Source organism: Streptomyces sp. NPDC057743 (genome assembly GCF_042798755.1).
Lineage (GTDB): Bacteria > Actinomycetota > Actinomycetes > Streptomycetales > Streptomycetaceae > Streptomyces.
This window is the reverse complement of record NZ_JBHVJX010000013.1, coordinates 57323-170705: the sequence shown is the minus strand read 5'-3', so window position 1 is coordinate 170705 and position 113383 is coordinate 57323. Positions and strand designations below refer to the sequence as shown.

Annotated in this window: 96 protein-coding genes, 3 tRNA genes and 3 pseudogenes (2 of these 102 cut by a window edge); 48 read left to right on the top strand and 54 right to left on the bottom strand. The window is 72.8% G+C overall.

Annotated elements, in window-relative coordinates; all coding sequences use genetic code 11:
* Positions 1-485, bottom strand: the beginning of a protein-coding gene (locus ACFVFQ_RS17395; protein ID WP_383416103.1) for an HpcH/HpaI aldolase/citrate lyase family protein. 688 nt of this gene lie to the left of the window's left edge; only the first 485 of its 1173 coding nucleotides appear in the window; the start codon lies at positions 483-485; the stop codon falls past the left edge of the window.
* A gap of 206 nt (positions 486-691) precedes the next feature.
* Between ACFVFQ_RS17395 and ACFVFQ_RS17390 the strand changes: the two genes are divergently transcribed.
* Entirely contained in the window at positions 692-1801 is a 1110-nt protein-coding gene (locus ACFVFQ_RS17390) for a TerD family protein (protein WP_383416100.1), read from the top strand.
* 107 nt (positions 1802-1908) lie between these two features.
* Here the strand turns inward: ACFVFQ_RS17390 and ACFVFQ_RS17385 are convergent, their stop codons facing one another.
* The 6 genes from ACFVFQ_RS17385 to ACFVFQ_RS17360 all read right to left on the bottom strand — a co-directional run bounded on the left by ACFVFQ_RS17385 (position 1909) and on the right by ACFVFQ_RS17360 (position 6550).
* Positions 1909-2673 carry a Tellurium resistance gene (locus tag ACFVFQ_RS17385; protein ID WP_383416095.1) on the bottom strand — a complete coding sequence of 255 codons (765 nt, stop codon included), beginning with the start codon at positions 2671-2673 and terminating at the stop codon, positions 1909-1911.
* Between the two features lie 74 nt (positions 2674-2747).
* Positions 2748-3881 carry a DUF475 domain-containing protein gene (locus ACFVFQ_RS17380; RefSeq protein ID WP_383416092.1) on the bottom strand — a complete coding sequence of 378 codons (1134 nt, stop codon included), beginning with the start codon at positions 3879-3881 and terminating at the stop codon, positions 2748-2750.
* A gap of 208 nt (positions 3882-4089) precedes the next feature.
* A complete protein-coding gene (locus tag ACFVFQ_RS17375) occupies positions 4090-4665 on the bottom strand; it encodes a TerD family protein (protein WP_383416089.1) in 576 nt (191 codons plus the stop codon).
* A gap of 116 nt (positions 4666-4781) precedes the next feature.
* Complete coding sequence (locus ACFVFQ_RS17370) at positions 4782-5357, bottom strand: TerD family protein (RefSeq protein ID WP_383416086.1); 576 nt, start codon at positions 5355-5357, stop codon at positions 4782-4784.
* 163 nt (positions 5358-5520) lie between these two features.
* On the bottom strand, positions 5521-5979 hold the full coding sequence (locus tag ACFVFQ_RS17365) for a peroxiredoxin (protein ID WP_383416084.1): 459 nt from the start codon (positions 5977-5979) through the stop codon (positions 5521-5523).
* Between the two features lie 148 nt (positions 5980-6127).
* The gene (locus tag ACFVFQ_RS17360; protein ID WP_383416081.1) at positions 6128-6550 is read right to left on the bottom strand and encodes a DUF3052 domain-containing protein; all 423 of its coding nucleotides are present in this window, start codon (positions 6548-6550) and stop codon (positions 6128-6130) included.
* Positions 6551-7068: 518 nt separating this feature from the next.
* Between ACFVFQ_RS17360 and aceE the strand changes: the two genes are divergently transcribed.
* A complete protein-coding gene (aceE, locus tag ACFVFQ_RS17355) occupies positions 7069-9816 on the top strand; it encodes a pyruvate dehydrogenase (acetyl-transferring), homodimeric type (RefSeq protein ID WP_383416078.1) in 2748 nt (915 codons plus the stop codon).
* Positions 9817-9914: 98 nt separating this feature from the next.
* Here aceE and ACFVFQ_RS17350 read toward each other — a convergent pair whose 3' ends face one another.
* Together ACFVFQ_RS17350 and ACFVFQ_RS17345 are read right to left on the bottom strand one after the other, a co-directional pair.
* Positions 9915-10337 carry a peptidase inhibitor family I36 protein gene (locus ACFVFQ_RS17350; RefSeq protein ID WP_383416075.1) on the bottom strand — a complete coding sequence of 141 codons (423 nt, stop codon included), beginning with the start codon at positions 10335-10337 and terminating at the stop codon, positions 9915-9917.
* A gap of 901 nt (positions 10338-11238) precedes the next feature.
* Positions 11239-12840 (bottom strand): MFS transporter, encoded by a 1602-nt coding sequence (locus ACFVFQ_RS17345; protein ID WP_383416072.1) that lies wholly within the window; start codon positions 12838-12840, stop codon positions 11239-11241.
* 115 nt (positions 12841-12955) lie between these two features.
* On the opposite strand from ACFVFQ_RS17345, the gene ACFVFQ_RS17340 reads away from it, so the two are divergent.
* The 7 genes from ACFVFQ_RS17340 (at position 12956) to ACFVFQ_RS17310 (ending at position 21205) form a co-directional block, all read left to right on the top strand.
* Positions 12956-13657, top strand: a complete 702-nt coding sequence (locus ACFVFQ_RS17340) for a TetR family transcriptional regulator (RefSeq protein ID WP_383416068.1) — start codon at positions 12956-12958, stop codon at positions 13655-13657.
* Positions 13658-13830: 173 nt separating this feature from the next.
* The gene (locus tag ACFVFQ_RS17335) at positions 13831-15045 is read left to right on the top strand and encodes an alpha/beta hydrolase (RefSeq protein ID WP_383416062.1); all 1215 of its coding nucleotides are present in this window, start codon (positions 13831-13833) and stop codon (positions 15043-15045) included.
* A gap of 199 nt (positions 15046-15244) precedes the next feature.
* A complete protein-coding gene (locus ACFVFQ_RS17330; protein WP_383416059.1) occupies positions 15245-16123 on the top strand; it encodes a DUF4429 domain-containing protein in 879 nt (292 codons plus the stop codon).
* A 92-nt stretch (positions 16124-16215) separates the two neighbouring features.
* Complete coding sequence (locus ACFVFQ_RS17325; RefSeq protein WP_383416056.1) at positions 16216-17631, top strand: sensor histidine kinase; 1416 nt, start codon at positions 16216-16218, stop codon at positions 17629-17631.
* A complete protein-coding gene (locus tag ACFVFQ_RS17320; RefSeq protein WP_383416053.1) occupies positions 17628-18308 on the top strand; it encodes a response regulator in 681 nt (226 codons plus the stop codon). The genes ACFVFQ_RS17325 and ACFVFQ_RS17320 overlap by 4 nt, the downstream gene beginning before the upstream one ends.
* 220 nt (positions 18309-18528) lie before the next feature.
* Positions 18529-19695 carry an alpha/beta hydrolase gene (locus ACFVFQ_RS17315; protein ID WP_383416050.1) on the top strand — a complete coding sequence of 389 codons (1167 nt, stop codon included), beginning with the start codon at positions 18529-18531 and terminating at the stop codon, positions 19693-19695.
* 178 nt (positions 19696-19873) lie between these two features.
* Positions 19874-21205, top strand: a complete 1332-nt coding sequence (locus ACFVFQ_RS17310) for an acyltransferase (RefSeq protein WP_383416045.1) — start codon at positions 19874-19876, stop codon at positions 21203-21205.
* A gap of 32 nt (positions 21206-21237) precedes the next feature.
* Here the strand turns inward: ACFVFQ_RS17310 and ACFVFQ_RS17305 are convergent, their stop codons facing one another.
* Positions 21238-22260: an aldo/keto reductase gene (locus ACFVFQ_RS17305; RefSeq protein ID WP_383416042.1), complete on the bottom strand. Its 1023-nt coding sequence runs from the start codon at positions 22258-22260 to the stop codon at positions 21238-21240.
* Between the two features lie 7 nt (positions 22261-22267).
* A complete protein-coding gene (locus ACFVFQ_RS17300; protein WP_383416035.1) occupies positions 22268-22780 on the bottom strand; it encodes a MerR family transcriptional regulator in 513 nt (170 codons plus the stop codon).
* Between the two features lie 186 nt (positions 22781-22966).
* On the opposite strand from ACFVFQ_RS17300, the gene ACFVFQ_RS17295 reads away from it, so the two are divergent.
* Positions 22967-23788, top strand: coding sequence for a serine hydrolase domain-containing protein (locus ACFVFQ_RS17295; RefSeq protein ID WP_383416032.1), 822 nt, complete (start codon positions 22967-22969; stop codon positions 23786-23788).
* Positions 23789-23817: 29 nt separating this feature from the next.
* Here the strand turns inward: ACFVFQ_RS17295 and ACFVFQ_RS17290 are convergent, their stop codons facing one another.
* Positions 23818-24489, bottom strand: a complete 672-nt coding sequence (locus tag ACFVFQ_RS17290) for a pirin family protein (RefSeq protein ID WP_383416029.1) — start codon at positions 24487-24489, stop codon at positions 23818-23820.
* Between the two features lie 58 nt (positions 24490-24547).
* Between ACFVFQ_RS17290 and ACFVFQ_RS17285 the strand changes: the two genes are divergently transcribed.
* The 5 genes from ACFVFQ_RS17285 to ACFVFQ_RS17265 all read left to right on the top strand — a co-directional run bounded on the left by ACFVFQ_RS17285 (position 24548) and on the right by ACFVFQ_RS17265 (position 29545).
* Complete coding sequence (locus tag ACFVFQ_RS17285; RefSeq protein WP_383416026.1) at positions 24548-25732, top strand: PucR family transcriptional regulator; 1185 nt, start codon at positions 24548-24550, stop codon at positions 25730-25732.
* Between the two features lie 89 nt (positions 25733-25821).
* On the top strand, positions 25822-26778 hold the full coding sequence (locus ACFVFQ_RS17280) for an ACP S-malonyltransferase (protein ID WP_383416023.1): 957 nt from the start codon (positions 25822-25824) through the stop codon (positions 26776-26778).
* Between the two features lie 13 nt (positions 26779-26791).
* Positions 26792-27826: a ketoacyl-ACP synthase III gene (locus tag ACFVFQ_RS17275; RefSeq protein ID WP_383416018.1), complete on the top strand. Its 1035-nt coding sequence runs from the start codon at positions 26792-26794 to the stop codon at positions 27824-27826.
* 107 nt (positions 27827-27933) lie between these two features.
* On the top strand, positions 27934-28182 hold the full coding sequence (locus ACFVFQ_RS17270; RefSeq protein WP_030286801.1) for an acyl carrier protein: 249 nt from the start codon (positions 27934-27936) through the stop codon (positions 28180-28182).
* A 76-nt stretch (positions 28183-28258) separates the two neighbouring features.
* Positions 28259-29545, top strand: coding sequence for a beta-ketoacyl-[acyl-carrier-protein] synthase family protein (locus ACFVFQ_RS17265; RefSeq protein WP_383416011.1), 1287 nt, complete (start codon positions 28259-28261; stop codon positions 29543-29545).
* An 84-nt stretch (positions 29546-29629) separates the two neighbouring features.
* Here ACFVFQ_RS17265 and ACFVFQ_RS17260 read toward each other — a convergent pair whose 3' ends face one another.
* Both ACFVFQ_RS17260 and ACFVFQ_RS17255 read right to left on the bottom strand, forming a co-directional pair.
* The gene (locus ACFVFQ_RS17260) at positions 29630-30520 is read right to left on the bottom strand and encodes an NAD(P)-dependent oxidoreductase (protein WP_383416007.1); all 891 of its coding nucleotides are present in this window, start codon (positions 30518-30520) and stop codon (positions 29630-29632) included.
* Positions 30521-30639: 119 nt separating this feature from the next.
* Positions 30640-31134 (bottom strand): DUF3145 domain-containing protein, encoded by a 495-nt coding sequence (locus tag ACFVFQ_RS17255; protein WP_274915864.1) that lies wholly within the window; start codon positions 31132-31134, stop codon positions 30640-30642.
* A gap of 326 nt (positions 31135-31460) precedes the next feature.
* Between ACFVFQ_RS17255 and ACFVFQ_RS17250 the strand changes: the two genes are divergently transcribed.
* Both ACFVFQ_RS17250 and ACFVFQ_RS17245 read left to right on the top strand, forming a co-directional pair.
* Positions 31461-32399, top strand: coding sequence for an SGNH/GDSL hydrolase family protein (locus tag ACFVFQ_RS17250; RefSeq protein WP_383416002.1), 939 nt, complete (start codon positions 31461-31463; stop codon positions 32397-32399).
* Positions 32400-32595: 196 nt separating this feature from the next.
* Positions 32596-33294, top strand: a complete 699-nt coding sequence (locus tag ACFVFQ_RS17245; protein ID WP_383415999.1) for a DUF4097 family beta strand repeat-containing protein — start codon at positions 32596-32598, stop codon at positions 33292-33294.
* On the opposite strand, the gene ACFVFQ_RS17240 is transcribed toward ACFVFQ_RS17245, so the two are convergent.
* Entirely contained in the window at positions 33281-35815 is a 2535-nt protein-coding gene (locus ACFVFQ_RS17240) for a beta-glucosidase (protein ID WP_383416293.1), read from the bottom strand. The two genes, ACFVFQ_RS17245 and ACFVFQ_RS17240, sit on opposite strands and share 14 nt — an antisense overlap.
* 345 nt (positions 35816-36160) lie before the next feature.
* Between ACFVFQ_RS17240 and ACFVFQ_RS17235 the strand changes: the two are divergent.
* A pseudogene (locus ACFVFQ_RS17235) lies at positions 36161-36666 on the top strand (TetR family transcriptional regulator); the annotation flags it as partial.
* Positions 36667-36965: 299 nt separating this feature from the next.
* Positions 36966-38507 carry a nitrilase-related carbon-nitrogen hydrolase gene (locus ACFVFQ_RS17230; RefSeq protein WP_383415996.1) on the top strand — a complete coding sequence of 514 codons (1542 nt, stop codon included), beginning with the start codon at positions 36966-36968 and terminating at the stop codon, positions 38505-38507.
* 227 nt (positions 38508-38734) lie between these two features.
* Here the strand turns inward: ACFVFQ_RS17230 and ACFVFQ_RS17225 are convergent, their stop codons facing one another.
* The 6 genes and pseudogenes from ACFVFQ_RS17225 to ACFVFQ_RS17200 all read right to left on the bottom strand — a co-directional run bounded on the left by ACFVFQ_RS17225 (position 38735) and on the right by ACFVFQ_RS17200 (position 46931).
* The gene (locus ACFVFQ_RS17225; RefSeq protein ID WP_383415993.1) at positions 38735-39670 is read right to left on the bottom strand and encodes a ribokinase; all 936 of its coding nucleotides are present in this window, start codon (positions 39668-39670) and stop codon (positions 38735-38737) included.
* Positions 39671-39933: 263 nt separating this feature from the next.
* A pseudogene (locus ACFVFQ_RS17220) lies at positions 39934-41855 on the bottom strand (substrate-binding domain-containing protein).
* The gene (locus tag ACFVFQ_RS17215; RefSeq protein WP_383415988.1) at positions 41845-43527 is read right to left on the bottom strand and encodes a sugar ABC transporter ATP-binding protein; all 1683 of its coding nucleotides are present in this window, start codon (positions 43525-43527) and stop codon (positions 41845-41847) included. Before ACFVFQ_RS17215 ends, ACFVFQ_RS17220 begins: the two are co-directional and overlap by 11 nt.
* A gap of 342 nt (positions 43528-43869) precedes the next feature.
* Positions 43870-44871 (bottom strand): LacI family DNA-binding transcriptional regulator, encoded by a 1002-nt coding sequence (locus ACFVFQ_RS17210; protein WP_383415982.1) that lies wholly within the window; start codon positions 44869-44871, stop codon positions 43870-43872.
* A gap of 348 nt (positions 44872-45219) precedes the next feature.
* On the bottom strand, positions 45220-45648 hold the full coding sequence (locus ACFVFQ_RS17205) for an organic hydroperoxide resistance protein (protein WP_383415979.1): 429 nt from the start codon (positions 45646-45648) through the stop codon (positions 45220-45222).
* Between the two features lie 260 nt (positions 45649-45908).
* The gene (locus tag ACFVFQ_RS17200; protein ID WP_383415976.1) at positions 45909-46931 is read right to left on the bottom strand and encodes an NADP-dependent oxidoreductase; all 1023 of its coding nucleotides are present in this window, start codon (positions 46929-46931) and stop codon (positions 45909-45911) included.
* Positions 46932-47019: 88 nt separating this feature from the next.
* Here ACFVFQ_RS17200 and ACFVFQ_RS17195 point away from each other — a divergent pair, with 88 nt between their 5' ends.
* Together ACFVFQ_RS17195 and ACFVFQ_RS17190 are read left to right on the top strand one after the other, a co-directional pair.
* Positions 47020-47502: a MarR family winged helix-turn-helix transcriptional regulator gene (locus tag ACFVFQ_RS17195; protein ID WP_383415973.1), complete on the top strand. Its 483-nt coding sequence runs from the start codon at positions 47020-47022 to the stop codon at positions 47500-47502.
* Positions 47503-47656: 154 nt separating this feature from the next.
* Positions 47657-48280: a disulfide bond formation protein DsbA gene (locus ACFVFQ_RS17190; protein ID WP_383415970.1), complete on the top strand. Its 624-nt coding sequence runs from the start codon at positions 47657-47659 to the stop codon at positions 48278-48280.
* A 2-nt stretch (positions 48281-48282) separates the two neighbouring features.
* Here ACFVFQ_RS17190 and ACFVFQ_RS17185 read toward each other — a convergent pair whose 3' ends face one another.
* Positions 48283-49914, bottom strand: a complete 1632-nt coding sequence (locus tag ACFVFQ_RS17185; protein ID WP_383415967.1) for an MFS transporter — start codon at positions 49912-49914, stop codon at positions 48283-48285.
* A 250-nt stretch (positions 49915-50164) separates the two neighbouring features.
* Between ACFVFQ_RS17185 and ACFVFQ_RS17180 the strand changes: the two genes are divergently transcribed.
* On the top strand, positions 50165-51142 hold the full coding sequence (locus ACFVFQ_RS17180; protein ID WP_383415964.1) for a GntR family transcriptional regulator: 978 nt from the start codon (positions 50165-50167) through the stop codon (positions 51140-51142).
* Positions 51143-51311: 169 nt separating this feature from the next.
* Here the strand turns inward: ACFVFQ_RS17180 and ACFVFQ_RS17175 are convergent, their stop codons facing one another.
* Positions 51312-52508 (bottom strand): helix-turn-helix domain-containing protein, encoded by a 1197-nt coding sequence (locus ACFVFQ_RS17175; protein WP_383415961.1) that lies wholly within the window; start codon positions 52506-52508, stop codon positions 51312-51314.
* 12 nt (positions 52509-52520) lie between these two features.
* Positions 52521-52667, bottom strand: a complete 147-nt coding sequence (locus ACFVFQ_RS17170) for a hypothetical protein (RefSeq protein WP_383415958.1) — start codon at positions 52665-52667, stop codon at positions 52521-52523.
* A 523-nt stretch (positions 52668-53190) separates the two neighbouring features.
* Between ACFVFQ_RS17170 and ACFVFQ_RS17165 the strand changes: the two genes are divergently transcribed.
* From ACFVFQ_RS17165 to ACFVFQ_RS17115, 11 genes and pseudogenes are all read left to right on the top strand, one after another.
* Positions 53191-54180 carry a DUF3068 domain-containing protein gene (locus ACFVFQ_RS17165; protein ID WP_383416290.1) on the top strand — a complete coding sequence of 330 codons (990 nt, stop codon included), beginning with the start codon at positions 53191-53193 and terminating at the stop codon, positions 54178-54180.
* A 353-nt stretch (positions 54181-54533) separates the two neighbouring features.
* Positions 54534-55838 carry a glycosyltransferase family 4 protein gene (locus tag ACFVFQ_RS17160; RefSeq protein ID WP_383415953.1) on the top strand — a complete coding sequence of 435 codons (1305 nt, stop codon included), beginning with the start codon at positions 54534-54536 and terminating at the stop codon, positions 55836-55838.
* Between the two features lie 7 nt (positions 55839-55845).
* Positions 55846-56571, top strand: coding sequence for a class I SAM-dependent methyltransferase (locus ACFVFQ_RS17155; RefSeq protein ID WP_383415946.1), 726 nt, complete (start codon positions 55846-55848; stop codon positions 56569-56571).
* A complete protein-coding gene (locus ACFVFQ_RS17150) occupies positions 56568-61244 on the top strand; it encodes an alpha-(1->3)-arabinofuranosyltransferase family protein (RefSeq protein ID WP_383415943.1) in 4677 nt (1558 codons plus the stop codon). The genes ACFVFQ_RS17155 and ACFVFQ_RS17150 overlap by 4 nt, the downstream gene beginning before the upstream one ends.
* Complete coding sequence (locus tag ACFVFQ_RS17145; RefSeq protein ID WP_383415939.1) at positions 61241-62890, top strand: condensation protein; 1650 nt, start codon at positions 61241-61243, stop codon at positions 62888-62890. The genes ACFVFQ_RS17150 and ACFVFQ_RS17145 overlap by 4 nt, the downstream gene beginning before the upstream one ends.
* Positions 62887-63630 carry a class I SAM-dependent methyltransferase gene (locus ACFVFQ_RS17140; RefSeq protein WP_383415936.1) on the top strand — a complete coding sequence of 248 codons (744 nt, stop codon included), beginning with the start codon at positions 62887-62889 and terminating at the stop codon, positions 63628-63630. The genes ACFVFQ_RS17145 and ACFVFQ_RS17140 overlap by 4 nt, the downstream gene beginning before the upstream one ends.
* A gap of 324 nt (positions 63631-63954) precedes the next feature.
* Positions 63955-65355, top strand: a complete 1401-nt coding sequence (locus ACFVFQ_RS17135; RefSeq protein WP_383415933.1) for a DMT family transporter — start codon at positions 63955-63957, stop codon at positions 65353-65355.
* A gap of 416 nt (positions 65356-65771) precedes the next feature.
* Positions 65772-65966: pseudogene (locus tag ACFVFQ_RS17130) on the top strand (Trm112 family protein); the annotation flags it as partial.
* 197 nt (positions 65967-66163) lie between these two features.
* The gene (locus ACFVFQ_RS17125; protein ID WP_383415930.1) at positions 66164-67003 is read left to right on the top strand and encodes an FkbM family methyltransferase; all 840 of its coding nucleotides are present in this window, start codon (positions 66164-66166) and stop codon (positions 67001-67003) included.
* Positions 66987-67619, top strand: a complete 633-nt coding sequence (locus ACFVFQ_RS17120) for a hypothetical protein (protein WP_383415927.1) — start codon at positions 66987-66989, stop codon at positions 67617-67619. Before ACFVFQ_RS17125 ends, ACFVFQ_RS17120 begins: the two co-directional genes overlap by 17 nt.
* 476 nt (positions 67620-68095) lie before the next feature.
* Positions 68096-69127 carry a rod shape-determining protein gene (locus ACFVFQ_RS17115; RefSeq protein WP_383415924.1) on the top strand — a complete coding sequence of 344 codons (1032 nt, stop codon included), beginning with the start codon at positions 68096-68098 and terminating at the stop codon, positions 69125-69127.
* Between the two features lie 89 nt (positions 69128-69216).
* Here the strand turns inward: ACFVFQ_RS17115 and ACFVFQ_RS17110 are convergent, their stop codons facing one another.
* Positions 69217-69813 (bottom strand): histidine phosphatase family protein, encoded by a 597-nt coding sequence (locus tag ACFVFQ_RS17110; RefSeq protein ID WP_383415921.1) that lies wholly within the window; start codon positions 69811-69813, stop codon positions 69217-69219.
* A gap of 58 nt (positions 69814-69871) precedes the next feature.
* The gene (gene trxA / locus ACFVFQ_RS17105) at positions 69872-70270 is read right to left on the bottom strand and encodes a thioredoxin (protein ID WP_383415917.1); all 399 of its coding nucleotides are present in this window, start codon (positions 70268-70270) and stop codon (positions 69872-69874) included.
* Between the two features lie 472 nt (positions 70271-70742).
* Here trxA and ACFVFQ_RS17100 point away from each other — a divergent pair, with 472 nt between their 5' ends.
* Positions 70743-71534, top strand: coding sequence for an MBL fold metallo-hydrolase (locus tag ACFVFQ_RS17100; RefSeq protein ID WP_383415912.1), 792 nt, complete (start codon positions 70743-70745; stop codon positions 71532-71534).
* A 134-nt stretch (positions 71535-71668) separates the two neighbouring features.
* Entirely contained in the window at positions 71669-72544 is an 876-nt protein-coding gene (locus ACFVFQ_RS17095; protein WP_383415908.1) for a glycosyltransferase family 2 protein, read from the top strand.
* 430 nt (positions 72545-72974) lie between these two features.
* Here the strand turns inward: ACFVFQ_RS17095 and ACFVFQ_RS17090 are convergent.
* The 3 genes from ACFVFQ_RS17090 to ACFVFQ_RS17080 form a co-directional block, all read right to left on the bottom strand.
* A tRNA-Ile gene (locus tag ACFVFQ_RS17090) sits at positions 72975-73051 on the bottom strand.
* Between the two features lie 178 nt (positions 73052-73229).
* A tRNA-Asn gene (locus ACFVFQ_RS17085) sits at positions 73230-73302 on the bottom strand.
* Between the two features lie 5 nt (positions 73303-73307).
* A tRNA-Asn gene (locus ACFVFQ_RS17080) sits at positions 73308-73380 on the bottom strand.
* A gap of 214 nt (positions 73381-73594) precedes the next feature.
* Here ACFVFQ_RS17080 and ACFVFQ_RS17075 point away from each other — a divergent pair.
* Together ACFVFQ_RS17075 and ACFVFQ_RS17070 are read left to right on the top strand one after the other, a co-directional pair.
* Positions 73595-73894 carry a YtxH domain-containing protein gene (locus tag ACFVFQ_RS17075; protein WP_383415905.1) on the top strand — a complete coding sequence of 100 codons (300 nt, stop codon included), beginning with the start codon at positions 73595-73597 and terminating at the stop codon, positions 73892-73894.
* A gap of 66 nt (positions 73895-73960) precedes the next feature.
* On the top strand, positions 73961-75412 hold the full coding sequence (locus ACFVFQ_RS17070) for an FGGY family carbohydrate kinase (RefSeq protein ID WP_383415902.1): 1452 nt from the start codon (positions 73961-73963) through the stop codon (positions 75410-75412).
* A 17-nt stretch (positions 75413-75429) separates the two neighbouring features.
* On the opposite strand, the gene ACFVFQ_RS17065 is transcribed toward ACFVFQ_RS17070, so the two are convergent.
* From ACFVFQ_RS17065 to ACFVFQ_RS17035, 7 genes are all read right to left on the bottom strand, one after another.
* On the bottom strand, positions 75430-76725 hold the full coding sequence (locus tag ACFVFQ_RS17065) for an RNA polymerase sigma factor (protein WP_383416287.1): 1296 nt from the start codon (positions 76723-76725) through the stop codon (positions 75430-75432).
* Between the two features lie 293 nt (positions 76726-77018).
* Complete coding sequence (gene dnaG, locus ACFVFQ_RS17060) at positions 77019-78926, bottom strand: DNA primase (RefSeq protein WP_383415899.1); 1908 nt, start codon at positions 78924-78926, stop codon at positions 77019-77021.
* Positions 78927-79003: 77 nt separating this feature from the next.
* A complete protein-coding gene (locus ACFVFQ_RS17055; protein ID WP_383415898.1) occupies positions 79004-80029 on the bottom strand; it encodes a threo-3-hydroxy-L-aspartate ammonia-lyase in 1026 nt (341 codons plus the stop codon).
* A gap of 9 nt (positions 80030-80038) precedes the next feature.
* On the bottom strand, positions 80039-81301 hold the full coding sequence (locus tag ACFVFQ_RS17050) for an NAD(P)/FAD-dependent oxidoreductase (RefSeq protein WP_383415896.1): 1263 nt from the start codon (positions 81299-81301) through the stop codon (positions 80039-80041).
* Between the two features lie 283 nt (positions 81302-81584).
* Entirely contained in the window at positions 81585-82955 is a 1371-nt protein-coding gene (locus tag ACFVFQ_RS17045; protein ID WP_383415894.1) for a deoxyguanosinetriphosphate triphosphohydrolase, read from the bottom strand.
* Between the two features lie 159 nt (positions 82956-83114).
* Positions 83115-84125 (bottom strand): adenosine deaminase, encoded by a 1011-nt coding sequence (locus tag ACFVFQ_RS17040; RefSeq protein ID WP_383415891.1) that lies wholly within the window; start codon positions 84123-84125, stop codon positions 83115-83117.
* Between the two features lie 110 nt (positions 84126-84235).
* Positions 84236-84691, bottom strand: a complete 456-nt coding sequence (locus ACFVFQ_RS17035; RefSeq protein ID WP_383415888.1) for a gamma-glutamylcyclotransferase family protein — start codon at positions 84689-84691, stop codon at positions 84236-84238.
* Between the two features lie 198 nt (positions 84692-84889).
* Here ACFVFQ_RS17035 and ACFVFQ_RS17030 point away from each other — a divergent pair, with 198 nt between their 5' ends.
* Entirely contained in the window at positions 84890-85543 is a 654-nt protein-coding gene (locus ACFVFQ_RS17030; protein WP_383415885.1) for a vancomycin high temperature exclusion protein, read from the top strand.
* Between the two features lie 47 nt (positions 85544-85590).
* Here the strand turns inward: ACFVFQ_RS17030 and ACFVFQ_RS17025 are convergent, their stop codons facing one another.
* Positions 85591-86574 carry a trypsin-like serine peptidase gene (locus tag ACFVFQ_RS17025; RefSeq protein ID WP_383415882.1) on the bottom strand — a complete coding sequence of 328 codons (984 nt, stop codon included), beginning with the start codon at positions 86572-86574 and terminating at the stop codon, positions 85591-85593.
* A gap of 1 nt (position 86575) precedes the next feature.
* Positions 86576-86953, bottom strand: a complete 378-nt coding sequence (gene cutA, locus ACFVFQ_RS17020; protein WP_383416284.1) for a divalent-cation tolerance protein CutA — start codon at positions 86951-86953, stop codon at positions 86576-86578.
* Between the two features lie 298 nt (positions 86954-87251).
* Here cutA and ACFVFQ_RS17015 point away from each other — a divergent pair, with 298 nt between their 5' ends.
* On the top strand, positions 87252-87620 hold the full coding sequence (locus tag ACFVFQ_RS17015) for a cupin (RefSeq protein WP_383415879.1): 369 nt from the start codon (positions 87252-87254) through the stop codon (positions 87618-87620).
* Positions 87621-87647: 27 nt separating this feature from the next.
* Here the strand turns inward: ACFVFQ_RS17015 and ACFVFQ_RS17010 are convergent, their stop codons facing one another.
* Positions 87648-88436, bottom strand: a complete 789-nt coding sequence (locus ACFVFQ_RS17010; RefSeq protein WP_383415871.1) for a sulfite exporter TauE/SafE family protein — start codon at positions 88434-88436, stop codon at positions 87648-87650.
* A 134-nt stretch (positions 88437-88570) separates the two neighbouring features.
* On the opposite strand from ACFVFQ_RS17010, the gene ACFVFQ_RS17005 reads away from it, so the two are divergent.
* On the top strand, positions 88571-89458 hold the full coding sequence (locus ACFVFQ_RS17005) for an aldo/keto reductase (RefSeq protein ID WP_383415868.1): 888 nt from the start codon (positions 88571-88573) through the stop codon (positions 89456-89458).
* On the opposite strand, the gene ACFVFQ_RS17000 is transcribed toward ACFVFQ_RS17005, so the two are convergent.
* Complete coding sequence (locus ACFVFQ_RS17000) at positions 89455-89748, bottom strand: hypothetical protein (protein WP_383415866.1); 294 nt, start codon at positions 89746-89748, stop codon at positions 89455-89457. The genes ACFVFQ_RS17005 and ACFVFQ_RS17000 overlap by 4 nt on opposite strands.
* A 148-nt stretch (positions 89749-89896) precedes the next feature.
* On the opposite strand from ACFVFQ_RS17000, the gene ACFVFQ_RS16995 reads away from it, so the two are divergent.
* From ACFVFQ_RS16995 to ACFVFQ_RS16985, 3 genes are read left to right on the top strand one after another with little or no spacing between them, the layout of a single operon-like run.
* Positions 89897-90727 carry a helix-turn-helix domain-containing protein gene (locus tag ACFVFQ_RS16995; RefSeq protein WP_383415863.1) on the top strand — a complete coding sequence of 277 codons (831 nt, stop codon included), beginning with the start codon at positions 89897-89899 and terminating at the stop codon, positions 90725-90727.
* Positions 90724-91014, top strand: a complete 291-nt coding sequence (locus ACFVFQ_RS16990; RefSeq protein ID WP_383415860.1) for a DUF397 domain-containing protein — start codon at positions 90724-90726, stop codon at positions 91012-91014. Before ACFVFQ_RS16995 ends, ACFVFQ_RS16990 begins: the two co-directional genes overlap by 4 nt.
* A gap of 10 nt (positions 91015-91024) precedes the next feature.
* A complete protein-coding gene (locus ACFVFQ_RS16985) occupies positions 91025-92227 on the top strand; it encodes a M20 family metallopeptidase (RefSeq protein ID WP_383415858.1) in 1203 nt (400 codons plus the stop codon).
* Between the two features lie 16 nt (positions 92228-92243).
* On the opposite strand, the gene ACFVFQ_RS16980 is transcribed toward ACFVFQ_RS16985, so the two are convergent.
* The 3 genes from ACFVFQ_RS16980 to ACFVFQ_RS16970 form a co-directional block, all read right to left on the bottom strand.
* Positions 92244-94496, bottom strand: coding sequence for an ATP-binding protein (locus tag ACFVFQ_RS16980; protein ID WP_383415855.1), 2253 nt, complete (start codon positions 94494-94496; stop codon positions 92244-92246).
* Between the two features lie 243 nt (positions 94497-94739).
* Positions 94740-95381: a DUF6879 family protein gene (locus ACFVFQ_RS16975; protein ID WP_383415852.1), complete on the bottom strand. Its 642-nt coding sequence runs from the start codon at positions 95379-95381 to the stop codon at positions 94740-94742.
* Entirely contained in the window at positions 95374-95643 is a 270-nt protein-coding gene (locus ACFVFQ_RS16970) for a hypothetical protein (protein ID WP_383415849.1), read from the bottom strand. Before ACFVFQ_RS16970 ends, ACFVFQ_RS16975 begins: the two co-directional genes overlap by 8 nt.
* A 267-nt stretch (positions 95644-95910) precedes the next feature.
* Here ACFVFQ_RS16970 and ACFVFQ_RS16965 point away from each other — a divergent pair, with 267 nt between their 5' ends.
* Together ACFVFQ_RS16965 and ACFVFQ_RS16960 are read left to right on the top strand one after the other, a co-directional pair.
* The gene (locus ACFVFQ_RS16965) at positions 95911-96849 is read left to right on the top strand and encodes an oxidoreductase (RefSeq protein ID WP_383415846.1); all 939 of its coding nucleotides are present in this window, start codon (positions 95911-95913) and stop codon (positions 96847-96849) included.
* A gap of 202 nt (positions 96850-97051) precedes the next feature.
* Entirely contained in the window at positions 97052-98926 is a 1875-nt protein-coding gene (locus ACFVFQ_RS16960) for an APC family permease (protein WP_383415843.1), read from the top strand.
* 527 nt (positions 98927-99453) lie between these two features.
* Here the strand turns inward: ACFVFQ_RS16960 and ACFVFQ_RS16955 are convergent.
* The 9 genes from ACFVFQ_RS16955 to ACFVFQ_RS16915 form a co-directional block, all read right to left on the bottom strand.
* Positions 99454-100359: a S1 family peptidase gene (locus tag ACFVFQ_RS16955; protein ID WP_383415840.1), complete on the bottom strand. Its 906-nt coding sequence runs from the start codon at positions 100357-100359 to the stop codon at positions 99454-99456.
* A gap of 279 nt (positions 100360-100638) precedes the next feature.
* Positions 100639-101442 carry a DUF1684 domain-containing protein gene (locus ACFVFQ_RS16950; protein ID WP_383415837.1) on the bottom strand — a complete coding sequence of 268 codons (804 nt, stop codon included), beginning with the start codon at positions 101440-101442 and terminating at the stop codon, positions 100639-100641.
* Complete coding sequence (locus ACFVFQ_RS16945; RefSeq protein WP_383415831.1) at positions 101439-102764, bottom strand: NtaA/DmoA family FMN-dependent monooxygenase; 1326 nt, start codon at positions 102762-102764, stop codon at positions 101439-101441. Before ACFVFQ_RS16945 ends, ACFVFQ_RS16950 begins: the two co-directional genes overlap by 4 nt.
* Positions 102761-103801 (bottom strand): LLM class flavin-dependent oxidoreductase, encoded by a 1041-nt coding sequence (locus ACFVFQ_RS16940; RefSeq protein WP_383415828.1) that lies wholly within the window; start codon positions 103799-103801, stop codon positions 102761-102763. Before ACFVFQ_RS16940 ends, ACFVFQ_RS16945 begins: the two co-directional genes overlap by 4 nt.
* Before the next feature lie 41 nt (positions 103802-103842).
* Positions 103843-104811, bottom strand: coding sequence for an ABC transporter substrate-binding protein (locus ACFVFQ_RS16935; RefSeq protein WP_383415825.1), 969 nt, complete (start codon positions 104809-104811; stop codon positions 103843-103845).
* A gap of 44 nt (positions 104812-104855) precedes the next feature.
* A complete protein-coding gene (locus ACFVFQ_RS16930) occupies positions 104856-105617 on the bottom strand; it encodes an amino acid ABC transporter ATP-binding protein (protein ID WP_383415822.1) in 762 nt (253 codons plus the stop codon).
* Entirely contained in the window at positions 105614-106531 is a 918-nt protein-coding gene (locus ACFVFQ_RS16925; protein WP_383415817.1) for an amino acid ABC transporter permease, read from the bottom strand. The genes ACFVFQ_RS16930 and ACFVFQ_RS16925 overlap by 4 nt, the downstream gene beginning before the upstream one ends.
* The gene (locus tag ACFVFQ_RS16920) at positions 106515-108419 is read right to left on the bottom strand and encodes an FAD/NAD(P)-binding protein (protein WP_383415814.1); all 1905 of its coding nucleotides are present in this window, start codon (positions 108417-108419) and stop codon (positions 106515-106517) included. Before ACFVFQ_RS16920 ends, ACFVFQ_RS16925 begins: the two co-directional genes overlap by 17 nt.
* Positions 108416-109279: an amino acid ABC transporter permease gene (locus ACFVFQ_RS16915; RefSeq protein WP_383415811.1), complete on the bottom strand. Its 864-nt coding sequence runs from the start codon at positions 109277-109279 to the stop codon at positions 108416-108418. Before ACFVFQ_RS16915 ends, ACFVFQ_RS16920 begins: the two co-directional genes overlap by 4 nt.
* 511 nt (positions 109280-109790) lie before the next feature.
* On the opposite strand from ACFVFQ_RS16915, the gene ACFVFQ_RS16910 reads away from it, so the two are divergent.
* Both ACFVFQ_RS16910 and ACFVFQ_RS16905 read left to right on the top strand, forming a co-directional pair.
* Positions 109791-110297 (top strand): GNAT family N-acetyltransferase, encoded by a 507-nt coding sequence (locus tag ACFVFQ_RS16910; protein WP_383415808.1) that lies wholly within the window; start codon positions 109791-109793, stop codon positions 110295-110297.
* Positions 110294-111247, top strand: coding sequence for an ABC transporter substrate-binding protein (locus ACFVFQ_RS16905; protein ID WP_383415806.1), 954 nt, complete (start codon positions 110294-110296; stop codon positions 111245-111247). The genes ACFVFQ_RS16910 and ACFVFQ_RS16905 overlap by 4 nt, the downstream gene beginning before the upstream one ends.
* On the opposite strand, the gene ACFVFQ_RS16900 is transcribed toward ACFVFQ_RS16905, so the two are convergent.
* The gene (locus ACFVFQ_RS16900) at positions 111166-111552 is read right to left on the bottom strand and encodes a hypothetical protein (RefSeq protein ID WP_383415803.1); all 387 of its coding nucleotides are present in this window, start codon (positions 111550-111552) and stop codon (positions 111166-111168) included. The genes ACFVFQ_RS16905 and ACFVFQ_RS16900 overlap by 82 nt on opposite strands.
* A gap of 495 nt (positions 111553-112047) precedes the next feature.
* On the opposite strand from ACFVFQ_RS16900, the gene ACFVFQ_RS16895 reads away from it, so the two are divergent.
* Positions 112048-112497 carry a cell division protein SepF gene (locus ACFVFQ_RS16895; protein ID WP_383415800.1) on the top strand — a complete coding sequence of 150 codons (450 nt, stop codon included), beginning with the start codon at positions 112048-112050 and terminating at the stop codon, positions 112495-112497.
* Positions 112498-112572: 75 nt separating this feature from the next.
* Here the strand turns inward: ACFVFQ_RS16895 and ACFVFQ_RS16890 are convergent, their stop codons facing one another.
* On the bottom strand, positions 112573-113383 hold the 3' portion of the coding sequence (locus tag ACFVFQ_RS16890; RefSeq protein ID WP_383415797.1) for an acyl-CoA dehydrogenase family protein. It continues 383 nt past the right edge of the window; 811 of the gene's 1194 nt are visible here — the last part of the coding sequence; the start codon falls outside the window, past its right edge — the gene reads right to left on this strand; its stop codon occupies positions 112573-112575.

The window sequence follows — 113383 nt, the reverse complement described above, 5'->3', positions numbered from 1 at the left end:
ATCGCGAACAGCCGCCGCCCGCAGGCCGATTCGGCCTCGGTCAGCGCCTCCAGGAAGGGCAGCCCGCGCTCCGCGGTGAACTTCGGGAGTACGAATCCGGACAGCCGTCGCACGGCCCGGCCCATCCGGCGTACCAGGTCGGGTATTTGGGCCGGCGCGCGGACCCGGATGAAGAGCAGGGGGAGGTCGGCGCCGCCGGCGGCGGCCTCGTCGAGCAGGCCGAACTGCCGGACGAGGTTCTCCTCGCCGGCCGCCACGTCGCCGTCGCCGATGGCGTCCTCCAGGCACAGCACCATGGACGTCACGCCGCGCGCGGTCTGCTTGCGGACGTCGTCGGCGAGGCGGGGGCGGGTGGCGGGGCTGTAGAGCGTGGCGCCGAGGGCGGTCGCGAGCACGCCGGCCGGGGATTCCGCCGTGAACTCCACCGGTTCCTTGTGGAACAGAGTCTTCCGGAGATCGGGCGCAAGGTGCCCAAAGTGCCGCATACAACTCCCCGTATCAAGCGGTACTCGGGCGCCCCCGCCGCGTTCCGCTGTCTGGATCCAGCCGGTAATCGTACGTGCGTGGGGGGCTCGAAAGTTCCCGCCGGTCCGAAATCCCCGTGCTGCCACGGTGGCCGAGGGGTATCCGGGAAGCGCGGTGCCCGGCCCCCGCGTTGTGGCCGCCACCGGCGGGAAGGCAGGATTGCCGCATGACGCACGCGATGCTGAAAGGGTCGAACGTACCCCTGAACGCCACGGCCGTCCGGGCCGTGCTGCGCTGGACGCCGGGCGCCGGCGTCCCCGACGTCGACGCCTCGGCCCTGCTGGTGGGGCCGGACGGACGCGTGCGCTCCGACGAGGACTTCGTCTTCTACAACCAGCCGCGGCACCCCAGCGGCCTGGTCCGGCACCTGCCCAAGACCCGGCTGCCCGACGCCCTGACCGACACCATCGAGGCGGAACTGACGCCGCTCGATGCGTCGGTGGCGCGGGTGGTGCTCGCCGCCTCCTCCGACGGCGGCCCGTTCGCCGGCGTGCACGACCTGCGGGTGCTGCTCTACGACGCGGCGGCGGACGGCGCGGAGCCGCTCGCGGTCTTCGACGTGGTGCCCGACACGGGCGAGGAGACCGCGCTGATCTGCGGGGAGCTCTACCGGCGCGGCGACGGCTGGAAGTTCCGCGCCCTGGGGCAGGGCTACGAGAGCGGACTGGTCGGCCTGGCAACGGAGTTCGGTATCTCGGTGGACGAGACGGACGGGGACGGCGCGGCGATGGGGGCCGACGGTACCGACCCGGCCCACGACGAGCGACCCGCCCCGTCGACCGCCGACGCCCCCTCCCCGGAGGCGTCCGCCGCGCAACCGCCGGAGCCGGGCCCCACCACGGCGGTCGAACGCCCCGCGGACGACGCCCCGGCCGGCGGTGCGCCGGTCCCCGCCCCCGCCGGCCCGGTCTCACCGCCGCCCGGCGCCTGGCCCGAGGAGGCCGGCGCACCGCCGGCCGGCGGCCCGCGCACGGACCCGGAGGCGGTCACCCAGCACGTCCCGGACCGGATGCCGGAGCCGTTCTCGGCCGCCCCGCTGCCGCCCGCGCCCACCGGCGGCTACGGCTACCCGGCCAACGTCCCGCCCCCGCCGTCCCAGCCACCGGCCGGCCCCGCCGCCGGCTACCCGGGCCCGCCGCCGCAGCCGCCCCTCTACCCGCCCCAGCAGCCGCCCGCCCCCGCGTACGGCTACCCGGCGCCGCTGACGCCGCAGCCGTTCGCCCCCGACCCGTCGTTCGTCCTGCCGCCCCAGGGGCCGCAGTTCCAGCGCCGCTGACGCACGCACGGGGCGGCCGGACCGAGGGGAGCATGGCGCGTCCCCGCGGCCCGGCCGCCCCGTCCGTCAGCCGCCCGCCGCGCGCGGGCGGCCCGTGAAGTCCCGGCTCAGACCTGCGACTTGTAGCCCCGGCCCCACTGGAGCCCCCAGCCGTAGAGCCGGTCGAGCTCGGCCTGGAAGCCGTAGACGTACTTCACCTCGCGCCGCACCGTCAGGCCGTCCTTGCCGTTCTCCAGCATGAAGATGGCGCAGGACCGGGCCTGCGGCGCCCGCTCGTCCAGCTTGACCTCGACCCGCGGGCCGGTGCTCGGGTAGAGGGTCACCACCGCATGCGTGCGGTCGAACGCCGGGGTGCCGTCGTAGATGTAGACGAAGATCAACATCCGCTTGATCTCGTCCCGGTGGTCGAGATTGACGTAGAGCGTCTCGCCGGACCCGGAGCCGAACCGGTCGTCGCCGCTGAGCTTGACGAACGGCGGGGAGTTGAGGTCGCCGAGGAAGTTGCCCAGCGGCTGCACCACGCCCTTGGAGCCGTCCTTCAGCTCGTACATGCAGGCCAGGTCCAGGTCGACGTTGACCACGGCCTGGCCCTGCGCCTGGACCACCTCGGGCTTGAATAGCCGGCCGGGATTGCGCAGCAGGCTCCCGGGGCGCTGCCCGGCGCGCTCGCCAAAGTCCGAAGTGCGCATCTGCCAGCTCAGGTTGACCCGCAGATGCCCGGCGGCCGCCCCCTGCTTCGTCAGTGAGACGACCGGATTCCGCTTCGTCAGCTCGACGACGTACGACGCGCCACCGCCGTCGAACTGCGGCGCATTGCCGCGCCACAAGTTCCCCAGGAACGACACCTTGCCCACCCCATCGTTGTGGCTCATAACCCCTGCGGGGCGGCCGTTGGGTCAAGTCCCCGTGGCCGCCCCGCAGAAAGCGTTCCTCATTCAGAGCCCGGTCACACTCCGGACGTCACTTCCGAGTGCGTCGGGGCGTCCTGGCCGGGCCTGCCCTCGCGCCGGTTGCGCAGCACCGAGGAGCCGAAGGAGAGCGCGATCAGCACCACGCCGACCAGGCCGGTGATGACCTCGTTGACCTCGTACCGGATGGTGACGAGCAGGATGACGCCCAGCGCGCCGATCGCGTAGTGCGCGCCGTGCTCCAGGTAGACGTAGTCGTCCAACGTCCCCTTGCGGACCAGGAAGACGGTCAACGAGCGGATGTACATCGCGCCGATGCCCAGACCCAGCGCCATCTCGAAGATGTCGTTGGTGATGGCGAACGCGCCGATGACGCCGTCGAAGGAGAACGAGGCGTCGATGACCTCCAGGTAGAGGAACATGAAGAACGCCGCCTTGCCGGCCAGCCCCACCACGGAGCCGCCGCCCTTCTTGGCCACCTCGGCCCGCTCAGCGCCTTCCTCATCGTCCGCCTCGTCGTCCTCCAGGCGGCCCTCGAAGTAGCCCGAGACGCCACCGACGACGAGATAGGTGATCAGGCCCGCGATGCCGGCCAACAGGACCGTGACGGTCTTGTCCCCGCCGCCGTGCGCCGCGTGCGGCGCCACCGTCAGGGCGCTCACCAACAGGGCGACCAGCGCGACGATGATCGAGAGGGTGTCCAGCTTGCCGATCCGGGCGAGCGGCTTCTCGATCCACGACAGCCAGGTGTGCTCGCGGCCCTCGAAGAGGAAGTCGAGGAAGATCATCAGCAGGAAGATGCCGCCGAAGGCCGCGATGGCCGGGTGGGCGCTGGTCACCAGTTCCTGGTAGTGCGCCTTGTCGTTGACGGCGAGTTGGACCGCCTCGATGGGCCCCAACTTCGCGGTGATCGCGACGATGACGACCGGGAAGACCAGCCGCATGCCGAACACCGCGACGAGGATGCCGACGGTGAGGAAGATCTTCTGCCAGAAGGCGTTCATCTTGCGCAGGATGCCCGCGTTGATGACCGCGTTGTCGAACGAGAGCGAGATCTCCAGGATGGAGAGGATCCCCACGACCGCGAGGCCCTGCCACCCCCAGAGAACGCCCGCAAGGCCGAGGCCGAGCACCGTGATGGCGAACGACCAGCCAAACGTTTTCAGGAGCACTGCCCTACCCAATCCTTCGCTGTGAGGGTCCCCCGCGCCCCGTGCGCGGCGCTTTGCGAAACATTGACCGAAGTCTAGAGCTCCCGCTCCCCGGCCCGGACGGTCGGCCCCCGCCCGGCCGGAGAACCGCAGGTCCGTGCCCGGTCAGCTCCGTGATACCCCCGCGCCGGGTCCGGATGCACGGGGGACGACATCGGTAGCACCGCGTTCACTCCACGTTGACCCCGAAGTCCAGGGCGATGCCACGCAGCCCGGAGGCATAACCCTGGCCCACGGCGCGGAACTTCCACTCACCGTTGCGGCGGTAGACCTCGCCGAAGATCATCGCGGTCTCGCCGGCGGCGTCCTCGCTGAGGTCGTAGCGGGCGAGCTCGCTGCCGTCGGCCTGGTTGACGACCCGGATGAAGGCGTTGCTGACCTGGCCGAAGCTCTGGCCGCGCAGATCGGCCTCGTGGATCGAGACCGGGAAGACGATCGCGTCCACCCGCTCGGGGACCTGGGTGAGGTCGATCAGGATCGTCTCGTCGTCGCCCTCGCCGTCGCCGGTGAGGTTGTCACCGGTGTGCTCGACGGCCCCCTCCGGGCTCTTGAGGTTGTTGTAGAAGACGAAGTACTCGTCGCCCAGCACCCGTCCGGACCCGCACAGCAGCGCGCTGGCGTCGAGGTCGAACGGTGCGCCGGTGGTGGAGCGCGCGTCCCAGCCGAGGCCGACGGTGATCTGCGTGAGGTTCGGCGCGGCCTTGGACAGGGAGACGTTGCCCCCCTTGGCGAGCGTGACGCTCATGGTGTGGTTTCCTCCCCGGTGTCGGTACGGGGCACCGCCGGCGCCCCGCCAAACGCACCCGGCGCCGCACTCCCCGGACGGGGGCGTACGGCGCCGGACGCGAGTCGCGTGTGCGGTCAGACGTTGACGCCGAAGTCCTGCGCGATGCCGCGCAGGCCGGAGGCGTAACCCTGGCCGATGGCGCGGAACTTCCACTCCGCGCCGTTGCGGTACAGCTCGCCGAAGACCATGGCGGTCTCGGTCGAGGCGTCCTCGCTGAGGTCGTAGCGCGCCAGCTCCTTGCCGTCGGCCTGGTTGACCACGCGGATGTAGGCGTTGCGGACCTGGCCGAAGCTCTGCTGACGGGTCTCGGCATCGTAGATCGACACCGGGAAGACGATCTTGTGGACGTCGGCGGGGATGCCGGCGAGGTTCACCTTGATCGCCTCGTCGTCGCCCTCGCCCTCACCGGTGAGGTTGTCGCCGGTGTGCTCGACCGCGCCGCACGGGCTCTTGAGGTTGTTGAAGAAGACGAAGTTGAGGTCGTTGTCGACCTTGCCCTGGTCGTTCGTCAACAGGGCGCTGGCGTCCAGGTCGAAGTCGGTACCGGTGGTGGTACGCGCGTCCCAGCCCAGACCGACGAGGATGGCGGTCAGATTGGGGGCTTCCTTCGTCAGCGAGACGTTGCCGCCCTTGCTGAGGCTGACTCCCACGAGTCCTCCCGTAAATTCGAGGGGTACGTGCTGTGCGCCCCCATCGTGCATGGCATCGGATCAACGAACCGATCCTAGTGACGGGTTCCCGCCGCACACAGATATCGCGAACGGATCCCCTACGCATGTCTGTCGGATCGCCACGCACCACCCGCCGCGACCGCTAGAGGGCTGCCAGCGCCTTGACGTAGTCGTTCAGGTCGCGGGCGTCCGGCAGGCCGTTGACGACCGTCCAACGGACCACGCCCTCCTTGTCGATGACGAAGGTGCCGCGGACCGCGCAGCCCTTCTCGTCGTCGAAGACGCCGTACGCCCTGGACGCCTCGCCGTGCGGCCAGAAGTCCGACAGCAGCGGGTAGGTCAGCCCCTCCTGCTCGGCGAAGATCCGCAGCGAGAACGGCGAGTCGTTGGAGACCGCGAGCAGTTGCACGTCGTCGTTGACGAACTTGGGCAGTTCGTCGCGGAGCGCGCGGAGTTCACCGGTGCACACGCCGGTGAAGGCGAACGGGTAGAAGAGCAGGACGACGTTCTTCGCACCGCGGAAGTCGGAGAGCCGGACCAGCTCGCCGTGCTGGTTCTTGAGCTCGAAATCCGGAGCCTTGGTGCCGACCTCGATCGCCATGGGCCTTCTCGTCCTTCCGCGTCACTGACCAACTGGACGCGACCACCCTACGCGCCCGCCCAAACGGGCCGCGCACCCCGTCTGAACTGCGTCGAGCCCCTTCCGGCGGCGGCCGGAAGGGGCTCGACGAGGGACGTCGGTGGCGCGGTCAGCGCTTGGGCGAGATCAGCCGGCTGCCGGTCCAGTCCTTGCCCGCGTTGATGCTCCGAGTCTGGGACAGACCCGAGGTCCGCGCAGCCTCGTTGATGTCGCTCGGCTCGATGTAGCCGTCGCGACCGGTCTTGGGCGTCAGCAGCCAGATCTGGCCGCCTTCGACGATCAGACCGATGGCGTCCACCAGCGCGTCCGTGAGGTCGCCGTCGTCGCCCCGGAACCACAGGAGGACGACATCAGCGACGTCGTCGTAATCCTCATCCTCAAGTTCCTGGCCGATGATGGCCTCGATGCCTTCGCGGAGCTCCTGCTCGACGTCGTCGTCGTAGCCGATCTCCTGGACCACCTGTCCGGGCTCGAACCCCAGCTTGGTCGCAGGGTTGGTCCGCTCCTCCGCGTGGTCCGCGGTCGCGCTCACGGATTGCCTCCTGTCATGTTTCGGAAAGTACTCAGGCGCCCCGCGCGTGCGCGGAGCATTGGGCGTAGTCCACACGTGCCGGGCGGATCGCGCAAGTACCCGGCTATCGAGACCGCCGAAACGGTGACGATCGACGGGCCTGCGACCGCCGCCCCGCCCCCATGAGGACACCATGAAGTGATACGCACCACAGCATTGTGCCGGGTATATGGGGTAGGGGGGAAGGAATGGCCCCCGCGCAGGATATCGGAGCGTCCCGGCTCCGCCCCCGGGGAGCCGTCCCACCGCCCGCTGGCACGTTCGCAGATGGGCGTATGGTTGCGATTTGGCCGATCACAGAAATCGGCCCTTTCAGCGCCCTCTCTCAGCGGGTGGTTACCCATCGGTAGAGGTGACGTATCCCAGTGGCTCGGTACACGATGGAAGACGGCGCGACACAAGGCATAACCCGCATTCGTTCCCGTGCGCAGCGGCAATAGCAGGCAGAGCACGACACGAACCGAACACGAAGGAACAGCGTGGCTTCCGGATCCGATCGAAACCCGATCATCATTGGCGGCCTTCCCAGCCAGGTCCCGGACTTCGATCCCGAAGAGACCCAGGAATGGCTCGACTCGCTCGACGCGGCCGTCGACGAGCGAGGCCGGGAACGCGCCCGCTACCTCATGCTCCGGCTGATCGAGCGCGCCCGTGAACGCCGGGTCGCCGTGCCCGAGATGCGCAGCACGGACTACGTCAACACCATCGCGACCAAGGACGAGCCGTTCTTCCCGGGCAACGAGGAGATCGAGCGCAAGATCCTCAACGCGACCCGGTGGAACGCCGCCGTGATGGTCTCCCGTGCCCAGCGCCCGGGCATCGGCGTCGGCGGCCACATCGCCACCTTCGCCTCGTCCGCCTCGCTGTACGACGTGGGCTTCAACCACTTCTTCCGCGGCAAGGACGAGGGCGACGGCGGCGACCAGATCTTCTTCCAGGGCCACGCCTCCCCCGGCATCTACGCCCGCGCCTACCTGCTGGACCGGCTCACCGACGCGCAGTTGGACGCCTTCCGCCAGGAGAAGTCCAAGGCCCCCAACGGCCTGTCCAGCTACCCGCACCCGCGGCTGATGCCGGACTTCTGGGAGTTCCCGACCGTCTCGATGGGCCTCGGCCCGCTCGGCGCGATCTACCAGGCCCGGATGAACCGCTACATGGAGGCCCGCGGCATCGCCGACACCTCCAAGTCGCACGTGTGGGCCTTCCTCGGCGACGGCGAGATGGACGAGCCGGAGTCGCTCGGCCAGCTGTCCATCGCCGCCCGCGAGGGCCTGGACAACCTGACCTTCGTCGTCAACTGCAACCTCCAGCGGCTCGACGGCCCCGTCCGCGGCAACGGCAAGATCATGCAGGAGCTGGAGTCGCAGTTCTGCGGCGCCGGCTGGAACGTCATCAAGCTGGTCTGGGACCGGAGTTGGGACCCGCTGCTGGCGCAGGACCGCGACGGCATCCTGGTCAACAAGCTCAACAGCACCCCCGACGGCCAGTTCCAGACCTACGCCACCGAGACCGGTGCGTACATCCGCGAGCACTTCTTCGGTGACGACCACCGACTGCGCGCGATGGTCGAGAACATGACCGACGACCAGATCCTGCACCTGGGTCGCGGCGGCCACGACCACCGGAAGATCTTCGCGGCGTACGCGGCGGCCAAGGCCCACAAGGGCCAGCCGACCGTGATCCTGGCCCAGACCGTCAAGGGCTGGACCCTCGGCCCCAACTTCGAGGGCCGCAACGCCACGCACCAGATGAAGAAGCTGACGGTCGAGGACCTCAAGCGCTTCCGCGACCGGCTGCACCTGCCCATCCCGGACAAGGACCTGGAGGACGGCCTGCCGCCGTACTACCACCCGGGTCGCAACTCCGAGGAAATCCAGTACATGCACGACCGCCGCAAGGGGCTGGGCGGCTATGTGCCGACCCGGGTCGTGCGCGCCAAGCCGCTGGCGCTGCCCGGCGACAAGGCGTACGCCACCGCCAAGAAGGGCTCGGGACACCAGAAGATCGCCACGACCATGGCGTTCGTCCGGATCCTGAAGGACTTGATGCGGGACAAGGAGATCGGCAAGCGCTTCGTGCCGATCGCCCCGGACGAGTACCGGACCTTCGGCATGGACGCGTTCTTCCCGTCCGCCAAGATCTACAACCCGCTGGGCCAGGCGTACGAGTCGGTCGACCGCGAACTGCTGCTGGCCTACAAGGAGTCGCCGACCGGTCAGATGCTGCACGACGGCATCACCGAGGCCGGTTGCACCGCGTCGCTGATCGCGGCCGGCTCCGCGTACGCCACCCACAACGAGCCGCTGATCCCGGTCTACGTCTTCTACTCGATGTTCGGCTTCCAGCGGACCGGCGACCAGTTCTGGCAGATGGCCGACCAGCTTTCCCGCGGCTTCGTGCTCGGCGCGACCGCCGGCCGCACCACGCTGACCGGTGAGGGCCTCCAACACGCCGACGGCCACTCCCAGTTGCTGGCCTCCACCAACCCGGCCTGCGTCGCCTACGACCCGGCCTACAGCTACGAGATCGGGCACATCGTCAAGGACGGTCTGCGCCGGATGTACGGCGAGACCGCCGACGGACAGCCGGGCGAGGACGTCTTCTACTACCTCACCGTCTACAACGAGCCGATCGTGCACCCGGCCGAGCCGGAGGACGTCGACGTCGAGGGCATCCTCAAGGGTCTGCACCGGATCAAGTCGGGCGAGCAGGGCGAGCACCGGGCCCAGATCCTCGCCTCGGGCGTCGCGGTGCCGTGGGCCGAGGAGGCCCAGCGGATCCTCGCCGAGGAGTGGAACGTCAAGGCCGACGTGTGGTCGGCGACGTCCTGGAACGAGCTGCGCCGCGAGGCCGTTGAGGTCGAGCGCCACAACCTGCTCCACCCGGAGGAGGAGCAGCGCGTGCCGTACGTGACGCGCAAGCTCCAGGGCGCCGAGGGCCCGAAGGTCGCGGTCTCGGACTGGATGCGGTCCGTCCCGGACCAGATCGCGCGCTGGGTGCCGGGCACCTACCAGTCGCTGGGCGCCGACGGCTTCGGCTTCGCGGACACCCGCGGCGCCGCCCGCCGCTTCTTCCACATCGACGCCCAGTCGATCGTGCTGGCGGTCCTCACCGAGCTGGCCAAGGAGGGCAAGGTCGACCGCTCGCTGCTCAAGCAGGCGCTCGACCGCTACCAGCTGCTGGACGTGACGGCCGCCGACGCGGGTGAGGCCGGCGGCGACGCCTGACCCTCCCGCGGCCGACCGCCGCACCGTCTCCCCCGCGCCCCCCGACCGGCGAAGCCCGCCGGTCGGGGGGCGCGGCGCGTGTGCCGCGGGTGATCGGTTCAGTGTTCCCACAGCTTGAACGCCCTTACCTGGTAAGGGGATCGGGGCACCCAGCTGCCACCGCCCGGGTAGGTGTCGAACTCGCCGGTCTCGGCGCAGACCGCGCTCTGGTAGGTGGTGACCGGCCGGCCGGTGCGGTTGGCGAGCGAGGCGGCGGTCATGCCCTTGGGCAGGGTCACGCAGCTTTCGAGGTCGGTGTCGGACAGCTCGTAGGTCTGTCGTGGACCGCCGTACTCCGGCCGCGCCCAGAGGCAGAGCTGGCCGGCCGAGCAGCCGCCGGCGGCGGGAGCGTGGCCGCCGCCGGTCGTGCGGGCGGCCGGTGCACCCAGCGCGGACGGGGCGACCAGCACGGCGGCCAGCGCGGCGAGGCCGGTGACGAGTGCGGTGCTGCGAAGCGTGCGGGACGTGGTGTGGCTGTGCATCGGAGACTCTCCCCCGTGTCGGGCCGTGGTGGGCCGCGCGCTCCTCGCGCGGGTCACGGCGGTGGCGTTCCGCTGCGGGCCGGTGCCCGCGGCGGCTTCGGGTTCGAGCGTGCGGCGGAACGATCGCCTCAGCCAAGGCCCCGGCGGCGGCTCCACCCGGATCGGGTATGGGGATAACGCGCCGGGCTTCAACCGGTGTGCGGGTGTGGTCCGTTGACGTGCCCCGTCGCGCTCCGGGCGGGGCGCAGGAACCGTTCTTCCCAGGCACGACACGGGAGTTGGGTAATACCGTCGCCCAGGAGGAGCGGATACCGCGCGGCGGTTCCCGTTTCCGGTCACCCTAATGAGGGATGAGGGCCTCCGACGGAGGTCAACTGCCGCTTGGGGGAAGGGGATCGGTGGGGGGCGGCGGTTCGCGGCCGGGGTTGACGGCCGGACGGCGGCGCACGGGTGGCGTTGCGGATGCGTTCGGGGACGGGGAAGGCGGGGAGGGACGGTCGCCGGTTGGCCGGTGGGCGCGAGCAGCGGGCAGGTCGGGGGCGGCGTGCGCGGGTGGCTTGACGGCTGGCCGCGGGGGGCCGCTCAGCCGGCCCCGGAGTGTCCGCTCAACGGTTCGGCCGGGCAGCGCCGTTGGGCCGGCGACGCGGCGCAGGCACCCGGCGCTGGGCGCGCGGTGCGGCCACGGCCATAGCCCAGGGCGCGACGATGCGGCACGCCCGCCAGGCCCTGCCGCTCCCCGATGTCACAGCACGACCAGCCGCCCCACCAGCCACGCTCCGCCTCCCCTCCTCCGTCCCCTCACCCCCAACACGGCGACGCGCGGCCGACCGAGGGGGTGCCTCGGTCGGCCGCGCGTCGTTGGGTGACCCGGTGGGGTCGCGGAACTCCGGTGTGCCGGCGGTCAGATGTGGCCGACGCCGGCGCCCGCCTCGGCGTTCGCGCCGCGCTTGGTGAAGAGCGCGACCACGGCGGCGAGGATCGCCACGCCGCAGGCGACCGTGAAGGCCAGGCCCATGCCGGAGACGAAGGTGTCGTGGGCGACTGCGGTGATCTTCTCGGCGAACGGCTTCGGGGTGCCCGGCGGCACCGGGGCGATGCCCGCGGAGACCGCGTCGGACGCCTGGGACAACTGCTCGGGCTTGAGCGGCGGGAGGCCGGCGCCCTGCCAGTTGCCCGCCAGGTCGTGGTCGACGCGGGAGGCCATCACCGCGCCGAGCACGGCCGTGCCGAGGCTGCCGCCGACCTGCATCCCGGCCTGCTGGAGACCGCCGGCGACGCCGGACAGCTCCAACGGGGCGTTGCCGACGATGACTTCGGTGGCACCGACCATGACGGGCGCGAGGCCCAGGCCGAGCAGCGCGAACCAGACGGACATCGGGCCGGTGGTGGTGCCGGCGTCCAGCCCGGACATGCCGAACATCGCGACGGCGGTGACGACCATGCCGCCGACCAGCGGGATCCGCGGGCCGAACTTGGTGATCAGCGCGCCCGCGAGCGGCGAGCCGACGATCATCATGCCGGTCAGCGGGAGCAGGTGCAGGCCGCTCTGGACAGGGCTCATGCCGTGGACGTTCTGGAGGTAGAACGTCACGAAGAACAGGCCGCCCATGAAGGCGAAGGCCATCAGCACCATCAGGATGGTGCCCGCGGTCAGCGGCACCGAGCGGAACATCCGCAGCGGGATCAGCGGCTCGCGGACCTTGGTCTCCAGGAAGGCGAAGAGCCCGAAGAGGACGACCGCACCGATCAGGAAGCCCCAGGTCGTCATGGAGCCCCAGCCCCACTCCGTGGCCTTGATCAGCGGCCAGATGAGGCAGAACATCGCGCCGGACAGCAGCACGATGCCGGGGATGTCAAAGGACTTGGGGGCGTTCTCCGCGCGGTGGTCCTTGAGGATCACCAGTCCGAGGGCCAGCGCCAGCAGGCCGACCGGCACGTTGATGAAGAACACGGACTGCCAGCTGACGTGCTCGACCAGCAGTCCGCCGACTATCGGGCCGCCGGCGGTGGAGGCGCCGATGACCATGCCCCAGATACCGATGGCCATGTTGAGCTTCTCGGCGGGGAAGGTGGCGCGCAGCAGACCCAGCGCGGCGGGCATCAGCAGCGCGCCGAACACACCCTGGAGCACCCGGAAGAAGATCACCAGCGCGACCTGGCTGGAGAATCCGATGGCGGCGGAGGCGGCGGCGAAGCCGAGGATGCCGATGAGGAAGGTCTGGCGGTGGCCGAAGCGGTCGCCCAGCTTGCCGGCCGTGATCAGCGAGACGGCCAGGGCGAGCATGTAGCCGTTGGTGATCCACTGCACGTCGGCGAGCGACGCGTTCAGGTCTTGCTTGATGGCCGGATTGGCGATGGCGACGATCGTGCCGTCGAGCGCCACCATCATCACGCCGATGGCGACGGAGAAGAGGGTCAGCCAGGGGTGGCCCCGCAGCCCCTTGCGAGGCTCCGGTACGGGAAGTTCCGGTGCGACGTCGGCGACCGGGGTCTGAGAGCTCATGTTTCGAGGCTAATGTCAGCCACTGACAGTTGACAAAACAATTCATGAGTCGGTAACTGTCATTTACCTCACAGGTATCCTGATCAGCGAGAACACCACCGAAAGGCGGCGCAGGATGGCGGACCCGACGCCGCAGACACCCCCCTCCAGTGGGCTGCGCGAACGCAAGAAGCAGCGCACCCGGGACGCCCTGATCCGCGCGGCGCTGGAGCTCTTCACCGAGCAGGGCTACGAGGCCACGACGATCGACGAGATCGCCGAGGCCGTGGAGGTCTCGCAGCGCACCTTCTTCCGGTATTTCGCCAACAAGCAGGAAGTGGTCTTCGCCGTCCAGGACATGGTCGAGGCCCGGTTCCTGGAGGAGCTGCGCGCCCGCCCGGCGGACGAGCCGCCGCTGACGGCGCTGCGCAGCGCCGTGATGATCGCCTGGGACGAGATCGGCAGCGCCATCACGTCGGTGATCCCGGTGGACCTGCACATGCGCACGTTCCAGATGATCGAGTCGACGCCGGCGCTGATCGCCGCGTACCTGCGGCGCTCCACCGAACTGGAGGAGCAGATCGCCCAGTTGATCGCCCGGCGCGAGGGGGTGGACGTGGACACCGACCCCCGCCCGCGGGTGGTGGTCGCGGCGTTCAGCGGGGTGATGCGGGTGGCCGGCAAGGTGTGGGGCGAGGGGCACGACTGCAGCGTGGCGTCGATCCGCGAGGTGACCCGGTCCTACCTGGACCACATCGGGCCGGCGATCGAGGCCGATTGGCGGCCGGATCCGATCCCCGTCAGCGTCGACCGCACACACGCCCACGACCAGGCGTAACGACCCCTGTACGGGGGCGTGATCGGTTGCTGCGCGGACGCGACCGACCCTGCACGACCAGTCACGGGACGGCTTTGCGTTATGTCCGTTTCGGCGCAAATACCCTGCCCGAAACGTGAGATGCCTCACCGGGGTCGTCGGACACCCTCCCCCGTCTCCTAGGGTGGCCCGCGGTGAATTCTTTCCCGGGCCTCGGCCCCTCCTCCGGTTTTCTGCAGTCCACCGCATGGCGCGGCTCGCTCGCCCTGCTGGTGGTGTTCGTGATGCTCGCCCTGACGGGTTGGACGGCGATCAGAAGCACCAAGGAGGACGCCAACCCGCTGGCCACGGCGAGAGCCGCCTGGCGGCACGCCACGTTCCACGGGCGGCCGCTGCCCAACCCCGACGCCGCGCCGGCCACCCTCCGTGCGTTCTTCGCCGGCCTCGACCGGGGCGAGCGCCAGCAGTTGGCGACCCGTTATCCGTTGGTCGTCGGCAACATGGGCGGAGCCCCCGTCTCCCTCCGGTACAGCGCCAACCGCGTGGCGATCGACGACGCCCGCAAGATCGAGAAACGGCGCATGGGCGACCAACGGCTCACGCCCGTCGGCCGCCAGGAGGCGAGCCGGCTGATGCACCGCATGGAATCGCTGATGAGCCCCGGCCGGCAGATCCTGGCCTTCGACCCGGCGGGCGACGGCCGGGCCGCGGAGGTCTTCGGCGACCTGACGACGGCCGACCGGGTCTCGGTGGTGGTGCCCGGCGTGGACACCAACCTGTCCACCTTCGAGCGCACCGCAAGGGCGACCGCCGCCCCCGTGGGCATGGCGAAGTCCCTGTACGGCGCCGAGCGGAGCGCCCGCCCCGGCGTCCGTACGGCGGTGATCGCGTGGGCCGACTACACCACGCCGTCCGGGCTCGGCGTCGAGGCGGCCACCGGGCAGCTGGCCGAGGCCGGCGCGGTCCGGCTGCGCGCCCTGGTGAACGCGCTGCCGTCCGGTGACTCGGTCTCGCTGTTCTGCCACAGCTACGGGTCCGTGGTCTGCGGGCTCGCGGCCCGCGAACTGCCCGACAACGTCAGCGACATCGCGGTGGCCGGCAGCCCCGGCATGCGCGCCGGAGGCGTGTCGGACCTGGGCACCCGCGCCCGGGTCTGGGCGATGCGGGACGCCGACGACTGGATCCAGGACGTGCCGTACCTGGAGGTCGGCGGGCTCGGCCACGGTGCCGACCCGGTCGACCCGTCCTTCGGCTCGCGGGTCCTGTCCGCCCAAGGGGCGGACGGCCACGCCGGCTACTTCGCGCCCGGCACCCAGAGCCTGCACAACTTCGCACTGGTCGGGGTCGGCGCCCTCGGCTCGGTGGACTGCTCGGCCACCGACCCCCGGTGCAGCGCGGACCTGGCTTGACGGCCGGTCGCACCGAAACGGTCGCCGCGGGGTACGGCCCGGCGCCCGGGGACGGGCCGTACCCCGCGGGAACCGAAGCCGGGCCGGGTGACGTGAACAGGGCAAGGGCGGCCGCCGGGTCACCGGGGCGCCCTTCGGCGCGGAGCACAGGTGTCCGGAAGGGGGACGGGCGGGCAACCACCCGCATACGATGAGCCACATGGGTGATGTGCTGGCCGGTTTTCACGCCGTCTGGGAGTTCGACTCGGACTCCGTACTCATCCGCTTCGAACGGGGGATCCGCAGGCCGAGGCTGTTCCAGGCACTGGGCGAGCGACGCATTCCCTACGAGGCGCTGAGATCCGTCGAGGTCTCTTGGGGCCGGCGCGGCACGGTGGCGTTGCACGCCGTGCCGCGGCAGGGCGCCGACCCCCTGATGGAGGCGGCGAACGGACAGCTCAAGGAGGACGCCGACCCCTACCGCCTGGTGCTGCCCGCCGAGCGCGAGGCGCTGGCCTCGTACTACGCCGACGAACTGCGCAGCGCCCTGGGGCCGGCCGCCAAGGAGCCCGCCGACCGGCATCTGGTGGCCGCGCCCGATCCCCCGCTGCACTTCAAGGCGTACGACGGCAAGGCGTCCTTCGACGGCAGTGCGGTGACCTTCCGCTGGTTCTGGACGGGCGCCTCGTCGGCGAAGTGGAAGAGCGGCGACCAGACCTTCGCGGTCGGCGGGCTGTCCGGTGTGGAGTGGCGCTCGCCGGAGGTCTTCGACGGCTATCTGCGGCTGCTGGAACGCGACGCATCCGAGACGCGGTCGGGCGAGGCGGACCAGGACCCGGCCGCGGTGGTCTTCGGGCTCGGCTACGGCCCGGTCCACGAGTCCCTGCCGTTCGCGGCCGCCGTCCTCCAGGCCGTGCGGGCCGCAGAGGCGGCGCCGGAGGGGCCGGAGCGGGCGCCGGCGCGGCACTCCTGCGGCACGGGCCGGGACCCCGCCGATATCGCCGACCGCATCCGGCACCTCGGCGAGCTGCACGAGGCGGGCCTGCTGACGGACGCCGAATTCAGCACGAAGAAGGCGGAGTTGCTGGCGGAGCTGTAGCCGGCCGCCGGCGTCATACCGTGGTACGGGATCGAAGCCCGCACCACGGTATGACGCCGGTGCCCGGACGGTCCGCTTACATTGATCCCGCGATGTCCACACGATCTTTCACCCCCGACGACGGGCCGACCGGCGACGAAGGACGCCGGTCGGGCCGCGCTCAGGCCATGCGCGCCGCCCGCCGGGTGGTGCGCATGGCACGGCCCCCGCTGCGCATGCTGGCCGCCGAGCTCGGCACGCCGCACCTCCCCGGCACCCCGCTGTTCGGCAGCTCCCCGCGCCGCTGGGTGCGCCTCCTGCCGTACGCGGTGGCCTTCGTGTTCGCGGTGACGCTGCTGCCGACGGGGATCAACGTCCTGCACAACGACTACGGCATGCCCGGCGGCCTGGCCGGCGCGCTGGCCACCGCGCAGAGCGTGCCGCTGCTGCTCGCGGTGTCCAGACCGCTCCAGGCGTGGTGGGTGATCTTCGCCGCGGACGTGATCTGCGCGATCGTGCTGCACGGCACCGACGGCGTCGCCGACCGCCCGTGGCCGTGGCCGCCCACGGTGATCGTCGGCTATCTCGCGCTGATGGTGGCGCTGTCGATGCGCGAGCGCCGGCGCACCCTGATCGCGGTCTGGCTGTCGACCGGGGCGGCGGGCATCCTCTTCAAGGCGGTCGTGCCCGCAGGCAGTCAGAGCTCCTGGGTGCTGCTGTTCGTGCTCGCCGGCGTGGTGCTGCTGCTCGGCGGCGCGCTGCGCGAACGGGGCGACGCCCAGCGGAAGTTGCAGGAGCAGGAGACCATCAGCGAGGCGGAGCGGGCCCGGCGCACCCTGCTGGAGGAGCGCACCCGGATCGCCCGCGAGCTGCACGACGTGGTCGCCCACCACATGTCGGTGATCACCGTCCAGGCCGACAGCGCCCCGTACCGCATCAGCGGGATACCCCAGGAGGCCCAGGAGGAGTTCGGGGCGATCGCGGCGAGCGCCCGGGAGTCGCTGGCCGAGATGCGCCGGCTGCTCGGGGTGTTGCGCAGCGAGGAGACCGAGCGGCAGGGCGCCCCGGAGAAGGCCCCGCAGCCGGGCGTCGGCCAGCTGCGGAAGCTGGTCGAGGCGACCGTACGGGCCGGTGTGCCGGTCGAGTTGGTGCTGCCGGACGAGCCGGTGGTGCTCGAACCGGCCGTGGACCTGTCGGCGTACCGCATCGTCCAGGAGGCGCTGGCCAATGTGGTGCGGCACGCCCCGGGCGCCCCGACCCGGGTGTCGGTGACGACGACCGGCGACGGCACCCGGCTGACGGTGCTGGTGGTCAACGAGCCGCCCGCCCCGCCCGTTTCCACCCCGCTGGAGACCAGCGGCACCGGGCACGGCCTGGTGGGCATGCGGGAGCGGGTGCGCCTGGTGGACGGCACGCTGGACACCGGGCCGCTGCCCGACGGCGGCTTCCGGGTCGCCGCCCAACTCCCCCTGTCCGCACCGCCCGCAACGCCCACACCCTCCTCAGTGAAGGACTCCGACGCGCCATGACGACCCGCGTGATCATCGTCGACGACCAGGCCATGGTGCGGGCGGGCTTCGCCGCGCTGCTCGCCGCGCAGAGCGACATCGACGTGGTGGGCGACGCCGCCGACGGTGCCCAGGGCGTGGAGTTGAGCCGGCGGATGCACCCCGACGTGGTGCTGATGGACGTCCGGATGCCGGAGATGGACGGGTTGGAGGCGGCCCGGCGGCTGCTCGACCCGCCGGTCGGGGTCACCCACCGGCCGAAGGTGCTGATGCTCACCACCTTCGACGTCGACGACTACGTCTACGAGGCGCTGCGCGCGGGCGCGTCCGGGTTCCTGCTCAAGGACGCGCCCCCGGCCGATCTGATCTCCGCGGTCCGGGTGGTGGCGGCCGGCGAGGCGCTGCTCGCGCCGTCGGTGACCCGCCGACTGATCGCCGACTTCGCCCGCCAGCGCCCGGCGCCCCGCACGGACCGCACCGCGCTGCGGCTCAACGGCCTCACCCCGCGCGAGACGGAGGTGTTGGAGCTGATAGCCCGGGGGCTGTCCAACCAGGAGATCGCCGAGCGGCTGGTGCTCGCCGAGCAGACGGTGAAGACCCATATCGGCCGGGTGCTGGCCAAGTTGGAGCTGCGCGACCGCGCCCAGGCCGTGATCTTCGCCTACGAGTCGGGGCTGGTCTCGCCCGGCGAGCGGTGAGCGGTACTACCCGCGTTTCGGGTTATCCGCACCCGGCCTTCGGGATAACCCCACCGACCCTGTGAGGGCAGCCCCCGCACCGTCCTCCCGGGGTACGACGGCCGACCGTCACCCCCTACCCCGGTATCACCCGGGAGTTGGCGCCGCGGTGTGACGCCACCCCACCCGCCGGCTTTCTACCTTTCCCTCCGCCACACCGTTGGAAGAGGGAGAGACCACCATGACCGTGCTGCGGAACGCCGTCCGGCGCAGCAAGCGGACGCTCACCGCCGCCGTCCTCGCGCTCACCGTCGTTGCGGGGACCGGGGGTTGGGCGGCCGGTTCCGCGCAGACCGCGGTCACCGGCCCGGCCCCCGGCGCCGCCGCCTGGCGCGCCGACCACGCGCTCGGCGTCCGGCTGCCGGACCCGGCGAGCGCCTCCCCCGCCGCGGTCGCCCGGTTCTTCGCCGACCTGACCGACGCCCAGCGGCAGGCGCTCGCCGCCCGGCACCCGCTCACCGTCGGCAATCTCGACGGGGCCCCGCTCGCCCTGCGGTACGAGGCCAACGCCCGTGCGCTGCGCGCGGAACGGGACCGTGAGCTGGCCCGGGCCACCGACCCGGCCGGCACCCTCCAGGACCACCGGCAGGCCAGGAAGGCGGCCGCGCGCTATGCCGCGCTGCTCGCGCCGGGCCGTCAGATCCTCGCCTTCGATCCCCGCGGGCGCGGCCAAGTAGCCGAGGTCCACGGCGACTTGACGCGCGCGCAGCGGACCGCGGTGATCGTGCCGGGCTCCGACATCGACCTGACCACGTTCGACCGCACCACCGACCCGTACGGCACGCCGACCGGGATGGCCACGTCGCTGCGCCGGCAGATGGCCGCCGAGGCGCCCGGCGTCCGGACGGCGGTGATCGCCTGGGTCGGGTACACCACCCCGGTCGGCCTCGGTCCGGACGCCGCGACCGGCCGGCTCGCCGAGGCCGGCGCCCCCCGGCTGACCCGATTCCTGGCCGGCCTGGCCGCCACCGGCACCCCCGCGCCGGCCGTGCTGTGCCACAGCTACGGGTCGGTGGTGTGCGGCCTGGCCGTCCCGCACGCGGGCCGCGGCGACCTCTTGGACCTGGTGGTCTTCGGCTCACCGGGGATGCGCCGGGACAACGTGGCGGAGCTGCACACCACGGCCCGGGTCTGGGCGGCGCGGGACGCCTCGGACTGGATCGGCAACGTCCCCAGCGTCGAGCTGCTGGGGCTGGGCCACGGTGCGGACCCCACGGACCCGGCGTTCGGCGCCCGCCGGGTGCCCGCCCAGCGCGCTGAGGGCCACACCGGCTACCTCGCCCCCGGCACGGACTCCCTGCGCAACTTCGCCGCGATCGCGCTGGGGCACTACGGCGCGGTGCGGTAGGGCCCGGCACCGCACCACCGACAGGCCCCGGAAACGGCGACCGGCCGCACCGCCTCTCCCCCACCGCTCACCCCACCCCGAGCAGTCCCCTCAACACGCGTTCTCCCCATCGGCCCCACGGGCCCTACCGGCCCCAACGGCCCGTCCGTGCACGGAACTTCGGACTCAAGGACGCCCCATGACCACCGAACACCTCGCCCCTGCCAGCGGACTCACCAGACCCGGCAAGCCCCTCAGCCCCGACAACACCCCCAACGACACCGCGCACCGCCGCCCCCGCACCGCGCTCCGTTCCCTCCGGGCCCGGGCCGGCGCCGCCGTCCGCGCCGTGGACGCCCGCACCCCCGCGCACCGCGACCGGGCCCTCGACGGGCTGCGCGCCCTCGCCCTGCTCTCCGTCCCCACCGGGCACTGGCTGCTCGGCGGCTTCGCCCGGGACGCCGACGGCACGCTGCACAACGCCAGCCCGTTGACCGCCCTCGGCTTCCTGGCCCCGGCGAGCTGGCTGCTCCAGATGCTCGGCATCTTCTTCCTGGTCGGCGGCCACGCCTCGGTGCACTCCCTGCACCGGGCCCGCGCGCGGGGCGGTTCGACGGCCGGGTGGCTGGGCGGCCGGATCGCCCGCCTGGGCCGCCCGGTGCTGGGCGTGACCGCCGTCTGGGCCGCGCTGATCCCGCTGCTGCACGGCCTGGGGGTGCCCACCGCGACGCTGCGTACCGGGGCGACGCTGGTCATCCAGCCGCTGTGGTTCGTCGGCATCTATGCGGTGGCCACCGCGCTCACCCCGTATTGCGCCGCGGCCGCACGGCAGTTGGGCGTCTGGAGCGCGGCGCCGCTGCTGGCATCGGTCGCCGCCGTGGACTTCCTGCGCTACGGCCCGTTCGCCGCGGCCGTGCCGCCCTGGCTGGGCCTGCTCAACCTGCTGCCCGGCTGGCTGTTCGCCTATCAGCTCGGGGTCTGCTGGGGCGAGCGGCGGCTGGGCCGGCGCACCGCTTGGGCCCTCCTGCTGGGCGGCGCCGCGCTGTTCGCCGCGCTGCTGCTGTTCTTCCACTACCCGGCGAGCATGGTGGGCGTCCCCGGCCAGGACCGGACCAACTCCCATCCGCCGTCGCTGCTGGTCCTGGCGCTGGCCGCGGCCCAGTCCGGCGCGGCGGTGCTGCTCCGAGGCCGGCTGGCCGCGCTGCTGCGCCGGCCCGCGCTGTGGGCGCCGGCGGTCGTGATCAACCTGTCCGCGATGACGATCCTGTGCTGGCACCAGACGGCGATGTTCGCGGCGGCGGTGCCGGCGTCGTGCGCGGGCGCCGTGCCGGGCCTCACCACCGTGCCGGACGCGCCCAGTTGGATCCTGGCGCGGCTGGCCTGGATACCGGTCTTCGCGATCCTGCTCGTCCTCGTCGGGCGCGTCACCCGTCGCTTCGAGGCGCCCTGGACGGGGGCCGGGCGGGCCCTTCGGGCGTCCACGGCGGTGCTGGCGACGGCCTTCGCGCTGTTCGCGCTGGGCTACGCCTGACGGGCGCCCCGCGGGTGTCCGGTGCCGCGGCCCTACTCGCGCCCGGCGGAGGTGAACGTCATGTCGTGGTAGCGGTCCCCCGCCACCTTGCCGGCGATCGGCTCCAGCAGTGCCAACTCCTCCTGGCTCAGCGTGATCCGGGTGGCGGCCGCGTTCTCCTCGACCCGGCCGGGCTTGCGGGTGCCGGGGATCGGGACCACCGCCAGGTTGTGCACCGCGGCCTGCTGCTGCACCCAGGCCAGCGCGATCTGGCCGGGCGTCGCGCCGTGCGCCGTGGCGATCGCGCGGACCGGCTCCAACAGGGCGGCGTTGGCGGCCGCGTTGGCGCCGGTGAAGCGGGGCTGCTGGCGACGGAAGTCGTCCTCGGTCAGCTCCTGGTCGGCGCGGACGAAGGAGCCGGTGAGGAAGCCGCGGCCGAGCGGCGAATACGGGACGAGGGCCACGCCGAGCTCCGCGGCGGTCGGCACCACGCCGGCCTCGATGTCGCGGCTGAACAGGGACCACTCGGACTGCACCGCGGCGATCGGGTGGACGGCCTGGGCGGCGCGCAGTTCGGCGCCGGTCACCTCGCTCAGCCCCAGGTGCTTCACCTTCCCCTCGGCCACCAGCTCGGCCATCGCGCCGACCGTCTCCTCCAAGGGGACGCGCACATCGCGACGGTGCATGTAATAGAGGTCGATCTGCTCGACGCCCAGCCGCCGGAGGCTGCCCTCGATGGCCTCGCGGATGTAGGGGCGGTCGTTGCGGATGACGCGCTTGGACGGGTCCTTCGGGTCCGGCCCCAGCGCGAACTTGGTGGCCAGGACGACCTCTTCGCGGTGCGCCTGGACGAAGGGCCCGATGAACTTCTCGTTCTCGCCGGAGCCGTAGACGTCGGCGGTGTCGAAGAGCGTGATGCCCAGTTCCAGCGCGCGCTCCAGGGTGGCCCGCGCCGCCTCGGGGTCCTCCGTGGGGCCGTAGGCCCAGCTCATGCCCATGCAGCCCAGGCCCTGGACGCCGACCTGCGGGCCGTCGGTGCCCAGCCGGACGGTGTCGATCTTCGTGTCGTTCGCCATGAGTTACTCAGACCCTCTCGGACGCCCGACGGGCGTCGGCGTAGATACCGATCTTGTAGTCGAGGACGTCGAGCGTGCTCTCCAGCTCGGCGATCCGCCGTCGGACGTCCTCGCGGTGCCGGGTGAGCAGCAGCTCGCGCTCGGCGAAGGTGCCCTCGCCCTCCCGCACCAGCTCCGCGTACCGGACCATGTCGGCGACCGGCATCCCGGTCAGCCGCAGCTTGGCGACCAGGTCCAGCCAGTCCAGGTCGCGGTTGGTGAAGCGGCGCTGCCCGGTGTGCGTGCGGTCCACGTGCGGCATCAGCCCGATCCGCTCGTACCAGCGCAGGGTGTGGGCGCTGAGCCCGGTGTGCTGGGCGACCTCGCTGATGGTGTAGCGGTCGCGGCCGGTCGGCTGCGGGTGGGCGACGGGCGTGCTGCAACCCAGGGCCGTGGCCGGCCGCAGCCGGGGCAGTGCCGCCTCGGGCGGACAGGTCACGATCGAGCCGCTGATCACCGGTTCGCTCTGGGTCACCGTCATGCCGCGTCTTCCCCCTACTCGTCCCCGGGGCACGCGCCACCGGATGTCGTCGCACCGCCGGACGTCCCGCCGGTGCCTTCGACCTCCACAACGCTAGAGAGTTGGAGTGCACTCCAAGCAAGCACTGATCTTCGGCAGCCTTGACCGGAATTTGAAGGCATGGGGGCACCCCGTAGGCTCGGGGCCATGCAGAGCCTGGGGATGATCGAGAACTGGCCGGTGCCCACCGCCGCGGCCGCCGTCGTACGGGCCGACGGCTCGGTGGCCGGCGCGCACGGCCCGTTGGAGCACCGCTTCCCGCTGGCGTCGGTCACCAAGCCACTGGCCGCCTACGCCGCGCTGCTCGCCGTCGAGGAGGGCGCCGTCGAACTGGACGAGCCCGCCGGCCCGGAGGGCGCCACGGTCCGTCATCTGCTCGCCCACACCTCGGGGCTGGCCTTCGACGAGGCGCGCCAGGTGGCCGCCCCCGGTACCCGCCGGATCTACTCCAACGCCGGCTTCGAGGCGCTCGGCGACCACCTCGCCAAGGCCACCGACATTCCGTTCCCCCAGTACCTGCACGAGGCGGTGCTCGCCCCGTTGGGCATGACGTCGACCGAACTGGCCGGCTCGCCCGCCAAGGACGGCGTCTCCACCGTCGCGGACCTGGTCCGCTTCGCGGCCGAGCTCCAGGCGCCCCGGCTGCTGGCGCCCGAGACGCTCGCCGCGGCGACGCGGGTGGTCTTCCCCGGCCTGACCGGCGTGCTGCCCGGCTACGGCCACCAGAAGCCCAACGACTGGGGCCTGGGCTTCGAGATCCGCGACGGGAAGGCGCCGCACTGGACGGGCGCCGGGTCGTCGCCGCGCACCTTCGGGCACTTCGGGCAGTCCGGGACGTTCCTGTGGGTGGACCCCGTCGCCGGGGCGGCCTGTGTGGCGCTGACCGACCGGGCCTTCGGCCCCTGGGCCATCGAGGCGTGGCCGGCGTTCACCGAGGCGGTGCTGGCCGAACTGGCCGGGAACCACTGACCCGTTGGCACCGGAGCCGGCGCGCGGTCTCACCCGTAGACCGGCTCCGGCCCCATCGCCCACACCAGGCACTCCGCGCCCACGGATGCCACCAGTTCCAGCCCTTTTCCGTCACTGATCCGGCCCGCGTCCCCGGCCGCCAACTCCACGTCGCCGAGCCGCACCGCGCCCCGTACGACGTGGACATGGACCCGGGCGGCCTCCGGGACGGCGGTGCGCCCGCCCTCTTGGAGGCGGTGTACGTGCAGCGTGGCGCCGGCCCGCGACAGCACATAGGGCGTGCCCTCGGGGAGCTGGCGCACCACCTCGTACTCCGGCTCGCCGCCCGGGGCGTGCGGCGTCAGCCACATCTGGACGAAGCGCAGCGGCGTCGCACCGTCGTTGCGCTCGATGTGCCGCACCCCGCCGGCGGAGCTGAGCCGTTGCAGGTCGCCGGGGCGTACGGTCGTGGCATGGCCCGTCGAATCGCGGTGGGTCAACTCGCCCTCGACGACCCAGGTGACGATCTCGGTATCCCGGTGCGGGTGTTCGTCGAACCCGGCCCCCGGCGCCAGGCGCTCCTCGTTGCAGGCGATCAGCGCGCCGAACCGCAGGTTGTCCGGGTCGTAGTGGGACCCGAAGGAGATCGCGTGCAGCGACTCGATCCCGGCGTCCGCGTCGCCGCCCCGATACCGTTCCTCGCCCCTGCGCACCTGAATCATCGGGCCACCGTAGCCCCACCGCTTAACCCCCTCATCCCGATAGGGCAGGCTTGGTCCCGTGTCTGAACCCGCATCGCGCGACGCGCACCCGCACTCCGCGACCCTCCGGCGGCTGGAGAACTCCTCCGGCAAGCTGGCGGCCGCAGCGATCTCCCGTATGGACGCCACGCTGCCGTGGTACCGCGCGATGCCCCCGGAGAACCGTTCCTGGATCGGCCTGGTGGCACAGGCCGGCATCGCCGCGTTCACCGAGTGGTTCCGGCATCCCGAGACGCCGCAGGCGATCAGCACCGACGTCTTCGGGACGGCGCCGCGCGAGCTGACCCGGGCGATCACCCTGCGCCAGACCGTGGAGATGGTCCGCACCACGATCGAGGTCATGGAGGCCGCGATCGACGAGGTCGCGGCGCCGGGCGACGAGTCCGTGCTCCGCGAGGCGCTGCTGGTCTACGCCCGCGAGATCGCCTTCGCCACCGCCCAGGTCTACGCCCAGGCCGCCGAGGCGCGCGGCGCCTGGGACGCCCGCCTGGAGTCCCTGGTGGTCAACGCGGTGCTCTCCGGGGAGGCCGACGAGGGCGCGGTCTCCCGGGCCGCGGCGCTCGGTTGGAACGCGCCGGAGCACGTGTGCGTGGTGCTGGGCACCGCGCCGGACGGCGACAGCGAGTTGACCGTCGAGGCGATCCGGCGGGCCGCCCGGCACGCCAAGCTCCAGGTGCTGACCGGCGTCCTGGGCAGCCGGCTGGTGGTCATCGCGGGCGGCTCGGACGACCCGCTCAAGGCGGCCAAGGCGCTGATCGGCCCGTTCGCCGCCGGCCCCGTGGTGGCCGGCCCGGTGGTCGGCGACCTGCTCGCCGCGACCCGCTCGGCACAGGCCGCGGCCGCCGGGCTACGGGCCTGCGCGGCCTGGCCGGACGCCCCCCGCCCGGTGCTCGCCGACGACCTCCTGCCGGAGCGCGCGATGGCCTCCGACCCGGTGGCGCGCGAGCAGTTGGTGGAGGAGATCTACAGACCGCTGGAGGAGGCGGGGTCGGCGCTCCTGGAAACGCTGAGCGTCTATCTGGAGCAGGCCAGCAGCCTGGAGGGCGCCGCCCGGATGTTGTTCGTCCACCCCAACACCGTGCGCTATCGGCTCCGACGTGTGACAGACGTCACCGGCTGGTCACCATCCGATGTGCGCTCCGCATTTACGCTGCGTATCGCGCTGATCCTGGGGCGTCTAGCTGACGGTGAGGCGCAGCCCTAGACTTTTGTCGGACATCAACAATTCCCCCGATGGTTCTTCGTCCCTGTCCCCACGGGCGGGCGGGACCTCCCACAAGAGAGAGTGTGAGGGTGCTCGTACTCGTCGCTCCCGGCCAAGGCGCTCAGACGCCCGGCTTCCTGATCCCCTGGCTCGACCTCCCCGGAGTCGAGGACCAGCTCCGCGAATGGTCCGAGACCATCGACCTGGACCTCGTCCACTACGGCACCAAGGGCACCGAGGAGGAGATCCGCGACACCGCGGTGGCCCAGCCGCTCCTCGTGGCGGCCTCCCTGATCTCCGCGCGACAGCTCTTCCCGACCGTCGACGACGTCGCCGCCCACACCGGCGCGGCGGCCGGCCACAGCGTCGGTGAGCTCGCCGCCGCGGCCCTGACCGGCACGCTCTCCGACGCCGAGGCGATGTCCCTGGTGCGCCGCCGCGGGCTGGCCATGGCCGAGGCCGCCGCGGTCACCGAGACCGGCATGGCGGCGCTGCTGGGCGGCGCCGAGGACGTCGTGCTGCCGCACCTTGAGCAGCTCGGGCTGACCCCGGCGAACGTCAACGGCGCCGGCCAGATCGTCGCCGCCGGCACCGCCGAGCAGATCGCCGCGCTGGTCGAGAACAAGCCCGAGGGCACCCGTCGGGTCGTGCCCCTGAAGGTCGCCGGCGCGTTCCATACTCACCACATGGCTCCCGCCGTCTCGGCCCTTCAGGCCGCAGTCACCGAGCTGTCCCCGGCCGACCCGCGCACCCGTTACGTCTCCAACAAGGACGGCCGGGTGGTCACTTCGGGCCAGGACCTGGTGGAGCGGATGGTCGGCCAGGTGGCCAACCCCGTGCGCTGGGACCTGTGCATGGAGACCTTCAAGGAGCTCGGGGCCACCGCGCTCATCGAGGCCGCGCCCGGCGGCACCCTCACGGGCCTGGCCAAGCGCGCGCTGCCCGGCGTGCGGACGCTGGCCCTGAAGACGCCCGATGACCTCGACGCGGCCCGAGAGTTGATCGCCACCGCAGCGGACGCCGCTCCCGCAGCCCCGGCCGAATAGGAGCCCGTAGCGCATGACCTCGAAGATCAAACCCTCCAAGGGCGCCCCGTACGCACGGATCATGGGCGTCGGTGGCTACCGCCCGACCCGGGTCGTCCCCAACGAGGAGATCCTCAAGCACATCGACTCGTCCGACGAGTGGATCCGCTCGCGCTCGGGCATCGCCACCCGCCACTGGGCGGGCCCCGAGGAGACCGTCGCGACCATGTCGGTCGAGGCGGCCGGCAAGGCCATCGCGGACGCCGGCATCACGCCCGAGCAGATCGGCGCGGTGATCGTCTCCACCGTCTCGCACTTCAAGCAGACCCCGGCCATCGCGACCGAGATCGCGCACCTCGTCGGTGCCGGCAAGCCGGCCGCGTTCGACATCTCCGCGGGCTGCGCCGGCTTCGGTTACGGGCTGACGCTCGCCAAGGGCCTGGTCACCGAGGGCTCCGCCGAGTACGTCCTGGTGATCGGCGTCGAGCGGCTCTCGGACCTGACGGACCTCAACGACCGTGCCACGGCCTTCCTGTTCGGCGACGGCGCCGGCGCGGTGATCGTGGGCCCGGCCAAGGAGCCGGCGATCGGCCCGACCGTCTGGGGCTCGGAGGGCGACAAGTCCAACACCATCACGCAGACCGTCGCCTGGAACAGCTTCCGCATCGGCGACGTCTCCCAACTGCCCGTCGACAGCGAGGGCAACGTCAAGTTCCCCGCCATCACCCAGGAAGGCCAGGCGGTCTTCCGGTGGGCGGTGTTCGAGATGGCGAAGGTCGCCCAGCAGGCGCTGGACGAGGCCGGAGTCAGCCCGGACGACCTGGACGTCTTCATTCCGCACCAGGCCAACATGCGGATCATCGACTCGATGGTGAAGACTCTGAAGCTGCCGGAAAGCGTCACGGTCGCCCGCGACGTGGAGACCACCGGCAACACCTCGGCCGCCTCGATTCCGCTCGCCATGGAGCGGCTGTTGGCGACCGGGCAGGCCAAGAGCGGGGACACCGCGCTGGTCATCGGCTTCGGGGCGGGTCTCGTGTACGCCGCGACGGTCGTTACTCTCCCCTAGGCAAGATCTGCACGGACCGGCACCGCGACCAGGTGCCGCCCGCCGTGCGAGACTTCGCCGCTTCACCGCAAAACAAGCAGATTTCCGCTAATCGAAGGAGCGCCATCATGGCCGCCACCAAGGAAGAGATCGTCGCCGGTCTCGCTGAGATCGTGAACGAGATCGCCGGTATCCCCACCGAGGACGTCCAGGTGGACAAGTCCTTCACCGACGACCTGGACGTTGACTCGCTGTCCATGGTCGAGGTCGTCGTCGCCGCCGAAGAGCGCTTCGACGTGAAGATCCCGGACGACGACGTCAAGAACCTCAAGACCGTCGGCGACGCGACCGACTACATCCTCAAGCACCAGTCCTGATCTGGCGCAGCGCATGTCGCCACCCGGCGGTGGCGCCGTCGATTCAGACCCCTCTACCCGTGGAGTAAGAATTCCCGTGAACGCGACCAATCGCACCGTGGTCGTCACCGGTATCGGCGCAACCACACCGCTGGGTGGCGACAGCGCTTCGACCTGGGAGGGCCTGCTTGCCGGCCGGTCCGGCGTCGGCCCCCTTGAGCAGGAGTGGGCGGCCGAGCTGCCCGTCCGCATCGCCGCGCAGGCAGCGGTCGACCCGACCGAGACGCTGCCCCGCGCCCAGGCCCGCAAGCTGGACCGTTCGGCGCAGTTCGCGCTGATCGCGGCCCGTGAGGCGTGGGCGGACGCCGGCTTCACGGCGAAGGCCGGCGAGCCGGACACGGCCGCCGGACCGGCCGGTTCGGTCAACCCCGACCGGCTCGGCACCGTCATCGCCTCCGGCATCGGCGGCGTGACCACGCTCCTGGGCCAGTACGACATCCTCCGGGAGAAGGGCGTCCGCCGCGTCTCCCCGCACACCGTGCCGATGCTGATGCCCAACGGGCCGTCGGCCAACGTCGGTCTGGACGTCAACGCCCGCGCCGGTGTGCACACCCCGGTGAGCGCCTGCGCCTCCGGCTCCGAGGCCATCGGCTATGCCATCGAGATGATCCGCACGGGCCGCGCCGACGTCGTCGTCGCGGGCGGTACGGAGGCGGCCATCCACCCGCTGCCGATCGCCGCGTTCGGCAACATGATGGCGATGTCGAAGAACAACGAGGACCCGCAGGGTGCCTCCCGTCCCTTCGACACCGAGCGCAACGGCTTCGTCCTCGGTGAGGGCGCCGGCGTGATCGTCCTGGAGTCGGCCGAGCACGCCGCCAAGCGCGGTGCCCGGGTCTACGCCGAGGCGGTCGGCCAGGGCATCTCCGCCGACAGCCACGACATCGTGCAGCCCGAGCCCTCCGGCAACGGCATCGCGCACGCGCTGCAGAACCTCCTCGACAACAGCGACCTCGCCCCGTCCGAGATCGTGCACGTCAACGCGCACGCCACCTCGACCCCGCAGGGCGACCTCGCCGAACTGAAGGCGCTGCGCAAGGTCTTCGGCACCGAGGTGGACCACATGGCGGTCTCCGCCACCAAGTCGATGACCGGTCACCTCCTGGGCGGCGCGGGCGGCGTGGAGACGGTCGCCACCATCCTGGCGCTGTACCACCGGATGGCCCCGCCGACCATCAACATCGAAAACCTCGACCCCGAGGTGGAGGTGGACATCGTCCGCGACGAGGCCCGCGCGCTGCCCGCCGACGGCCGGCTCGCGGCGCTGAACGACTCGTTCGGCTTCGGCGGCCACAACGTGGTCCTCGCCTTCCGCACGGTCTGACGTCACGCCCCGTAGGGCGAACGCCTCAGGGCCCGCCCGGTCTCAACGACCGGGCGGGCCCTTGTGCTTCGCTGTGCCGGCCGATCAGCCGCCGAAGCTGGCGAAGTACGCGGCCACGCCGTCCTCGCCGCCGTGGCCCTGTTCCTCGGCCCGGCGGAGGCGCTCCGCGGTCGCGGCCGCCAGGTCCATCCGCAGGCCGGCCGCCTCGCCGGCCTCGTTGATCAGCCGGGTGTCCTTGCGCGCGGCGGAGACCGTGAAGCTGGGCTCCAGATCACCGGTGAGCAGCAGTTCCGACTTCATCCGCAGGTAGGGCAGGTCGAGCGAGCCGCCGCCGATCGCCTCCAGGAAGGCCCGCGGGTCCACGTCCAACCCCTTGGCGAGCGCCAGGGTTTCACCGATACCGCCGATGATGGTGAGCACCCAGCTGTTGACGACCAGCTTGAGCCGGCTGGCGGCCCCGCTCGCGGCGTTCTCGTCGACCCACTGGGTGCGGCCGCCGACGACGTCGAGGACCCGCCCGGCGCGCTCGCGCAGCTCCTGGGGCCCGGCGGCGAGGACGATCAACTGCCCTTTCTCGGCGGGCGCCTTGGTGCCCAGTACGGGGGCGTCGACGATCCGGAGGCCCTGTTCACCGGCGAACCGCACCAGCGGTTCCAGGGCGGCGGGTCCGACGGTGCTCATCTGGAGCCAGAGGGCGCCGGGTGCGAGCCGCGGGGCGGCCTGCCGCATGGCGTCGAGGACGGCGGGACCGTCGAGCAGCATGGTGAGCACGGTGTCGGCGCCGTCCACCGCCTCGGCGGGGGTGTCGGCGACCCGTACGCCGTCGGCGGCCAGCGGTTCGGCCTTGGCGCGGGTGCGGTTCCAGGCGCGGACGTCCAGACCGGCGCGGGCGAGGTTGCGGGCCATCGCCGCACCCATGATCCCGGTGCCGAGAACGGCGACCGAGGCGGCGGGGGAAGTGTTGTTGTCAGCCATGCCGGCACGCTAGGCGTTGGAGCGAACTCACGGTCAACCGCGCGCCGAGATACCGCGGTACCGTCCGCGACAAGACTCCGCACGGCCGCGCACGACCGCGCACGACCGCGCACGGGTCGTCAGACGACCTGGTGGAGCCAGCGCACCGGGGCGCCCTCGCCGGCGTACCGGAAGGGCTCCAACTCGTCGTCCCAGGGCTTGCCGAGCAGCTTGGCGACCTCGGCGGCGAGTTCGGTCTCGCCGCGCGCGGAGCGGTCGACGGCGGCGCGCAGTCGGTCCTCGGGGATGAGGATGTCGCCGTGGATGCCGGTGACGGCGTGGAAGATGCCCAGGTCGGGGGTGGAGCTGTAGCGCTCGCCCTCGGCGGTGGCGCAGGGCTCGGCGGTCACCTCGAAGCGGAGCAGGTGCCAACCGCGCAGCGCGGAGGCCAGCTTGGAGGCGGTGCCGGCCTCGCCCTGCCAGGAGAACTCGGCTCTCCAGGTGCCGGGCGATGCCGGCTGGCGGATCCAGTCGAGGTTGACGCGCACCCCGAGGACGCCCGCCACTGCCCATTCGACGTGCGGGCACAGCGCGCGCGGAGCGGAGTGGACGTACAGGACTCCACGTGTCGTCACCGGGACCTCCCGTGCGGATCGAGGTTCGCCTTCCCCAGCGGCCTCGTGCCCGTTCCGGTCGCGGCCGGGACAGCTATCGACATTCTGCCCCAGTGATCACTTCGGCACCAGCATGCGAGGTGACCTACAGTAAACACCACAAGGCGGAATTTGCCGCAAAAGGGACAGGAAATGACGTGTTGTCATTTATCTGTGCCGACTGCACGTACTACTTCGGGTCACCACCCGGCAGGCACGGGGCAAAACTACCGCGCGGCGATAAACCCGAAGTGACGTACCGTCGATACCCGAAGAGATATCACTCGCACGCCGGAGGAGGACAGGGGATGGCGACGATCGATCGGCCCGTTCGCCCTCGGCGTCACCGTCTCGTCACCCGCGCCGCCCTCGCCTCGGCGACGGCCTGCGCGCTGCTCGGCGCCCTCACCGCCTGTGGCGGCGGCGCCGCACCGCACGGCGGCGCCTCGGCGAAGCCCACCGCGAAGCCGGCGCCGACCTGGCGGACCGACCCCCGCTCGATCGCGGCGCTGGGCGACTCCATCACCGCCGGTTTCGACGCCTGTACGGTGCTCTCCGACTGCCCGGAGGTGTCCTGGTCCACCGGCACCAGCCCCAAGGTCAACAGCCTGGCCCGGCGGCTGTTGAAGGAGAACCCGGCCACCCACAGCTGGAACTACGCCAAGACCGGCGCCCTGATGAGCGATCTGCCGCAGCAGATCACCGAGGCCGCGGCCCGCAGGCCGGAGTTGGTCACGGTCCTGATCGGCGCCAACGACGCCTGCCGCAGCGACGTCCGCGCCATGACCTCGCCGGCCGCCTTCCGCACCGGGTTCGAGCGGTCCATGAAGACGCTGCGCAGGTCCCTGCCGCACACCCAGGTGTATGTAGCGGCGGTGCCGGACCTGTTGCGCCTGTGGTCCGAGGGGCGCAAGAACCCGCTCGGCAAGCAGGTGTGGAAGCTGGGCCTGTGCGGGTCGATGCTGCGCGACCCGGACGATCTGACGAAGCAGGCGCAGGACCGGCGGGCGCTGGTCCAGGGGCGGGTGCGGGCGTACAACACGGCGTTGGCGGAGGTCTGCGCCAAGGACGCGCTCTGCCGCTTCGACCGGTCGGTCTTCGACTACCGCTTCACGGGCGGGCAGTTGAGCACCTGGGACTGGTTCCATCCGGGACTGCGCGGCCAGCAGGAACTGGCGGAGCTGGCGTTCCGGACGATCACCGGCAAGGAAAACCCCCTGAAGAGTGAGGCCGCTTCCGGCGGTTGAGGCTCCACCCTCACGGCACCTCAGGGAAACCCTTAAGGGCGCGGCGGTGCGGCTCATACCGTGCGGGGACGTGGAAGGTCATACCGTGCGGCGACGTGCGCGGGGTGCGAAGGGGGGAGGATGAAAGTCGAGCGGGTCCGGCCCGGTCCGCTCGCTTTTGTACCGACCGCTCGCCACTGCCTCCGGGGGAATCACCATGGCCCGTCTCCGTGCCGCCCATCTCATCCTGCCCTGCGCGGCGTTGACCCTGCTGACGACCGGCTGCTCGCTGGTGGTCGGCCCACAGAAGTCCGCCCAGCGGACGTACGGCGTCGACGGCACGGTCAGATCGCTGTCGGCGACGACGCACGGCGGGAACATCGAGATCGTGCCGGTGGACGCCGGCGGGACGGTCAAGGTGACCGAGAAGCTCAAGTACGACGACGCCAAGCCGGAGACCACGCACACCCTCAAGGACGGCCGGCTGACGCTGTCTTCGGAGGACTGCTCGTCCGGGCACCGCTGCGAGGTGGGCTACCGCGTGCTGCTGCCGCGTAACGCCTCGGTCGATCTGCACACCAGCGGCGGGGACGTCACCATCCGCGGCGCCGGTGGCGGGATCACCGCGGAAACCAGCGGCGGCGACGTCACCGTCGAGGACACCACGGCCCGCACGGCGAAGCTGAAGACCTCCGGCGGGAACGTGGAGGCCACGCTGGGCGCGGTGCCCGACGAGGTCTCGGCCCGCACCAGCGGGGGCGACGTCACCGTCCGTGTGCCGAAGGGCAGTTACGCCGTCGATGCGGGCACCAGCGGCGGTAGCCGGAAGGTGTCCGTCGCCACGGACGAGGGCTCGTCGCACAAAATATCCGCGCGTACCAGCGGCGGCGACGTCTCGGTGCTCACTCAGCAGTGACCCGCGCGGTCAGTCGGAGGTCGGTGCTGCTGCGGCCGACCTCGACGGCGTAGGCACCCGGGATCCGGCGCCAGCCGCCGTCCGGTTCCGACCAGATCTCGAAGGCGCGGCCCGGCAGCGGGATCTCGGTCTCCGCGCTCTCACCGGGGCCCGCCTCGACGGTGGCGAAGCCGGCCAGCCAACGGGCCGGGCGCTCCGGCGCATCGGAGGTGTCGCCGGTCGGCGCGAGGTAGATCTGGACGACCTCGCGCCCGGCACGGTCACCGGTGTTGCGCACGCGGACGCGGACGGAGTCGGGGGTGGTGTCCACGCACTCGTACTCCCAGTCGGTGTAGCCGAGGCCATGGCCGAAGGGGTAGGCGGGCGCGACCGTGGTGCGCTGCCAGGCGCGGTAGCCGATGAAGAGCCCCTCCGCGTAGTCGAGCGTGCCGTCGGTGGGGGTGACGGTGGTGACCGGGGCGTCGGCCAGACGGGCCGGCCAGGTGGTGGGGAGGCGACCGCCCGGTTCATGGGCACCGAGCAGGACGTCGGCCAGCGCGGCCCCGGCCTCCTGGCCGGGGAACCAGCTCAGCAGCACGGCCGGGACCTCGTCGCGCCAGGGCATCTCCACCGGGGAGCCGGAGTTGACCACCACGACGGTGCGGGGGTTGGCGGCGGCGACCCGGGCGACCAACTCGTCCTGCCGGCCCGGCAGTCGGAGGTCGGTGCGGTCGAAGCCCTCCGACTCGACCTCCTCGGTGGTCGCCACGACGACGATCGCCGCATCCGCGCCGGCCGCGGCGCGGACCGCCTCCGCGATCTCGGCGTCGTCGTCGAGCTGTGGTTCGCTGTGGCCGAGGGCGAAGTTCAGGGCGTCCATCCCCTCCCCCAGGCCGAGGCTGTGCGGCACAAACCGCAGGGTGAGCGGCAGTTCCTGACCGGCCGACAGTTCGGCGCTGATCCGGTGTTCGCCGGGCTGCATGAACGCCTCGAAGGGATCGGCGCCCGCCAACTTGGCGCCCTCCCCGTCGAAGAGGACCGCGTCGCCCACGGTCAGCCGGAGCCGACCGGTGCCGGCGACCGTCAGGGTGTGGGTGCCGCTGGTCCGCGGGGTGAAGCTGCCGGTGAGTTCGACGGCGTGCAGGTCGCGTTGGGTGACGCCGTCGGGGAAGCTGCCCAGCGCCTGGACGCGACCGTCGAACTGCGGTGTCTGGGCGAGCAGTCGGCCGTCGGCGGCGAGGTAGCGGGCGGTCAGGGTGAAGCCGTCCCGGGCGTGCGGGACCCGGGTGCGCGGGTCGGCACCGGTTGCGAAGACCACCTCGACGTCGTCGGGGAGCGCGGCGCGCAGGCCCGCGAGCGGGGAGACGATCTGCGCGGGGAAGACGGTGGCGGAGCCGCCGCCGAGCACCCGGGCGTCGCGGGCGGCGGCGCCGATGACGGCGACCTTGCGGAGCGTGGCCGCGTCGAGCGGCAGCACCGGCCGGGCTCCGCCGCCCTCCGGGGCCCGCTCCGCCGGCGCGTTGCGCAGCAGGACGACGGCGCGGCGGGCCAGTTCGCGGGCGACGGCCCGCCCGTCGATGCCCCGGGGCACCCCGGCCGGATCCACCGCGGGCGGCGCCCCGTCCAGCGCACCGGCCCGGGCGGCGAGCAGCAGCACCCGGCGCACCGCGGCGTCCACCTCCGACTCGGCGACCTCGCCCGCGCGGACGGCCGTCGCGAGTGGGGCGCCGAAGACCGTGCGGGGTCCCGGCATCGCCACGTCCAAGCCGCCGCGCAGCGCCCGGACGGTGTGCCGGGCCGCCGTCCAGTCGGAGACGTTGCAGCCGTCGAAGTCCCACTCCCCGCGCAGGACTTCGGTGACGAGGCGGTGGTGTTCGGTCATCGTCGTGCCGTTGACCTTGTTGTAGGCGGTCATGATGCCCCAGGGGCGGGCGTGGCCGACGATGTGCTCGAAGGGGGCGAGATAGAGCTCGCGCAGCGGGCGTGCGGCGATGCGGTTGTCGACCGTGAAGCGGTCGGTCTCGGCGTCGTTGCCGACGAAGTGCTTGACCGTGGTGCCGACGCCGCCCTCCTGCACGCCCCGCACATAGCCCGCGCCGATCACGCCGGTCAGCAGCGGATCCTCCGAATAGCACTCGAAGTGCCGGCCGCCCAGCGGCGAGCGGTGCAGGTTGACCGTGGGCGCGAGCAGGACGTGCACGCCCTTGCGACGGGCCTCCTGGGCGAGCAGATGGCCGGCCCGGCGGGCCAGTTCGGGATCCCAGGTGGCGGCCAGGGCGGTGGGGCTGGGCAGCGCCACCGACGGGTCCTCCGCGCTCCAATACCGGCCCCGGACCCCGATCGGCCCGTCCGACATCACCAGCGACCGCAGCCCGATCGCCGGCACCGCTGGCAGGCTCCACATGTCCTGCCCGGAGAGCAGCCGGGCCTTGGTGTCCAGGTCGAGTGCGCCGAGCGCCCGCTCCACCACGGCGGAGTAGTCGTGGGCGCAGGGCGCGGAGTTGGGGGCGGAGGCGGAGCTGGTGCCGGCAGTGGCGTTCATGCCGTTGTCCGCGCTGGTGCTGGCGTTGGCGTCGAGGTCGGGGGTGGTGCGGGGAGCGCTGGTGGTGGGGCGGGCGGGCGGCTGATCGGTCATGTGCGGCGCTCCCTTGCGTCGTGCGTCGTCCGTCGTGCACCGGAGTGCGGACCCCCGGCGGAATTCTGTCCGCCATACCGGACGGGAGGTAGGCATCGTTATTCCTCCGTTATTCGCGAGTCGGAGGCAACGGGAGGGCGAGGCAGCGGAGTTACGCTCGGCTGGTAGGCGCACGGGAGCAGGGCGCGCCGGCGGCTCTCGCCGTGCCACAAGCGGGCGGGAGGCCAGCGCGCGGAGCGACGGGCGGCGCTCCTGGAGGCCGCCGCGGCACTGATGCCGAGCGCGGCTACCGCCGGGCGTCGCTGGCCGCCGTCGTCGAGCGGGCCGGGCTCACTCAACAGGGCCCGGGCCCGCTGCACGCCCGCTGCACCATTTCCCGACCAAGGAACTGTTGCTGATCGGCGTCCTGGGGGCGCACGACCGCTGAGACACCACCGCGTCCGCATGCGGCAGTTGGCGCACCGACACCCTCGCCCCACTCGTCGACTACAACGCCGCCCGCCCCGGCATCGTCCAGGCGCCACCGTGCTCTCCGCCGACAGCGTGACCGAGGGCCACCCGGCAGGCGGCCTCTTCGGGGCCCGCTTCCGTGCGGTGCGCGAGCGCCTGGCAGGCGCGCTGCGGGCCGAGTTCGATGACGCTCTCCCCGGCGGACTTACCCCGGAACGGGCGGCGCCGCTACTGGTCGTGTGCTGGACGGACTCCAACTGCAATGGCTACCGGGCCCGGAACAGGTCGGTATGCCGGCATGTCGGCGTCGTTCCGGGCCTTCCTGTCGCTGTTGGGGAGCGGGGGACGCCATATCTGTGACCAGTTGCGTTAGTGGGTGCGCGCGGGGCGAAGGGAGAGTGCGGTGCGGACCCGGCCAAGGCTGGGCTGGGCTGGGGTGGTGGCAGGTTCCGCGCCTAGCCCGTCCTGTCCCGCCCCGCACAGTCCCGATGGGTCGATTTGTCGATAACTTCGCGTCAAGGGAAGGGAGTTGGGGTGGAGGGGAGGGGCCGGGCAGGGTTATCCACAGGGCGACGCGAGCGGAGGGCGGGGCGGGCATCATGGGTGAATGATCATCGCAGCCGCACAACTCCCCTCCGTAGCAGGAGACATCGCCGCCAACGCCAGGCGGATGGCCGGGCTTATCGCGGAGGCCGCCGAGCGCGGCGCCGGGCTGGTGGTCTTCGCCGAGCTGACGCTGACCCACTACGACCTCCGGCTGCTGGCCGCCGACCCGGCGGGACTGACGGTGCTGCCGGACGACCCCCGGCTGGCGCCGATACGCGACGCGTGCCGCGTGGCCGGCGTCGCGGCGGTGGTCAACGGCCCGGGGCGCAGCGCCGAGGGCGGCGCGAAGCCCACCATCGCCAGCTTTGTCTACGGGCCGGACGGCGCCCTGCTCGCCCGCTACGACAAGCGGCATGTGCACGAAACGGAGAGCGCGACGTTCGCACCGGGCGGCGAGCACGGCCGGTTCACGCTCGGCGGGATCCGGTTCGCGCTCGCCACCTGCTTCGACAACTCCTTCTCCGAGGTGCCGGAGCGGGCCGCGGCGGACGGCTGCCGGGTGTATCTGGCCAGCTCCTTCCACAGCGCGGCGGAGCGGGTGACGCGGTACGGCGAGCTGGCGCACGAGTACGGGATGCACGTCCTGTTGGCGAACGGCATCGGGGTCGGCAGCCCCGGGCCGGGCATCGGGCTCAGCGGTTGCTGGTTGCCGTCCGGCGAGCGGGTGGGGACGGCCGCGGCGGGACCGGCTGGCGACGGCGCGGAGTTGGTGCTGAGCGATGTCCGGGACGCGATCACGTTGATGGCCGACCCGGCGGTGGCCGGGGTGCCGGTCCGGGAGTGCGGTGAGCCGCTCGTGGACGTGCGCACGGCGGCGCCCTGGCTGTTGGCGGACGACGTCAACGGCGAGGAGGCGCGTGCGGACGGGGACGGTGTGTTCACGTATCTGCGGGAAGGGGTGTTGCGGCGGCTGTCGGCGGCGCAGGAGGCGTTGCCGGACGGGCTGCGGTTGCGGTTCGTGGAGGGCTACCGCCCGCCGGCGCTCCAGCGCCACTACTTCACGCGATACGGGGACGGGCTCCGCGCCGCCCATCCCGACTGGGACGACGCGCGGGTCCACCGGGCGGCCAGCCGCTTCGTGTCCCCGCCGGAGATCGCTCCGCACAGCGCGGGCGGCGCGGTGGACCTCGCCCTGGTCACGGCGGACGGCACCGAGGTCGACATGGGGACACCAATCGATGCGTCCCCGGAGGAGAGCGGTGGCGCGTGCTACACCTCCGCACCGGGGCTGACGCCCGCGGTCCGCGCCAGCCGCCGAATCCTGACCGCCGCGCTGCGCGGGGCGGGCCTGGTCAACTACCCGACCGAGTGGTGGCACTGGTCCTACGGCGACCGCTACTGGGCGTGGGCGACGGGTGCGGAGCACGCGCTGTACGGGCCGCGGGAGCTCGGGGCGGAGCCTGGTTTTGGGGGCGCGTACGCCACGGGCGGCACGCACCGTGGGGAGGTCAGTGCCGGTGGCGGGGACGGCGACAGTCGCGGGGACGGCGGCGCCGACGGGGCCGGCTTGAGCGCCGCGTGCAACGTAGGGGGCGAGCGGTGAGGCACGGGGGGCGGGGCCGGCGGGGCGAGGCGGCGCGGCGGACAACCGCCGTACCGCACCGCCTCGTTGGCCCCGTCCGCCCGCAGCCCATCGGGGCGCCCGCGGTGACGGGACGGAGCTCGCCCCGCCCAGCCCACTCAGCCACCTCCCCCGCCCCGCTCGGCTCGGTCAGCTCCCCCACACCGCCCGACTCGGTCGGCTCACCCGTGCCGCGCGACCGGGTGCTACTACCGCTGCGTCGGGTCCGACTGCTCGGACGGCTGCGGGAATTGGGACAGTTCCTCGGCCGTGGGGTACGACGGTTGGGCGCCTGGCTTGGTGACGGCGGCGGCGCCGACGCGTACCGCGAAGCGGGCCGCCTCGGGGAGGGTGGCGCCCGCGGCGAGTCGGGTGGCCAGGGCGCCGGTGAAGGCATCGCCGGCACCCGTGGTGTCCACGACCTCGACCCGGATGCCCGGGACGGTGGTCGTCCCCGAGGCGTCCAGCACCAGCGCGCCATCGCCGCCGAGGGTCACCACAACGGAACGGGCGCCCCGTTCGCGCAGAGCGGCCGCCCAGTCGGCGGGGCTGCCGTCGGCGCGGCCGGACAGCAGTCGGGCCTCGTGCTCGTTGACCACCAGCGGGTCGGCGACAGCGAGGAGTTCGGGGGCGAGGTCCTCCGGTGCCGGGGAGGGGTTGAGGACGACGCGGGTGCCGGCCTCCTCGGCGGTCGTGGCGGCCGCCCGCACGGTCTCCAGCGGGATCTCCAGTTGCAGGGAGACCACCGCGGAGTCCGCGATGACGTCCTTGGCGGCGGCCACGTCGTCCGGGGTGAGGGCGGCGTTGGCGCCGGGCGAGACGACGATGCTGTTGTCGCCGTCCGGGCCGACGATGATCATCGCGGTGCCGGTGCGGGCGCCCTCGTCCACGATGACGGGGGCGACGTCGGTGCCCGCCGCGCGCTGGGCGGCCAGCAGCAGTCCGCCGTAGGCGTCCCCGCCGACCCGGGCCAGCAGGGCGGTGCGGCCGCCGATCCGGGCCGCCGCGGCCGCCTGGTTGGCGCCCTTTCCGCCGGCCGATTCCACCAGGTCCGTGCCGAGCACGGTCTCGCCCGCGCCGGGCCGTCGGGTCACCCGCACGGTCAGGTCCGCGTTGGCCGAGCCGACCACCAGGACGTCGTACATGCGCCGTTCCTCTTCTTCTCTGTCCGGCCGGTCCGGTCTCTCTCCGGCCGGCCTATCCCGTTCTCTGCCCGGCTTGTCCAGGCTGCCCGATCCACCCGGCCGGTTCGGTCCACCCGGCCCGTCCGGGCGGTCCGATCCATCCGGCCCGCCCGGGCGTCGTCGTTCCGTTGCGTCCATGCGCCGCCGGTCGTTCCGTCGTCCCGTCCGCCGGCGGCCGGTGGGCACCGGCGGTGGGCCGTCCGACCCGGTGCCCGCCGGGGGCGTCAGTCGCCGAAGGCGGCGGCGTTGGCCGCCGTCACCAGCACCACCGGCACCCTGACCGTCCGCGGCAGCGTCTCGCCGCGGGCCGCCTTCAGCGCCCAGTCCACGGCCTGTTTGCCGAGCAGCTTGGGCTGCTGGGCAACGGTGGCGGTCAGGGTGCCGGCGCGGACGGCCCGGACCCCGTCCGGGGTGCCGTCGAACGCCACCACCTTCACGTCCTTGCCGGAGCGGGCCCCCAGCGCCTTGGACGCGCCGAGCGCCATCTCGTCGTTGGCGGCGAACACCCCGCCGATGTCGTGGTGTGCCTGGAGCATATTGGACATCACGTCCATGCCCTTGGTCCGGTCGAAGTCCGCGGGCTGTCGGGCGACGACCTGGATGCCGGGGTACCGCTTGATGCCCTCCTCGAAGCCCTGGCCGCGCTCCCGGGCGGCGGAGGTGCCGGGCTGGCCTTCGAGGAAGGCCACCTTGCCCTTGCCGCCGAGCGCCTCGGCGAGGGTCTTCGCGGCGAGCCGGCCGCCGGCGACGTTGTCGGAGGCGATGGTTGAGCCGACCTGTCCGCCGTTGACGCCGCGGTCGATGGAGATCACCGGCACCTTGGCCCGGTTGGCGACGCCGACGGCCGGGACGGCGGCGTCGGAGTCGACCGGGTTGATGATGGCCGCCTTCACCTGCTGGCTGGTGAAGGTCTCCATCTGGTTGATCTGCTGCATCGGGTCGTTCTGCGCGTCGGTAATGTTGATGTGCAGTCCGCGGGCGTCCGCCTCGGCCTGCGCGCCCTCCTTGATGCCGACGAAGAACGGGTTGTTCATGGTCGACAGGGCCAGCCCGAGGTCGGTGTTGCCGCCACGGTCGCAGCCGGTCAGGGCGAGGGCACCGACCGCGAGGGCCGCGCCGAACAGTGCCGTGCGCCGCCTCATCGCGCGCTCCGGCGCCGCAGGGTGTCCAGGAGGACCGCGAGCGCGATCACCAGACCGGTGGCGACCTGCTGCCAGAAGGCCGAAACGCTCAGCAGGTTCAGGCCGTTGCGCAGCACCGCGAGGATCAGCGCGCCGATCAGGGTGCCGGACGCCTTTCCGGAGCCGCCGGAGAGGCTGGCCCCGCCGATGACGACGGCGGCGATCGCGTCGAGCTCGTAGCCGCTCGCGGCCTGCGGCTGGGCGGAGGTCAGTCGGGCCGCCAACACGATGCCGGCGACGGCGGCGAACAGCCCGGACAGCGCGTAGATCACCAACTTGCGGCGCTTGACGTCGATGCCGGAGAGGCGGGCCGCCTCCTCGTTGCCGCCGATGGCGAACATCGCGCGGCCCGTGTAGGTGCGCGCCAGGACCAGCGCGGCGATCAGCCCCATGGCGATCATCACGAGGACGGGGACCGGCAGCCAGCCGCCCAGGGTGTCGCCGAGGGCGTTGACCGCACCAGGGAAGGGGATCGGCGAGCCGCCGGAGATGACCAGGGCCAGGCCGCGGCCGACCGACAGCATCGCCAACGTGGCGATGAAGGCGGGCAGTCGACCGTAGGCGACCAGGGCACCGGAGAGGAGGCCGGAGGCCGCGCCGACCGCGAGGCCGAGCAGCACCGCGAGCCAGACCGGCAGCCCTTCGTGGGTCGCGGCCCAGGCGACGACGGTGGCGGACAGCGCGGCCACTGAACCGACCGACAGGTCGATGCCGGCCGAGACGATCACGAAGGTGACGCCGAAGGCCAACACCGCGGTGACCGACGCCTGCACGCCGACGTTGAGGAGGTTCTGCCCGTTGAGGAAGTCCCGGGACAGCACCGCCATCACCACGACCAGGGCGATCAGCCCGCCGAGCGGGCCGTTGCGCAGGACGGCCCGGGAGAACCACGGCCCGAAGCCGTCCGGGGCCGGGCCCCCGTCCGCCGCCCCTGGGGCGGTTGCGGTCTTCACCTCAGCGGACATCGGAGCCCTCCATTGCGCTCTCGTTCGTGTGCTTCTCGCCGGTGGCGCCGTGCGGGGACTGCAAGGCCAGCTCCATCACGGCGTCCTGGGTGGCCTCGCCGGCGGGCAGTTCACCGGTCAGTCGGCCCTGGGCCATCACCAGCACCCGGTCGCTCATGCCGAGCACCTCGGGCAGATCGCTGGAGATCATCAAGACCCCGCAGCCGGCCGCGGTCAGCTCGTTGACGAGCTGGTAGATCTCGACCTTGGCGCCGACGTCGATGCCGCGCGTCGGCTCGTCCAGGATCAGCAGCCGGGTCTTGGCCAGCAGCCACTTGCCGATGACGATCTTCTGCTGGTTGCCGCCGGAGAGGGTGCGGGCGGACTGCCCCAGACCGCTCATCCGGACCTTCAACTGTTCGGCGACGGCGGCCGCTTCGCGCCGCTGGGCGCGCCGGTCGACCAGCCCGCCGCGGGTGTCCCGGTCGAGCCGGGCCAGCGTCAGGTTGTCCTGGAGCGAGGCGTCCAGGACCAGGCCCTGGCCCTTGCGGTCCTCGGGCACCAGGCCCAACCCGGCCCGCATCGCGGCCCGGACGTCCCCGCCGGCCAGTCGCTCGCCGCAGATCTCGACGGTGCCGGCGTCGTAGCGGTCCACGCCGAAGACGGCCCGGGCGACCTCGGTGCGGCCGGCGCCGACCAGTCCGGCCAGCCCGACCACCTCGCCGGCCCGGACCTCGAAGTCGATGCCGTCGAAGACCGGTCGGGCCGGGCCGCCGCCCGTGCCCTTGGCCCCGTTCCGGGTCAGGCCGCGGACGCGCAGCAGGGGCGCGCCCGGTCCGTCGGGGCGGCGCCGGGGGTACTGCTCGGCGATGTCCCGGCCGACCATCAGCCGGATCAGTTCGTCCTCGTCGGTGGCGGCGGGCACCTCGTCGACGGAGCGGCCGTCGCGCAGCACGGTGACCCGGTCGCCGAGGGCGCCGATCTCGTCGAGGTGGTGGGTGATGAAGATGATGCCGACGCCGGCGTCGCGCAGTTCGCGGACGATACCGAAGAGCGTCTCTACCTCCTCGGCGGTGAGCACCGCGGTCGGCTCGTCCATGATCAGGACACGGGCGTCCAGGCTGAGCGCCTTGGCGATCTCCACCATCTGGAGCCGGGCGATGCCGAGTTCGGCGACCGGGGTGTTCGGGGAGACGTCCAGGCGCACCCGGCGCAGCAGTTCGGCGGCGCGGGCGCGCATGGTCTTCTTGTCGATCAGGCCGAGCGCGGTGCGCGGCTGGCGGCCGAGGAAGATGTTTTCGGCCACGGTCAACCCGGGGACGAGGTTGAACTCCTGGTAGATGGTGGCGATGCCGAGCCGCTCGGCGTCCTGCGCGGAGCGGATCTGCACCTCGCGGAGCCGGTCGGACGCGCCGCCACCGGCCGTAGCCGGACGGGGGTGCTCCCGACGGTCGGCGAACGCCTCGTCGTCGCGGACGAGGATGCGGCCACCGTCCGGGCGGTGGGCGCCGGAGAGCATCTTGATCAGGGTGCTCTTGCCCGCACCGTTCTCGCCGAGCAGCACGTGCACCTCGCCGGCGCGCAGGCTCAGGTCGACGCCGTCCAGCGCGCGGACGCCGGGGAACGCCTTGGTCACCCCCTCGACGCGCAGCAGTTCGCGGCCGTCCGGTACGTCGTCGTTGACGCCGGTCATGCGCTGCCCCTCTCTTCCTGGGTCGGTTTCCTCGGCTGGCTGGTTTTCGCCGGGCGGGGTGCCCGGCCGGTCGTCGTGTGGCGGGCCTAGTGGTGCGGGTCGTGCGGTCGGTGTGGTCTGTGCGTTCGGTGTGCTCTGTGCGGCCCGTGTGCTCTGTGCTGTCCGTGCCGTCTGTACTGGCCGTGCGGTGCGGTGAAGTGCGGTGCGGTGCAGTGCGGTCGGGCTGGTTCCGGTTTGCGGCTGCCGTTCCGGATCCGATTCCGGTCGCGATTGCGATTGCGGTGGCGATTGCAGTTGCGGTTGCGGTTTCTGCGTACGGGGGCGGGCGGTGGGCGGGTGCGGTCAGTGGGCGGTGGGTTCGCCGCAGGAGTGGCGCGGCACCAGACGGGCGGGCAGCAGCACCGATCCGGTGGGGCGCCCCTCGATGCGCTCCAACAGGGTGCGGACGGCGGCCCGGCCGAGTTCGCGGGTGGGCTGGGCGATGGCGGTCAGCGGCGGGTCGGTGTGCGCGAACCACGGCACGTCGTCGTAGACCACCAGTGCCATGTCGTCGGGGATGCGCAGTCCACGAGCTCGGAGTTCGTCCATCGCGCCGAGCGCCATCAGGTTGTCGGTGGCCAGCACCGCGTCCGGGGGTTCGGGGAGGTCGAGGAGGCCGCTCATCACCCGGCGGCCGCCGGTGGGTTGGAGGTCGGGGGTGGCGCCGACCCGCTCGTCGGGCAGGGCGATGCCGTGCTCGGTCAGGGCCGTGCGGAAGAGTTCCAGCCGCTCGTCGCCGGTGGGCGTGCCGGCCGGGGCGACGATGATCGCGGGGCGGCGGCGGTCGAGCGCGGCGAGGTGGGCGGCGAGGTCGGTGAGCGCGGTTTGGCCGTCGGCGCGGACGCAGGGGGCGTCGACGCCGGGAACGGTGCGGTCCAGCAGGACGAGGGGGGTGCCGGAGGCGACGACCTCGCGGAGCATCGCCGAGCCGGTGCCGGCAGAGCTGACCAGCAGGCCGTCGATCCGGCGGTCGAGCAACGTGCGGATGTAGTCGTCCTGTTGGGCGGGGCGTTCGCCGGCGTTGCCGATGACGAGGCTGTAGCCGAGGCCGCGGGCGGCGTCCTCGACGGCGTCGGCCAGCTCGGTGAAGAACGGGTTGGTGAGATCGCTGATCACCAGGCCGAGCGTGCCGGTGCGGGCGGTGCGCAGGGCGCGGGCGACGTTGTTGGGGCGGTAGCCCAGTTCCCGCACGGCGGCGAGCACCCGCTCGCGGGTCTCGGCAACGGGGCTGTTGCCGTTGAGGACCCGGGAGACGGTGGCGACGGAGACCCCCGCCCGCTCCGCCACATCCTTGATGTTCGCCATGGCACCGTTGCCGTTCCGCCGTCGTGTAATCGATTACGCGTGCTGTGTGGGGGCTACGAAATCGATTACACGGCCGGGGCGTCAAGGGTTCGTGAACGTTGCCTGCGTCACAGGGGCGGTGGGGGTGGTGGGAGTGGGGTGGGTTGGGTTGGGGGATGGCGGAGGGCCACACCCGGGCGTGGGTGCGGCCCTCGTGGTGGCGGTACCGAGGCCGGTGCCGGCACTTGCCGGGGCCGGCACGGCCGGTTTGGTTGACTGTCCGGACGGCTCAACTGGCCCGGCCAGCCTGGCCGCTCAGCTGCCTCAGCTGCCTCAGCTGCCTCAGCTGCCTCAGCTGCCTCAGCTGCCTCAGGCGACGGTCAGCGTGACCTCGATGTTGCCGCGGGTGGCGTTGGAGTACGGGCACACCTGATGCGCCTTCTCCACGAGGTCCTTGGCCGTGGCCGCGTCAACGTGGGGGATCGAGGCGATGATCTCGACCGCGAGCCCGAAGGCGCCCTCCGGGGTCTTGCCGATGCCGACCTTGGCGGTCACCCGGGAGCCGGAGACATCCGCGTTCTCCCGGCGGGCGACGACGCTGAGCGCACCCTGGAAGCAGGCGCTGTAGCCGGCCGCGAAGAGCTGCTCCGGGTTAGTGCCGGCGCCGCTACCGCCCTGCTCCTTGGGCGGGTTGACGACGACGTCCAGCTTGCCGTCATCGCTGGCGACGCGGCCGTCGCGGCCGTTCTCGGCGGTGGCGACGGCGGTGTAGACGACGTCGACGGTCTGGATGGACATACCGAATCCTCCTGTGGTTCGCCGCGACTCGCGCCCACTCATCGCGACGGCTTGCCGCCGAGCCTAACCGGCGGAGGCCCGACGGCGGAGGCGAGTCTCACAGTGCGGAGAGCCCGTCGACACACGGTCGAGCGGCGGGCGGCCGGGCGCGGCGCCGTCGAGAGCGCCGAGGCACGCGGGAACGCGCCACGCCGGACGATGCCCAGGCGCTGCGGCGCGCCCTCGACGGCGCCCCGCCCTCAGCCCCCGCTCCTCAGTGCTCAGCCCTCCAAACTCACGATCATCTTCCCCGTGTTGGCGCCGCGGAGCATGCCGAGGAACGCCTCGACGCCGTTCTCGATGCCGGAGACCTTGGTCTCGCTGTACTTCAGCTCACCGGAGCGGATCCAGGCCGAGACCTCCTCGACGAACTGCGGCTGGAGCGCCTGGTGGTCGGCGACCAGCAGGCCCTCCAGGCGGAGGCGCTTGCCGATCACCAGCGGGAGGTTGCGCGGGGCGGGGCTCGGCTCCGTGGCGTTGTACATCGAGATCATGCCGCAAATGGCGGCCCGGCCATGGACGTTGAGCACGCTGATGGCGGCTTCGAGGTGGTCCCCGCCGACGTTGTCGAAGTAGACGTCGATGCCGTCGGGGGCGGCGGCCTTGAGCTGCTCGGTGACGTCGCCGTTCTTGTAGTTGAAGGCGGCGTCGAAGCCGTATTCCTCGGTCAGCAGGCGGACCTTCTCGTCGGAGCCGGCGGAGCCGATCACCCGCGAGGCGCCCTTGAGCCGGGCGATCTGGCCGACCTGGCTGCCCACGGCACCGGCCGCGCCGGAGACGAAGACGGCGTCGCCCTCCTTGAACTCGGCGACCGCCAGCAGGCCCGCGTACGCGGTCAGGCCCGGCATGCCGAGGACGCCGAGGTAGGCGGTGAGCGGGGCGAGCGAGGCGTCCACCTTGCCGGCGCGGGCGGCGTCGAGGACGGCGTACTCGCGCCAACCGAGGCCGTGCAGGACGTGGTCGCCGACAGCGAAGCCCTCGGCGCGCGAGGCGAGGACCTCACCGATCGCGCCACCGTCCATCGGCTGCCCCAACTGGAAGGGCGGGACATAGGACTTGACGTCGTTCATCCTGCCGCGCATGTACGGATCAACGGAGAAGTGGAGGTTCTTCACCAGGATCTGGCCGTCGGCGAGCTCCGGCAGCGCGACCTCGCGCAGCGCGAAGTCGTCGGGGGTGGGCCAGCCCTGCGGGCGGGCGACGAGGTGCCATTCGCGGCTGGTGGTCGGCAGCGGTGCAGACATGAGCGTGATCCTCCAAATGCTTCAGGTACTGAAACAATGATGCGGCTGAATATTTCAGCTTGTCAAGCAATTGGGTATCCTGGTGTGTATGACCCCGCGCCCAGACCCGCTGACCGTCGAGGTGGTCGAGCTCATCGGCACCGTCGTCGCCCGCTACCACGAGGAGTACGAGCGCGCCGCGGCCGACCACTCCCTCACCGGGGCCCAGGCCCGACTGCTGCGCCTGCTGGCGATGGAGCCGATGCCGATGCGCCGGCTCGCCCAGTGCCTGAAGTGCGAGCCGTCGAACGTGACCGGCATCGTGGACCGCCTGGAGGCCCGCGGCCTGGTGGAGCGCCGCCCCGATCCGGCCGACCGCCGGGTCAAGCTGGCCGTGCCGACCGACCAGGGCCGCGCGACGGCCGAACGGCTGCGCACGTCGCTGGACTTCGCCGGCGAGCCGCTGGGCCGGCTGACGGCCGCCGAGCGCACCCTGCTCAAGCAGCTGCTCCAACGGATGCTGGGCCTCGGGGAGGAGGCGGCCGAGGAGATCACCGAGCCGGGAGGGGGCCGGGCGAAGCCGGGCCGATGAGCGACCAAGTCGCCGGGTCAGCGAGGCACTAAAGCGCCGGGCCAACGGGACGTGAGGCGCCCACCCACTGGCCGCCCGGTGAGCACATTGGCCCAAGATCGGAGCAGCGGAGTGTCCCGGGCGACCGGTCCGGTGGCGCCTTAACCTGGTCCCCATGACGCACCAGAGCCCCACCCGCCACACCGTCGACTTCTATTTCGACCCCATCTGCCCGTTCGCCTGGATCTCCTCCCGTTGGATCCTGGAGGTGGAGCGCCTCCGCGACCTCGATCTGCGGTTCCGAGTGATGAGCCTGTCCGTGCTCAACGAGGGCCGCGATGACCTCCCCGAGAAGTACCGCGAGCTGCTGGACACCGGCTGGGGCCCGGTCCGGGTGTGCATCGCGGCCGCCCAGGAGCACGGCGAGGAGGTGCTGCGCGACCTGTACACCGCGCTGGGCACCCGGATCCACAACGAGGGCCGGGAGGACACCGCGGCCGTCATCGAGGAGGCCCTCGCCGAGGTCGGGCTGCCGGCCGAACTGGCCCGCGCCGCCGGGCAGAACACCTATGACGACGCGCTCCGCAAGAGCCACCACGAGGGCATGGACCCGGTCGGCGAGGACGTCGGCACGCCCACGATCCACATCGACGGGGTGGCGTTCTTCGGCCCGGTCCTGATGTCGATCCCCCGGGGCGAGGACGCGGTGCGGGTCTTCGACGGCGCCCGGCTGCTCGCCGGCTACGACCGCTTCTTCGAGCTGAAGCGGACCCGCACCGGCGAATTCGACTTCAGCTGAGGTCAGTTGAGGGCGGCGGGAGCGGGGACGCCCGCCGCCTCCTGTTCGCCCGCCGCCTCCCCTTCGCCTGGCGTCGCGTCCACCGTCGCCCGTATACCGCGCAGCAGCACGACGGCCAGGACCGCGGCCGCGGCCATCACGCCCGCGGCGCACAGGACCGCGGCGTGCAGCCCGTGCAGGAAGGCGTCCCGGGCCGCGGCCACCAGGGCGCTCCCGGCGCGGCCCGGTAGCCGGGCGGCGACCGCGAGGGCGCCGGTCAGGGTCTCGTGCGCCGCGTCGGCGGCCCGGGCGGGGAGGCCGACGGGCAGCGCGCCTCGGATGTCGGTGCGGTAGACCGCGCTCCCGATGGTGCCGAGGAGTGCCATGCCCAGGGCGCCGCCCAGTTCGGTGCCCGACTCCAGTACGGCGGAGGCGGAACCGGCGCGCTCCGGAGGGGCGGCGCCCATCGCCAGTTCGTTGCCCAGCGACATCACCGCCACCAGGCCACAGGCGTAGAGCGCGGCGCCGCCCAGGACGCACCACAGCGGCGAGCGCGTCTCCAACCAGGACAGCCAGAGGAAGCCGCCGGCCGCGAGGGCGAAGCCGCCGGCGACCAGGTAGGCGCGGTCCAGGCGCCGGGCGAGCGCGGCGGACAGCGGCGCCACCCCGCCGACGACGAGGCTCGGCACCATGTGCCACAGCGCGGCCCGCAGCGGGCTCATGCCCCGTACGGTCTGGAGGTACTGGGTGAAGAACACCGCGCAGCCGACGACCGCGAACATCGCCAGCAGGTTCATCAGCACCGAGCCGCTGAACCCGCGGTGCCGGAAGAGCTCCAGGTCGAGCATGGGGTGACGGGCGGTGCGCTGCCGCAGGACGAAGCCGACGGCCGCCAGCAGGCCGACGACCAGGGCCGCGACCGGCAGCGCTGCCAGGCCGTCCCGGGCGATCTCCTTGATGCCGTAGACCACGGGCAGCATCGCGGCCAGGGAGAGCGCTGCCCCCGGCAGGTCGAAGCGGCCGGCCGCCGGGTTCCGGAACTCCGGGAGCAGCAGCGGTCCGCACACCAACAGCAGCGCCATCGCCGGGGTGTTGACCAGGAATACCGAGCCCCACCAGAAGTGTTCCAGGAGCACACCGCTGAGCACCGGGCCGACGGCGATCCCGCCGGCGACCGCGGCCGACCAGAGGGCGATGGCCTTGCCGCGCTGGTGCGCGTCGCGAAAGAGGTTGCGGATCAGCGCCAGCGTGGACGGCATCAGGGTGGCGCCGCCGACGCCGAGCAACGCCCGGGCGGCGATGAGCATTTCGGCGCTGCGCGCATAGGCGGCGAGGCAGGAGGCGAGGCCGAAGAGGACGGCGCCGGAGAGCAGCAGCCGGCGGCGGCCGAGGCGGTCGCCGAGCGCGCCCATGGTGATCAGCAGGCCGGCGAGGACGAATCCGTAGACGTCGAGGATCCAAAGCTGTTGGACGGCGCTGGGCTCCAGTTGGGCGGTCAGGAACGGCACGGCGAAGTAGAGGACGGAGACGTCCATCGAGACCAGGAGGCAGGGCAGCAGGAGGACGGCCAGGGCGATCCACTCCCGGCGGCCCGCGGTCGGGGCCGGGCCCGGGCGCCCGTTGGACGCCTGGGATGTATACGAGGTAAACGTCATGGCAGACAGCGTAAGCACGCTCGGTTTACGCCACAAACCCCTTGCGAGAGAAGGGGACTTGGGGTGCGTCACACTAGTGCACTGTGGGCGTGTGCACATCTGTGTCCGCGCCCGCGTCCGCGCCGGGCGTCGACCCCGCGGCGGTACGGAAGTACGGTGCACGGTACGGAAATAGGGCGTCCGCTGTTAGGCTCCGCCGCACCGGGGCCGGCCAGCGGCCCGTCTAGTGCACTAGTACGGAGGTCGCCGCGTGAGGCAGCCCGCAGCACCGCCCTACCGTCGGATCGCGGACCAGATCCGGGCGCGCGTCGACGCCGGCGAACTGGCCCCGGGCGACCGGGTGCCGTCGACCCGGCGGATCACCCAGGAGTGGGGCGTGGCGATGGCGACCGCCACCAAGGCCCTCACCGCGCTGCGCCAGGAGGGCGTCGTCCGGGTCGTACCGGGGGTGGGGACCGTGGTCGCCGCACCGGCCAGCCCTGCACGGCATTTTGACGAAACGTCAGGTCTTCACGGCGCCGCTAGCGGGGGCGCGGCCAAGGGGCGGCGGGGGCGGGAGGCGGACGGCGGGCTGAGCCGCGAGCAGATCGTCCTGGCCGGCATCCGGGTCGCCGATGCGGAGGGGCTGCGGGCGCTGTCGATGCGCCGGGTGGCGGCCGAGTTCGGGGTCTCCTCGATGGCGCTCTACCGCCATGTGGCCAGTAAGGACGAGCTGGTGTTGCTGATGGCGGACGCCGCGTTCGCCGAGGTGCGGGTGCCGGAACCGGCGCCGGACGGCTGGCGGGCGCGGATGGCGGCGGGCGCGCGGCTCCAGTGGGAGCTCTACCGGCAACACCCGTGGCTCGCCGCGTACTTGTCGATCAGCCGGCCGCAGCCGATGCCGCGGGCGATGGCGCTCATCGAGTGGACCATGGCGCGGGTAGAGGGGATGGACCCGGTGACCCTGTTGCACCTGGCTGTGACGCTGCTGAACCATGTGCGCGCCACGGCCGCCGGCTTCGAGGACGACCGGGAGGCCGAGCAGCACACGGGGATGGACCGGAACGCGTGGATGGCGGCCATGGGGCCGGCCTACGAGCGGATCCTGGGGTCCGGGGCGTATCCGATGTACGCGGGGGTGGGCGGGCTCGACGAGGACGCGGTCACCCTGGACACCCTGTTCGAGTTCGGGCTGGCGCGGCTGTTGGACGGGATGGCGGTGCTGGTGGAGGGGCGGGCGGGGGCCTAGGGGCTGCCGGTGGGTGAGGGCCTGAGGGGCGTGGGGCCCTAGGGCTTGGGCGAACGGATCCCGTAGGGGGCACGAGCGCCCCCTGCGGGGCCACAACGCGGGCGGGTTGGGCGGTATTCCCGCTGTTCCCGCTGTTCTCGCTATTCCCGCTTCCCAAGCGCCGCCCGTCTCAGCCGAGTTCGCCGCGGAGGCGGCGGGCGCGGAGGACCAGTTCCAGTTCGAAGCGGCGGTCGGGGTCGTCGAGTTCGCCGTCCCACAGTTCGCGGATCTGGCGGAGGCGGTAGCGGACGGTCTGCGGGTGGACGCCGAGGCGGGTGGCGATCTCGGGGGCGCCACCGCGGGTCTCCAGCCAGGCGAGCAGGGTCTCGGCGAGCCGCCGGCCGTGCGTCGGGCCGCAGTGCGCCAGCGGGGCGAGCCGGCGGCGGGTGAGGTCGTCGATGAGTTCGCCGGGCGGCAGCAGGACCAGTGCCTCGGTGTGCTCGGTGCACTGGAGGAGCTCGCCGGCGGGCAGCAGTCCGCGCTCCATCAGGTCGACCGCGGAGGCCGCCCAGCGCAGCGACTTCGCCGCGTCCAACGGGGGCACGGCGGGCCCGATGGCGCCCGACCAGCCGGCCGCGGCGCGCGCCAACAGCTCCCGGCGGCCCGGCGCCTCCGGGTCCGGCACCACCAACCGGGGCCGCTCGCACTCCATGTCCAGCAGGATCCCGTCGGCCACCGCGGGCGCCACGGCCTCCCGGTCCGGGCGTAACAGGACGGCCACCGCGACCCGTTCGGGCAGCGGCCAGCCGAGCAGCCGGGCCCGTTCGATGAGCAGGGGGTGGTCCGGTTCCGCGAAGAGCTGGTCCATCAGGCGGCGTTGCATCCGGAGGCGTTCGCCGGCCTGGCGGGCGGCGGCCTCCGCATAGCCGCGGACGGACTCGGCGACCAGCCCGTCGAGGTACTCGAAGCCGGACTCGGCCAGTTCGTACATCGCGGGGGCGGGAATGGCGACCTCCTGGCCGATCTCGGCCAGCCGTCGCCAGGCCAGCCGCACCCCCAGCCGGTAGATCGCCTGGAGGACGTCCAGGCTGCGGCCCTGGATGCCCTCGCCGCGGCCGAACTCCTGGAAGACCCGTGGGTGGACGAGCGGCCGGTCCATCCCGTTGGTGAGGTGGGCGACGAAGTGCTCCAGGGACTGCCGGATGCCCACCAGGGCCCGCGGCTCGCCCGACTCGTCGAGGATCAGCGGGAGTTGGGGGTACTCGTGGCGGATCTCCCGGAAGATCTCGTGCGCCAGGGAGGGGACCTCCGCCAGGGCCAGGGTGGCGAACCGGTGCACCTGTTGGGGCGGGACCTCCCGCCACGCCGAGCGGACCGCGCTCACCACGACGGCGCCCCCTCAGGCGCCGGGTCGGCCGAAGGTCACCAGCGGCACGTTCGGCTGCGCGGGCGTGGCCTCCAGGGTGGCGACGATGGCCAGCGCGGCGACCACGGCCAGGGCGGCGGCGGCCAGCGCGGTCAGCGCGGCGGCGAGGGTGCGGTGCATGGCGCGACGGTCCCTTCGTCGGCAGCCGGTACCGGGAGCGCGGCACGCGCCGGCACCGGAGAGCGGCACAGGAGGAGCGGCAGGAGCACGTCGCTGCGCGGGCGGTCACGGGGCAAACGCCTGCGGCCCTGCGCCCTGCGATCCACAGGGGCGGTGACGGCTCAGGAGACCGGCGGCGGTGCCGCGTTCCCACCACGCGGCGTCGCTTCGGTCACGGTGCCTGCCGAGTGTGGAAGGGCATTGACGCGCTGTCAAGGGTTCGCTTACGTTCCCGGCCCATGACGCCGCGTCGCGGCGCCGCACGTGCACCAGGGCGTGTTCCCTCACCGCTTCCAGGAGTGCTCGTATGCGTCAGCTTCCCCCTTCCGGCCAGCAGCCCGGGCACGAGGGTCACCCCAGAACCGCCGGTCGTTCAGGCCCTGTTGGGGCTGCTGGGGCTGTTGGGTCTGCCGGTCCTGCCAGTCCTGCCGGCCCTGCCGGCGCTTCCGCGGCTGACCCCGTAGCCACCGTCCCCCTCGACGCCATCGACCCCACCTCCCCCACCGGCCCCACCCGTCGCCCCGCCTCCCCGCTGTCCCTGGCGCTGTTCGGCGTCGGCGTGTTCCTGCTGGTGTGGGCCCCGTTGCTGGTCTGGTACGTGGCACCGCGGGCCGCGGTCACCCCCGTCGACGTCGACGTCACCACGGTCTTCACCGGCACCGGCAGCTACTTCGACACCGGCTCGCTGACCATCCTGGACCGGCAGCGGATCACCATCACCCGGCACGTGGTGGGCGACGTCGCGGCGAGCGAGCAGAGTGGGCGCGCGGTCTGGGACGTGTCCACTACGGTCGACACCCCGCGCACGCTCCCCTTGGCGGACCCGCGCAAGGCGCTCCAGTGGACCACCGGCCGCTGGGTCACCGACCGGCGCAGCAACGCCCCCGTGCACTGCTGCGGCGAGGCCCCGACCCGGTACGACGGGGACGCCTACCTCAAGTTCCCCTTCGACGTGGCGAAGCGGACCTACCGCTGGTGGGACGACACCCTCGGCGCGGCCGTCCCGCTCCGCTTCGCCGGCACCACGCGCCTGGCGGGGAGCACCGGCTACCGCTTCACCGGGACCGTGCCGGCCACCCGGACCGGCACCCGGCAGGTCCCCGGCCGGCTCGTCGGCCGCCCCGGGCAGGGGCAGATCCAGGCCGAGGAGTGGTACGCAAACACCGGTATCAGCCTGGTCGTTGAGGAGCGCACCGGCCGGATCGTCGATGCGTCGATCTCGCCGGTCAAGACGCTGCGGGCGCCCGGTGGCCGGCGGGACGCGGTGGTGCTGCTGCGCGCCCGGAACCTCGCCTTCACCCCCGCGACCCGGCGGGCGCAGAGCGCCCTGGCGCGGGCCGACAGCGGGAAGTTGGCACTGGTGGGCCGGACGCTACCGGTCGTGTCCGCGGCGGCCGGTGCCCTACTGGCGCTGGCCGGTGGGGCGTTGCTGGTCCGGGGCGGGCGGCGGGGTGGCCGATTCTCATCGGTGTGACGAAACAACGACCCGGTCCGGCGCGGATTTTGTCACCCCGGTGAGTAGCCGGGGGCGCGTCGGGGCGCGAACACTGGCCCTCCAACCGGACAACCGCCCCCACGTGCACCACAGTTCCACCCCCACAACCGGAACACGCCCCCTGCCGCACGCCCCATCAACCGCTCGCCCTCCCTCACACCCCGCGCGACCCCCACGACCCGCGCACCCCACGCACGTCCCCACCGCACCCGCACCCGCACGCAAACACCGCACGCCCCGCGCAACCCGCACGACCTGCACGCCCCGCACGACTCAGCACGCAGTACGTCCCCCACCGTAGGTACCGCACCCTGAGACGAGTTGGATCCCACATGCCTCAGCATGTACCCCCGTCCCCACCGCTGCCCGTGTCCCCGGCGGCCGCACCCGCTCCCCTGGAACCACCCGCACCTCCCGCACCACCGGCGCCCCGCACGCCGTCCAGGGTGACCGCCCCGGCCGCGCCCCCAGCCGCGCCCCCGGCTGCGGACGAGCCCCCGCGCCCGCGCCGGATCGTGTTCCTGGCCCGCCGCGACCTCGCCAACCCGGCCGCCGGCGGCTCCGAGTTGCTGGTGGACCGGATCGCCGCCGGGCTCGCCGCCCACGGGCACGAGGTCACCCTGCTGTGCGGCGGCCCCACCGCCCCGGCTGGCCCGCCCCGCGCCGCAGCCCCAACCGCCCCAGGAGCCCCGGCCGTTCGCGCGGACGCCCCCGCCTACCGCGTCCTGGCCGCCGGCGGCGACGCCGGCCACTTCCTGCGCGTGCCCCGTCAGGTGACCCGCCGCGCCGGCGGCTGTGACCTGCTGGTCGAGGTCTGCAACGGCATGCCGTACCTCGCGCCCCTCTGGCACCGCGGGCCCACCCTATGCCTGGTCAACCACGTCCACACCGACCTGTGGCGGATGCGCTACCCGGCGCCCGCCGCCCGGCTCGGCCGCCGGCTGGAGCACTGGGCGCTGGCCGGCACCCACCGCGGCAACCTGATGGTCGCGGTCTCCGACTCGACCGCCGCCGCGCTGGCGGACCTCGGCGTCGCACCGGAACAGATCCGGCTCGTCCACAACGGAGTTGAGGAGCCGGGCCCGCTCCTGCCGGAGGCGCCCGAGCCGCTGTTCCTGGCCATGGGGCGGCTCGTCGAGTACAAGCGGGTCGACCTGCTGCTGCGGCTGTGGGAGCGGGTCCGCCCGGTCACCGGCGGCCGACTGGTGATCGTCGGCGACGGCCCGGAACGCGACCGGCTGGCCGCGCTGGCCGGCCCCGACGTCGTCTTCACCGGCCGGATCTCCGAGCAGCGCAAGCACCAACTCCTGTGCTCCTCCTGGCTGCTGCTGCACCCCTCCCTGGTGGAGGGGTGGGGCCTGGTGGTGATGGAGGCCGCCGCGCGGTCCACCCCCACCGTCGGCTTCGACATCCCCGGCCTGCGGGACTCCGTCGAGGACGGCACCACCGGGCTGCTGGCCCGCGGCGAGAGCGCCTTCGCCGCCCACTGGTGCACGCTGGCGCTGAGCGCCCGCCGGCGGCACGCCCTGGGCGCCGCGGCCGCCGACCGCGCCGCCCGCTTCAGATGGAGCCGGACCGTCCAAAGCTTCCGGGCGGTCGCCACGGAGGCATATCTCCGGCCGCTCGCCGGGCGGTGACCGGCCCGTGCGCGACCCCTCGCTGGGCAGGTCCCTCGCCCTCTTCCGCGCCTTCCTGAACGAGCCCACCGACCCCGACCACTGTTACCGGCTGCTCGCCCGGGACGCCGCCAACCAGGTCGAGCGCTACGCCCCGTTGCGCGGCGCGGTGGTCGTCGATGTCGGCGGCGGCGCCGGCCACTTCACCGAGGAGTTCCGCCGCCGCGGCGCCCACGGCTACCTCTTCGAACCCGACACCGCGGAACTGGCCGCCCGCGGCCGGATCACCGAAGGGGCGGTGCTCGCCGACGGCTATCTGCTGCCGCTCGCCGACGGCACCGCCGACGTCTGCTTCTCCTCCAACGTCCTGGAGCACGTGGCCGATCCGCAGACCTTCCTCAGCGAACTGGTGCGGGTCACCCGCCCCGGCGGCCTGATCTACGTGGCGTTCACCAACTGGCTCTCCCCCTGGGGCGGCCACGAGACCGCGCCCTGGCACTACCTCGGCGCCGAACGGGCCCGCCGCCGCTACCAGCGCCGCACCGGCCGCCCCGCCAAGCACACCCTGGGCCAGAACCTCTTCGCCGTGCACATCGGCCGCACCCTGCGCCAGGTCCGCGCCCGGGACGACGTCGCGCTCGTCACCGCCCGCTCCCGCTACGCGCCGTTCCTCGCCGAGACCATCCCCCGCCTCCCCGGCGTCCGCGAGATCGCCACCTGGAACCTCCTCCTCATCCTCCGGCGGTTGCCATGACCCAGACGCTGCAGAAGTCCCCGTCCCCCGGAGCGCCCGACGCCGGCGGCACCCCGGCCACCGCCCCCGCCGCGCCGCCCGACGAACCCCGGCGCAGGCGCTGGCTGTTCGCCTTCTGGGCGGCCGTCCTGGTCGCGTTCCTGGCCCCGTCCGCGGGGAAGATGACGTTCGAGACGAAGCTGGGGGTGGCCGTCGACCCCTGGCGCTTCCTCACCGACCTCGGACAGTTGTGGCACGACCGGGCCGGCTTCGGCGGCCTCGCCGACCAGTACATCGGCTACGCCTTCCCCGCCCTCCCGTATTACGGCGCCGCCCACGTCGTGCACCTGCCGGTCTGGCTCGCCGAGCGGCTGTGGATGTCGCTGATCGTCACCACCGCCTTCTGGGGCGCGCTGCGGCTCGCCGAGCGGCTGCGCATCGGCGGCCCCCGCAGCAGGCTGCTGGCGGCCGCCTGCTACGCCCTGTGGCCCGCCTTCACCATCGTCGTCGGCTCCACCTCCGCCGCCGCGCTGCCCGGCGCGCTGCTGCCCTGGGTCCTGCTGCCGCTCACCGACCCGCGGCTCACCGCCCGTACCGCGGCGACCCGTTCGGCACTGCTGATCCCCCTCATGGGCGGCGTCAACGCGGCCTCCACCCTCGCGTCCCTGTTACCGGTGCTGCTGTACGCGCTGTCCCGTACGGGAGCGCGCCGCCGTGCCCTGCTCGCCTGGTGGCTACCGGGCGTCGTGCTGGCCACCGCCTGGTGGACGGTGCCGCTGCTCCTCCTGGGCCTGCACGGCGAGAACTTCATGCCGTACATCGAGCAGGCCGACACCACCACCGCCACCATGTCCGCCACCGAACTGCTGCGCGGCGCCGGCAACTGGGTCGGCTACCTCAACTTCGGCAAGCCCTGGCTGCCGGCCGGCCAGACCATGACCGGCAACGCCTTCGCGGTCTTCGGCTCCGCCCTCGCCGCCGCCCTCGGCCTGGCCGGCCTGGCCCGCCGCAACCTGCCCGAACGGCGCTGGCTGCTGCTGACCGTGCTGACCGTCGCCCTCATCGGGCTGGCCGGCTACGGCGGCGCCCTCGGCGGCCCGCTGCACGCCACCTGGCAGGAGTGGCTGAACGGCTGGCTGCGCCCGTTCCGCAACATCTACAAGTTCACCCCCGGCCTCGGCCTGGCGCTCGCCCTGGGCCTGGCCCACCTGCTCGGCACCCTCCGGTGGACCGGAACCGGACGGCGCGCCGCCCGCCTGACCGCCGGCCGCCTGCCCACCGCCGCGGCCGCCCTGCTCGTCCTCCCGGCGCTGGCCCTGCCCTACCTGGGCGGCACCATCCTCCAACCGGGCGCGTTCCACCAACTCCCCACCTACTGGCGGCAGACCGCCTCCTGGCTCAAGGACCACACCCACGGCAGCCGCTCCCTGGTGGTCCCCGCCACCGCACACGGCCTGTTCACCTGGGGCTCGCCCATCGACGACCCCATGGACGTGCTCGCCCAATCCCCCTGGGCGCAGCGCGACTTCGTGCCCTTCGGGACGCCCGGATCCCGCCGCGCCCTGGACGCCGTCGAACAGGCCCTGCTCACCGGCGCCGAGGTCCCCGGCCTGCGCGACTACCTGCACCGGGCCGGCATCCACGACATCGTCGTCCGCAACGACCTCGACCCCGACCAGATCGGCTACGTCCCCCCGCAGACCGTGAAGCGCACCCTGGAGGCGTCCGGCTACCGCAAGGCCGCCGCGTTCGGCCCGCTCACCACCGCCGGCCGGATCCCCGCCGAGACGCCCGTCCAGATCCAGGGCCTCTACCCGCGCCAGCGCTCCGTGGAGATCTACCAGCCACAAGGGGTCGCCGAACCCGGCCCCGTCACCGCCCCCGCCGCCGCGAACACCGCCGGGCTCAGCGGCGGCCCGGAGGCCCTGCTCCAACTCTCCGCCGACCCCGCACTGCGCGACCGCCCCACCGTCCTCACCGGCGACCGCCACCCCGGCGTCGACGCCCCACCGCTCCAACTCACCGCCGACGGCCTGCGCCGCGCCGACACCCGCTTCGGCCTGGTGGGCAGCAACACCTCCTACACCTACACCGCCGACGAGACCAACCTGCCCGGCAGCCTCCAGGACCCCGGCCGCCCACCCCGGCAGATCCTCCCCACCCCCGGCATCCAGCACCAGACCACCGCCGTGCTCCGCGGCGCCGCCGCCGTCACCGCCTCCTCCAGCGGCAACTGGCTCTTCCACCTACCGCAGTACGACCCCGTCAACGCCTTCGACGGCAACCCCGACACCGCCTGGGCCGAGGGCAGCGCCGGCAACCCCGTCGGCCAGTGGATCCGGATCACGTTCAACTCCCCGACCGACATCCCCGCCACGCTCTTTGTCACCCCCCTGCGCGGCGACGGGCTGCGCGCCGCCCCCACGTCCGTCCGCATCCAGACCGACCGCGGCCGCGCCGACAGCCCACTCCGCCCCGACGTCTCCCGCCAGCGGATCAAGGCCCCGCCCGGCAAGGCGCGCTGGCTCCAACTCACCATCCTGGGCACCCAAACCCCGCGCGCCGGACTCTCCGGCGCCGGCTTCACCGAGATCTCCCTCCCCGGTGTCCAGGTGTCCCGACTCCTTCAACTCCCCACCGACGCCCGACATTCCGACGCCCCCGCCCACCTCATCTCCCTCCACCGGGGCAGTGACCCCGGCGGCCTCTCGCCCGTCTCCGCCGAGGTCGGCCTGCACCGCCAGTTCGACACCGGCCGCACCGCCCCGTACGCCGTCTCCGGCACCGCCCTCGCCGTCCCCGGCCCCGCCCTCGACCGGCTGCTGGACCGGGTCGCCCCCGACCAGAAGGACCGCATCACCGCCACCGCCGACTCCACCAGCTTCGGCTTCGGCCACTCCCTCAGCCCCCGCAACCTCGTCGACGGCGACCTGACGACCGCCTGGATCGCCGGCGCCAAGCCCACCATCCACCTGCGCTGGCCCGGCAAGAAGAAGATCGACAAGATGGTGCTGGCCGCCGCCGGCGGCATCTCCACCCGCCCCGAGCAGATCCAGCTCAACTCCCCCTACGGGGCGGCCACCGCGGCCGTCGACGAGAACGGGCTGGCCCGCTTCGACCCGATCACCACCGACCGCCTCGACATCACCATCAGCAAGGTCAAGGAACTCTCCCTCAGCAACCCGGTCGCCGGCCAGGCACTCCAACTCCCCGTCGGCCTCAGCGAGATCTACCTCCCCGCCCTCGACGCCTACCGCACCCCGCCCCCGGCCCCCGACCGGCGCTTCGCCCTCCCCTGCGGCCAGGGCCCCCCGCTCGCCGTCGACGGCATCCTCTACGCGACCAAGGTCAGCGGCTCCCTCCGCGACCTCACCGAACGCCGCCCCCTCACCCTCCAACCCTGCGGCCCCGCCGTCACCAACGGCCACATCCTCCTGCGCGCCGGCCAACACCGCGTCGAGACCGGCGACCAGGGGCCGTTGACGATCACGGACGTGACGCTGAGCAGGGGGACGGGGACCGCGACCGAGGCCGCAGGCGGGGCGGACGCCGGCACACGGCCCACCGCCACGAAGGACGAGGCGACCGCCTCCGCCGCCAGCCCGCCCGCCCCGGCCCGCTCCGTCACCGTCAAGGACTGGTCCGGCGACCACCGCACCGTCGCCGTCGGCGCAGGCCGGGCCGCCTACCTCCAACTCCACGAGAACGCCAACGACGGCTGGCGCGCCACCCTCAACGGGACACAGCTCACCCCGCTCCGGGTGGACGGCTGGCAACAGGCGTTCCTCGTCCCGGCCGGCGCCGCCGGCACCGTCGAACTCAGCTACGCGCCGGCCACCTTGTACCACCTCGGCCTCATCGGCGGCCTCCTGGGCATCGCCCTACTCGTCGCCTCCGCCCTGATCCGCCGCACCCCGCGCACCCCAGCCACCGCACCGCAGCAACCCCCCGCCCCCTCCTGGGTCCTGGGCACGCTCGCCCTGACCGGGGTGGTGGCCCTGGCCGCCGGCCCGTACGCGCTGATCGTCCCGCTCCTGGCCCTGGTGGCCCGCCTTCGGCCCCGGGTGCTGGCACCACTGGCCGGCACCGCGATGCTCGCGGCCGGCATCACCGCGGCCCTCGGCGCGGGCCACCCGCTCGCCGACGGCTCCGGCGCCTTCAGCGCCCTCGCCCAGGCCCTGGCCCTCCTGGCCCTCACGGCGGCGGTCGTCACCTGGCCGACGCGCGCCGGGGGCAACTCCGGGGCGGGGAACGGCCCGGGCGTTCCGGGGATTCCGGGCGTTCCCGGGTCGCTTCCCGGCTCGCTTCCAGGGTCGGGGAACGATCTGGGGGTTCCGGGAGTGCGGAGCGGTCCGGGCGGTGGCTTGAACGAGGGGCGCGCCCAAGGGAGTTCGGCGGAGGGAGGCGGGGCTGGTGTCCCTACGGCCGCTCCATCCACTCCATCCGATCTGTCCACTTCATCCACCCCAACTACGTCGACCGCTCCGGCTGCTTCAGCCACTCCTGCTGCTCCGGACACTCCGGTCAGTCCGGCTGCTCCAGTCGCTCCGGCTGCTCCGGCTACTCCGGCCAACGGTGGCGCGCCTGACGGTGGGGCCGCGCCACCGGCCCGTACGCCCCACCGGGACACGGGGTCCACCCCCACGCCTCCCGTCCGCCCGTCGCCCGCCAACCCGGAGGGCACCCCACAATGACCACCCGCCAACCGGCCCGGCACGACCCACCGGACGAGCGGGACACCCTCGCGCGGAACAGTCGGGCCCGCACTACCGGGCCCGGCCCCGCCCCCCGCATCCCCTTCCCCCTCGTCGACGAGATCTCCCGCCACTGCCTGGAGGACGACGAACCGGAGACCGTCCACGTAGAGGTGCACCTCCCCGGCCGACTCGACCACGCCCGGCTGCGCACCGCGTTCCACCGGGCGCTCGCCCGCCACCCGCGCGTCCTGGTGCGCCAGGTACCGACCCGTTGGTGGCACCGCCACTACCAGTGGCAACTCACCCCCACCGCCGACGCGGACCCGGTCACCTTCCCGCCCCCGGGCCCCGACGCCCTCGCCCACGCCCGGTCCCGGGCACTCACCGACTGCCCTCCCCTGGACACCGCACCACCGCTACGCCTAGAGGTCATCGACCCCACCCCCCGCCCCACCACGCACGCCCCCCAACTGCCCCCACCCCAAGGCACGGTGCTCCTCCTCACCGCCCACCACACCGCACTCGACGGCCCCGCCGCCCTCCGCATCCTCGCCACCACCGCCGAACTCTACGGACGCACCCACCCCTCCCCACCCACCACACCGCCCCCCACATCCCACCAACACCCCACCACTCCCCTCCCCCACCCCAACCCCCTCACCCGCCCCACCCACCTCGCCCCTTCAAAGGAGCCTCGCCAGCGCCACACTCCCCTCCCCGGTAACGGCATGCTCCTCACCCATCTCCCCCTCCCCACCCGCCCCCCACACCCCGCCAACACCCCAGCCCCCTACACCATCAACGACCAACTCCTCGTCGCCACCTACCTGATGACCACCCGCTGGAACACCCAGCACAACCGCCCCACCACCCCCGTCGTCATCACCATGCCCATCGACGACCGGCCACGAGGCCCCCGGATGCCCATCGGCAACGGCACCCGCCTGACCTCGGTCCACTTCCCCTCCCCACCCAGAACCGACGACACCTCCGACCCCGCCCGCCTCCTCCACCACACCGCCGCCCGCACCCGGGCCCTGAAATCCACCCCGAGCCAACAACTCGGCCTGGCCGGACGCCTGTTGACCAGCATCCCCCTCCCCGTCGGCGCGCGCCGCGCCCTCACCCGAGCCCTGCGCGCCCTCGCCGCCCCCTGGGCACCCACCGCCCTCCTCTCCAACATCGGCCGCGTCCCCTACCCCCTGGACTTCGGCGACGAGGGCGGCCGGGCGACCGCGGTGTGGTTCTCCGCCCCGGCCCGGATGCCCCGTGGGCTGAGCGTCACCGCCGCGACCACCAGCGACGGCGACCGCATCCACCTCGCCCTCCGCTGGTCCCGCGCCCTCCTCGACGACGCGGCCGCCGCCCGCCTCCTCGACCTCTTCCGCTCCGCCCTCGCCACCACCGCCTGGCCCCCACCCCCAGAACCCAACCACCCACCCCCGGCCCCCACTTGCCCCCCAGCCCCAGAACCCACCCGACCAACCCAGGAGGTCCCCCAACCAACTCCGAAGGCCACCCGACCAAACCCGCAAACCGCCTGGCCACCACCGACATCACCGACATCGGACCGGCCACCACCGGAACCCGACCGACCACCCGCGGAAGGCGCCGGCCCACCGGCCGAAGGAGCCACCCCATGACCGCCCTACAGAACTTCTACGAGAACCCCGCGGTACCGGTCGCCTCCGGCCCCGCCCGCAGCCGGCGCCAGGCCCGGCTCCTGGCGCGCGCCCTCGGCCCGGTAGGCGCCGGGGCGCCGCCCGCCACCGTGCTGGACATCGGCTGCGGCGACGGCACCGCCGCCGCCACCGCCGCGGACACCCTCGGGGGCCACCGCATCATCGGCGTCGACTGGTCCCAGGACGCCCTCCGCCGCGCCACCACCCGCCTCCGCCACGTCGTACGCGGCGAACTCACCGACGGCGGGCTGCCGTTCGCCACCGGCTCCGCCGACGCCGTCCTCTTCAGCGAGGTCATCGAGCACCTGGTCGACCCGGACGCCGCCCTGGACGAACTCCGCCGCGTCCTCCGCCCCGGCGGCCACCTCCTGCTCTCCACCCCGAACCTCGCCGCCTGGTACAACCGCGGCCTCCTGCTCGCGGGCGTCCAACCCGTCTTCTCCGAGGTCAGCCTGCGCGCCATCCACGGCCGCCCCGGCACCCAGGTCGTCGGCCACCTGCGCCTCTACACCGCCCGCGCCCTCCGCGCCTTCCTCACCGCATCCGGCTTCGACGTCATCCGCATCGCCGGCGCCCCGTACCACGACGTCCCCCGCCTCCTCCGCCCCCTCGACCGCGCCGCCTGCCACACCCCCTCCCTCTCCTCCATCCTCCTGGCCCACGCCCGCCCCACCACCCCCATCCCCACCCCCCGTCACTAATCACGCCCCGCAACAATCCGTGGGAACAAAACCACCCTCCGTAATCGTTGCCGAAACAGCAAGGAAGGAGGCCCCCGCAAGGCCCACCCGGCCCGCCCCGACAGCCAGCCCCCTCAACTCAACCAACCAAGCAGACACAGGAGCAGGAGCAGGAACAACAGGAACATCCCAAGAGCAGCCACCCCAGAGACAGGCACAAAGAACCCCCGAGCAGGACAGCCAAACAACCCAGAACCAAACAACCCAGGAACAAGCAATCCAGGAACAGGTAATCCAGGAAGCAGCAGGAACAAGTAACCCGGGAAGCGGGAAGGAGGCAGGCCCATGCTCTGGTGGGGCGTGGCATCCGCGCTGCTCGCCAACGTCCTCTACAGCACCGGCTTCGTGCTGGAGAAGCGCGCCCTCGCCGCACTCCCCCCGCTCAGCACCCGCCACCCCGCCCGACTCATACGCCACCTCCTCAGCAGCCCCCTGTGGCTCGGCGGCTCACTCACCCTGGCCGCGGGCTTCGCCGCCCAACTCGCCGTCTACCGCACCCTCCCCATAGCCGCCGCCCAGGGCATCTTCATCTCGGGCCTGGTCCTGCTGCTCCTCATGTCCTCGGTGGTACTGGGCGAACGGACCAGCGGCCGCGAGCGGCAGAGCATAGCGGCGATCCTGGTCGCCCTCGGCCTGGTCGTCGCCTCCCTCCGGACCGAGGACGCCCAAGCCATCGCCCGCACCGCACCCCCCGCAACCCTGCTCGCGATAGCCGTGCCGTCCCTGACCGCGGGGCTCCTCCTGTACCGCTCGGCGGAACTCCGCGCCCGACGCCGCCACCGCCTGCCAACCGCCGGCGTCTCCTACGGCGTGGCCATCGGCCTCCTCTACGGCGTCAGCTCCCTGGCTATCAAGGGCGTCTCCGGCCTGCTCACCTTCCACAACGTTCCCGCCGCCACCCTGACCCTCCTCCGTTCCCCGTACCCCTACCTCCTCGTCGTCACCGGGGCCACCGGCTTGGTCCTGTCACAAACCGCCCTCCAGCGCTGCCGGGCCTCGGTGATCGTCCCCGTCTGCACCACGGTGACCTGTGTCTTCACCATCGCCTGCGGCACCCTCGCCTTCGGCGAACCCCTGCCCGACGCCCCCGTCCGCCTCGCCCTACGCCTCGGCGGCACGGCCCTGGCCCTAACGATCCTTGTGATCCTCCCCCGCCACGAGGACCCCCTGCGCCCCAACCACACCACCCCCGCCCTGCCCAGCCGAGCCGCCGCTGCACTGGCACCCCCTCAACCACCCCCTCAACTCCCGGCTCCAGCAGCACCGCACGCCCTCACTCCAGCGCCTCCGCGCGCGCCCATTCCGCCACCTCCGCGCACACCCGCGCTGCCGCCGTCGCCGCACACGCCCGCGCTGTCTCCGGCCCACGCGCCCGAGCCGCCACCCCGCTCGCCCAAGCCGCCGGCCCAACGCACGCCCGGCTCGTCGAACCCCCACACCCGCCCGCTTCCGAACGGCGCAGCAGCCCACCCAACGTCATCCCCAACCCCAACCCCAACTCCAACATCAAGCGCCGCGCCCAAACCCACCCCAACGTCCGGACCCAGGCCCCCGCCCGGCCCACCCCGGACCACCGGGCCACCCGTCAGAGACGGCCAACCCCTCAACACGTCAACCGGCCGTCCGGCCAAGCGATTAGGCCGCCGAAAGGGACAGCCAACGCAGGAGGATCCGCGTGACGCATGAGCGGCACAAGAGATACGAGCGATACAAGAGGTGTGAGTGATGCAAGAGATGACAGAAATGCCAGAGATGTGAGTGGCGCGAGAGGAACAAAAAGAAGTGAGAGGTGTGAGCGGTGTGAGCGGCACGAGATGCAGGAGCCGCGTCACGAGAAGCGATAGGCGCCATGAGAAGCGTCAGCCAGTCAGGGATCAGGTGCATCCCAACCTGGCCCACGACGTGGGCAGTCGGACGCGGGCCCCTTGGCGCAGCGAGCACCACCCAAGTCGATCACCAGGCAAGTCGACCATCAAGCGATTGAGAACGAGCGAGGACGAGTGAGGAAGGGGCTGATTGATCGATGGTGAGGTTGAGGATGGAGTTGGTGTGGTGGGGGTCGGCGTGGTCAAGCGAGGCGTGGACGGGAGGAGGGGCGCGTCGTGAAGGCTGATGATCCGCTGTTGGAGATCCTTGCGTGCCCGATCGACAAGGGGCCGTTGATGTTGTTGGCCTCCGAGGAAGCGCTCTACAACCCGCGGCTGCGGCGGCGCTATCCGATCCTCGACGGGATTCCGCAACTGCTGCCGTCCTCCGGTGAACAGGTCTCGGATGCTGAGCATGAGCGGCTGGTGCGCGGCGTACGGGCACGTGAGGACGAGGGGGCCCGGGTGACGTCCGGGGCGCGGACCGATTCCGGTACCAGCACCAGCACCGACCCCAGCACCGCCCCCAGCACTGACCCCAGGACCGGGACCGGGACCAAGACCTGGCCGGGAGCGGCACACGCTTCGGGGCCGGAGTCGGGGGCAGGGTCGAGGTCGGGGGCAGAGTCATGACGCTCGCGGCGCGGGTGGGGCGCTGGTTACCGGGGCGCCTGGTGTCGGCGCTGGCGGCCGGGCTCTACCCGCGGTTCGAACCGGAGTTGGGGCGGCTGGCCGACTTCTGCCCGGCCGGGGGCACGGCCGTGGACGTCGGGGGCTGGTACGGCCCGTGGACCCGGCGCCTGGCGCGGCGCGCGGACCGCGTCGTCACCGTCGAGCCCGTCCCTCACCTGGCCCGCCTGCTCGCCTCGGTCACCCCCGCGCACGTCGACGTCGTATCCGCCGCGGCCACCGACCACACCGGTTGCGCCACACTCTGGTTGCCCCCGGACGGCCGCGGCGACCGCGGCGTCTCCTCGCTCGTACGCCGCGACGTGCACTCCGTCACCCTGGACGTGCCCTGCCTCCCCCTGGACGCGCTGAAGCTCACCGCCGTCACCCTCATCAAGATCGACGTGGACGGCGGAGAACTGGCCACGCTACGCGGTGCGGCACGCACCATCGAGCGCGAACGCCCCGCGCTCTTCGTGGAGTTGGAGACCCGCATTCAACCGCTCGCGCCCGTGCTGGAGTGGACGGCCACCCGCGGATATCGCGGCTGGGTCCTGCCACGCGACCGTTGGCTGCCGCTGGCCGACTTCGATCTGTCCACCCATCAGTCCCACACCTCCCACCTCGCCGAACACGGCCTGCTGCGGCGCTCCCTCGCCCCGCACCGCCGTTACGTCAATTCCGTGCTCTTCCTCCCCGACGGCGCCCGCCCCGGCTCCGCGCACACCGCGCCGACCACCGCCTCCGCATCTCCCCCGGCCGCCATCCGCGACCATGTCCATCATGAACCCCGCCACTGACAACGACCCTCCCGCCGGCTCCGCCGCCTCCTCCGACCTGCCGGGACCGCTCGCGTTCCAACTCGTGCTGCTGCGCCGGATGGCCGACCACCACCCGACCCTCGTCGAGGACGCCCTCCGCCAACTCGGCGCCTCCCGGGCGCAGATGCGCGAGGCCAACCGCCGCTGGCAGGCCCGGATGCACAGCCCCCGGGCCCGCGCCGGCGTCCAGCCGTACCGGGCGCTGCTCGGCGCGCCCGAGGCCGTCACCACCCGCCGGATCGGCGATCTGACCTGCGAGGCGCTCACCTGGCCGGTCCCGCTCTGGCCGGATCTGCGGTTCGAAGTCCTCACCGCTCCCGGGGGCGCCGCCTGGAACGCCTGGCTCGTACGCGCACCGGGCGCCGCCGGCCCGGACCTCCGTACGACCGCGGACCTCGTCCCGTGGTCCTGCACCGTCGACGAGGTCGCCCGCGCCTTCGCCCCGGCCCGCCCGATGGAGGGCAGCGCCCCGACCCGCTGGCGCCTGGCCTGCACCGCCCCCGACCCGGACGGCGCCCCACGGGACGTCATCGCGGAGTTCACCTGGGGCCTCTACCAGCGACGGGCCGACACCAACGGGACGGCCAACGCCTGAACAGGAGGCGCAAATAAACGGGACGGGCAATATCTAAAAACGCCTAGACGCCGAGACGCCGCAACGCCCACCGGCAGCACCCACACCGGATCTCGGCAGCGAGGCAGGATTGACGGCCAGTCACATCCCACCGTGTTGCAGGCGCATCCCACCGTGTTGACGGCCAGTCACATCCCTCCGCCGAAAGCCACGGAGCGTTGCGCAGCTCCCCCCTGCCCCTCCGGCCTCCCCGCCCCAGCCCACCAAGCCACGAAGCCACCGGGCCGCTCTTCCTCCCCCTCCCCGCCACCGCGACCACCCCACCCCCACCCCTCCCCACCCCGTCTCCCGCCCCCATCCCCCGACCGGACGCGCTCAGCGCGCGGGGGCGGTTGGCGGCCCGGAGGATGGCGCACGAGCGCTCATGTGCGGGCGCTCGTAACCCAGTACCGGCCCACCGGGGACGTTCACATCGGCCCATCGGGGAGGAATCCACCATGACCATCAGCCTCGCCCAACTGCGTCGCTGCTCGGCCGCCGTCGACCTCGGCGCCGCCCGGACCAGGGTCTACGTCAAGAACCAGGGGCTGGTCGTCGACGAACCGACCGTCGCCGCGGTCAACACCCGCACCGGCTCGATGCTCGCCGTGGGCGCCCAGGCCGAGGTGATGGACGGCCGCACCCCCGACTACATCCGGGTCGTCCGGCCGGTCTCCAACGGAACGATTGTGGACATCGACATGGCCCAGCGGCTGTTGCGGCACCTGGTCGGCGACAAGCTGCGCAAGACCTGGCGGCGGCGTCCCTCCATGCGGGCCGCGGTGTGCCTCCCGTATGGCAGTGAGCCGCTGGCGCAGCGGGCGGCCGTGGAGACCCTGACCGGGCTGGGTGCCCGTCGGGTCGAGCTGGTTGACACGTTGGTCGCCGCGGCCGTGGGTTGCGGGCTCCCGGTGGAGCAGCCGGAGGCGACGATGATCGTGGTGTGTGGTGCGGGCACCACCCAGGTCGCGGTGCTCTCGCTTGGTTCGATCGTGGCCGCCGAGACCGTTCCCGTGGGCGGCAACGCCATCGACCACGCGGTGATCCAGCACCTGCGGCTGCACCACGACCTGATGCTGCCCAACCAGTCCGCGCGTCCGCTGCACCTGATGTTGTCCGGGGACGGCGAACTCGCCCCCGGCTCCACGGAGGTGCACGGGCGGGACGTGGTCAGCGGGCTCGCCCGTTCCGTGCACGTGGACACCGAGCGGGTACGGCGCGCCATCATCACCCCGCTGACGGCGATCCTGGACGGCATCGGGGCGGTGTTGCGCCGCTGCCCGCCGGACCTCGTCGCCGACCTGGGCGAACGCGGCATCATGCTGGCCGGCGGCAGCGCGCTGATTCCGGGGCTGGAGCCGATGATCCACGAGGCCACGTCGATGCCGGTGCACATCGCGGACCGGCCGGGCACCTGCGCGGTGCAGGGGCTGGGCGCCATGATCGAGGGCAAGGTGCAACCGCTGCATCTCGACCCGTTGGCGCCGTAGGCGGGGCGAGGCCCGTTACGCGGCCCGTGGGTGACGCCGCGGGAGCGCCCGGCCCGCTGGTCCGAGCCCGCTGCCGTCCGCCCCGTCGCTCACAGACTGCGGGCGTTCCAGGCGACCACCGCAGGGCGGTCGTGTTCCGTGCCCAGGACGCCGATCGCGCCGGTGCCGAAGGTGAACAGGCCGCCGGCGGCGGGCGGGAGGCCCAGGCGGCGGGCGGTCAGTACGCGCAGGAAGTGCGCGTGCGCGACCAGTGCCACATCGCCCTCGTCGGTCTCCAGGTGGGGCGCGACCAGTGCCAGTACGCGGTCGGCGCGGGCGCCGACCTCCTCGGGGGACTCCCCGGGGTGGTCGGCCGGTCCGGGCGCGACGCCGTCGTCGAAGAGGTACCAGCCGGGTCTGCTGCGGTGGATCTGGGCGGTGGTGATGCCCTCGTCCCCGCCGTAGTCCCATTCCCGCAGGTCATCGACGATCTGCGGGGTGGGGAGGCCGGCCAGTTCGGCGGTGCGCAGGGCGCGCGTCATGGGGCTGGCGTAGACCTGGGCGATCTTCCGGCCGGACAGCAGCGGCCGTAGCGCGCGGGCCTGCTCCTCGCCGTTGGCGGTGAGCGGGAGGTCGGTCCAGCTGGTGTGCCGGCCGTCGCGGCTCCACTCGGTCTCGCCGTGCCGGACCAGCAGCAGTTCGCTCATGCCGGGGGCTCGTTTCGCTCGCCCGCGCGCGGCGCGCACCCGCCGGTGGTTCGCCCGGTCACTTGCCCTGCGCCTGCTCTCCGTTGTCGCCCTGCGCCTGCTGGGCCTCGGCGACCGAGGCGCGGACCTCGTCCATGTCGAGGGCACGGGCCTGGCCGATGACGTCTTCTAGGGCTGCCTCGGGGAGGGCGCCGGGCTGGGCGAACACCGCGATGTTGTCGCGGACGATCATCAGGGTGGGGATGGAGCGGATCTCGAAGGCGGCGGCGAGTTCCGGCTCCTTCTCGGTGTTGATCTTGGCGTAGAGCAGGTCGTCGTGCTTCTCGGACGAGCGCTCGAAGACCGGCCCGAACTGCTTGCACGGGCCGCACCATTCGGCCCAGAAGTCGATCAGCACGAAATCGTTGCCGGAGACGATCTCGTCGAAGTTTTCCTTGGTGAGTTCAACGGTGCTCATAAGCGCTCCCTGCTTCCGGGGTCGGGGCCTTGGCGCGTTGTCGCTTCGGCCTTCGCGGACGGCTGTGGTGGTGTGGCTGGTTCGGTGCGGTGGCTGGTGGCGGCTCTTCGGTCGTTTTCCGGTGCGGGCCCGGTGTCGGGGTACGACGCTACGCCCCGATCGGAACGCGTCCGCACCGGCCGTGCCGACGGCGCCCGCGGGCGCCCCGGCCGGCGTCCGACATCCCGTCACACCTTCCGTAACGGGAGCAATCCATGCGGTATTCCGCACACCGGCCCTCCAAACCGTTCGGTCCGAACCGTCCCGCTCCCCTGCCCAGCCCACACCGTCCTAGACATCGCGTGGCCGACGTCACTCCGCCGCGGCGCGTGCGCCCCCTGCGACCACCGTCCGCCCCCTTCCGCACGCCCGGCCCGGCCCGCCGTCGCGCCCTACGATGGACGGGGGGCCGCCCGGAAGGAGGCGCGGTCGTATGGAGACGCGCGTCGATGAGATCGCCGACGGGATCTACCGGATCTCCACCTTCGTTCCCGATGCGGCCGGGCCGGCGGGCTTCACGTTCAACCAGTTCCTCATCGATGCGGAGGAACCGCTCCTCTTCCACACGGGCATGCGGCACCTCTTCCCGAGGGTTTCGGAGGCCGTGGGGCGGATCGTGCCGGTGGACCAGTTGCGCTGGCTGGCGTTCGGGCACATGGAGGCCGACGAGTGCGGGGCGATGAACGCGTTCCTGGCCGCGGCCCCGCGCGCCGAGGTGGCGCACGGCCTCCAGGGGTGCCTGGTCTCGCTGAACGACCTCGCCGACCGGCCGCCGCGCCCGTTGGCGCACGGCGAGACGCTCGACCTGGGTGGCAAGGAGGTGCTCCGGCGCCGGGTGCTGCACCTCAACACCCCGCATGTGCCGCACAATTGGGAGGCGCGGGTGCTGTTCGAGGAGACCACGGGCACGCTGCTGTGCGGCGACCTGTTCACCCAGCTCGGCAACGGCCCGCCGGTCACCGATCACGACCTGGTGGAGCCGGCGTTGGCCGCGGAGGAGGCGTTCCGCCAGACGTCGTGTCTGACGGCGGCGGTGGAGACCATGCGGTCGTTGGCGCACCTCGCCCCGCGGACGCTGGCGGTGATGCACGGCTCGTCGTACTACGGTGACGGGGCGGCGGCGCTGCGCGCGTTGGCCGACGGCTATGCGGAGCGGTTCAGTCCGGAGGTGACCTTCGCCGCCCGTCCGAGCGTCCTCGCCGGCGCCAACGCCCCGCGAGGCTGAGCTGTGACGCGGCGCCCGTCGGCCGGCTCGTCCGGGGGCCGACGGAACGTCGCGGGGCCTGCGTCGTGGTGCGAAGTGGTCTGCGGCGACAGCTAGCATCGCTGAAGAGACCGCCAAGAACGGAGTGTTCATCTGTGCGTCAGCTGCGCGTAGGCGTCGCCATCTTGACCATGGGAAACCGCCCCGCCGAACTCCGGGACCTGCTGGATTCGGTGGCGAAGCAGGATCTCCCCGCGACGCACATCGTGGTCGTCGGCAACGGTTCGCCGCTGCCGCCGCTGCCCGAGGGCGTGACCGGCGTCTCGCTCAGCGAGAACCTTGGCGTCTCCGGTGGCCGGAACGTCGCCCTGGACGAGCTGCGCAAGCTGGGTGACCTGGACGTGGTGGTCGATCTGGACGACGACGGGCTGCTGATCAGCACGGACGTCTTCAGCCGGCTCGCGGAACTGTACGCGAGCGACCGGGAGTTGGGGATCGTCAGCTTCCGCATCGCCGACGAACTGGGCCGCACCCAGCGCCGCCACGTCCCGCGCCTGCGGGTCGGTGATCCGCAACAGGGCGGGCTGGTCACGACGTTCCTGGGCGGCGGGCACGCGCTCTCCGTCCCGATGCTGGACCGGGTCGGCGGCTGGCCGGACGAGTTCTTCTACGCCCACGAGGAGACCGATCTGGCCTGGCGGGCGTTGGACGACGGCTGGCGGATCCGTTACGCGCCGGAGCTCGTGCTCCAGCACCCGTATACCTCGCCGACCCGGCACGCGGTCTACCACCGGATGGTCGCGCGCAACCGCGTCTGGCTGGCGAAGCGCCATCTGCCGGCCGTCCTCGTCCCCGTGTACCTCGGTGTCTGGGCGGCGCTGACGGCCGTCCGCAGCCGCTCGGTGGCGGGCCTGCGGGCCTGGGCCGCGGGCTTCGCCGAGGGTGTCCGCACGCCGTGCGGCCGCCGCCGCCCGATGCGCTGGCGCACGGTGTGGCGCATGACGCGCCTGGGCCGCCCGCCGATCATCTAGCCGGCGCCGGCGGTTCCGCGGGGCCGTGGCTGCGGGCTCCGTGGCCAAGTGGGCGTCCCCGGCGGGGATTTCGGGACCTCGCCGCCCACCGGGCGTTGCGGGCCCCGCTCTTCGGGCGCGCCCACTGTCCGACGGCGCCGGAATCGACGCCCCGGCCGGCGGAACCGCCCAGCGCCCCGACACGCACCTGACGGCGCCCCAGCCACCCCGGAAGTCCCCCTGCGGTCTCGCGGGGCGCGACATCGCCGCACAGGCGCGCCTGGCACTCGCGGACACCTGCCCGTGGGCCAGGGGGAGGCGCTCGCCCCCTGTAGCCCCCTCGTTTGTAGCCATCGTTCCCGATCGCAACGCAAAGACGGTGGTCACCGCTTCGTGCGATGACCACCGTCTTGGTGTTTGCGCAGGCACAAGGTTTCTGCGCCGGGGTCCGTGGTGGGGCGGGTGGGACTCGAACCCACGGCCGACGGATTATGAGTCCGCTGCTCTAACCGGCTGAGCTACCGCCCCTCACGGCGCGTCGCGCACATTTGTGCGCGCCGTCTGCCGCAGCATAGCCGCTCATACGATCTGCTGCCCGTGCGGGCTGCCGTCGGGCGACCTTGCACGCCCAAGAGGACTGGGATCAGGCGGGATTCGGTTCCCGAACGCAAGAAAAAGGACCCCTTCCGGGGTCCTCGTTCCTCTGCTCCCCCGACTGGACTCGAACCAGTAACCCTCCGGTTAACAGCCGAATGCTCTGCCAATTGAGCTACAGGGGATTGAGCTCCCCCGACTGGACTCGAACCAGTAACCTGCCGGTTAACAGCCGGCTGCTCTGCCAATTGAGCTACAGGGGATTGCTCTGCTTGCCTCGAATGCATCGCTGTCCGGGGCTCCGGACGGCGTGCGCTCGCTGCGACACATACATTAGCGCAAGCAGGGGGGTGCTCCGCCAATCGGTACCGCCACCAGGTCTTCCGCGGGTGGTCCGGTGCCGGTCGGCAGGTGCCCAGCCCGGCGTCGGTGCCGGCCGGCACCGACGGGATCGAGCGGCAAGGGAAAGGTGGAGCGATGCGCTACCGGCTCACGTTCGTCGCGGGACTGGCGGTGGGTTACGTGCTCGGCACCCGGTCCGGGCGGGAGCGGTACGAGCAGCTCCGGAAGGGGGCGCAGCGGATCGCGCAGAACCCGGCGGTGCGGAACACCGCCGAGGCGGCGGCGCTGGGCGGGCGGCAGGTCGCGTCGAAGGCGTTCGCGACGGTGTCGGAGAAGGTCGGGGACCGGTTGCCGGGGCCGGTGGCGGAGCGGGTGCGGTCGCTGCGGGAGCAGCGGGCGGCCGACGAGGACGAGTGGGGCACCAGCAATACGTGAGTTCGGGGGGCGGTGGGCAAACCCTGGCGCTCTCCTCACGGTCGGCATGGGGCATCATCTGGGGCCATGGGGATAGTCGCCGGGTTGGACAGTTCGTCCGAGAGCACACGGATCGTCGTCTGCGATGCGGACACGGGTGCCGTCATCAGGCAGGGGTACGCGCCGCACCCCGTGGAGAAGGGGCCGGAGGTCGATCCGCAGGCGTGGCTGATGTCACTCGGGGAGGCCGCGGGGAACGGGCTGCTGGAGGGTGTGCAGGCCATCGGGGTCTCGGCGCAGCAGGGTGGCCTGGTGGCGTTGGACGTCGAGGGCGATCCGGTGCGGCCGGCGCTGGTGGGCAACGACAAGCGGGCGCAGAGCGCGGCGGCTGACCTGGTGGATGCGCTGGGTGGGCGGGCCGCGTGGGCGCAGGCCGTGGGGGCGGTGCCGCAGGCGCAGCACCCGGTGACGAAGTTGCGGTGGTTGGCGCGGAACGAGCCGGCGCAGGCGGCGCGGATCGCGGAGGTGATGCAGCCGCACGACTGGTTGGCGTGGCAGTTGCTGGGGCGGCCGGCGCGGCGGACCACGGATCGGGGCGGGGCCTCGACGACCGGGTACTGGTCGGCGGCGAGCGGCGCTTACCGGCCGGATCTGGTGGAGCTGGCACTGGGGCACCAGGTGCGGCTGCCGGAGGTGCTGGGGCCGTCGGGGACGGCGGGGTTCACGCCGGAGGGGCTGCTGATCTCGGCGGGGACCGGCGAGACGATGGCGGCGGCCTTCGGGCTGGGCGTCGGGGTGGGCGATGCGGTGGTGTCGCTGGGAGCCTCGGGGTCGGTGTTCGCCATCCACGAGGAGGCGTTGGCGGATCCGAGCGGGACGATCACCTCGTTCGCGGACGCGACCGGGCGGCATCTGCCGGTGGTGCACACCACCAACGCGGTGCGGGTGCTGCGCGGGACGGCTCAGATGCTGGGGACGGATCTGGCGGGGCTGTCGGAGTTGGCGCTTGAGTCGTCGCCGGGGGCGTACGGGATGGTGATGCTGCCGTATCTGGAGGGCGAGCGGACGCCTCATCTGCCGCACACCGCGGGCTCGTTGCACGGGATGCGGCGGGAGAGCATGAAGCCGGAGCATCTGGCGCGGGCGGCCGTGGAGGGCATGCTGTGCGGGCTCGCGGACGCGTTGGACGTGCTGCGCGGGCGGGGTGTGGCGGTGCGCCGGGTGTTCCTGTTGGGGGCGGCGGCGGAGTTGGGGGCGGTGCAGGCGGCCGCGCCGGGGTTGTTCGGGGCGCAGGTCGTGGTGCCGCAGCCGGCGGAGTACGCGGCGCTGGGCGCGGCCCGGCAGGCGGCGTGGGCGTGGCAGGTGGCGCACGCCGGTGGCGAGGGCGGTGCGGGGCACCCGGAGCCGCCGCGGTGGCCGGCGGCGGCGAGCCAGGTCTTCGAGCCGGGTGACGAGCTGCCGGTGTGGCAGGCCGTGCGGCAGCAGTACGTGGCGGTGCGGGACGAGACGCATCCGGGGGCGTTCCAGCGGGAGGGCTGAAGCGGCCCGGCGGCCGGTCAGTCGAGGTAGCCGCGGAGCTGGTCGGCGAAGGCGTGGTCGCGGAGTTTGCCGAGGGTCTTGGACTCGATCTGGCGGATGCGTTCGCGGGTGACGCCGAAGATCCGGCCGATCTCCTCCAGGGTGCGGGGGCGGCCGTCGACGAGGCCGTAGCGGAGCTGGACGACCTTGCGTTCGCGTTCGGCGAGGGTGGAGAGGACCGCGTCGAGGTGTTCGCGCAGCAGCAGGAACGCGGCGGTCTCGACGGGTGAGGCGGCGTCGCCGTCCTCGATGAGGTCGCCGAGGGCGACGTCGTCCTCCTCGCCGACGGGGGCGTGCAGGGAGACCGGTTCCTGGGCCAGCCGCAGGACGTCGGTGACGCGCTCGGGGGTGAGGCCGAGGTGGGCGGCGACCTCTTCGGGGGTGGGTTCGTAGCCGCGTTCTTGGAGCATGCGGCGTTGGACGCGGACGACGCGGTTGATCAGTTCGACGACGTGGACGGGGACGCGGATGGTGCGGGCCTGGTCGGCCAGTGCGCGGGACATGGCCTGGCGGATCCACCAGGTCGCGTAGGTGGAGAACTTGTAGCCGCGGGCGTAGTCGAACTTCTCGACGGCGCGGATCAGGCCGAGGTTGCCCTCCTGGACGAGGTCGAGCATGGTCAGGCCGCGGCCGACGTAGCGCTTGGCGACGGAGACCACCAGGCGGAGGTTGGACTCGATCAGGCGGCGCTTGGCGATGCGGCCGCGGACGACCAACGTGTCGAGGTCGTGGGCGAGTTGGGAGTCGAGGTCGGGGGTGTGGGTGAGTTTCTCCTCGGCGAACAGGCCGGCCTCGACGCGGCGGGCGAGGTCGACCTCCTCGGCGGCGGTGAGCAGGGGGATCCGGCCGATTTCGCGGAGGTATTGGCGGAAGAGGTCGGAGGAGGGGCCGCCGGTGTCGGGGCGGGGGGTGGGGTCGGCGGGTTCGGTGGGGTCCTCGGTGGCCGTGGTGTCGGTGGCGTCGGTGGGTTCGTCGGTCGCCGTGATGTCTCCGTCGTCCCGTGCGTCTTTGGCGTCCGGTGGGGCGGTGGGGTCGGGCGGTTCCTGGGCGGGCTCCTCGGTGAGGAGTTCGGCGGCCGGGGGTTCGGGCTGCTGGGGCACGGTGACCGGCACGGTCAGGAGGCCGGTATCGGGTGGTGCGGTCGGTGCGCCGCCGGCAGGTGCGGCGGAGAGGGTCCGGGTCTGCACGGGGGCGACCTCCAGGATGATCGCGGCGGGGGCGGCACGAGGACCGGGGCGGAGGCGACCGAGCCAGCCGCGTCCGCCCCACGTCATGAGCGGCTGCGCGGGGCTCACGGACCGCACGGCGGGGCGTGCGGGCGGATGCGCCGCGCTCCGGGACGTGAGGCACCGCTCCTCAGTGTGGAGTACGACACGTGGCCGCACGAGGGGCGTGCGAGCACTTTTTGAGTCCGGTCCGTGACCGGTTCGCTACCCGGAGGTTCCGGGCGGGGAGTAAGGGGCCCGGGGTGTGGGTGGGGCGGGAGGAACTGGGGCCTGGCGCACGGGTCTTGGCCGGTCCGCACCTGGTCCTCGGGCTGGCCCGGGCCTGTCCGAGGGGTCAGGGTCTAGAGGGCGGCGGCGCCGCGCTCGCGGAGGGTCTGGCCGTACTGCTGGAGGACCCAGGCTTCCTTGTGGACGGCGGCGGCGCCCTCGTGGTCGCCCTGGAGCTCGCAGCGGCGGGCGGCGCCCTCCAGGCTGGCGATGCGGGCGTCGACGGCGGCGATGCGGACGCGCACCAACTGCTCGCCGGCGTAGGCCAGATCGGGGTCGCGGCGGGTGTGCAGCGGCTCGACGGAGAGCTCGGTGATCATGGAGCGGATGGTGTCGTCGGGGGCGGCGTCCATGATGCGGGCGGTGTAGTCGGCGTCCGCAGCCGCTGCCCCGCCGGCCTCCTGGATGCACTGGCGGACCACGGCGTACGGGGGCGCGGTGAACTCGTCGGCACCGTAGGCGTCGAAGGTGGGGGCGACCAGGTCGGGGCGCTGGAGGGCCAGCTTGAGCAGCTCGCGCTCGACCATGCGGGCGGGGCTGCGGAGGTTGAGGGCCGGGCCGCGCTGCTGGGTGGTGGGGGCGGGCGCGCTGGGGCCGGCGGGGCCGCGGGCGGCGGTGCGGGCGGGGGCCTGGGGGGATCGGTCGTCGCGGCTGCGGGCCAGGCCGCGCACCCGGCGGACGATGGCCTGCTCCTCGGCCTGGCTGGTGATGCCCACGAGGCCGACGAGACGGATGGCGTAACGGTCGCGCAGGCCGCGGTCCTTGATGGCGGCGACGACCGGGACGGCCTCCTCGACGGCGGCGATCCGGCCCTCCTCGGTGTCGAGGTTGTAGCGACTCACGATGGAGCGCAGGGCGAAGGCGAAGAGCGGGGTGCGGGACTCGACGAGGGCGGCGACGGCGTGGTCGCCCTCGGCCAGCCGCAGGTCGCAGGGGTCCATGCCGCCCGGGGAGATAGCGATGGAGGTCTCGGCGGCGAACTTCTGGTCGTCCTCGAAGGCGCGCAGGGCGGCCTTCTGGCCGGCGGCGTCGCCGTCGAAGGTGAAGACCACCTCGGAGCCGGAGTTGTCCATCAGGAGCCGGCGGAGGATCTTGATGTGGCCCTCGCCGAAGGCGGTGCCGCAGGTGGCGATGGCGGTGGTGACGCCGGCGAGGTGGCAGGCCATGACGTCGGTGTAGCCCTCGACGACCACCGCGCGGTTGGTCTTGGCGATCTCCTTCTTGGCGAGGTCGATGCCGTACAGGACCTGGGACTTGCGGTAGAGCGGGGTCTCGGGGGTGTTGAGGTACTTGGGGCCGTTGTCGTCGTCGCGCAGCTTGCGGGCGCCGAAGCCGACGACCTCGCCGGAGATGTCGCGGATCGGCCACATCAGGCGGCCGCGGAAGCGGTCGATGGGGCCGCGGCGGCCCTCCTGGGCGAGGCCGGAGAGGACCAACTCCTTGTCGCTGAAGCCGCGGCCGCGCAGGAAGCGGGTGAGGTGGTCCCAGCCGGCGGGGCTGTAGCCGACGCCGAAGTGTGCGGCGTGGGCCTGCTCGAAGCCGCGCTCGGCGAGGAACCTGCGGGCGATCTCGGCCTCGGGGCTGTCGAGTTGCTCGGTGTAGTACTGGGCGGCGGCCTTGTGGGCCTCGACGAGGCGGGTGCGCTCGCCCTGCTGGCGGCCGGGGGTGTAGCCGCCCTCCTCGTAGCGGAGGGTGATGCCGGCCTGGGCGGCGAGGCGCTCGATGGTCTCGGCGAACGAGAGGTGGTCGACCTTCATGATGAAGTCGACGGTGTCGCCGCCCTCCTGGCAGCCGAAGCAGTGGTAGAGCCCCTTGGCGGGGCTGACGTGGAAGGAGGGGGACTTCTCGTCGTGGAAGGGGCACAGGCCCTTGAGATTGCCACCGCCGGCGTTGCGGAGCTGGAGGTACTCGGACACGACGGCGTCGATCGGGACCGCGTCCCGCACCGCCTTCACATCGTCATCGTTGATCCTGCCTGCCACGGGTGAATTCTACGGGGGAGGTACGACAGCTCCCGGCGGGCGAGCCCCTGGCGGATCCTCGTGGGCGGTGGTGCGGCTCAGCCGAGCAGTTCCAGGAAGCGCGGCAGGCCGATGTTGCCGCCGGAGACGAGCACGCCGGTGCGGGCCGGAACGGGGTCCAGACGGCCGGCGAGCAGGGCGGCGAGGCCGGTGGCGCCGCTGGGCTCGATGACGATCTTGAGGCGTTCGAAGGCGAAGGCCATGGCGGCGCGGATCTCGTCGTCGGTGACCAGGACCACGGAGTCGACCAGGCGCTGGTTGATCGGGAAGGTCAGTGCGCCGGGGGTGTCGACGGCCTGGCCGTCGGCGATGGTGCGGGGCACCGGGATGGTGACGCGGTGGCCGGCGGCCAGGGAGCGGCGGGTGTCGTCGCCGGCCTCGGGCTCGACGCCGATCATGCGGATGCCGGGGGCCAGGGCGGTGGCGGCGGTGGCGCAGCCGGCCATCAGCCCGCCGCCGCCGACGGGCACCAGGAGGGCGTCGAGCGGGCCGGTCTCCTCGATGAGTTCCAGGGCGGCGGTGCCCTGTCCGGCGATGACGTGCGGGTGGTCGTACGGGGGGATCAGGGTCAGGCCGCGCTCCTGGGCGATGCGGCCGCTGACGGCGGCGCGGTCCTGGGTGTAGCGGTCGTAGGCGACGATCTCGGCACCGTAGCCGGCGGTGGCGTCCCGTTTGCTGCGCGGGGCGTCTTCCGGCATCACGAGGACGGCGTGGGTGCCCAGTTCGCGGGCGGCGAGGGCGAGGGCCTGGGCGTGGTTGCCGGAGGAGTGGGCGACGACGCCGCGGGCCCGTTGCTCGGGGGTGAGGCGGGCCAGGGCGTGGTAGGCGCCGCGGAACTTGAAGGCGCCGACGCGCTGGAAGTTCTCGCACTTGAGGAACGCCTCGGTGCCGGTGCGTGCGTCGAGGGTGCGAGAGCGCAGCACCGGGGTGCGGTGGGCCACGCCCGCCAGCCGCCGGGCGGCGTCCCGGACGTCGTCGAGGGTGACGGCCGGGGCGCCGGTGTCGTCGGCCACCGGTTGGTCGCTGCCAGCGGGACCGGTGGGACGGGTGGGGCCTTCGCTCATGCGGTCACGTTACGGGACCAGGGAGGGCAGCGGAACGGTCGGATCGGCCAGCTTGTCGGGGTCCAACGGGGCGCCGGCGCGGATCAGTTGCTGGATCGGCCCGGCGACGTCCCAGACGTTGACGTTCATGCCGGCCAGCACGCGGCCCTGGTGGAGCCAGAAGGCGATGAACTCCCGCTTGCCGACGTCGCCGCGGCAGACGACCTGGTCGTAGGAGCCGGGCGGGGCGTAGCCGGAGTACTCCATGCCGAGGTCGTACTGGTCGGAGAAGAAGTACGGGACGCGGTCGTAGCTGATGTCCTGGCCGAGCATGGCGCGGGCGGCCGCCGGGCCGCCATTGAGGGCGTTGGCCCAGTGCTCGACGCGCAGCCGGGTGTCGAGCAGGGGGTGGTCGGCGGCGGCCGCGTCACCGGCGGCGTAGATGTACGGGTCGGAGGTGCGCAGGGCGGCGTCGACGGCGATGCCGCCGCCGTCGGCGCGGTCGACGACGGCGAGGCCGGCCTGTTCGGCCAGGGCGGTGCGGGGGGCCGCGCCGATGGCGGCGAGCACGTCGTGGGCGAGGTGTTCCTCGCCGTCGTCGGTGCGGACCGAGACCACCATGCCGTCCTGGCCGACGATCTCGGTCAGGCGCGCGCCGAAGTGGAAGCGGACGCCGTGTTCGCTGTGCAAGTCGGTGAACAGGGCGCCGAGTTCGGGCCCGAGGATGCCGTGCAGGGGCGTCGGCTCGGGCTCGATGATGGTGACCTCGGCGCCGTAGGTGCGGGCCGCGGCGGCGACTTCGAGGCCGATCCAGCCGGCGCCGGCGATGACGAGGTGGCCGTTGTCGCGGCCCAGGGAGGCGAGCACGCCGCGGAGCCGTTCGGCGTGGGCGAGGCGGCGGAGGTGGTGCACGCCGGCCAGGCCGGTGCCGGGGATGTCCAGGCGGCGGGGTTCGGCGCCGGTGGCCAACAGCAGCTTGTCGTAGGCGATCAGGGTGCCGTCGCCCAGGCGGACGGTGCGGCCCGCGGGGTCCAAGTGGACGGCGGGCTGGCCCAGGTGGAGCTCGATCCGGGCCTGGGCGTAGAAGGCCGGTTCATGGACGAAGACGCTGTCCCGCTCCTCCTTGCCGAGCAGGTACCCCTTGGACAGCGGGGGGCGCTCGTAGGGGTGGTCGCGCTCATCACAGATGAGGATCACCCGGCCGGTGAAGCCTTCCGCGCGGAGCGTCTCCGCGGCCTTGGCCCCGGCCAGTCCACCCCCGACGATGACGAACGTCTGGTGTGCGTCGACCACTTGCTTCCTCCTCGTTGCGGTGCCGTACGTCCGCGTCCGTGAACGCCCCCGTTGCTGCCCCCGTTGGTGCCCCCCGTATGCGCTGCCCCCGTTTCCTCCTCGCTTCCTTGACGCATCGCCTCGGTGGTGTGTCACTTCTTTGCCGTGTCACTGCCTTGCCGTGTCACTGCCTTGATGCGTCGGACGGTTTTCGGGTTCCGTTGCGCCGGTGCGTGGACGAGGGTCCCGCACGGAGCGTGAGGGGGGAAGAGGGGCCGCCCCCCAAGGGTCACCCTGGGTTGCCCTAAGCGTTACCAGGGGGACGTGTGAGGCGGGCGTGAAGACTACGCGCCGAGGCGTCGGTGAGCGCGGCGATCTGGTCGATCACGGCGCGCATCCGGGCGGTGTCGTCGCCGGCCGCCTCGAACAGTGAACGGAACTGTGGGTCAAGGCCGTCGGGGGCGCGGGCGAGCAGCGCCTCGGCGAGTTCGGCGATCACCACGCGCTGGTCGGCGCGGAGCGCTTCCTGGTCCGGGCGCTGTATGACGTAGCGGTCGGCGACGGCCTTGAGAACGGCGCATTCCAGCCGGGTTTCGGCCGGAACCACCAGCTCGGCGGCGTACCGGGTGAGCCGTTCAGCGGCTCCCCCGGGGCCCGTTCGGCTTCCGGGGGGTCCGAAGCGGTCCCGGGTGGCGCTCTCGGCGGCCAGGCAGAAGCGGCCGATGAGTTGGCTGGTGGCGTCCTTGAGGCGGGCCTGGGCGAGCGCGGTGCCGTCGTAGCCGTGCGGCCACCAGTCCTGGTCCAGGAGGCGGTCCAGGGCGGCGGCGAGGGCCGCCTCGTCGGCGCCGGGGGCGTAGCGCTCCGCGGCGAGGGCGAAGATCTCGGCGCGCTCGGGGTCGGCGAGCAGGACGTTGGGGTCCAAGTGGCCGGCGTGCAGGCCGTCCTCGACGTCGTGCACGGAGTAGGCGACGTCGTCGGACCAGTCCATGACCTGCGCCTCGAAGCTGCGGGCGGCGCTCGGGGCGCCCTGCCGGAACCAGGCGAACACCGGCAGGTCGTCGGCGTAGACACCGAACTTGGTGGCACTCGGCCCGTCGGGGTGGCCGCCGCGCGGCCAGGGGTACTTGGTGGCGGCGTCCAGGGTGGCGCGGGTGAGGTTGAGCCCGACGCTGACGGGGGCGCCGCCGTCCGGGGCGGGCACGAACCGCTTGGGCTCCAAACGGGCCAGCAGGCGCAGCGATTGGGCGTTGCCCTCGAAGCCGCCGCAGGGCGCGGCGATCTCGTTGAGGGCCTGTTCGCCGTTGTGCCCGAAGGGCGGGTGGCCGAGGTCGTGCGCCAGACAGGCGGCCTCGACCAGGTCCGGGTCGCAGCCGAGGGCGGCGCCCAGTTCGCGGCCCACCTGGGCGCACTCCAGGGAGTGCGTCAACCGGGTGCGCGGGCTGGCGTCCCAGTCCGGGGTGGCGCTGCCGGGGGTGACGACCTGGGTCTTGCCGGCGAGGCGGCGCAGCGCCGCGGAGTGCAGGACCCGGGCGCGGTCGCGCTGGAAGGCGGTGCGGCCGGGGCGCTTGTCCCGTTCGGGGACCCAGCGTTCGGCGTCCGCGGCGGTGTAGCCGGGGAACTGCGCGCGCGGGTGGTGGCCGCCGTTGGGCCCGGTGACCGATGGTGTGCCCGTCATACAGCGACGGTAGCTCTCCCTACGCCCTCGATGTCGGATCCGGTACGCGCGCAGCACCCGGTCATGACGGTGCAATACGGGACAGGGCGGAAGGGGCGGACCCTCGGGGCGCTAGGGGCGCCGTACCGGGGACGGCCCGGCACGGCGCTCCCCAACCGCTCAGTGGGCGTCGAGTTCCTTCAGGTACGCGGCGCGGGTCTCGTCGTCCAGGAAGGACGCCTCGAAGGAGTTGCGGGCGAGCGTCCGCAGGGTCTCCTGGTCCAGGGCGAGGGCGTCCCGTACGGCGGTGAAGTTGTCGTCGGCGTAGCCGCCGAAGTACGCGGGGTCATCGGAGTTGAGGGTGACCAGCAGTCCGGCGTCGAGCATGGCGGGCAGCGGGTGGTCGGCGAGGTCGTCGACGACCCGCAGCCGGACGTTGGACAGCGGGCAGACGGTGAGCGGGGTCCGCTCGGCGACCAGGCGGGCGACCAGGCGCTCGTCTTCCATGCAGCGCACCCCGTGGTCGACGCGGTCCACCTTGAGCAGGTCCAGCGCCTCCCAGACGTAGGACGCGGGACCCTCCTCGCCGGCGTGCGCGACGCACTTGAGGCCGGCCTCCCGGGCCAGCGCGAAGACCTCCTGGAACTTCGACGGCGGGTGGCCGACCTCGGCGGAGTCCAGGCCGACGGCGGTGATCCGGTCCAGGTAGGGGCGGGCCGCCTCGAAGGTCTCCAGGGCCGAGTCGGCGCTCTCGTCGCGCAGGAAGCACATGATGAGCCGGGTGGTGATGCCGTAGGTCTCGGGGGCTTCGTCCAGGGCCCGGGTCAGGCCGCGGACGACCGTCCCGATCGGGACGCCGCGGGAGGTGTGCGCCTGCGGGTCGAAGAAGATCTCGGCGTGCCGCACGCCCTGTTCCTTGGCGCGGGCCAGGTAGGCGTGCGCGAGGTCGGCGAAGTCGTCCTCGGTGCGCAGCACCTCCATCAGCGCGTAGTAGAGGTTGAGGAACGACTGGAGGTCGGCGAAGGAGTAGGCGCGGCGCAGCTCGTCCTCGGTGGCGTAGGGGAGGGTGACGCCGTTGCGGGCGGCGAGCGCGAAGGCCAGGCCGGGCTCCAGGGTGCCCTCGATGTGGAGGTGCAGTTCGGCCTTGGGCAGGGGGCGGTGGGCGGCGGTGCTCGGGGGGTTGGAGGCCACGGGGTGACACCTGTTCTGCTGTGCTGCGGGGCGGGTTGGCGCCTCGGCCGTGCGAAGCGGCGCGTTCCCTTGAGGGGAACGGGGCGCCCGTACGGGACGAGTTGTCCAGGTTATCCGGGGGTCTGCGGGGCGGTGCGGCCGGTCCAGCGGCCGTCGGCGAGCGGGGTGCCGGTGGTGCGCAGGCGGGTGGCGAGCGGTTCGCCGGCCAGGTAGACCCAGGCGCGCGCGGTCCGGCCGTCGGGGCGGACGGCCTCGGTGGCGACCCGTTCGTAGAGGTTGCCGGCGCCGACGGGGGTGCCGGGGGTGTAGCCCTCCAGGAGGTCCAGCGCGGACCGGACGGCCTCGTAGTCGGCGGGGCGGGGGTGGATCAGGGTGCCGTGCACCACGGCGTCGGCGGGGCCGGCCGTGGCGTAGGGGTATCCGGGGCCCTCGTAGAGCAGCGCGCCCGTGATGCGGGCCGGTTCCTCGGCGGCGGTCCGGCCGCGCAGGGTGCGGCCGTAGTTGGCCTCGCCGGGGCGCAGCGTCCCGTAGACGAAGAACGGCAGGCGCTCGGCCTCGGTGGTCATCGCGGGTCCTCCACGGGCGGTGCGGTGTGACGTTGCCGACGGCGTCTCTCACCAGGGACGCCCGCACTGCAACCATGCCAGCCCGCACCACGTCGCAGCTTGCGGGAAGCGAGCACGGACGGTTTCGGTGCGGCCGGAGCCGGGGAACGGGGGCAGGACATGCAGGGGTTGCGGGCGCGCCTGGGGTGGATACGGCGGATGCGGCTGCCGCGGACCCGGCGGGGGCAGCGCCGGGCGTTCCAGGCGGTGGTGGCGCTGTCGGTGCTCGCGCTGCTGCCGGCAACCTGGTTGAACGCCACCGCGGGCGCGCGCGTGCGGACGGTCGCCGATGTCCCGGCCGCTCCGGTGGCGGTGGTGTTCGGCGCCGGCCTGTGGAACGGCGAGCCGTCGCCGTACCTCGCCGACCGGCTGGACGCCGCGGCCCGCCTCTACCGGGCCGGCACGGTCCGCGCGGTCCTGGTCACCGGCGACAACGGCCGCACCGACTACGACGAGCCGGACGCGATGCGCGGCTATCTGGTGCGGCACGGCGTCCCGGCGCGGAAGATCGTCGGCGACTACGCGGGCTTCGACACCTGGGACTCCTGTGCGCGCGCCCACCGCGTCTTCGGGGTGGACCGCGCGGTGCTGGTCAGCCAGGGCTTCCACATCCGGCGGGCGCTGGCGCTGTGTGCGGCCGCCGGGATCGACGCGTACGGCGTCGGGGTCGCCGCCAAGCACGATGTGACCTGGGCGTACGGCGGGGTGCGGGAGATCCTCGCGGCGGGCAAGGCGACCGCGGAGGCGGTGCTGCGGCCCGATCCGCACTTCCTCGGCCCCAAGGAGAACGGCCTGGCGGCGGCGCTCCGTTAGGGCACCACCGCCAGGCCGTCCGCCTCTGGCGCGCGGGACGACAGGGCCTAGTAGTCGTCCTCCTCCTCGCGGCCGCGGGCCTTGCTGGCGCGGTCGTAGAGGCTGAGGATCTCCTTGCCGAAGTACGGGCTGTAGGAGGTCCGGTCGCTGTGCGGGCCGCGCGGGCCACCGCCGTTGACGCCGCCGATGACGCCGATGACCCGGCCGGTGTGGGTGCGCGGGTTGTAGCCGGCGATCCAGGGGCTGCCGGAGGTGCCGCCGTAGAACCCGTTGCACTCCATTTGGAGTTGGCGGGTGCCCGCCAGGCGCCGGGTGGTGGTGGCGCAGCGCACCGCCCGGTCCTCGGGGTCGCTGTGGACGCTGGGGTAGCCGATGACGCTGACCTGGTTGCGGTAACCGGGCGTCTTGGTCAGGACGTTGGCGCCGGTGACCTCCTCGATGTGCCGGCCGGAGTCGTCCGGGGCGACGGTGGCGAAGGCGAAGTCGAGGTCGGCGCCGTTGCCGTCGGTGGCCCGGTCCGAGTAGGCGTAGGTGTCCTCGATGGCCCACACCCCGTAGGGCTGGCCGTCCTCCCCGGACTGGTACTGGGGGACGAACGCGGCGCGCGCGCCCGGGTTGCAGTGCCCGGCGGTGAGCAGCAGGTTGCCGTGCGGGCTGTGCACCACGCTGGCGGTGCAGTGGTGTTCGCGGGCGTCGCCGTCGACGGAGAACAGCACGCCGACGGACGGGATGCCGTCGAAGTGCTCGGCGGTCGGGGCCCGTTGAGAGGACGCGGCGGCCGCGGCGGTGCCGCGCGCGGGCGGGGCCGCGTGCGCCATCCGCCGGGGCGTCCAGAAGGCCGCGGCGTCCTTGCTGGTCCAGGTGGCGCGCGGGCGGGACTGGTGGCTGTGGGCGGACTGGACGCCCGGCGCCCCCGGTTCGGTCTCGGCCGCGTGGCCCGCCGGGGAGGTGGCGAGGCCGAAGGCCATGCCCAGGGCGACGGTTACCGCCCTGGTCCGCCGGCGCGTCCGGCACTGTGCTCTGCTCGGCACGTCAGCTCGTCTCCTTCACGACCCAGGCGAGGTACCCGGCGCCCCCGTGGGTGACCGGGGTGGCGATGATCTCCGGGGTGTCGTAGTCGTGCGCGTCGAGGAGGTACGCCTCCAGGGCCGGGTAGCGCGCGCTCGCCGTCTTGAACAGCACCTGCCACTCCTGGTTGGTCTCCACGGCGCCGTTCCAACGGAACACCGAGGTGACCGGCGCGCTGATCTGGGCGCAGGCGGCGAACCGGCCCTCGATGGCGCCGCGCGCCAGCCGCTCGGCCTTCTGCTCGCTGTCGATGGTCGTCATGACGGTCAGAAACCGCGCCGATGGCCCGTCCGGTGTGGGAGCGGCGGCGGGGGGTTCGTTCAGGGCGGTGGGGTCGGCCACGGTCACACAGCCTTCGTCGGTGGGGGGACTGCGGGTCGCACGGTGTCGTTCTCCAGCCCGTCGATCTTTCAATCTTTCGATCAAGGGATCTTTCCGCATCGTACGGACCGCGATGATCAACGGGCGTACGGCGGGCCGCCGTAGGCGGGCAAGCACCCGGACGTCCCATCGGGCCCGGGGTGTGGGTGGCCGGTTCGTGGCCGCCCCGGTTGCGCCGTGCGGGGCACGGAGAACGATGGAGGAGGAGGCCCGCCGCCGACCCGCTCGCAGCCCGGTCCGCATCCGAAAGGCGCGCGCCATGGTGAACCTCGACACCCTCGTCCGCGACCAGCTCGACGACGCCAGGGCCTCGGCCCACGGACGCAGCGCCCACCTCTTCGTGCACGACGGGCCGCTGCGCCAGACCGTGATCGCGCTGCTGGCCGGCGTCGCGCTGGACGAGCACAACACGCCGCCGGCGGCCAGCCTCCAGGTGCTGCGCGGCCGGGTCCGGCTGACCGGACCGGGCGGCGGCGAGCGGGAGCTGACGGCGGGTCATATCGAGCCGGTCCCGCACGCCCGGCACGGGCTGCGCGCGATCGAGGACTCGGTGGCGCTGCTGACGGTGGTGACGGAGGTCCGCGCGCCGGCCCCGGGGGTCAGGGCGCGGACACCGGTCCGCGGCTGACGGCGGCCGGCCGGGAACGCGGTCCGCTCAGCCGGCGAACCACTGGTCGTACGCCAGCTTGCACAGCAGGACGATGACGACGAGGACGAGGACGCCGCGGACGAAGCCGGTGCCCCGCTTGAGCGCCATCCTGGCGCCGACCGTGCCGCCGACGAGGTTGAACAGCGCGAGCAGCGCGCCCAGTTGCCACAGCACCGTGCCCTGGAGGGCGAACATCGTCAGCGCACCGATGTTGGTGCAGACGTTGACGACCTTGGCGGTGGCGGACGAGCTGACCAGGTCCATGTGGAGCAGGGCGGCCAGCGCCACGACCAGGAACGCGCCGGTGCCGGGCCCGATCAGGCCGTCGTAGAAGCCGATGCCCAGGCCGGCGAGCAGGACGGCCGCCACCATCCGCCGCCGGGAGACCGGGCCCGCGGGCGCCGCGGCGGCCCCGAAGGCCGGCCGGACCAGGACGAAGACCAGGACGCCGAGCAACACGGCCATGATCAGCGGGCGGAGCACCGCGCTGTTGATCCCGGCCGCGAAGAACGCCCCGCCCACCGAGCCGGCGAGCGCCGCGCCCCCGATGCGCAGCGCGGTGCGGACGTCGATCGGCGCCTTGCGGACGTAGGTGACGGCGGCCGCGGTGGTGCCCACGATGGCGGTCGACTTGTTGGTGCCGAGGACGAACGCGGTGGGCGTGTGCGGCAGCCCCACCAACAGGGCCGGGAGCAGCAGCAGGCCGCCGCCGCCCACCACCGCGTCGATCCATCCCGCGGCGAGGGCGGCCAGGCACAGCAGGGCGAGCGTGAGCAGCGATATGTCAGAGGGCACCAGGTGATCTTAGGGAGCGGCCGGGGCGGCACGGGGGTGATCTTCGTGACCTTCGTGATCTTCGGTGTCTAGGGCCTGTCCGATGGGTCAGGGCCGGGGCCGCGACCCATCGGACAGGCCCTAGGCTCCCGACCATGGACATGCGGATGACGTTCTCCGTCGGGGGGACACTGCCGGTGCGGCGGCTGGGGCTCGGGACCGGGGGCCTGGTCGGGCCCGGCTACTGGGGGCCGCGCCACCAGGACCCCGAGCGGTCGGTGGCGCTGCTGCGCCGGGCCGTCGACGCCGGCGTCACGCTGATCGACACCGCCGACAACTACGGGCCGGACGTGGCCGAGGAGTTGGTGGCCCGCGCCCTGCACCCGTACCCGGACGGGCTGGTCATCGCCACCAAGGGCGGCGTCGTCCGCACCGGCCCGGACGTCTGGCACATCGCCGGCCGCCCGGAGCAGTTGCGCGCCATGTGCGACGCGAGCCTGCGGCGGCTGCGCGCCGACACCCTCGACCTCTACCAGCTCCACCGGCTCGACCCCGACGTCCCGATGGCGGACCAGTTGGGCACCCTGCTGGAGCTCCAACGGGCCGGCAAGATCCGCCACATCGGCCTGGACAGCGTCAGCGCGGCGGAGTTGGCCCGGGCCCGCGAACTGGCCCCGATCGCCGCCGTCCAGAACCGCTACAACGTGCGGGACCGCGCCTGTGAGGACGTGCTGACGCTGTGCGAGCGGACGGGGACGGCGTTCCTGCCGTGGTTCCCGCTGGGCCACGGGGCGTTGGCGGGCGGTTCCGTCGATCCCGGCGCTGATGCGCTGACCGGCGTCGCCGCCGCCCACGGTGCGACCACCGGCCAGATCGCCCTGGCCTGGCTCCTGCACCGCTCCCCCGTCCTGCTCCCAACCCCCGGCACCGGCTCCCCCGCCCACCTGGACGAGAACCTCGCGGCGTCGGATATCTCCCTGACGGAGGCGGAGTTGGCCCGACTGGACGGGCTCGCGGGCGGCGGTTTGAGCGTCGACACCTAGGCTCCCGAAACGACGGTCGTGAGGCGCGCGCCCCGACTCTTCGCCACCCGTCGCACCTCGACCAGCGATTCGGTCAACTCCACGGCGAGGAGGTGGAGTTCGCCGGCGGTCCAGTTGCGGGCGGCGAAGACCCGCCGCGCGTCCTCGATGAGACCGTCGGCGAGGACGAGTTGGGCCTCCTCCATCTCGTCCGCCATCCGGGAGAGGAAGCCGCCACCCTCGCTGACCAGGTAACAGGGCTTGCCGTCCAGGCTCGACCACGGCAGAAGCCGCGGCGAAACGTCCATCATTATCGTCAACCTCCGTCCACACGTTCTGTAGCCATTTGGTCACCCAACCCGCCCTGCGGGCAATAGAATTGCGGCACTTGAGCGGTGGTGCGCAAGTCCGCTGCCTGCCGTGATGCTGGACACGACCCCATGGTGAGAGGTCACAGCCTTGGACGAGACGACCCCGTCCCCGCACTTGAACCCACTCCAACGCTTCGGGCACGACGTCAAGCAGGTCAGACTCGCCCGCAAGCTGACGCAGAAGCAGCTCGGCAAGGCGGCGGGCTACTCGGAGGCGTACGTCAGCAGAGTCGAGGCGGGAAAGATGTTCCCCCGCCCCAGCATGAAGTTCGCCCGGGGCTGCGATCTCGCCTTCGGCACGGGCGAGTTGTTTGCGGGCATGTTGCGGAGGATCGACGAAGGGGACCATCCGTCGTGGTTCGTTCCGTATCTGAACTTGGAGCGGAAGGCGACGCGGATCCTGGACTACTCGACGAGCCTGCCGATGGGGATTCTCCAGACGAAGGAGTACGCACGGGCCGTCTTCCGCTCGTACCACTCCGGAGCGAGCGCCGAGATGATCGAGGACAAGGTCGCCGCGCGTCTGCGACGTCGCGAGGTGTTCGAGCGGGACACCCCGCCTCTCTTGTGGGCAATCATGCACGAGGCTTGCCTGCGAACGATCGTGGGCGACTCCGAGGTCATGGCCGGGCAACTGAAACATCTGCTGACGGCGGCTGCGTCCCCGAACATCAAGCTCCAGATCATGCCCTTCTCGGCGGGCGCTCCTGCGGCGTCCACGAAGCCGTTCATCTTGCTGCACTTCGCGGACTCACCCACCGTGTTGTACACGGAGACCCGGGTAGGAAGCAGGATGCACGACTCCGCACAAACGGTCGAAGCGGCCCTGGATGACTACGATCTGCTCCGGGCGCACGCCTTGTCCCCTGATAGATCACTGACACTGATCAAGAAACTGCTGAAGGAGTACCAAGCATGAGCCGCGACTTGGATCTCGTCTCCGTCGAGTGGGTCAAGTCGTCCTACAGCGACGCCAACGGCGGCAACTGCATCGAGTTCTCCCGCGACTTCATATGGATCAAGTCGTCCCCCAGCGGCGGCGACGGCGGCCAATGCCTTGAAATCTCCCCCGCCCGCTGCACCGCCCACGGGCTTGTCCCCATACGGGACAGCAAGATGCCGGACGGAGACGTGATCACCGTTCCCCCCTCGGGCTGGTCCTCGTTCCTCCGGGCGGTCAAGAATGGGGAGTTGGCCGCCGGCTGAGGAGGACCCCGTGGACCTGCGTGACGATGCTCGTGCCCTGTCCGATGAACTCGTGCGGCTGCGGCGCGCGTTGCACCGGGTGCCGGAGACGGGGCTCGAACTCCCCCGCACGCAGGAGGCGGTGCTCGCCGAACTGGACGGCCTGCCGCTGGAGGTGCGCACCGGCGAACGGTTGAGCTCCGTGACGGCGGTGTTGCGTGGCGGTGCCAGCACAACGGCGGCCGGGCCGGCGGTGCTGCTGCGCGGCGACATGGACGCGTTGCCGGTCGCCGAGCGCACCACCGTGGACTTCGCCGCGGACAACGGGCGGATGCACGCCTGCGGGCACGACCTGCACACCAGCATGCTCGTCGGCGCGGCCAAACTGCTCGCCGCGCACCGGGACCGGCTCGCCGGGGACGTGGTGTTCATGTTCCAGCCGGGCGAGGAGGGGCACGACGGGGCCCGACACATGCTGGCCGAGGGGGTGTTGGAGGCGGCGGGGCGGCGGCCGGTGGCGGCGTATGCGTTGCACGTGCTGTCGGCGGGGGTGCGAAGCGGGGTCTTCGAGGCGCGCGGCGGGCCGATGATGTCGGCGTCGAACGTGCTGCACGTGACGGTGCGCGGGGCCGGCGGGCACGGGTCGATGCCGCACCGCGCCAAGGACCCGGTGCAGGCGGCATGCGAGATGGTGACGGCGTTGCAGGCGTGGATCACCCGCAGCTTCGACGTGTTCGACCCGGTGATCCTGTCGGTGGGGATGTTCCACGCGGGGACGCAGTCCAACGTGATCCCGGAGACCGCGGCCTTCAGGGCGACGGTGCGCAGCTTCTCGCCGGCGGCGCAGGCGCGGGTCAAGGACGGGACGGTCCAGGTGTGCCGGGGCGTCGCGGCGGCCCATGGGGTGGCGGTGGACGCGGAGTTCGTCGAGACGTACCCGGTGACGGTGAACGACGAGGCCGAGGCGGACTTCGTGGCGCACGCGGTGCGCGAGGCGCTGGGCGAGGAGCGGTTCGTGCGGCGGCCGAACCCGGTGCCGGCGTCGGAGGACTTCTCGCGGATACTGGGCGAGGTGCCGGGCGTGATGACGATGCTGGGGGCGCCGCCGCCCGGCGCGGACCCGGAGCGCACGCCCAACAACCATTCCCCGATGGCCGAGTTCGACGATGCGGTGCTGGCGGACGGGGCGGCGGTGTACGCCGAACTGGCGGCGCGGAGGCTGGCGCAGGGGTAGGGCGGCGGCGTCCGCTTCAGGCGGTGTCGGAGGGGTCGGACGGGTCGGAAGCGTCGGCGAGCAGGGCGGTGAGGTGGTCGCGGGTGGCGGTCGCCCGGGGGTCGTCGTAGCCGTCGAGGAGGTCCCGGGCGCGGGACCAGTGGTGGCGGGCGTCCTGGGGGTCGGCGGTGGCGAGCGCGGTGCCGAGGGCGGTGCGGGCCAGCGCCTCGTGCCAGGGGTCGTCGAGGTCGTGGTGAACGGCGGCGGCCCGGCGCAGGAAGTCGGCGGCCTCGGTGGGGCGGTCGAGGCGGTGGTAGGTCTCGCCGGTGCCCTGCCAGGCCAACGCCTCCCGGCTGTGGTCGCCGAGCCGGCGGTGGAGCATGGCGGCGCGGTGGTAGGACGCCAGCGCGTCGGGGAGTTCGCCGCGCGCCTGCTGGACGTTGCCGAGGGTGATCAGCCAGAAGCCCTCCAGGCGGTGGGCGCGGAGCGCGAGGGCGATCTCCAGGGCCTCCTGGGCGCGGTGTAACGCCTCGTCGTGCTGGGCCCGTTCGCGGTGGAGTTCGGCGGCGAGGCGGAGGGCGTTGCCGACGCCGCGGTCGTTGTTGAGGGACCGGTGGGCGGCCAGGGCCTGGTCGATGGCGGTGGCGGCGTCCGGCAGGCGCCCGGCGCCGTAGTGGGTACTGGCGAGGTTGGAGCGGGCGGTGGCCTCCCCGTGGGGGTTGCCGACGCGGCGGAACAGCTCGGCGGCGCCGGCGAACGCCCGGGCCGCCGCGTCCAGTTGGCGGCGGCGCAGATGGACCAGGCCGATCAGGTTGAGGGCGTCGGCCTCGCCCGTCTCGTTCTCGGATTCCCGTGCGAGGTCCAGTGCCCGTTGGAGGCAATCCAGGCTGTTGTCGAGGCGGTTGACGCCGCGGTAGGCCATGCCGAGGTCGAGGAGGAGCAGGGTGTGGAGAGTCGGGTCGCCGTGCCGTTGCGCCGCGTCCAGGCCGGTGCGGCCGGTGGTGAGCCAGCCGTCCAGCGGGGCGCTGGGGGGCAGGGCGTTCCAGAAGACCGCGGCGAGTTGGGCGGCGAGCCCGTCGAGGCCGGCGGTGGCCGCCGCGCGGACCACGGGGGCGAAGGCGGTCTGCTCGCGCTCGGACCAGTCCAGGGCGGCGTGGTAGTCCGGGAAGGTCTCCGGGCGCGCGCCGGGCTCCGGTTCGGGCAGCGGCAGCCGGTCCTCGTCGGGCTTCAGCCACGCCTGTGCCGCGTCGGCGGTGTGCAGGTACCAGCTCAACTCCCGGCGCAGCGCGGCGCTCCGCTCCTCCGGCAGCTCGGCCTGCTGCGCCTGGTCGACGGCGTAGGCGCGCAGCAGGTCGTGGAACTGGTAGCGGTCGGGGGCGGCCTGCCACAGCAGGTGGGCGCCGACGAGGTTGTCGAGCAACTGCCGGGTCCGGCCGGCGGTCAGACCGGCGAGAGAGGCGGCGGCGGACAGGCCGATCTCGGGGCCGGGGTGCAGGCCGAGCAGGCGGAACAGCCGTGCCGTGGGCTCCGGAAGCGCCCGGTAGGACCAGGCGAACACGGTGCGGACGGCGTCCGCGTCCTCGTCGTCGCCGGTGCTCAGGGCGTCCCAGAGCGCCGACTCGTCGCGGAGGTCGGCGATCAGGTCGTCCAGTTGCATGTGGGGGTGGCTGGCGGCCCGTTCGGCGGCGATGCGCAGGGCCAGCGGGAGGCGGGCGCAGAGGCGGGCCAGTTCGGTGAGCTTGGCCGGGTCGTCGTCCGGTCGGTAGCCGCTGGTCACGGCGTGCAGCAGGGCGACGGCCTCCGGTTCGGGGAGGGTGCCCAGGGTCAGCCGGCGGGCGCCGTCCCGGACGGCGAGGCCGGACAGCCGGCTGCGGCTGGTCACGACGGCCAGGCTCGGGCCGCCGCCGGGGAGCAGCGGGCGGACCTGGCTCACGGTGGCCGCGTTGTCGAGCAGGATCAGCATCCGGCGGTCGGCCAGCAGCGAGCGGAAGAGCGCCGCGGCGGCGTCCGGGTCCTGCGGGACCGCTCGGGCCTCGACGCCGAGCGCGGTCAGGAAGCGGTGCAGCGCCTCGTGGGGCGTCACCGGCTCGCCGGGGTCGTATCCGCGCAGGTTGACGTAGAGCTGTCCGTCCGGGAAGCGGGTGGCGGCCTGGTGGGACCAGCGCAGGGCGAGGGAGGTCTTCCCGGCGCCGGCGGTGCCGGCTATCACGTAGACCGAGACCACGAACTCCTCGCCGTCGCGGTCGGTCAGGACGGCGTTGAGCTGGTCGAGTTCGGCGGTGCGGTTCACGAACGTGGCCAGGCCGGCGGGGAGTTGTCTGGGGGTGGGGCCGGTCGGGCGGTCCCGCTCCCGTTCGGGCTGGTGGTGGAAGTGCAGGTCGCCGTGGACGTGGCCGGCCTGGACGACGTCGCGGGCGGTGCCCGTCAGTTTCGCGCGCGAGGCGACGGGAGGGTCCCGGCGGTCGTCCCCGCCGCCGTCCTGGGGCTCGTCCGGGCGCGCGTTCTGGGGCTCTTCCTGGGGGCCGTTGATCGGTTACTCCGGGGTGGTCGTTGGCTGGCGCGTGGGCGGCGTCAGGTGCGCCACCTCGCGGTCGAAGTAGCTGCGCAGGTCCTCGCCGAGGCCGTAGAGCTCCTTGATGTAGGTCTCCCAGGCGCCGACGAGTCCAGCGTCGGTGAAGCGGATGGCGCCGTCCGGGACGCCGGCTTCGGTGTAGACGACGTTGTAGAGGACGCTGCCGCCGAGCACGACGAGCTCGGGGAGGGGGGCGTGGGTTTCGGCGGGGGCGACCGTTTCGGCGGGGACGACGCGGATGCGTTCCCCGCATGCGGCCCGCACGTTCAGGGAGTGCAGCTCCCACTGGACGTAGGGGGTGAGCGGCGTCTCGACGACGCGGACGCGGTGGAACGCGTGGCCGCGGCGCTGGTCTTCGAGGGCTTCGGCGCGCAGTCGGTCGCGCCGGCCGGCCAGCAGGCGCAGCGCGCCCTCCCAGTCGCCGCGGCGCAGCGCCTCGCGGCTGTCGTTGCCCAGTTCCTCGAAGTGTTGTCGGCGTTCGAGCTTCCAGGAGGACCCGTCACGGATCTCCGCGTCGCGCCGCTGGAAGTCCTGGCGGTAGTCGGCGCGGACCAGTCGTTCGCCGCGTTCCAGGGGGAGGGTGGGGGCGGAGCGGTCAGGCATCGGGGATGTCCGCCTTCGCCGAGCTGAGCATCCGGCCCGGGATCACGACCAGCCGTTCGTCCGGGGCGAGCCGGACATCGTCGGGGAGGCGCGGGCCGTAGTGCTCGGTGAGGTCCTTGCCGATCACCGCGATATCGCCGTTGTCGAGCTGCCAGATGTCGGGACACTCCAACTTGCCGTCGGTGACGCCCAGTTCACCCGCGGATTGCCCCAGGCGCCGATGGAACCGTGCCGAGGGGTCGGCTTTCCAACTACCGGCCATGGCGGCCTCCCTACAAGGACGATCGATACCCACCGTGATCAAAATTCTACGCACCGTGCGGGGCAAGGGGCATCATGCTATCCAGCCACCCCACCCCAAGTGCCCCCTTCACCCCCCTTCTTGAAACCTTCTTAAACCCCCGCACCATCCACATGGCCATGACATCCACACGGACGCGAGTGAGCGCCGGGTCAGGCGAGGCACACCCCCAGGATCCCCTCCCGGGGCCGGGCGTAGGCTGGGCCTCCCCTTACCGAGGAGTACGGCGTGACCCGGTGGAACACCAGCCACATCCCCGACCAGACCGGCCGCGCGGCGATCGTCACCGGTGCCAACAGCGGCCTCGGCTACGTCACCGCCCGTGAACTGGCGCGGCGCGGCGCCCGTGTGGTGCTGGCCTGCCGCAGCGCGGAGCGGGGCACCGCCGCGCTGGCCCGGCTGCGTTCCGAAGTCCCCACCGCCGAGGCGGAGTTCCGCGCGCTGGACCTGGCCGACCTGGCGTCCGTGCGGCAGTTCGCCGAGGGCCTGGCCGACTTCTGCGGCGACCGGCTGGACCTGCTGATCAACAACGCCGGTGTGATGGCGCTGCCGTACCGCACCACCGCGGACGGCTTCGAGATGCAGTTCGGCACCAACCACCTGGGGCACTTCGCGCTCACCGGACTGCTGCTGCCCAAGCTGCTGGCGACGCCCGGCGCGCGGGTCGTGACGGTCTCCAGCATGCTGCACGTGCTGTCCGACGTGCGCCTGGACGACCTCAACAGCGAGACGTCCTACCACCGTTGGGCCGCCTACGGCCGCTCCAAGAGCGCCAACCTGCTCTTCACCCACGAGCTGGCCCGGCGGCTGGCGGTGGCCGACTCGCGGGTCGTCGCGGCCGCCGCGCACCCCGGCTACGCGCACACCAACCTCCAGACCGCGGGGGTGCGGATGGAGGACCGGCGGGGCGCCGAGCGGGTGGTGGAGCTGGGCAACCGGCTGATCGCCCAGCCCGCGGAGGGCGGGGCGCTGGGCACGCTGTGCGCGGCCACCGCCCCGCACATGCGGCCGGACGCCTTCATCGGCCCGCGCAACGGGCTCCGCGGCGCCCCGGCCCGCTCCTTCCGCGCCCCGTGGACCCGCAACGGCGTCACCGCGGAGCGCCTGTGGACGGCCTCGGAGGAGTTGACCGGAGTGCGCTACGACTTCGCCGTCCCCGGAGCGTGAGCCGGGGCGCTTGGGGCAGGTGAGCGCCGGGGGGGCGGCCGCCGGAGCCGGAAGTTTGCGACGAGCCGACAAGACACCGTCAAAATCCCGTGAAGATCGCCCCGTCGGCCGCCAAGGCCGCGCCAAGGTCTCTCGTCGCCCGCCGCCGCGGCCCGCACGCTGGGCTGGTCCCAGCCAGTGCCGCACGGAGGTACGACGAACAATGTCGACGGTGTCGCAGCCCGCAAACCGGCCCGAGCAGCCGCCCCCGGCGACCGCGCCCGGCCACGACACCGGCGCCGCCCCCCGCGCGGCCGAGGACCGGCACCGGCTGACCGCCCTCCAGGGCCTGGCCGCCCTCTCCCTCGACGCGATGGCCTCCGTCGCGTACGGGCCGGAGTCGATCGTGCTGGTCCTGGCCACGGCCGGCGCCTACGGCCTGGGCTTCACCCTCCCGGTCACGCTCGCCATCGCCGCGCTGCTGGCCGTCCTGGTGCTCTCCTACCGCCAGGTCATCGCCGCCTTCCCCAATGGCGGCGGCTCCTACGCGGTGGCCAAGACCCACCTCGGGCGCCGCTTTGCCCTGGTGGCCGCGGCCTCCCTCGTCCTGGACTACATCCTCAACGTCGCGGTCTCGGTGACCGCCGGCGTCGCCGCCCTCACCTCCGCCTTCCCGAACCTCTACGGCTACCGGGTGTGGATCTGCCTGGCGGTGCTGGTCCTGGTCACCGCCATCAACCTGCGCGGGATCGCCGACTCGGCGCGGGCGTTCCTGCTGCCCACCGCGGTCTTCGTGGTCTCGATCCTGGCGATGATCGTGGTCGGCCTGTTCCGCGACGCGCCGGCCTCCACCGTCACGGCCGCCGGCCACGCCTCCGTCCTCGCCCACAACGCCACCTCCGTGGGCGCGTTGCTGCTGCTGAAGGCGTTCGCGTCCGGCTGCTCGGCGCTGACCGGCGTGGAGGCGGTCGCCAACGCGGTGCCGTCGTTCCGCGCCCCGGCCCCGAAGCGCGCCCAGCGCACCGAGGTCGCGCTGGGCGCCCTGCTCGGCGCCATGCTGATCGGCCTGTCGCTGCTGATCGGCCGCTTCCACCTCCAGCCGGTCGAGGGCGTCACCGTCCTCGCCCAGCTCGCGGACGCCTCGCTCGGCCACAACTGGGCCTTCTACGTCGTCCAGTTCGCCACCATGGTGCTGCTGGCGCTGGCCGCCAACACCTCCTTCGGCGGCCTGCCCGTCCTCATGGCCCTGCTCGCCCGCGACAACTACCTCCCGCACGTCTTCGGCCTCAAGGCCGACCGCCAGGTCCACCGCCACGGCGTGCTGGCGCTGGCCGCCGTCGCCGCGGCCCTTCTCGCCTTCTCCGGCGGCGACGTCAACACCCTGGTGCCGCTCTTCGCCATCGGCGTCTTCGTCGGCTTCACGCTCTGCCAGGCCGGCATGGTCCGCCACTGGCACCTGGAACGGTCCGCCGGCTGGCTCGGCAAGGCCCTGCTCAACGGCTTCGGCGCGGTGCTGACCGCCGCCGCGGCCCTCGTGGTAACCGCCACCAAGTTCACCGACGGCGCCTGGCTGATCGTGATCGCGCTGCCGCTGCTGGTCCTCGCCTTCGAGGCCGTCCACCGCGCCTACGGGCGGATCGGTGACAGCGTCGCCCTGGGCCGGGTCCCCGAACCGCCGCGCCGCGCCGCCTCCTTGGTCGTCGTGCCCGTCTCCCACCTCTCCCGTCTGACGGGCGAGGCGCTCAACGCGGCGGTCTCCCTCGGCGACGAGGTCATCGCGGTCACCGTCACCTACGGCACCCCCGACGACCGCCCCGCCACGGAGGCGCTCCGCCGCGACTGGGAACTCTGGAACCCGGGCGTCGACCTCCTCGAACTCCCCTCCCCCACCCGCTCCTTGGGCCGCCCGATCACCTCCTACGTCCAGGACCTGACCGACCGCCGCCCCGACGCCCGCATCACCGTCCTCATCCCCGAGGTCGAACCGGCCCACCTGTGGCAGCGGGTCCTCCAGAACCAGCGCGGCGCGGTGCTGGCGCATGCGGTGCGGCGCGATACGGATGCGGCGATCTGCCGCCTTCGCTTCCGCCTCGGCTGACGCCGCGGGTCCCGTACGTCGTCGGCTCCCCCGCCGTGGTGGGGTCTCCGCCTTCGGCGGAGGGGGTGTTGGGGCGGGGGCCCCGCTGGGTGGTGGGTGCCGGGTTCGGCGCCTCCGGGGTGGGTGTTTCGGACTGCTTCGCTTTACGTCCGAAACACCCACCCCTCCGGCACCAAACCCTCCCGTACGTAACGGGACCCCGCCCCGGTGGAAGGAGAGGTACAAGCGCCAGCCCGCTTCCGGCCTCCCAGGGGGAGAAGAGGTACGAGCAGCACTCCACTCCGGCCCCTCTTCCCTCACCCCCACCGGGCGGGGGCGCCCAACTCGCGGGAGGGGGCGGGCCGGAGGGGGCGGGTTTGTGGACGTAAAGCGAAGCAGTCCGCAAACCCGCCCCCGGAGGACCGCACCCGCCACCCACCACCCAGCGGGCGCCCCCGCCCTACACACCCACTCCGCCGAAGGCGAAAAAGACAGCAACCCGCACGGCGGGAAAGCCAACAACGTGGGGAGAGCCGACAACGTCGGAATTACGCGAGGCTCACGCCATACGCACTCAGCGCAGCCGTAACCGGCTGGAAGAACGTCGTGCCGCCACTGGCACAGTTTCCGCTGCCGCCGGAGGTCAGGCCGAGCGCCGTGCTGCCCGCGTACAGGGGGCCGCCGCTGTCACCGGGCTCGGCGCAGACGGTGGTCTGGATCAGGCCGGAGACGATCTGGCCGTTGCCGTAGTTCACCGTGGCGTTCAGGCCGGTGACCCTGCCGCTGTGGACGCCGGTGGTGGAGCCGCGGCGGGTGACCGTCTGGCCGACGGTGGGGTTCGCGGCGCCGGTGATGGTCTGGCCGCCGACCGCTCCGGGGTGCGCCAACGCGGTGTTGGTGTACTGCACGATGCCGTAGTCGTGGCCGGGGAAGCTGGAGCCGGTGGTGGGGCCGATGCTCGTGGCGTGCGAGGAGTTGGTGTACCAGGGCGGTTTGCCGTCGGTGCAGTGACCGGCCGTCAGGAAGTAATAGGTGCTGCCCTTGCGGACGTTGAAGCCGAGCGAGCAGCGCCAGCTCGGCGCGTAGATGGCGTCGCCGCCGGAGATCAGCTTGCGGATCGTGCCCGGGGTGCGCTCGATCCGGACGGCGTCGGCATTGCTCCCCGCGGCCCGCCGAAGCGCGGCGAGTTGGTCGTGGGAGACGGTGCTGTCCGCGGTGACGACGAGGGTGTGGGTCGCCGGGTCGACCCGCCAGGCGGTGCCCGCGACGTCCGCGGAGCGGACCGCGTCACCCGCCGCGGCGAGCTGGGCCGCGCTGAACGTCCTTGTCTGGGCGGGGGTTTGGGCGGCGGCGGTCGGCACGGCGAGGGCACCGAGGGCCACCAGTCCGGCCGCCGCGGCGATCAGCCGGCTGCGTCTTGCGCGGTTGCGGGGGGTCATGCGCGCATTCCTCACTGATTCCTCCGAGGGGGATCGGGGGCCGCCAACGGGCGGCCCGTGAGGCGCAGTCGAGGAGCACGCGGGCGCGCCAGGGGGAAGCCCCGCGGCCCATTTTTTAACGTGCCCCTGACAAGCGCTTGACCGGATTTTGAGGGTCACCGCCCCCACGGCGCAAGAGGGCTGCCATGATCTCGCGCGCCTCGCACCACCCCGTCGGGCGCCCCAACGCGCCGCCCCGGCCGCCGAGTTGACGGCGACCGGGGCGGCGCCGGCCCGCGCGGGCCGGCGTCCGGCTCAGCGGACGAGGACGTTCCGCTCCCCCGCCCGCAGCGCGAACGGCAGGGTGTTGCCGGGCGGCGGGAAGGGGCAGATGAAGTGGTCGGCGAAGGCGCAGGGCGGCAGCAGCGTCCGGTTGAGGTCGACCGCGACGGTGCCGTCGGCGGCCGGCGCGGGCGGGCGCAGGAAGCGGAAGCGGTAGCTGTCGGTGCCGCTGGTGGCGTCGGCCAGCACCGCCCACAGCGAGCCGTCCGGCTCCACCGCGACCTTGAGGACGTGCTCGTCGCCGTCGAGGGTGAAGGCCAGCTCTCCGCCGAGCACGAAGCCCCGCTGTCGCCCGTCGGCGTTGGGCACCTGGATCGCCTGCCGCTCGGCGTACGGGCGGAACAGGCCGGGCCGCACCCAGCGCGCGTCGTGCGCGTAGGCGTCGATGCCGGCGAAGGCCCGTCGGGTCGGGGCGTCCGGGTCGAAGTCGCGGACCGCCCACAGGCCCTCGCGGCGCAGCACCACCAGGCGGCGCGCGCCGTGGGTCACCCGGGCCACCTCGGGCCCGGCGTCCACGTCGAGCCGGAACTCCCCGGCGGCCGGTGTGCCGTCCACGGTGAGCCCGTCCGCCGGCGCGGCCGCGAGGACGACCGCGGCCCCGTCGGCGGCGACCGTCCAGTGGCCCGGCAGCCCCTCGATCCGGCCCTCGGGGTGGTCGGCGAGCCAGTGGGTGCCGGCGAGCGCGAGCGGCCCGTAGGGTCCGCTGACCGCGGCCCGGCGCTCCTCGCGCCGCTCCTGCCATTCCTGGACGGCATCGGGCGTCGTGCTGCTGGTCATGTCTGTACCTTCCTTACGGGGCGGGCCGGATCGGGCAGCCCCAAGTGGGAGCGCAGGGTGGTCCCGGTGTATTCCGTGCGGTACGCGCCGCGCCCCTGGAGCAGCGGGACGACCCGCTCGACGAAGGGGTCGAGGCCGCCGGGTGTGAGGTGCGGCACGAGGATGAAGCCGTCGGCGGCGCCCCCCTGCACGAAGGCGTCCATCTCGCGGGCCACGTCCTGGGGGGTGCCGATGAACGACTGCCGCCCGGTGGTCTCGATCACGGTCTCCCGGATGGAGAGCCCCTTGGCGCGGGAGAGCGCCCGCCACCGGTCGGCGACCGCCCGCGGGTCGGCGATCCGCACCCGGCCCTGGGCCAGTTCGCCGTGCGGGTCCGGGTCGATGTCCGGCAATGGCCCGTCGGGGTCGTAGGAGGACAGGTCCACGCCCCAGACCTGCTCCAGCGTGAGCAGCGCGGTCTGCGGGGAGACCTGCTGGCGGCGGATCTCGGCGGCGTGCTCCTGGGCCTCGGCCGGGGTGTCGCCGAGGACGTAGGTGACCCCCGGCATGATCTTCAGGTCCGCCGGCCGCCGCCCGTACGCCGGGAGCCGGCGCTTGACGTCCGCATAGAAGGCGCGGCCGGCCTCAAGGCCGCTGTGCCGGGTGAAGATCACGTCGGCGGCGGAGGCGGCGAACTCCCGTCCCTCCGGGGAGTCCCCGGCCTGGATGATGACCGGGTGCCCCTGCGGGCTTCGCGGGACGCCGAACGCGCCGCGGACGGTGAAGTGCGGCCCGTGGTGGTCCACCGGCAGCGGCGGCCCGGAGTCGGCCCGGGAGTCCCACAACTCCCGTGCGGTGGCCAGGAATTCGGCGGCGCGGGTGTAGCGGTCGGCCCGGTCCAGGAAGCCGCCGCGCCGGAAGTTCTCCCCGGTGAAGGCGTCGGAGGTGGTGACGACGTTCCAGGCGGCCCGGCCGGCGCTGAGGTGGTCCAACGAGGCGAGCCGGCGGGCCAGTTCGTAGGGCTCGTTGAAGGTGGCGCTGACCGTGCCGGCCAGGCCCAGCCGCTCGGTGACCGCGGCCAGGGCGGACAGCACGGTGAGCGACTCGGGCCGGCCGAGCACGTCGAGGTCGTGGATGCGGCCCTTGTGCTCGCGCAGCCGCAACCCCTCGGCCAGGAAGAAGAAGTCGAACAGCCCGCGCTCCGCGGTGCGCGCCAGGTGCACGAAGGAGGCGAAGTCGATCTGGCTGCCCGACCGGTCGTCCGCCCAGACGGTGGTGTTGTTGACGCCGGGGAAGTGCGCGGCGAGGTGGATCTGCTTGCGGGGGACGGCAGTTGGGCTCATCGGACGGCCTCCCGGGCGGGTGCGTAGATGCTGGCGGGGCGCGGCAGGCCGAGGTGGTCGCGCAGGGTGGTGCCCTCGTAGGAGCGGCGGAACAGGCCGCGCTCCCGCAGGGTCGAGACGGTGCCCTCGACGATCCGCGGCAGGTCGCGGGCGGGGTCGACGGGGCGCAGGTGAAAGCCGTCGGCGGCCCCTTGGGCGTACCAGTCGCCGAGCAGGTCGGCGAGCCCGGCGGCGTCGGCCGGGGACCCCAACTCGACCGGCAGCGAGGCCAGTACCCGCAGCGCGCCGGGGTCCCGGCCGTGCGCCCGGGCCCGGTCGTGCAGGGCCGCGCGGGCGGCGCCGGCGGTCCCCGGGTCCTCGGCCCGGACCAGCACCACGTCGGCGCGGGCGGCGGCCACCGTCCAGCGGGCCCGCTCCGCGTGGCCGGCATCGGGGGCGTCCGCGACCTCGACGACGGTCACCGGGCGGCCCTGCGGCGGCCGGGGGACGATGGACGGCCCACGGACGGTGAAGGTGCGGCCGGTGAAGTCGACGTAGTGCAGCCGGTCGCGGTCGACGAAGCGGCCGGTGGCCCGGTCCCGGATCTCCGCACCGTCCTCCCAGCTGTCCCACAGCCGCCCGACGACGTCGGCGACCTCGCCGGCCTCCGACCAGACCTCGTCGGCCGGGGCGGCCGGGCGCCGGCCGACGAGCGCGGCCTCGGCCTCGCTGGTGGACACCGCCACCGTCCAGCCGGCCCGGCCGCGGCTGACCCAGTCCAACGTGGCGACGCCGGTGGAGACATGGAACGGCTCGGTGTGGGTGGTGGTCACCGTGGCGACCAGGCCGAGGCGTTCGGTGGCCGGCGCGAGGCGGGCGAGCACCGAGAGCGCGTCCGGGCCGGGGCCGCCGAAGCGGTCGCCGAGGGTGACGAAGTCCAGGGTGCCGCGCTCGGCGAGCCGGGCCAGGGCGAGGTAGGGGGCGGCGTCGGACGGGGGCGGGGCCTGCGGGGCATCCAGGGCGACGGCCAGCCGCAGCGGGTGGTGCGGGACGGGCATGGGGTGGGGCCTTCCTGTGCGTAACGGCCGGGTCCGGCGGGTCAGTTGGCGGTCCGGGGCAGGCCGGGCGGGTTGATCCGGGAGTGCGGCACGGCCTCGCCGGACAGTCCCCAGCGAGCCAGCACCTTGGCGTAACGGCCGTCGTCGATGACCTTGTTGAGGGCCGCGGCGTACGCCGCGGCCAGGCCGCTGCCCTTGTGGGTGGTGGCAGCGATCTCGCCCTTGAGGTGGGCGCCGCCGCCGGAGAAGGTGCCGGCGATCTCGGTCTGACCGGCGGTGGCGACGTGGTACGCGGCGGTCGGGTTGGGGCCGAAGTAGCCGTCGATCCGGCCCGATTGGAGCGCGAGGTAGACGTCGGTGGGCTTCTGGAAGTACTTGATGTCCACCGGCTTGCGGCCGGCCTTCTCGTCCTCTCTGCTCCAGTCGAGGAGGATCTTCTCCTGGTTGGTGCCGGAGCTGACCGCGATCGACTTGCCCGCCACGTCCGCGGCGCCGCGGACCCGCAACCCGCTGCCCTTCTTCGTCTCCATGGCCAACTGGTCCAGCCGGTAGGTGGCGAAGTCGTACTTGTCCTTGCGCTCCTCGGTGACCGTGACGTTGCTGAAGACCGCGTCCAACTTGCCGCTGTCCAGGCCGACGAAGAGGTTCTCCCAGGACAGCGGCTCGAAGCGGGGGGCCAGGCCGAGGGTGTCGGCGACCAGCGTGGCGAGGTCCTCCTCGACGCCGATCAGGGTCTTGTCGTCGGTGGCGTAGAAGCTGAGCGGGGGGATGCCGCCGGCGTCCACGCCGATCCGCAGAGTGCCGGTGCCCCGGACCCGGGCGGGCACCAGCGCAGCGCTCTTGGGGTCCTTGGTGCCGCGGACGCGGTGCTGGTCGGGGCCGATGTTGAGCTTGGGGCCGCCGCCCGCGGTGCCGACCGTCGCGTCCGCCGCGTCGCCGGCGCCACAGGCGGTGAGCAGGGCGGAGCCGACGGCGAGGGCGAGGACGGCGGCGAGCGTGCGGCGGATCACAGGGGGGCTCCTTCGAAGCAGGGCACGTCGTGGTGCGGGCACGGTCAAAGAACCTTGGAGAGGAAGGCCCGGGTGCGCTCGTGGCGCGGGTGGTCGAGCACCTGGTCGGGCGGGCCCTGCTCGACGATCCGCCCGCCGTCCATGAAGACGACGGTGTCGGCGACCTCCCGGGCGAAGCCCATCTCATGGGTGACGACGACCATGGTGGTGCCCTGGTGCGCCAAGTCCCGGATGACGTCCAGGACTTCGCCGACCAGCTCGGGGTCGAGGGCCGAGGTCGGCTCGTCGAAGAGCAGCAGCTTGGGTTCCAGGGCCAGCGCCCGGGCGATGGCGACCCGCTGCTGCTGGCCGCCGGAGAGCTGCTTGGGATAGGCGTCGGCCTTCTCCGCCAGCCCGACCCGGGCCAGCAGCCGGCGTGCGGCGGCCTCGGTCTCCTTGCGCGGGCGGCGCTGCACCGCGATCGGGGCCTCGACGAGGTTCTCCAACACCGTCAGGTGCGGGAAGAGGTTGAAGTTCTGGAAGACGAAGCCGATGCCGGTGCGCTGCTTGAGGATCTCCCGCTCGCGCAGCTCGTACAACCGCTCCCCGGACCTGCGGTATCCCACCAGCGCCCCGTCCACGCTGATCCAGCCGCCGTCGACCTTCTCCAGGTGGTTGATGGTGCGCAGCAGCGTGGACTTGCCCGAACCGGACGGCCCGAGCACCACCGTCACCTCCCCGGCCGCGACCGTGAGGTCGATGCCGCGCAACACCTCGGTGGACCCGAAGCTCTTGTGGACGGAACGGATTTCGACCATCGCGTTCATCGCGCGGCCCCCTTGGCGTAGTGGCGTTCGACGTAGTGCTGGAGGACGGAGAGCACGGTGGTGAGGAGGATGTACCAGGCGGTGGCGACCATCAGCAGGGGCACCACCTGGCCGTTCCGTCCGTAGATGACCTGGACCTGGTAGAAGAGTTCGCCGATCGCCATCACGGAGACGATCGAGGTGCCCTTGAAGAGGGAGATCACCTCGTTGCTGGCGTTCGGCAGGATCGAGCGCATCGCCTGCGGCAGCACGATCCGGCGCAGTCGGCGCAGCCGCGGGATGCCGAGCGCGGCGGCCGCCTCCAACTGCCCGCCGTCCACGGACGTGACGCCGGCCCGGACGATCTCGGCGGCGTACGCGGCCTGGTGCAGCGCGAGGCCGAGCACCGCCGCGCCCATCGCGCCGACCAGCCCCATGGTGTCGAGGTGGAAGAAGCCGGGGCCGAACGGGATGCCGAAGTCCAGCCGCTTGTAGAGGTAGGCGAGGTTGAACCAGAACAGCAGTTGGACGATGAGCGGGATGGAGCGGAAGGCCCAGATGTAGCCGAACGCCACCCAGCGCAGGAACGGGCTGGCCGACAGCCGCATCAGCGCCAGCACCAGACCGAGGGCGAAGCCGAGGGCGGTGCCGTAGACGGTCAGTTGGAGGGTGACCCAGACCGCCTTGAGGATCGTCGCGTTGGCGAAGAACCGGGCGAACACCCCCCATTGCCAGGCCGGGTTGGTGATCAGGCCGTGCGCGAACTGGGCGAGCAGCACGGCGGTCACCGCCACCCCCACCCAGCGCCAGGGGTGGCGCACCGGCACGACCTTCAGGGTCGTCGGATCGTCCGCGCCTGGTGGCCCGGCGCGCCGCGGTACCGGTTCGCCGGCCGGCGCGGCCTCGGTGACGGTGGGTTCACTGGTCAGCGGCATCGGTAGTCCTCGGGGTGGGTGCGGGGACCGGGACCGGTGGGGCGGTGCGGTCGCGGAGGAAGGTGAGCAGGGCCCGCGCGCTCGCGTCGTTCTGCCGGAAGGCGGGCGCGTTGGTGCGGGGGCGGGTGAAGGCCCCGCCGGCGCGGGCGTCGGTGTGCGGGCCGAGCGCGAAGCGGCGGGGGTGCGGGCGGCCGGACCGGTCCAGCACCCGGCCGTCGGCGGGGTCAACGGCCAGCAGACCGCCGGCGGTTGACCGGGCGCCGTCGGCGCCCAGCGCGCGCAGCAGGCCGTCCCGGGTGCCGGCCACGGTCGGCTCCGGCAGCCGCGCCTCGACCAGCGCGCGGGCCCGCGTCCAGTGGCCCGGCACGGTGGCGGACCCGGCGCGGAACACTCCGCGCTGCTCGTCGGCGGTGACGGTGAGGTCGGCGCCGAGGAAGCGCACCACGCCGGCCCGGGAGAGCGCCAGCAGTTGCCGCAGCCGGGGGCCTGGCGGCCCGGAGGCGAGGAAGCTGAAGAAGCCGTGCCACCACGGCCCGTGGTCGCCCAGCCGCGGCAACTGGCCGTAGACGGACAGCAGGGCGAGGAAGACCGCCAGGTCGGGGCTGTGCGCCGGGTCGTGGCGGCGCGCCAGATCGGCCTCGATATGGGCGCGCAGCCCGGCCTGGAGGGCGTCGGCGTCGGGGTGGCGGATGCCGTCCAACGGGCGGTCCAGCGCCGCCAGGTCCAGCCGGTCGGCCGGGTCGGGGACGGCGGCCGACACCAGGGCCTGGAGGGCGGCGCTGCCGGGCTCGGCGACGGCGTACTTCTCCTCGAAGTCCGACCAGGCCATCAGGGTGCGCTCGGCGTGCGCGGTGAACAGCCGGTGGTAGTGGGCGAACCCCAACTCCTTCTCGATCAGCGGCCAGACGTCCCGCTGGAAGTCGAACCCGTCGGGGCGGGCGAGCAGCGCATCGACCTCGGCCGGGCCGAAGAACCGCGGCAACGGCGGCAGGTCGCCGGACGGCCCGTATCCGATCTTGGAGTGGTAGGGCACGCCCCTACGGGACCCGACGTGCAGCACCGGCTCGCGCCCCGAGGGGTGGTAGGTCAACTCCCCGTCGGCGCCGGTGGAATACGTCCCGCCGCGCCCCTCGGTCAGCAGCACCATCAGGTCGACGAAGGCCAGCCCGAAGCCGCGCACCAGCACCGGCTCGCCGGGCCGCAGCGCGTCGAGGTCGCTGTCGGCGGTGAACGCCGGCGGCAGGTACCGCAGCCCGTTCCGATCCGCGAAATCCTTCAACTTCCGCTGCTCAGCCGTGAGTTGGGCTTCCAGATGACCCAGGGTGAGCACCACCAGATCGGCCGGGAGCGGGTCGGGGCGGCCGGCCAGCCAGACCTGTTGGCGCCCGTCGCGGGGGCCGGTGACGCGCAGCGCGGCCCGCCGGTGCTCGTGCACCGCGACCCGGGGCGGCAGCGCGGCCACCGCCTGCTCGTAGACCCAGCGCAGGTAGCCGCTCTGCAACCGCCGGCCGGCGAAGTCCCGCGGGCCGAGCGCCGCCAGGTCGTCGGCGAGGTCCGGCGAGGCGGCGATCTCGCCGTCCCGTACGGCGCGGGACCACTGCGCGAGCGAGGGCCCCGGCCGCACCGGACCGGCCAGCTCCACGGTCTCGTCGGTGAACATGGTGACGTCCTCGGCCATGGAGTTCATCCACAGCAGCGGGGACTGCTCCCGGCGCCAGATCCGGCCGCCGCCGGGCGGGTGCGGATCGACCAGGTGCACGTCGAGGGGCGCATCGCCGTACAGCTCGGGGGCGTTGGCGGCGATCCGCTCCAGCACCCCGGTGCCCCGCGGCCCGGCGCCCACGATCACCACGGACGGCCGGTCGTGGCCCGGTGCGCTCGCGCTCATCGGGCACCCGCCGTCCCGCGGGCGTAGTGCCGCTCGACGTAGAACTGGCCGACGTTGAGGACCGAGGTGACCAGGACGTACCAGAGCGTCGCCACCAGCAGCAGCGGGATGACCTGGTAAGTGCGGTGGTATACCAACTGCACCGAGTACAGCAGGTCGTTGACGGCGATCACGCTGACGATGGAGGTGCCCTTGAGGGTACCGATCAGCATGTTCCCGGCCGGCGGCACGATCGACCGCATCGCCTGCGGCAGCACGATCCGGCGCAGCCGCCGCCAGGCGCCCAAACCCAGCGCCTGCGCGGCCTCCCACTGCCCCCGGTCGACGGAGAGGATGCCGCCGCGGACCACCTCCGCGGCGTAGGCGGCCTCGTGCAGGGTGAGCCCGATGACCGCGACGGCGACCGGCGAGAGCAGATCGACGGTCTTGACGCCGAGGACGACCGGGTAGAGCGCCCCGACGTTGAACCAGAACAGCAGCTGCACCAGGATCGGCGTCGACCGGAACAGCCAGACGTAGCCCCAACCGACGCCGCGCAGCACGGGGTTGGCGGACAGTCGCAACACCGCGAGCAGGGTGCCGAGGGCGAAGCCCAGCACCATCACCACGACGGTCAGCCAGAGCGTCAGCACCAGGCCGCGCAGCACGGCGGAGGTCAGGAAGTAGTCGGCGACCACGTCCCACTGGAAGGCGGGGTTGCGGGCGACGGAGAAGAGGGCCAGCGCCAGCAGGGCGAGCAGCACGACGGCGGCCGTCCACTGCCCGGTGCGGCGGCGCGGCACGATGTGCCAGGCGGCGGGGGGTGGTTCGCCCGGCGGCGCCGCGGACACGGCGGGGGCGTCGAGGGTGTCGGAAGGCATGCGAAGGCTCCGTGGACGCGTCGATCGAGCACGGGAGCCGAGCGCCTTCACACGGGAAGAGACTTCACACAAGAAACCGCGGGCCGCGCCCCTCAGCACGACCGGCACCTGAGGCTATGGGGTGAACACGGCCGGTTGTCAAGGGCCTTGGGCGGGCCGTCTCGGACTGTGAGCGATGGATCACGTCACGGTTGACGCGGAAACGGATGCCTGTTCCACTTAGCCCCATGCATCCATGGCAGCGGCTGGTCACCCGTGACCACATCGACTTCGGTCGCGTGTGGTCGTCTTCCTGTTGAGCTGACCCCCTGCCCCCGCGGCCCGTTGCCGATCCGCCGGGCCCCCTTCGCGGTTTCTTGACCTCTCCCCCGCCGCGCGCCTTCGCACCGCTTCACACACTCGCGCCGCCGTCCGGCGCACCCCCTCCCCTCGCCCTACCCTCGTTCTCTCCTACCTGCATCCGGCGCGCCCGCCCCGTCGAGCGCCGCCACTGGCCACGGAGACGCCCCCGATGACCGCCGCGCCCCGGCCGCCCCGTGCGGCCCGTCTGACGATCCGCCACACCACCGTCACCGACCCGCTCGCCCAGCCGCTCCTGGCCGAGCTGACCCACGAATACAGCACCCGCTACGACCACCCCGTCGACCTGGACCGGGAGTACCCGCCGGAGGAGTTCGGCCCACCCGGCGGCGCGTTCCTGCTGCTCCTGGAGGACGGCAACCCGGTCGCCGGCGGCGCCTACCGCCGCTACGACGCCCACACCGCCGAGCTCAAGCGCATCTGGACGCACTCCGCGCACCGCCGCCGCGGCCTGGCCCGACGCGTCCTGACCGCCCTGGAGGAGCACGCCGCCGGCCGCGGCTACACCCGGCTCTACCTCACCACCGGCCCCCGCCAGCCCGAGGCCAAGAACCTCTACCTCGCGGCGCGTTACCGCCCGTTGTTCGACCTGACCGCCGACCCGGAGTCGATCGGCCCGCTGCCGTTCGAGAAACACCTGGAGATCCCGCGCCCATGACCGCCACCCGCCTGTCCGCCACCGCGCTGCGCACCGCCGCGCTCCTGGTCACCACGGCCCTGACGGTCACCGGCTGCACCTACGGCCGGGCGGTCACCGGCGCCCGGGACGCCGGACCGGCCGCCGCGCACGTCGCGGTGCCCACCGCGGACGTGGTCTCCGGCGAGCACAAGGACCCGGCGGCCGCCGCGCTGTTGCCCGCCGCCGTCCGCGCCCGCGGCACCCTCACCCTCGCCGCCAGCGTCGGCACCCCACCCAGCTCCACCTACCTGCCCGACGGCACGACGGTGGTCGGCCAGGACATCGACGTGGCGAACGCGGTCGGCAAGGTCCTCGGCCTCAGGCTCACCCGGGAGGTGGCCAGCTTCGAGGCGATCCTGCCGGCGCTGGACAGCGGCAAGTACGACGTGGGCACCGGCAACTTCGGCGTCACCGACGACCGCCGCAAGACCCTCGACTTCGTCACCTACATCAACGACGGCCAGGGCTTCGCGGTCCGCGGGGACAGCCCGCTGTCGAAGATCACCTCGCTGACCCAGCTCTGCGGGCTGACCGTGGCCACCGGCGCCGGCACCACCTTCGAGACGACGCTGGAACAGAACAAGCCGAAGTGCGCCGAGGCCGGCAAGCGCCCCTACGACGTCAAGACCTACGCCGAGCAGGGCGCCTTGTGGCTCTCGCTCCAACAGGGCCGCAGCGACGTGGTGATGAGCACCATCAACGGGCTCCGCTACGCCGTCAGACAACAGCCGGGCCTGCGCTTCCTCAACGAGTTCAAGCGCCTGGACGTCGGCTTCGCCTTCACGAAGGGCACCCCGCTGGCGCCCGCCTTCCAAGCCGCGGTCAACCATCTGATGAAGGACGGCACTTACGCCCGCATCCTCAAGAAATGGGGCACCACCCCCTCGGCCCTGACGACCTCCCGGATCAGCCCGCCGGAGAAGCACTGATCCGGGTGGGCGGCGCCCCGCGCCGCCGCACAAAGGGGCACGGGGCCGACGAACTCCACCCGGAGAGCGTCGGCCCCGTGTCCCTCCGCCCCACGAGGCCCGACGGCGTCCTCGCGCTGCAGCTTGTTCATGAAGCTGATCCGCCGGCGAACCGGGTTCTGGTTGCGGCGGTCGAGGTTGACCAGCGACTCGGTGGCGTTGCGGCGCAACACGGCCTGCTCGGTGGCCAGCTCGTAGGCGACCGTCTGCACCTGGTCGAGGGCGTCGGCGAGTTGCCGCACCTCGGCGCCCGCGCCGCGCGGCAAGTCCCGCGGCCCGCGGCCTACCGGATGCCCCGGAGGGCGTCGACCCGGGTCAGCCCGTGGCGCACGGCATCGGCGACGCTGTCCTGACGGCCCGCAAACCCCGATGGGCGTCGACGGCCGTCGTGGCGCCCACTGACGGTTTCTGCTCCCGTGTCAACGACGCTCCAAGAGGCCGGCACCCGATGATCGGGCTATCCGACGTGCCACTACCAAGACCACGGACATATGCCCTGGTCCCCATGCCGAACGTACTCACAAGTCGAATCCGATCCGCCGCGTCAACTTGTCGACATCACCGAGTCGGTGCACCTACCGTGATGCCCTTCGTACTGTCAGTTCACCGCCAGGGCACGCGACCTGACGGCGCACCACCCTCTTTGCACCAGATATGTCACGAACCCCCCGTGCGGCGGCTATCCGCTTGGCACACCCTCGCCCTCATGGACGACGATAGGGCGAACGGAACGCACACGCCGCGGGTGAGAGGAGGCGTCAATGGGATCGGTACGCAAGGCGAGCGCCTGGCTTGGCCTCGTCGACGACAACGATGACGAGCGCTACTACGACGATGACTACGCCGAGGGACCCGAGTCCGCCGACTCGGGCGGCAACCCCTGGGTGACCGACCCCCGGGTCCGGGTCGCCGACGAGGCCGCCCAGGACCAGGGCACCCGCATCGCCACGATCTCCCCGGACTCGTTCCGGGACGCCCGCGGCATCGGCGAACTCTTCCGGGACGGCGTGCCCGTGATCGTCAACCTCACGGCCATGGAGTCGGCCGACGCCAAGCGGGTGGTGGACTTCGCGGCCGGCCTGACCTTCGGTCTGCGCGGCTCCATCGAGCGGGTCGCCACCCGGGTGTTCCTGCTGACCCCCGCCGACTACAAGGTGGTCACGGGCGAGGCCCGCGCGCACCGCAACGGCGGCTTCTTCAACCAGAGTTGAGCCGACCCCGGCCGTCCGCCCCGGCGGGGCCCGAGGGGCCCGACCGGCGCGGCGGTCGACGCGGGGTCGAGCGCCTCACCGGAAGGCGTCGAGTCCGGTCAGGGCCTTGCCCAGCACCAGTTGGTGCATCTCCGCGGTGCCCTCGTAGGTGAGCACCGATTCCAGGTTGGTGGCGTGCCGCATGACGGGGTACTCCAGCGAGATCCCGTTGGCGCCGAGGATCGTCCGCGCGGTGCGGCAGATCTCGATCGCCTCGCGGACGTTGTTGAGCTTGCCGAAGCTGATCTGTTCCGGCCGCAGGACCCGGGCGTCGCACCGCTGCCCCAAGTGGTGCGCGAGCAGCACCCCCTTGTGGAGCTCCAGCGCCATGTCGGCCAGTTTGGCCTGGGTGAGCTGGAAGCCGCCGATGGGTCGGCCGAACTGCTCGCGGGTGCGCGCGTAGTCGAGCGCCGCCGCGAAGCAGGTGCGGGCGGCCCCCATCGCGCCCCAGACGATCCCGTAGCGGGCCTCACCCAGGCACCGCAGCGGCGCGCCCAGCCCCTTGGCGTCCGGCAGCATCGCCTCGGCGGGCAACCGCACCTCGTCCAGGACCAGTTCGCTGGTGACCGAGGCGCGCAGCGACCACTTGTGCTTGATCTCGGGGGCGGCGAAGCCGGGGCTGTCGGTGGGGACGACGAAGCCGCGGATGCCGTCGTCGGTCCGGGCCCAGACCACCGCGACGCCGGCCACCGACCCGTTGGTGATCCACATCTTGCGCCCGGTCAACACCCAGTCGGTGCCGTCCCGTTTGGCGTGGGTGCGCATCCCCGCCGGGTCGGAGCCGTGGTCCGGCTCGGTCAGCCCGAAGCAGCCGATGACCTCGCCGGCGGCCATCCGCGGCAGCCAC

What these genes read in the sequence shown, in the direction of transcription:
- ACFVFQ_RS17270 (WP_030286801.1), top strand. Translation starts at nt 27,934, where the DNA reads ATGGCCGCCACCAAGGAAGAGATCGTCGCCGGTCTCGCTGAGATCGTG.
- ACFVFQ_RS17075 (WP_383415905.1), top strand. Translation starts at nt 73,595, where the DNA reads ATGCGCTACCGGCTCACGTTCGTCGCGGGACTGGCGGTGGGTTACGTG.
- ACFVFQ_RS17120 (WP_383415927.1), top strand. Translation starts at nt 66,987, where the DNA reads ATGAACCCCGCCACTGACAACGACCCTCCCGCCGGCTCCGCCGCCTCC.
- ACFVFQ_RS17115 (WP_383415924.1), top strand. Translation starts at nt 68,096, where the DNA reads ATGACCATCAGCCTCGCCCAACTGCGTCGCTGCTCGGCCGCCGTCGAC.
- ACFVFQ_RS16960 (WP_383415843.1), top strand. Translation starts at nt 97,052, where the DNA reads ATGTCGACGGTGTCGCAGCCCGCAAACCGGCCCGAGCAGCCGCCCCCG.
- ACFVFQ_RS16920 (WP_383415814.1), bottom strand. Translation starts at nt 108,419, where the DNA reads ATGAGCGCGAGCGCACCGGGCCACGACCGGCCGTCCGTGGTGATCGTG.
- ACFVFQ_RS17185 (WP_383415967.1), bottom strand. Translation starts at nt 49,914, where the DNA reads ATGACGTTTACCTCGTATACATCCCAGGCGTCCAACGGGCGCCCGGGC.
- ACFVFQ_RS16990 (WP_383415860.1), top strand. Translation starts at nt 90,724, where the DNA reads ATGAGCCGCGACTTGGATCTCGTCTCCGTCGAGTGGGTCAAGTCGTCC.
- ACFVFQ_RS17160 (WP_383415953.1), top strand. Translation starts at nt 54,534, where the DNA reads ATGCCTCAGCATGTACCCCCGTCCCCACCGCTGCCCGTGTCCCCGGCG.
- ACFVFQ_RS17305 (WP_383416042.1), bottom strand. Translation starts at nt 22,260, where the DNA reads ATGGCGAACGACACGAAGATCGACACCGTCCGGCTGGGCACCGACGGC.
- ACFVFQ_RS17045 (WP_383415894.1), bottom strand. Translation starts at nt 82,955, where the DNA reads ATGACGGGCACACCATCGGTCACCGGGCCCAACGGCGGCCACCACCCG.
- ACFVFQ_RS17275 (WP_383416018.1), top strand. Translation starts at nt 26,792, where the DNA reads ATGACCTCGAAGATCAAACCCTCCAAGGGCGCCCCGTACGCACGGATC.
- ACFVFQ_RS17170 (WP_383415958.1), bottom strand. Translation starts at nt 52,667, where the DNA reads ATGCACCGCACCCTCGCCGCCGCGCTGACCGCGCTGGCCGCCGCCGCC.
- ACFVFQ_RS16930 (WP_383415822.1), bottom strand. Translation starts at nt 105,617, where the DNA reads ATGAACGCGATGGTCGAAATCCGTTCCGTCCACAAGAGCTTCGGGTCC.
- ACFVFQ_RS17210 (WP_383415982.1), bottom strand. Translation starts at nt 44,871, where the DNA reads ATGGCGAACATCAAGGATGTGGCGGAGCGGGCGGGGGTCTCCGTCGCC.
- ACFVFQ_RS17390 (WP_383416100.1), top strand. Translation starts at nt 692, where the DNA reads ATGACGCACGCGATGCTGAAAGGGTCGAACGTACCCCTGAACGCCACG.
- ACFVFQ_RS17035 (WP_383415888.1), bottom strand. Translation starts at nt 84,691, where the DNA reads ATGACCACCGAGGCCGAGCGCCTGCCGTTCTTCGTCTACGGGACGCTG.
- ACFVFQ_RS17195 (WP_383415973.1), top strand. Translation starts at nt 47,020, where the DNA reads ATGACCCCGCGCCCAGACCCGCTGACCGTCGAGGTGGTCGAGCTCATC.
- ACFVFQ_RS17340 (WP_383416068.1), top strand. Translation starts at nt 12,956, where the DNA reads ATGGCGGACCCGACGCCGCAGACACCCCCCTCCAGTGGGCTGCGCGAA.
- ACFVFQ_RS17055 (WP_383415898.1), bottom strand. Translation starts at nt 80,029, where the DNA reads ATGAGCGAAGGCCCCACCCGTCCCACCGGTCCCGCTGGCAGCGACCAA.
- ACFVFQ_RS17030 (WP_383415885.1), top strand. Translation starts at nt 84,890, where the DNA reads ATGCGGCTGCCGCGGACCCGGCGGGGGCAGCGCCGGGCGTTCCAGGCG.
- ACFVFQ_RS17005 (WP_383415868.1), top strand. Translation starts at nt 88,571, where the DNA reads ATGGACATGCGGATGACGTTCTCCGTCGGGGGGACACTGCCGGTGCGG.
- ACFVFQ_RS16910 (WP_383415808.1), top strand. Translation starts at nt 109,791, where the DNA reads ATGACCGCCGCGCCCCGGCCGCCCCGTGCGGCCCGTCTGACGATCCGC.
- ACFVFQ_RS17310 (WP_383416045.1), top strand. Translation starts at nt 19,874, where the DNA reads ATGACCACCGAACACCTCGCCCCTGCCAGCGGACTCACCAGACCCGGC.
- ACFVFQ_RS17110 (WP_383415921.1), bottom strand. Translation starts at nt 69,813, where the DNA reads ATGAGCGAACTGCTGCTGGTCCGGCACGGCGAGACCGAGTGGAGCCGC.
- ACFVFQ_RS17225 (WP_383415993.1), bottom strand. Translation starts at nt 39,670, where the DNA reads ATGTACGACGTCCTGGTGGTCGGCTCGGCCAACGCGGACCTGACCGTG.
- ACFVFQ_RS16975 (WP_383415852.1), bottom strand. Translation starts at nt 95,381, where the DNA reads ATGCCTGACCGCTCCGCCCCCACCCTCCCCCTGGAACGCGGCGAACGA.
- ACFVFQ_RS17345 (WP_383416072.1), bottom strand. Translation starts at nt 12,840, where the DNA reads ATGAGCTCTCAGACCCCGGTCGCCGACGTCGCACCGGAACTTCCCGTA.
- ACFVFQ_RS17100 (WP_383415912.1), top strand. Translation starts at nt 70,743, where the DNA reads ATGGAGACGCGCGTCGATGAGATCGCCGACGGGATCTACCGGATCTCC.
- ACFVFQ_RS17140 (WP_383415936.1), top strand. Translation starts at nt 62,887, where the DNA reads ATGACCGCCCTACAGAACTTCTACGAGAACCCCGCGGTACCGGTCGCC.
- ACFVFQ_RS16970 (WP_383415849.1), bottom strand. Translation starts at nt 95,643, where the DNA reads ATGGCCGGTAGTTGGAAAGCCGACCCCTCGGCACGGTTCCATCGGCGC.
- trxA (WP_383415917.1), bottom strand. Translation starts at nt 70,270, where the DNA reads ATGAGCACCGTTGAACTCACCAAGGAAAACTTCGACGAGATCGTCTCC.
- ACFVFQ_RS17190 (WP_383415970.1), top strand. Translation starts at nt 47,657, where the DNA reads ATGACGCACCAGAGCCCCACCCGCCACACCGTCGACTTCTATTTCGAC.
- ACFVFQ_RS17350 (WP_383416075.1), bottom strand. Translation starts at nt 10,337, where the DNA reads ATGCACAGCCACACCACGTCCCGCACGCTTCGCAGCACCGCACTCGTC.
- ACFVFQ_RS17315 (WP_383416050.1), top strand. Translation starts at nt 18,529, where the DNA reads ATGACCGTGCTGCGGAACGCCGTCCGGCGCAGCAAGCGGACGCTCACC.
- ACFVFQ_RS16895 (WP_383415800.1), top strand. Translation starts at nt 112,048, where the DNA reads ATGGGATCGGTACGCAAGGCGAGCGCCTGGCTTGGCCTCGTCGACGAC.
- ACFVFQ_RS17325 (WP_383416056.1), top strand. Translation starts at nt 16,216, where the DNA reads ATGTCCACACGATCTTTCACCCCCGACGACGGGCCGACCGGCGACGAA.
- ACFVFQ_RS17260 (WP_383416007.1), bottom strand. Translation starts at nt 30,520, where the DNA reads ATGGCTGACAACAACACTTCCCCCGCCGCCTCGGTCGCCGTTCTCGGC.
- ACFVFQ_RS17000 (WP_383415866.1), bottom strand. Translation starts at nt 89,748, where the DNA reads ATGATGGACGTTTCGCCGCGGCTTCTGCCGTGGTCGAGCCTGGACGGC.
- ACFVFQ_RS16905 (WP_383415806.1), top strand. Translation starts at nt 110,294, where the DNA reads ATGACCGCCACCCGCCTGTCCGCCACCGCGCTGCGCACCGCCGCGCTC.
- ACFVFQ_RS17295 (WP_383416032.1), top strand. Translation starts at nt 22,967, where the DNA reads ATGCAGAGCCTGGGGATGATCGAGAACTGGCCGGTGCCCACCGCCGCG.
- ACFVFQ_RS16925 (WP_383415817.1), bottom strand. Translation starts at nt 106,531, where the DNA reads ATGCCGCTGACCAGTGAACCCACCGTCACCGAGGCCGCGCCGGCCGGC.
- ACFVFQ_RS17150 (WP_383415943.1), top strand. Translation starts at nt 56,568, where the DNA reads ATGACCCAGACGCTGCAGAAGTCCCCGTCCCCCGGAGCGCCCGACGCC.
- ACFVFQ_RS17250 (WP_383416002.1), top strand. Translation starts at nt 31,461, where the DNA reads ATGGCGACGATCGATCGGCCCGTTCGCCCTCGGCGTCACCGTCTCGTC.
- ACFVFQ_RS17200 (WP_383415976.1), bottom strand. Translation starts at nt 46,931, where the DNA reads ATGTCTGCACCGCTGCCGACCACCAGCCGCGAATGGCACCTCGTCGCC.
- ACFVFQ_RS17365 (WP_383416084.1), bottom strand. Translation starts at nt 5,979, where the DNA reads ATGGCGATCGAGGTCGGCACCAAGGCTCCGGATTTCGAGCTCAAGAAC.
- ACFVFQ_RS17205 (WP_383415979.1), bottom strand. Translation starts at nt 45,648, where the DNA reads ATGTCCATCCAGACCGTCGACGTCGTCTACACCGCCGTCGCCACCGCC.
- ACFVFQ_RS17300 (WP_383416035.1), bottom strand. Translation starts at nt 22,780, where the DNA reads ATGACGGTGACCCAGAGCGAACCGGTGATCAGCGGCTCGATCGTGACC.
- ACFVFQ_RS17015 (WP_383415879.1), top strand. Translation starts at nt 87,252, where the DNA reads ATGGTGAACCTCGACACCCTCGTCCGCGACCAGCTCGACGACGCCAGG.
- ACFVFQ_RS16945 (WP_383415831.1), bottom strand. Translation starts at nt 102,764, where the DNA reads ATGAGCCCAACTGCCGTCCCCCGCAAGCAGATCCACCTCGCCGCGCAC.
- ACFVFQ_RS16915 (WP_383415811.1), bottom strand. Translation starts at nt 109,279, where the DNA reads ATGCCTTCCGACACCCTCGACGCCCCCGCCGTGTCCGCGGCGCCGCCG.
- ACFVFQ_RS17070 (WP_383415902.1), top strand. Translation starts at nt 73,961, where the DNA reads ATGGGGATAGTCGCCGGGTTGGACAGTTCGTCCGAGAGCACACGGATC.
- ACFVFQ_RS17135 (WP_383415933.1), top strand. Translation starts at nt 63,955, where the DNA reads ATGCTCTGGTGGGGCGTGGCATCCGCGCTGCTCGCCAACGTCCTCTAC.
- ACFVFQ_RS17125 (WP_383415930.1), top strand. Translation starts at nt 66,164, where the DNA reads ATGACGCTCGCGGCGCGGGTGGGGCGCTGGTTACCGGGGCGCCTGGTG.
- ACFVFQ_RS17065 (WP_383416287.1), bottom strand. Translation starts at nt 76,725, where the DNA reads ATGACGTGGGGCGGACGCGGCTGGCTCGGTCGCCTCCGCCCCGGTCCT.
- ACFVFQ_RS17320 (WP_383416053.1), top strand. Translation starts at nt 17,628, where the DNA reads ATGACGACCCGCGTGATCATCGTCGACGACCAGGCCATGGTGCGGGCG.
- ACFVFQ_RS17245 (WP_383415999.1), top strand. Translation starts at nt 32,596, where the DNA reads ATGGCCCGTCTCCGTGCCGCCCATCTCATCCTGCCCTGCGCGGCGTTG.
- ACFVFQ_RS17240 (WP_383416293.1), bottom strand. Translation starts at nt 35,815, where the DNA reads ATGAACGCCACTGCCGGCACCAGCTCCGCCTCCGCCCCCAACTCCGCG.
- ACFVFQ_RS17330 (WP_383416059.1), top strand. Translation starts at nt 15,245, where the DNA reads ATGGGTGATGTGCTGGCCGGTTTTCACGCCGTCTGGGAGTTCGACTCG.
- ACFVFQ_RS17385 (WP_383416095.1), bottom strand. Translation starts at nt 2,673, where the DNA reads ATGAGCCACAACGATGGGGTGGGCAAGGTGTCGTTCCTGGGGAACTTG.
- ACFVFQ_RS17230 (WP_383415996.1), top strand. Translation starts at nt 36,966, where the DNA reads ATGATCATCGCAGCCGCACAACTCCCCTCCGTAGCAGGAGACATCGCC.
- ACFVFQ_RS16940 (WP_383415828.1), bottom strand. Translation starts at nt 103,801, where the DNA reads ATGCCCGTCCCGCACCACCCGCTGCGGCTGGCCGTCGCCCTGGATGCC.
- ACFVFQ_RS17290 (WP_383416029.1), bottom strand. Translation starts at nt 24,489, where the DNA reads ATGATTCAGGTGCGCAGGGGCGAGGAACGGTATCGGGGCGGCGACGCG.
- ACFVFQ_RS17215 (WP_383415988.1), bottom strand. Translation starts at nt 43,527, where the DNA reads ATGACCGGCGTCAACGACGACGTACCGGACGGCCGCGAACTGCTGCGC.
- ACFVFQ_RS16950 (WP_383415837.1), bottom strand. Translation starts at nt 101,442, where the DNA reads ATGACCAGCAGCACGACGCCCGATGCCGTCCAGGAATGGCAGGAGCGG.
- ACFVFQ_RS17375 (WP_383416089.1), bottom strand. Translation starts at nt 4,665, where the DNA reads ATGAGCGTCACGCTCGCCAAGGGGGGCAACGTCTCCCTGTCCAAGGCC.
- ACFVFQ_RS17145 (WP_383415939.1), top strand. Translation starts at nt 61,241, where the DNA reads ATGACCACCCGCCAACCGGCCCGGCACGACCCACCGGACGAGCGGGAC.